Below are 115,343 nucleotides of genomic sequence, written 5' to 3'. Positions count from 1 at the left end.
ACCCGCCCGACGCATAGCGCGGATCGAGCGCGTTGCGGCACGCGCCGTAAGGCGAGCGCTGTCCCGAGAGCCCCGTCGCGAACTGGTCGAGATTGGTCTTGCCGACCGGAATCGCACCGGCCGCGATCAGCCGCTCGACGACGGGCGCGCTGCGCGCCGGCGTGTACGCATACGCCGGGCAGGCCGCCGTCGTCGGTATGCCGGCGAGGTCGATGTTGTCCTTGATCGCGAACGGCACGCCGTAAAGCGGCAACGACGCGACGTCGCGCCCGGCGAGCGCGTCGGCATACCGCGCCATCTCCGCGCGCGTCAGCGGACGGATCCACGCATGATGCGGATCGCCGGCGTCGAAATGCGCGGCGATCGCGTCGACGAGCGCATGCGGCGTCAGGTCGCCCGCCACGTAGCGCGCGCGCAGCGCTGCAATCGAGCGCAGCCCGGGCAGGATGGAACGTTCCGCCGTGCTCATGCGACCTCCTCGGCGGCGCCCGCCTTCATTACCATCAGCCGCTGGCCGGCCACCACCGCCGCGCCCGGCGCACAATCGATCGTCTCGATCGTGCCGTCTTCCGTTGCCGTCACCGCCACCTCCATCTTCATCGACTCGACGATCGCGACGACCTGCCCTTCGGTCACGCGCTCGCCCGCCTCGACCAGCACCTTCCACACGCTGCCCGACACGTCCGCGGCAATCGCCCGCTGCGTGTCGTCGAGCGCGCCCGCTGCCCGCGCCGCCTGCGCGTCGCCCTGCTCCGCGTCGCCGACGTATTCCGCGTGCCCGGCCGCCCGCCATCGCTCACGCTCGGCTTCGAACGCGGTTTGCTGCGCGGCCTTGAACGTCGCGATCGAATCCGCCTCGTCGCGCAAAAAACGGTTGTATGCGCCCAGATCGAACACGGATTCCTCGATCCTCAGCGCCGCGCGGCCCGCGATGAAATCCGCGCGCAGCGCGGTCAGCTCCGCCTCGCTGACTTCGTAAAAGCGGATCTCGTCGAAGAAGCGCAGCAGCCAGGGCTTGCCGGCCTCGAATTCGCGCGTGGTGCGGTGGCGGTTCCACATCTGCACCGTCCGGCCGACGAACTGGTAGCCACCGGGCCCTTCCATCCCGTACACGCACAGGTACGCGCCGCCGATGCCGACCGCGTTCTCCGGCGTCCAGGTGCGCGCGGGGTTGTACTTCGTGGTCACCAGCCGGTGCCGCGGATCGATCGGCGTCGCGACCGGCGCACCGAGGTAGACGTCGCCGAGCCCCATCACCAGATAGCGCGCGTCGAACACGATGCGCTTCACGTCGTCGATACTCGCCAGGCCGTTGATGCGCCGGATGAACTCGATATTGCTCGGGCACCACGGCGCATCGGGCCGCACCGACTGCATGTAGCGCTCGATCGCGACGCGCGTCGACGGGTCGTCCCACGACAGCGGCAGATGCACGATGCGGTTCGGCACGCGCATGTCGGCCACGTCGGGCAATTCGCGCTCGGCGGCCTGCAGATGCGCGAGCAGCGTGGCGAGCGGCAGCGTCCGCGCGTCGAACTGCACCTGCAGCGAACGTATCCCCGGCGTCAGGTCGAGCATGCCGGGCAGCCGGTGCGCGTCGAGCCAGCACATCAGCGCGTGCACGCGAAAGCGCAGGTTCAGGTCGAGCACGAGCGGCCCGTATTCGACCAGCACGTTGCGATCGCCCGAGCGCCGGTACACCACGCCGATGCCGCCGCCGGCCGACGGGTCGCGATGCAGCACGCAATCGTCCGGCGCGCCAGCGGATGCCGCAGGCGCGATCGCGGCGGCGGCAGGGGCGGGCGACACGCGGGCGCGCACGAACTGCACGGTATCGCCCGGGCGCAACTGCCCGAGCTTCCACAACTCGTCGCGCACGACCGTCACCGGGCACACGAAGCCGCCGAGACTCGGACCGTCGGGGCCCAGGATCACCGGCATGTCGCCGGTGAAATCAACCGCACCGATCGCATACGCGTTGTCGTGGATATTCGACGGATGCAGGCCTGCCTCGCCGCCGTCCACGCGTGCCCATTGCGGCTTCGGTCCGATCAGCCGCACGCCGGTGCGGCTGGAGTTGTAATGGACCGTCCACTGCGTGCCGTAGAGCATCGCGATGTCGTCGGGCGTGAAGAAATCGGGCGCGCCGTGCGGCCCGTCGAGCACGCCGAGCGTCCAGGCATGCGTCAGCGCGGGAACGTCGGCCGCGGCCAGCGTCGCGCCCGCGTCGCCGCGCCCCGCGTCCGCGTGCAGATGCAGCACGTCGCCCTTGCGCAGCGCGCGCCCCGCGTGGCCGCCGAACTGGCCGAGCGTGAAGGTCGCCTTGCTGCCGAGATAGTCGGGCACTTGCAGCCCGCCCTTCACGGCAAGGCACGCGCGCACGCCCGCGCCCATCACGCCGCCGAGCTTCAGCACCGCGCCGGGCCGCGCGCGCAGCACCTGCCAGAACGGCGCGGGCTCGCCATCGAGCGTGGCCGCGAGCGGCGCGCCGCCGAGCACGAACAGCGTCGCCGTGTTGAAGCGCAGCGTCGCGCCGACCATCGTGAATTCCAGCCCCGCCGCGTCGCGCGCGTTGCCGAGCAGCGCGTTCGCGAGATCGAACGCGCGATCGTCCATCGGACCGGACGGCGGCACGCCGACGCTCCAGTAGCCGACTCGCCCGGGGGCTTGCTGCACGGTGGTCTGCACGCCACCGTCGAGCACGTCGATCGTGTGCGGCGCGAACGCGAAGCGCGACAGGAATGCCGTCGTCGGCGCGCCGCGCGCGAACGTGTCCGAGCCGACGACGGCGCGCAGGTAGTCGAGGTTGGTCTCGATCCCGTACAGCTCGGTACGGGCGAGCGCGGCCTGCAATGCGGCCAGCGCGTCGCGCCGCGTATCGCCGCGCACGATCAGCTTCGCGAGCAGCGGATCGTAATGCGCGCTGATCTCGGTGCCCGCTTCGATCCAGCCGTCGACGCGCACGTCGTCCGGAAACGCGACGTGTGTGAGCAACCCCGCGCTCGGCTGGAACTGCTTGTGCGGATCCTCCGCATAGAGCCGCACCTGGATGCTCGCGCCGCGCGGCGCGACGGCGAGCGTGTCGAGCGGCGGCAGGTCGCCTTCGGCCTGCAGGATCATCCATTCCACGAGATCGACGCCCGTCACCGCTTCGGTCACGCAATGTTCGACCTGCAGCCGCGTATTCACCTCGAGGAAATAGAACTGCCGCGCGTTCGCGTCGAACACGAATTCGACGGTGCCGGCCGACGCGTAGCCGACCGCGCGGGCGAGCCGCACCGCGCTCGCATGCAGCGCATCGCGCTCGGCGCCGCTCAGGTCCGGCGCGGGCGTTTCCTCGATCACCTTCTGGTTGCGGCGCTGCACGGAGCAATCGCGTTCGCCGAGCGCGATCGCGCCGCCCAGCCCGTCGCCGAAGATCTGCACTTCGATGTGCCGCGCGTGTTCGACGAACTTCTCGAGATAGACCCCCGCATGCGCGAAGTTCGCGTTACCGAGCCGCACGACGGATTCGAAGGCCGCCTCGAGCTGCGCGGCATCGCGGCAGAGCGACATGCCGATCCCGCCGCCGCCGGCGGTGCTTTTCAGCATCACGGGATAACCGATTGCGTCGGCTTCGGCGAGCGCCGTCGCCACATCGTCGAGCAGGCCCGTGCCCGGCAGCAGCGCGACGCCGTGCGCGGCGGCGAGCGAGCGCGCGGTGTGCTTGAGGCCGAATGCACGCATGTGATCGCCGCGCGGTCCGATGAAGCGCAGGCCCGCTGCCTCGCATGCATCGGCGAAACCGGCATGCTCGGACAGGAAGCCGTAGCCGGGATGCACGGCCTGCGCGCCGGTCTCGCGCGCGGCGGCGAGGATCGCCGCGACGTTCAGGTAGCTGTCGGCCGCCGGCGCGGGCCCGACACGCACCGCTTCGTCGGCGAGCGCCACGTGACGCGCGTCGCGATCGGCATCCGAATAAATCGCGACCGACGCGATGCCGAGCCGCTTGAGCGTGCGGATCACGCGGCACGCGATTTCGCCGCGGTTCGCGACGAGGACCTTGGCGAACCTCATGTTGCCTCCCGCGAACGAGCGTGAGCGTGGGTGTAGTTCATTGAGCCTCCCAGATCGTGAGGCGCACGGGCGTCGGGTTGTAGCCGTTGCACGGATTGTTGAGTTGCGGGCAGTTCGAGATCAGCACTGTGACGTCCATCTCCGCGCGCATCTCCACGTACTTGCCGGGCGCGGAAATGCCGTCCTCGAACGTGAGCCCGCCGAGCGGCGTCACTGGCACGTTCATGAAGAAGTTGACGTTGCCGACGAGGTCGCGCTTGCCGAGCCGCGTGCCCGCGCCGCACGTGCAGTGCGCAATCGCGTTGAGGAAGCTGTCGCGGCAGTTGTGCATGTAACGCTTGTCGAGCGCATAGCGCACGGTGTTGCTCTCGGCCGCACACGCGCCGCCGAGCGTGTCGTGGCGGCCGCAGGTATCGGCGACGATCGTCACCATCGGGTTGCCCCGGCTGGACAGCAGCACGCTGCCCGCGCTCAGGTACAGGTTGCGCTGCGCGCGAATCGTGTCCTGCGCGCTGTAGCGCTCCTCGATGTCGTCGGTGCGATAGAACAACGTGTCGACCGCCTGGTTGCCTTCCAGGTCGAGGATGCGGAAGACCTGTCCGCGTTTCAGGTCGTGCAGCCACGGTTCGCCGGCTTTCAGCGTGGTGTCGTGGATCGCGTCGCGCGGGTGGAGACGGCTTTCGATGATCGGCATTGAAGGGCTCCTTACGCGAACAGGCGGTCGGTGTTGGCGAAGCCGCGCATGTTCTCCGCGCATGCGCGGCGGCACGGGTCGTCCTCGGGCGCGGCGCCGTCCGCCGGATACGCGCGGTACGCGATCAACTTCACGGGCTTCGGTGCGTAGTCCGCACGCGGATCGAGCGGATGCGGCGCGGTCGAGAACGCCGCCAGCGTGTTCATCTCGAAGCGCAGGTCGAGCGCGCTGCCGGCCGGCGAGTGGCCGGCGATGAAATCGAGCGTGCCGTCGTCGCGCGCGTCGAGCCTGCTGAAGAAGTTGACGTTCGCGGCGAGATCGCGCGCCGACAGCCCGTATTTCGCGAGCTCGAGCACGAGGCTGTCGCGACCGTTGCGGATCATCGCGTTGCGATCGGCCTGGTATGAGGTCGTGCCGTACTTGTGCGCGAACAACCGCGCATCGCCGACACCGCCGAGCGGGTCGTGCCAGCCGAGCGTGTCGGCCGTGATCGACGCGATCACGCGCCCCATGTCCGTATACAGCGCATGGCCGCACGTGAGGTGCGCGGTGTGCTGCGCCTTCAGCGTGTCGGCCATGTTGTAGCGTTCGAGCGGATCTTCCTGGCGATGAAAGACGGCGGACAGGTTCGCGCCGCCGTCGACATCGACGATGCGCAGTGCGAGGCCGCGGCGCAGGATGCCGGACCAGTGGGTTCCTGCGGGGATCAGCGTTTCCCACGCGACGTGTGGCGGTGGCACAAGGATAGGGACGGCTTGGGGGCTCGGCGACATGGCGGCTCCGTGGTCGGTTGGACAAAAGGCGTGAGAGGGCGACCGAACGACATCGCGACCTCCCGGGCTTTTATCCCTCCGTGGAGCCTCGCCGTTTCCTCGAATCGAGGCGAAGGCAAGACCGGATTGCTCTCGGACCAGTCATCGCGCGGCGCGAACGCCGCACGACCGGAACCCTAGCGATCCTGAAGATGATGCAAATTGCTTCGCACCTCTCGGGGGTCGATAAAGCGAGTTGCGTGCCAGCCGCCGCGCAATCACCGCACGACGCGGCACGACGGCCCGATGACGCACGGCATGCACGCATCGGCGGCGGCGGCTTGCCCTCGCGGCGGGCGTGCGACGCACCATGCGCACGCGATCGCGCACCGGCGCAGTGCGCATCGCGCACGCGCGCACCGCGCGATCCGCGATGGCATGGGCATTGCTGAACAGGTGCATCCTCACTCGATACCCCACTCTTCATGAACAAGCTCGACCTGCTCCGGCGCGCATTGAGCGCGCTGTTCTCCGCCCGCTTCATCGAACTTCAGCGCACCGTCCGCCGCCGTTGAATCGCGTTGCCGCGCGTCATTGGCACGCTTCTCGCTCGGCATGATGCCGAGAGGTGCGGCGGCGTCGCATCTTAGGGGTGCTAGGGTTCCGGTTCATCGAACGTCTGGTCCGAGAGCAGCCCGGCGCGGGTTCGTCCGATCGCGAGACCGGATGCACGCGCGCTACACGGCGGGACAAAAGCCCGGGAGATTGGCGATGGCAACGGCCGTCGCGCCTCTCCGTGGCCGCTTCTCGTTCCGCATCCGCAGGAACCGGCCACGCGGCCGGACCGTGCACAGGCACGGTCCGAATCGACGATCCCGATCCCGGTCTCCTGGAGAACAACGATGACCCGTCCCGCCCTGGCGTTCCGCCGCCTGCCGTCCCTCCGCTTCTTCCATTTCTTCCGTCCAATCCGTCACGCATTCGGCGCCGCCGTCGCGGCAGCCGCGCTGCTGGCAGCGCCCGCCGTGCACGCGGCGGCGCCGCTGAAAATCGGCTACAGCGACTGGCCGGGCTGGGTCGCGTTCCAGGTCGCGCTCGACAAGGGCTGGTTCAAGGAAGCCGGCGTCGACGTCGACTTCGAATGGTTCGATTATTCGGCCTCGCTCGACGCGTTTTCCGCCGGCAAGCTCGACGCGGTCGCGGCGACCAACGGCGATGCGCTCGTCACCGGCGCGGCCGGCGCGAAGAACGTCATGATCCTGTTGACCGACTATTCGGCCGGCAACGACATGATCGTCGCGAAGCCGCCGCTGCGCACCGTCGAAGGCCTGAAGGGCAAGAAGGTCGGCGTCGAGCTTGGCCTCGTCGATCACCTGCTGCTCGAAACCGCGCTGCAGAAGCACGGGCTCAAGGACGGCGACGTCACGCTCGTGAATGCGAAGACGAACGAACTGCCGCAGGTGCTCGGTTCGTCGACCGACATCGCCGCGGTGGCCGCATGGCAGCCGAACGCGGGCGAGGCGTTGAAGCGCGCACCCGGCGCACGGGCAATCTTCACGTCGGCGGATGCGCCGGGGCTGATCTACGATGCGATCACGGTCGCGCCGGCGAGCCTCGCCGCGCGTCGGGCCGACTGGGCGAAGGTGGTCAAGGTCTGGTATCGCTGTGTCGCCTATATCAACGACCCGAAGACGCAGGCCGATGCGGTGAAGATCATGTCGGCACGCGTGGGCCTCACGCCCGCGCAATATCTCCCGCTGCTGAAAGGCACCCACCTGCTCGACGCGGCGGCCGCGAAGCAAGCGTTCCGCAAGGGCGACGGGCTCGACTCGATCTACGGGTCGACCCGCAACGCGAATGCGTTCAACGTGCGCAATGCCGTGTACAAACAGTCGCAGGACGTCGACGCGTATATCGATCCGCGCTTCGGCGAGCTGCACTGACCGTCGCGGGCTCGCTTGCAGGCCGAGCCGGGCATACCGGCGGCTGGTCTGGTTCGGCAACGCGGGATATCCGCACGCGCGCATGACCGATCGAATCAGCGGTACGTGGGCCTGGCATCACACCAGGTCCGCGTACCGAAGCTACTGAAGCGACGCCTGGACGAGAACGCGCGACGCAAATAAGGCCGGTGGCGGAATTCAGTCTGAACAGGGGGCGTGCGTCCTTGGAGACGACGTCGACGCCCCTGGGGGCGACAGGACGCTGGTGGACGAGAGCGTGGCGGCACACCGGCTCGTGATGCCGTTCGACATCTCGTTGCCGACGGGGATGGGCTATTACTTCGTGTATCCGGGCGGAACCGAACAGCAACACAAGATCCAGCTGTTCGGCGACTGGATTGCGGACGAACGCGCGTGGAGCTGCGTCAAGCCGCCAGCCCCGCCGACGCGGCCGACGCGGCCGACGCGGCCGACGACAACACCGGCACTTCCGGATTGAACCGCGTCATGCAGTTCAGATCGAGCGCGCGAATCTGCTCGGTCATGAAGTCGACGAAGATCCGGATGCGCGTCGGAAGGTGTTGCCGGCTCAGATAGCAGATGTAGTGACCGCGATCCTCCGGCACGTGCTTCGCCAGCGCGACGACGAGTTCGTTCGACGCGAGATGGTCGCGGATCTGGTAGCCCGCCATCTGCGCGATGCCCGATCCGTTCAGCACCGAACGCAACACCAGATCCGCGTCGTTGAACGTGAGGCGCGACGTCGGCAGGTACTTCTGCACGCGGCCGCCCACGTTGAACTCCCATTCGAACAGGCGCCCGCTCGCAAACCGGAAATTGATGCACTCGTGCCGGTCGAGGTCCTCGACGCTCTGCGGGAGACCGTGCCTCGCCACATACGACGGCGCCGCGCAGAGCGCCATCTGCATCGGAATCAGTTGCCGGGCGATGATGCTGGAGTCCTCGATGCGGCCGTTACGGAACGACACGTCGATCCGCTCGGACACCAGATCGACGGGCCGGTCGTCGAGCAGCAGATCGATGATGATGTCCGGATAGGCGTGCGCGAACTTTTCCAGCAGCGGCGCCACGATCTTCCTGCCGAATCCCACTGCCGAGCTGATGCGGATGAGGCCGCGCGGCGGCCCCTGCCGCAATTCCAGCATATCGTTCATGGCTTCGACGATCTGCGCCACGCCCTGATGGCAATTCTCGAAGAAGCGCCGGCCCTCGCAAGTCAGCTCGGTCGTGCGCGTGGTCCGCTGGAACAGCCGCGTGCTCAGCTGCGCCTCCAGCTTCTGGACGTTCCGGCTCACGGCCGGCCGCCCGACGCCGAGCAGTTCGGCGGCCTTGGTGAAACTCCCCTCGCTCGCCACGGCAACGAATGCAAGGATGCCTGCATAGCTCGCACCGAAGCTCGCCGACAGTGCATCGGCGCGACTGGCCAGGTCGCGACGCGCGCCGTGTTCCGATGGTTCCGAATGATTCATTTCCGCTGCCCCCACACGTGCTGCTCACACGGATCGACTCGTCGCCGGCATGCGCCGGCGTATCGCATACGTGCGAACGTGAATCAGCTTCTTGCCAGCCACTGGTCGAGACCGATGCGGCCCAGCCGCGCGTCCCCGAGCGGCACCAGCGACGTTTCCTCGACGCGGCCGCCGTAGTAGCGGGCGTCGCGATCGGTCACCACCGCGCGCGTGTCGCCGACCGACTTCAGGTAGCGCGCGACGATCTCCGCGAACGGCGCGCGATCCGGGCCCGCGATCTCGATCGTGCCGTTCTGCGGCCCGGCGAGCGCGGCCTGCGCGACGAGTGCCGACACGTCTTCCGCGGCGATCGGCTGGAACAGTCCGTCGCCGATGCGCACGGTGCCGTCAACCGTGCCGAAATCCGCGATGCCGCCGATGAATTCCATGAATTGCGTCGCGCGCACGATCGTGTACGGTACGCCCGCCGCCTCGATCGCCTGCTCCTGCGCGACCTTGGCCGCGAAATAGCCGTTCTCAGGCATCCGGTCGCAACCGACGATCGACAGCGCGACGTGATGGCGCACGCCCGCGGCCACTTCGGCCTTGCCGAGATTGCGTGCCGACGTGCGGAAGAAATCCAGGACCGCCTGCGGTTCCCATGACGGTGCGTTCGCCACGTCCACGACCACGTCCGCGTCCGCCAATGCGTCGGTCAGGCCCTCGCCCGTGATGGTATTGACACCGGTGCGCGGCGATGCGGCAACCGCCCGATGGCCCGCTTCCTCGAGCAGCGTGACGACACGCGAACCGATCAGGCCCGAACCGCCGATGACAACGATCTTCATCGCAAAATCTCCTGACGAATGGATTGCATGTGAATGCGAGGGGACATGACGGGTGCCGGATCCGGTGAAGGCGGTGATGACCGTCGCATCGCGTGGAGCAATTGTGGAAGAATCATGTCCTATCCATCAGTGCCAAGAATCGTCGATCGGACTGGTCCATGCCGTGTCTGTTCCGTTGCCCACGAGGCCGTCATGTCTGCGCAATCCTCCATGCTGACCATCGAAATCGACCGGCAGCATCAGTTGCCGATCTATCTGCAGATCTGTGAGCGGTTCAGAACCGCGATCGCCGCGGGCCACCTGCGTCCGGGCGATCGCGTGCCGGCGTTACGCGGTCTGGCGACGCAATTGAACACGGCGCGCGGCACCGTCGAACAGGCTTACACGATCCTGGTCGACGAGGGATATCTTCAAATGCGCGGCGCGGCAGGCACGTTCGTCTCGCCGTCCTTGCCGAAATCGCTGCCGCGGGCGACCCCCGCGCATGACGACGAATCGGCGGCGCACGTCGACAGCGTCGACGTGCTTCAGGTACCGGGCATGTCGCGCGACAGCCCGCCTCCGCGGCGCGCGCAACCGATCGCTGTCGCGATGAGCGGCGAGCCGCGCCCGTTGCAGCCCGGGGTCCCTGCCCTCGACGCCTTTCCGCGCAAGGTCTGGCACCGCCTCGTGTCGCTGCGCGCGCGCAGCGGGGATCGTGCGCTGCTGGGCTACCCGAATCCGGCCGGTTACAGGCCGCTGCGCGAACACATCGCCACCTATCTGGGGCTGTCGCGCGGCGTCACCTGCGTGCCGGAACAGGTGTTCATCACCAGCGGCTACCGCGCCACGCTGGAACTCGTGCTGCGCAGCCTCGCGCGTCCGAACGACCGCGTCTGGTTCGAGGACCCCGGCTATCTGCTCGCACGCAGTTTCCTCTCCGAGACGGGCGTGCACCTCGTCCCGGTGCCGGTGGATGCCGAGGGAATCGACGTCGAGCGCGGCCTGCAGCTGGACGCGCATGCGCGCTTCGCGCTCGTGACGCCGTCGCATCAGAGCCCCCTCGGGCATACGCTGTCGCTGTCCCGCCGCATCGCGCTGCTGGACTGGGCCGAAAAGACGTCCGGGTGGATCGTCGAGGACGACTACGACAGCGAGTTCCGCTATCTGGGCCGCCCGCTGCAGGCGCTGAAGAGTCTCGACCGGCGCGATCGCGTGATCTATTGCAGTACGTTCAGCAAGGCGATGTATCCCGGCTTGCGGCTCGCGTACGCAGTCGTGCCGGAGCGTGCGGTGGAGCGTGTCGAACGCGTGGCCTGCAGCATGAACGCAGGCTCGCCGGCGCTCCTGCAGGCGGCCCTGGCGGATTTCATCGAACAGGGTCACTTCGCCCGGCACCTGAAGCGCATGCGCACGCTGTATGGCGAGCGCCGCACGCTGATCGTGCACGCATTGCGGCAGGCGTTCGGCAAGCGGCTGATCGTCGACCTGCCGCCTGGCGGCATCCAGTTCGCGGTACGGTTCACGGCGGGGCCCGAGGGGCCGGTCGACGATGTCACCGTCGCCGCGCGCGCCCGCGAAGCCGGGCTCGCGGTCCTGCCGCTGTCGATCTGGTACACGAACAGCCACACGCAGCAAACGCCACGCGGCCTCATCATCGGGTTCGCGAACATCGCCGACGCGGACGAAGCGCAACGTCACGCACGAGCGCTGCGCGCGTGCCTGGGCCGCTGACGCGCGGCGTGCACCAATCGCGTGCGGCCTTGCGTGCCGGCAACCGCTGCCGCCGGGCGCCTGATTGAAATTCGTGCCGCGTTCCCGATTGGTGTCCAACGGGAAACATACAATCGCCCGGAACGGCCATACCGCCATCCCGCGCGCGCCTCTAGCATGGAAGCGTCTTTCTCCCGTAGACGAACCGGGAATCGGGCTGCACCGGAAGATTGCCGCATTCCTCGGACGATCCTCCGTGCCCGTCATTCCTTGACGACGCTACTTGCCCCGGCGTTCCGGCCCCTTCGCAAGACGTTTCGACGATCGAATGACCGAGGTCGAAGCGTGTCGCTGAATTCGAGCACGCATCATGGATGACAACAAGCTGCAAGCCCCGCCGCTTTCCCTCCTCGACAGGTATCGAGGCCGGGATTTTCAACCGCTTTACACCACGACCGTCACCGTGTCCGGTGGCGAGACGGGACACGGCCGCGCATCCGGCGTCGTCCGCTCGGACGACGGAAATCTCGCCGTCGACTTGCGCCTGCCCACCGAGTTTGGCGGGCCCGGCAACGGGACCAATCCGGAGCAGTTGTTCGCGGCCGGCTTCGCCGCGTGCTTCCACGGCGCGCTCAATCTGCTCGAGAAACGCGCCGATATGGATACCCCCGATACCGCCGTGGAAGTGCAGGTTTCATTCGGCCGCGATCCCATGGACGGCGGCTATGCGTTGCTCATCGACGTTCGGGTACGGATGCCGGGCGTCGATCGAAACGTCGCGGAAGAAATGGTTCGAACCGCGGAACGCTTGTGCCCATATGCGAAGATGGCACGGCAAGGCACCGTCAATATCGTGACCGTCGTCGACTGACCCGGCGCCTGTCGCGCCGCGACAGCGCGTCGTCCGCCGACGGCGTTCGTTGCCGCAGCGGCATGCCCCCGCCGCGCATCTCGCGACGCGCGCGCGGGGGGCGACCGGTCAATCGAACGACGCCTGCGGGTTACCGGCCGCCAGTGCCTCGGCACGATTCGGTGCCGGCGGATAGATCCATTGCGTGTTGATCATCTGCTTGCGCGCCTTTCCTTCGGCATGCGTCAGTTTGATCTGCCGATCCCAGCCTTCCGAGTACACGGCGCCCCAATCGCCCAGGTCGACGCATGTCGCATAGAACGGCTGCCGGTATTCCAGTGTCGGCACGCCGATCAGATCCGCCGCGACGTTGTGCCCGCCGAATTGCCCCATCACGATCGCGTGCTGGCATGACATCAATGCATAGTGCCCGTCATCGTCGCTGCGTGCCCGCGCCACGTCTCCCGCGACGAATACGTGCGGCGCTTCCGCCACGCGAAGATCCGGTGTGACCTCGACGCGCCCGAGCGGATCCAGGTGCGACGAGACTTGCGACGTCAGCGGGCTCGCAAGCATTCCGCCCGCCCAGATCACGGTCATCGCCTCGATGTGCATGCCCGACGCGGTACGAACGCCGTCGGCCGCGACCGACACGACGCGCGATCCGAGCACGGCCTCGACGCCGAGCGACGCGAATGCTTCGGCGACATACGGCCGAGGATTCGGGCCGAGATCGGGACCGATGTCGTCCTGCGCGCCGATCACGACGACACGCCCTTTCGTCTGCGGGCCGAACCACTCGCGCAAGCGCTTGGGCAACTCGGTGGCAACCTCGATACCCGTAAAACCGCAGCCGACCACCGCGACCGTATTGCGTGCCGGCGATTCCGGCAGTTTCGCGAGCGCCGCGAAGTGGTCGTCGAGCGCGACGGCGTCCTCGATGCGATCGACCGAAAACGCGTGTTCCGCGAGCCCCGGCACCGGCGGCTTGCCCAACCTGCTGCCGCTGGTCAACAACAGCCTGTCATACGCGAGCAGACGTCGCTGGCCGTTGGCGCACGCGACACTGACCGTCTTCTCGCGGACGGAAATCTCCTCGACGCTGCCTTCGAGAAACTTCACGCCGACCGCATCGAGCAGCGGCAGCAACGGTGCGGCCATCCGCTGCGGCTCGCTTTCGTACAGCCGCGGCCGGATCTGCAGTTCCGGTTTCGGGGAGATCAACGTGATCTCGACGTCGCCACTCGTCACACCGGCACCATCCAGCACGCGCGCCGCGCCCAGTGCGCCCCACACGCCGGCAAAACCGGCACCCACTATCAGGATCTTCTGCGACATGATCATTGCCCTCGGTTGATGTCGATGGCGGCAACTCGCCGCGCGAAGTCATCCTAGGTCGACACGGCATTGCGCAGTAGATCCGCAGTCGTGCTCACGATGTTGCCGCTTCGGCACCAATCCATCACACGCCGCACTGATCGATCGCGGGCATGATGTCGACGAACGATCGCACGCGACTCGAACGCCGTCTTCGTCACCCACCTGACTCAACGATGAGGCAAATAAAATGCACATGGGGAAATCGTACAAACTGTCGGAGTTCCTGATCTGGACGCGCTGGAAAATTTACGAGCTGCTCGTTTTCGGTTCCGTTCCGGTTGTCCTGTACAAGTTTTTCTCCGTTACGTGGCTGTCGATCCCCCTGACGATCGTGGTTCTGCTCGGAACTGCCACGTCGTTCATCGTCGGCTTCAAGAACGTTCAAACCTACAACCGCGCAATGGACGCGCTGGACATCTGGACGGATATCCTGAGCACGAGCCGGCGCTGGGGCCAATTCGTCCGCGACTTCGTCACCGATGACGAGATCGCCCGAACACTCGTCGATCGCCACCTGGCGTGGCTGACCGCGCTGCGCTACGACCTGCGCCGCCCGCGCATCTGGGAAAGCACGAACAAACGCTACAACGCAGAGTACCGCCGGTTCTATCGTGTTCCGGAGTGGGAAAAGGACATCAGCGAATTGTTGCCGAAGTACCTCTCCTCGACCGAAACGGAACAGTCGCTCTCCTCGGCTTGCATCGCAACGTTCGTGCTGAGCCTGCAGGGCACTTCGCTCCGGACGCTTCACATGGCCGGGCATCTGAATTCGAACTTTTACATGGAGCTTCAGAAAACCGTCGGCGATTTCATCGATCTCCAGGCAAGATCGGAACGCTTCAAGAACTTTCCCTACCCGCGTCAGTATGCGACCGTCAGCTCCCTGTTCGTCCGGTTCTTCTGCCTGTCGCTTCCGTTCGGTCTTCTGAACGAATTCAACCGGTTGAACGATAGCGTCAGCGGTTTCATGCACGGCAACATGGTCTGGCTGGTCGTGCCGTGCAGCGTCGCCGTTTCCTGGATGTACACCTCGCTCGAGCAGGTTGGCGAAAGCACGGAGAACCCGTTCGAAGGCGGCGCCAACGATGTGCCCATTTCAACGCTGTGCAGCACGATCGAGCGCGATCTGAAAGCGATGCTCGGTGAACATGCGCGCGATCCGTCGAGCCGCACCATCATCGCGCTGTAGCGCGTCACACGTCTTTCGTTTCGCCATCCTCCCTTCGTCGATTGTTGTCGCCGAGACAACATGATGAGGTCCGTCGCGACGCTACTGCCGCACGAGCACATCGCCTACGCTTGGCGATGACGGTGGCCGTGCATGCATGCCCGATCCCCTCCGGGAAACGGACACGACACCGCAAGTGCAACGTGCGACCCGCGCGGCCGTCTGCGCCGCGTCGCGTCGTCGCGCGTCATTGGCCGCGGCAGCCAAGGCTGTTGCCATGGGTGTGACCCAGCACCTCATCAACCGAGGAACGATCCGTGACAGAAGAAGATATCCGCAGCAACGCATTCGCGATGCCCGTGCACAACCCGGCGTATCCGCGTCCGCCTTTCCGCTTCGTCAATCGGGAGTATTTCATCATCTCGTACGAGACGGACATGGACGCCCTCCGGGCCGTCGTCCCGGAACCTCTGACGGTCGACCAGGCCGTCGTCCATTACGAGTTCATCCGGATGCCCGATTCGTCGGGATTCGGTGACTACACCGAAAGCGGTCAGGTGATCTCCGTTCTTGACGAGGACGGCACGCGAGCCAATTTCACGCATGCGATGTACCTCGACGACGAAGGCCCCATCGCCGCCGGACGGGAAATCTGGGGATTTCCCAAGAAACTGGCGTCGCCGCGGCTCTGCGTCGACGGCAAGGACACGCTGCTCGGCACGCTCGACTACGGCACGCAGCGCATCGCCACCGGAACGATGGGTTACAAGTACCGCGCGCTCGACACGGAAGCCGAGCGCCGCAAGCTCGCCGGCACGCCCAACTATCTGCTCAAGGTCATTCCGCACGTCGACGGCACCGCGCGCATCTGCGAACTGGTGCGCTTCTTCCTACGCGATGTCGACGTGATCGGCGCATGGGAGGGGCCTGCCGCGCTCGAACTGCATCCGCATGCGCTCGCGTCGGTTGCCGACCTGCCGGTTCGCAAGGTGATCGGCGCGCGCCACGTCATCGCACATCTCACACTCGATATCGGCGAAGTGGCCCATGACTACCTCGCCCCCGCCGCGTCGCTGAAGCTCGCGGTCAACCAGTAAACCTCCGGAGGACGTATGGCACTGAATGACAAGGTCGCGCTCGTGACGGGCGCGGCAAGCGGTATCGGCGATCTGTGCGCACGCAAGCTAGCAGCGGACGGCGCCACGGTCGTGATCGCCGATCTGAACCTCGCGGCCGCGCGCAAGGTTGCGGACGACATCGTCGCGAGCGGAGGGAAGGCATTGGCGATCGCGATGGACGTCACCAGCGAGGAAGCCGTCGATGCGGGCATGGCCGAAACGGTGAACCGGCTGGGCGGAATCGACGTGCTCGTGTCGAACGCCGGCATCCAGATCGTCAACCGGATCGAGGACTACGCATTTTCCGACTGGAAGAAGATGCTGGCCATTCACCTGGACGGTGCATTCCTGACGACGCGTGCCGTCATCAGGCACATGTACGCGTCGAACAAGGGCGGCACGGTGATCTACATGGGCTCGGTGCATTCGCACGAGGCCTCGCCGCTGAAGTCCGCCTACGTGACCGCGAAGCACGGGCTGCTCGGTCTCGCGCGCGTCGTCGCGAAGGAAGGCGGGCCACGCGGCGTACGCGCCAATGTCGTGTGCCCGGGCTTCGTCAGGACGCCGCTGGTCGACAAGCAGATTCCGGAGCAGGCGAAAGCGCTGGGCATCTCCGAACAGCAGGTCGTCAAGGACGTGATGTTGAGAGAGACCGTCGACGGCGAATTCACGTCGGCGGCCGATGTCGCGCACACGGTTGCGTTCCTGGCCGGCTTCGAGTCGAACGCGCTCACCGGACAATCGATCGTCGTCAGCCACGGCTGGTTCATGCAGTAAGGAGAACACCATGTATTCGAGCCAGCGTAACAAGCTGAAGCAGCCCCATCGCATCAAGCTGCCCGCGTATGACGAAATCGGACTCGTGCTGCAGGGTGGCGGCGCACTCGGCTCCTATCAGGCCGGCGTGTATGAAGGCATGGCCGAAGTCGGCGTGGAGCCGACGCGAATCGCCGGCATATCGATCGGCGCGCTGAATACGGCGATCATCGCCGGCAATGCGCCGGCGGACCGCACGGATGCACTCCGCGGCTTCTGGAACACCATCAGTCAGCCGGGCGATACGCTCGCTCACGTCGGCGCGTCCATGTCGGCGTGGCCCGGGCTTGCCGACGTGGGGCGCAGGTGGTCGAGCGCGTGGGCCGCCACGCGAACGCTGATGGAAGGCCAGAACGGATTCTTCTCGCCGCGCACGCACGTGCCTTTCGCCGGATTCGGCGCAAAGCGTCCCGATCAGGTCAGCTACTACGACACGTCGGCGTTGCGTGAAACGCTCCTGCGGTACGCCAACTTCGACCGCATCAACGACGGAAACATTCGCGTTTCCGTCGGAGCGGTCAATGTGCGAACGGGCAATCTCGTCTATTTCGACAATACGAAAATGCGCCTGGCGCCGGAGCATTTCATCGCGTCCGGCGCGCTGCCGCCGGGCTTTCCGGCCGTCGAGATCGATGGCGAGTTCTACTGGGACGGTGGCCTCGTTTCCAATACGCCGCTCACCGAGATCATCCGCGAAAGCCAGCACAAGGACACGCTCGTCTTCCAGCTCGATCTGTGGAGCTCGCGCGGCAAGTTGCCGGGCAACTTCCTCGATGTCAGCGAACGCACCAAGGACATTCAGTATTCGAGCCGCACGCGCGCGATCACCGCGTTCATGTCGCAGAACCAGAAACATGCGCAGATGATCAAGGCGCTGCTCGAACACATTCCGGAACACGTGCGGCTTGCCCACCCGCTGCTGCGGGAAGCTCAGAAAACGGCGGATGGCAGTGCCGTGAACGTGGTGCACCTGATCTACAAGAACAAGACGTTCGAGGGGCACTACAAGGACTATGAGTTCAGCAAGGACACGATGCGCGAGCATTGGGCGAGCGGTCTCGAGGATATTCGCCGTTCGTTCGGACTCCCGGAGTGGTTCGAGATTCCGAGCCGGGAAATCGGCTTCGTCACGCGAGACGTGCACCGCTATCGGCACGACGTGGACGAAGCCGGCAGCCTCGGCAAGCATGCTTCTCCCGCGGAACAACTGCCGCCTGAGAAGGAATCGTCCGTCGCCGGGTAACCCGTATCGACGCCAGCCGCGGGTGAGCCGGGCGGTCGGCCGCGTGCCGGCGACGCCGTGACCGGCGGCCCGCCTGCTCTGTTCCCGACTCGCGGTACCGCCCTTGCAGGACCGCTTCAGGCGGAGCCATGACCGATCGTCGAGATCGCGCATGCGCCCGCCTCAAGGAGAGCACCATGATGTCGCATGAAATGATCGCGCGGTACGGCACGTTGATCGTATTCCTGAACGTTCTAGGGTCGTCGCTCGGCCTGCCGCTGCCTGCCATTCCGACCTTGGTCACGGTAGGCGCAGGCATCGCGCTCGTGACCCATGTCGCGTCGTCGACGCTGCTGCATTTCTCGACGATACTGGCCGCCGCCGTGGTTGGCGGCCTGCTCGGCGACCTGGTCTGGTACCAGGGTGGAAAACGGTACGGCAAGCGCACGCTTCACACCGTCTGCAAACTGACACCGTCGCGCGACGCGTGCGTCAGGACGACGGAGCGCTTCTTCGGGCGTTGGGGCGTTCGCGTGCTCGTGATCGCGCGGTTCGTACCCGGCCTGTCACTCGTGGCCGTTCCGCTATGCGGCGCGATGGCCGTCAGGTTGCGCGCCTTTATCTTGCATGACTGCATCGGCATTGCGCTGTGGGCGTCGATCGGTCTGGCCGTCGGCACACTGTTCGCCTCGCAGATCGACGCGGTCTTCGCCCTCGTCACTCGTCTTGGCTGGCATGTGCTCATCGTGATCGGCATCGCACCGGCGTTGTATCTTCCGTATCGCCACTGCCGCCGACGGATGCTGGCAAGCGCGCTCGGGAAAGCGCGGATCAGCGCGGGTGAACTGCATGCGTTGCTCGCGAGCAATCCGCGGCCGGCCGTGATCGATATCCGTTCCGCCGAGCGAAGAATGCTCGATCCGTTCGTCATCCCGGGCGCGGTGATCGGCGATGAACGCAAGCCGCGCCAGATCATGGAGCGCTATGGCACGAACCGGACGCTCGTCATCTATTGTGCGTGCCCGCACGAAACGTCCGCCGTGTCGGTGGCCAGGCAGTTGCGCCTGTCCGGTGTCAAGCTCGCGTTACCGCTCACCGGCGGTATCGATGCATGGCGCGTCGCGGGCTTCGACGTGGAACCGATGGTCGCGATGAACGACGCGGCAATCGCCCCGGAGGAGCGGAACGCCTTCACGTATTGACGCCGTGGCGCGCCCGGGTTCCCGGGCAGCGCGGTATCGCACCGTTGGCGGCCTGTCGGGCCGCCGATTCGCCTGACGACGGACAACACCTCCATGGCGCCTCCATCGGCTCACGCAGCGAGTGCCGGACCTCGGCATCGCGACCCACGCTAGCCGGGTTTCACGCCTCTTCTTGGTCACATCCTCGGCGGACCTGACACCCTCTCCCGACCACAGTTGCGCCATGCGGCGACTGCGCCGCTTGTCTCGAACCCGGGGCAAGACGATCTGTCGATCGCGTAACGGATAAAGCGTTCCTTCCGCCGTTGCGCGCCTGGCGGGCGCATTCCCCGACACAGACAGTGAGATCGGCGTAACGGACGTTCGACGTCAGCACGCTTGGAACGCCATCCGGCGCGTTTCCGTGACGACGAAGGCACTGGTTGGCCGCGGACGGCTTGATCAGTTTGACGAAGCGTTTGACGCAAGGTGTGGCCGCTTCCTGCAACGACCCGCCCGGTCCGCCGAATGCGACCGCATGGTGTCCATCATTTTGACGGACACCATGCCGACATCGATCCTCAAGGGTTTGGCGCATCCCGGCTCGGCGGCGTGCGAGCGATCGCCACCGCGCGACGCCAGCGGGCTCGTTCAGTGACCGCCTGCCGCGATCCCGCCGCCGCCGCACTTGCCCGGCCGGGTGAGCCAAACCAGCGGAATGATCACGATGAAGATGATCGACGACAACCAGAAGATGTCGTTCAGCGCGAGCATCGCAGCCTGTGCATTCAGCGTGCGTTCGAAAAACGCCGACGCCTGATCGACGCCGCCGCCTAGCGTCGCCTGGAGCTGCGTGACGGCACTCGTGTAAGCGGGGTTGTTCACGCTCGATTGCTCGGCGAGCCGCGCATGATGCAGGATCGTCCGGTCGTTCCATCCGGTCGCGATCAGCGAGGTGCCGACGCCGCCCGCGAACACACGCACGAAATTCGACAGCCCGGCGGCGGCCGGAATCCGGTCGGGCGCGAGGCCCGACAGAATGATCGCGGTAAGCGGCGTGAAAAAGAGCGCCATCGGAATACCCTGCAACAGGGTCGGCAGCACCAGCGTGTAGGGGTCGACGCCCGTCGTGTAACGCGAGCGCATGAAGAACACGCCCGCGAAACCCACGAAGGCCAGCGTCGCGAGCACCCGCGCGTCGGACTTCGGCATGATCTTCGCCATCAACGGTGCGAGCAGCACGGCGAAGATCCCGAGCGGCGCCGTCACGAGTCCGGCGTCCACCGATCGATAGCCGAGATAGCCCTGAATCCATTGCGGCAGGATCACGAGGTTCGAGAAGAATACCGCGTATGCGACCGAGATCGCGATCGTGCCGCCGCGGAAGTTGCGCACCGCGAACAGGCGAATGTCCACGATCGGGTTGCGCGCCGTGAACTCCCAGATCAGGAAGAACAGGAAGCTGACGGCCGCAATCACGGCAAGCGAGCAGATCACAGGCGAGCTGAACCAGTCGAGATCCTTGCCCTTGTCGAGCATGATCTGCAGCGTCGCGACCCATACGACCAGCGACATCAGGCCGACTTTGTCGATGGGCAGCTTGCGCACCTGCGTCTCACGGTCGCGATAGATCATCCACGTCACGCCGGCCGCGAACAGGCCGACCGGAATGTTGATGTAGAAGATCCACGACCAGCTGTAGCTGTCGGTGATCCAGCCGCCCAGCGCGGGACCGGCGATCGGGCCGACCGTCGCGGTCATCGACCAGAGCGCGAGCGCGGTCGAGCTCTTCTCCTTCGAATACGAACCCAGCAGGATCGCCTGCGAAAGCGGAATCAGCGGCCCCGCGACGGCGCCCTGCAATACGCGCGCGGCGAGCAGCACGAGCAGGTTCGGCGCGATGCCGCACAGCCACGACGAGAACACGAACAGCACGATCGCGGCCACGAACAACCTGATCTGCCCGACGCGCTGCGTGAGCCATCCGGTCAGCGGAATTGCGACGGCATTGGCCGCCGAGAACAGCGTGATCACCCACGTGCCTTCGTCGACGGATACGCCGAGGTTTCCGGAGATGGTCGGAATCGCGACGTTGGCGATCGACGAATCGAGCACGTTCATGAACGTCGCGAGCGCGACGGCGAGCGTCGCCAGCACCAGCTTTCCGCCCGTCAGCGGTGGCGGCGCGGGTTGAGTCGAGGAATTCATCTTGCTCACACTCCGAAGGTCGACCGCGCCGGCACATCGTTCCGGCCAGTCGGATGATTGAATCGACCGGAACGCGACTGCAACGCGTATCCGGGTCGACGGTTCAACTCGCGCGCCGCGTCGTGTCGCGCGGGTCCTTTGCATCGCGCGTGGCGGAAGCCGTCGGCTCGCCGCCACGCGCCGTCGTACCCGCACGCCCGATGACGATGTTGCGCGCGATGATCTTCTCGATCTCGGCGTCCGCCTGTGCGCCGTATTCGGCAAACACGTCCGTGCGATATGACGTGTTCGTCGCCGCGCCGAGCTGCGGGCCCGTGTCGTCGCGCGTATCCACGTCGACGTCCATCGACAGTCCGATGCGCAGCGGATGCGCGTCGAGTTCCTTCGGGTCGAGCTGGATGCGCGCGGGCAGGCGCTGAACGATCTTGATCCAGTTACCTGTCGCGTTCTGCGCGGGCAGGCTCGCGAATGCGCTGCCCGTGCCCGCCGAGAAGCCGACCACGCGGCCGTGATACCTGACCTTTCCGCCGTACACGTCGGCCGTCAGCGTGACGGGTTGACCGATGCGCATGTTGCGCAACTGGCTTTCCTTGTAGTTCGCGTCGACCCACACGCCGTCGAGCGGCACGATCGCCATCAATGGCATGCCGGGCGACACGCGCTGGCCGACCTGAACCGAGCGCTTCGCGACATAGCCGGTGACGGGCGCGGGCAGCACGTTGCGCGCGTACGCCAGATACGCGTCGCGCACCTTCGACGCGGCCGCCTGCACGTTCGGGTGCTGGTCGATCGTCGTGCCGTCCGTCAATGCGCGGTTGGCCTCCGCCTGTCGACGCGCGGCGTCGAGCGCGGCCCGCGCGGCCGCCACGGTGTCGCGCGCGTGCGCGATGTCCTCGGCCGACACGGCTCCCGTATCGGCGACGGCCACGCGACGACGCAGGTCCTCCTGGGCTCGCACGAGATCGGACTGCTTCTGCGCGACGTTCGCGGCATACAGATCGTCGTTCACGTAGAGACTGCTCACTTGCCGCACGGTCTGACCCAGCGCCGCTTCGGCGTTGCCGAGCGCGACTTTCGCATCGGCGGCGTCAAGCGTGACGACGGGTTCCCCCGCCTTCACGATCTGCGTATCGTCGGCGTTCACGGCAACGACGGTACCCGCCACCTGCGGCGTCAGCTGCACGAGATTGCCGCTGACGTACGCATCGTCGGTGGATTCGTGGTAGCGCGCGAACGTCAGGTAGTACGCGGTGTAGGCAACCGACGCCGCCACGACCGTCACGCCGAGCAGCGCCAGCAGCAGCCGGCGGCGGCGCGTCGCGTCTTCGCTTGCGACATCGTCGCCTCCCGACGGCGACGTATCACGATTCACGCGGGGTGCGTCGACCGGCTTGCGTACCGGCGGATTGATTTCGCTCATTTCAATTCTCCAGGCAGATTCGATGGATCGCCGCTCAGCGCGCGGCGACAGCGGGCACGGCCGATACGCGCGCATCGGCATGTGCCGCGGTGCCCGCGCCTGCGAATGACGTGTCGACGAAGCCACCGCCCAGCGCGGACGCGAGCGCAATCTGACGATCGCGGCGGTCCATGCGCAGATTCGCGACGCGCTGATCGGCGGAAAGTGCGTTGACGTCGGCGTTCAACACGGTCAATTGATTCGTGAGACCAGCCTTGTACTGCACGAGCGCCAGCGCGGCCGCCTTCAGCGCGGCTTGCTGCGCGGTCAGCGCATCGACCAGCTGTGCGTCCGTCGAACGCACGTCGGCGACTTGCGTCGCGACTTCGCTCAGCGCGGTGACGAGCGCCTGGTTATAGGTCGCGACGGCGAGATCGAAGTCCGCATAGCGCCCCTTCAGTTGCGCACGGAGTGCGCCAGCGTCGAAGATCGGCAGGTGGATGGCCGGTCCGACCGACGCGGTGCGGCTCGCCGCCGTCAGGAAACGGCCGAAGCCGAACGCATCGAGTCCGATCGCGGCGCTCAGGTTGATGTCCGGATAGAACTCGGCCTTCGCTTCCTTCACGCCGTGCGCGAGCGCATCGACACGCCATCGGGCAGCCACGATGTCGGGGCGCCGGCTCACGAGATCCGCAGGCAGATTGTCGGGCAGGCGTACCTCGTTGCCGGTGCCGAGCGTCGGTCGCGCGATCCCCAGGCCGCGATCGGGACCGGCGCCGACCAGCGCGGCAATCTGGTAGCGCGCCGCGAGGATCCGGCCGTCGAGCGATTTCAGCAACGCACGGCTGGTCGCGAGATTCGCACGGGCGGTCTCTCGCTCGACCTGCGTATCGAGCCCGGTCGCGATTCGGGCCGCGGCGATGCGATCGATCTGCTCGCGCCGGGCGATCTCCCGCTGCGCGATGTCGTGCAACAGGAACAGGCGTGCAAATTCGTTGTAGGTACGCGCGATCGCGGTCGTGAGCGTCAGCCTGACCGCTTCCGCGTCGGCGCGGCTCGCCTGCAGATCGGACACCGACTCGCGCAGCGCCTCGCGTTTCTTGCCCCAGAGGTCGAGCTCGTACGAAGCGCCCAGGATGCCGCGGTTCTCCGTCTGCCATGACCCGCCGTACGGCGGCGGCACGAGCGCCGTTCCGGAAAACTGTTGACGCGTGAGCGCGTAGCTGGCGTCGACGCGCGGCATCGTCCCCGCTCGCGCGGATTCGCTGTAGGCCTGCGCGGCCGCCACGCGTGCACGCGCCTGATCGAGCGTCGGGCTGCTGTTGAGTGCCTCGTCGATCAAGGACTTCAACTGGCCGTCACCGAACTGATCGGCCCAATCCGCGGTCGGCCAATGTCCTTGCTCGAACGGCAGGCTCCATTGCGTTGCGTAATGCTGTGGATCGGTCATCGCCGCATCGCCGTGAATGCCGGCGTAGTTCGCGCATGCCGACAACGCCGATGCGACGATCGCCGGCACGCCGGCTCGGGACACGCGCAATCCATACCGCCGCGCGGTCGAAAGCATGGTCGTCGCGCGTCCCTTCACGAGCGCGATCAATGTCCGGATGCCGATCCATGGATTCAGCAAGCCGCGGCGTACCTGCCCGCTGTGACCGACACCGCACACGCACCAGCTGCAGAAGTGCTCGCAGTTGTTCGTCAGGAGCCGATAGTGGTCCTCGCCGAGGCGCGACCAGGCCCGCTCGACGACAGCGATTCCGGTATAGATGGCGTCCGGATCCGCCTGAACACGGATGCCGTTTCCCGCCGCGAAGCGACGCAACGGGATGCATTCCACCGGACACCGCCTCGCGGAACGATCGAAGCCGCCATAGTGAACAACCAGGCCGTCTCCCACGTAGATGCCGTGATGCACATACCCGTCGCGCTCGCTGACGAGATGCGCGCCAGCGTCGATGTTGGGTTCCGACCGAATCGGTACGTGCGAAAGCGTCGGCCAATCGATATTCAAAGTGTCCATCGCGAGCCTCCGATTACGTAGGTGTGCCGCATGTCGCGTCACCGATGGGTTGCCTGCATGCGCGAACCGAAGGTCGGCCCGCATTCCCGTGCCGTCATACTAGGATCCGCACTCACGCGCAGGTAGACCCGCATCGGAACACTTTCCCGTTCCTCATCGGCACCAATCGGCCGCGTCCCCGCGGTCGTGGAACGCTCGATGCGAGCGACATCCGCCGCTCTCGCCGCATTGGTGCGAAGCGGGAAACACCATGCATCCCTGAACGATCTGGTCCGACGATCCGTCTTTGCCTAGCATGCAAGAGCGCTGGGGCCATCGTTCGGATGGCGGTCGTGGGGAACGGCCTGCAGGCAAGCGTTGCACCATTGCGCCGATTCGCTTCGGGAAACGACGCGCCACACCGATCCGCAGGGCTCGGAACACTCGCGCCGATCAATACAAGCAACCGGGAGGAATATGGAGAACGAGAGGTTGCAACCTCCGCCGCTGACGCTGCTCGACAAATACCGCGGACGAGAATTCGCGGCGCTCTACACGACCACGGTCACCGTATCCGGCGGCCAGTCCGGTCATGGCCGTGCATCGGGCATCGCACGATCCGACGACGGCTGTCTCGCCCTCGATCTGCGATTGCCGACCGAACTCGGCGGCCCGGGCGGCGGGACCAACCCCGAACAACTTCTCGCTGCCGGCTACGCCGCGTGCTTTCACGGCGCGCTGAGCCTGCTCGCGCAACGCGACCGGATCGACATCCGGGAAGCGACCGTCGCTGTCGAAGTGACGTTTGGTCGCGATCCGGTCGATGGCGGATATGCGCTGACCGCCAACGTCACCATCCGCATGCCGGGCGTGAACCGGCATGTCGCGGAGCGTCTCGTCCGGGACACGGAGCGCCTGTGCCCCTATTCGAAGATGGCGCGGCAGGGAATCTGCAATGTCGTCGGCGTGTCGACGTGATTGGTGCCGAAGCGGCAACAGAGTGCGCACGTTCCCGGTTCTACCGGCCCGCCGGACCCGCTATTACGATGGTTGACAGGCAGGTCGTGCGATGCATCGCCATGCGCACGGCCACTCGTGCCACTTTCACCAATCAGGAGAACGGATCATGTCGCAACGTATCAATTATTTTCAGCAATCGCCGGATCTGACCAGGAAACTCGTCGAACTCGACGGGTTGCTTCAGAAGACGACGATCGAGGTTCCGGTGCGCGAGCTCGTCGAGATTCGCGCGTCGCAGCTCAACGGCTGCGCGTTCTGTGTCGACATGCACATCAAGATGGCGAAGATCCATGGCGAGCGTGAACTGCGCGTGCATCACGTCTCGATCTGGCGCGAGTCGCCGCTGTTTTCGCCGCGCGAGCGTGCCGCGCTCGAATGGACCGAGGCACTGACGCATCTCTCGTCGCATGGCGTGCCGGACGATCTCTACGAACGCGTGCGGGCCCATTATTCCGAGAAGGAACTGTCGGATCTCACCGTCCTCGTGGGTGCGATCAACTGCTGGAACCGGCTGAACGTCGCGTTCAGCGTCGTGCCCGGCTCGTTCGACAAGATGTTCGGGCTCGACAAGGCCAACCTGGAGTAACGACATGAAACGCATCGTGCTCGCACTTGCACCGCTTGCGCTGTCGCTGCTGATGCCCGTTCAGCCGGTCGCCGCCGCACCGCAAGCCAAGGTCACGCAACTGACAACGGAACCGTTGCCCGAGTATCCGGGCAAGGAAGTCGAGATGATCGTCGTGGATTATCCGCCAGGCAGCGTCGACCCCATCCATCGCCACGACGCACACGCATTCGTCTATGTGCTCGACGGCAGCATCGTGATGGGCCTGAACGGCGGCAAGACGGTCACGCTCCATGCCGGCGACACGTTCCACGAAGGCCCGGAGGACGTACACACAGTTGGACGAAACGCCAGCGGCACGAAGCCGGCAAAATTCGTCGTATTCCTGATCAAGAACAAGGGCGCCCCCGTCCTCACGCCAGTGAAATAGCGGGACCGTCGTCGAGGCCCGGCAGCGCCGGGCCCGCCCCCAACGTTCGACCTGCCGGAGGCGCGCTCAGGCGCGCCGGACGAAATTGGGCGACGCCCGAGCGTGGCGTCCGTGTGGCACCCGTTCGGCGTGCCCCGTCTCGACGATCGCCGCCCTCGGTTGATCGCCGGGTATACTCCCCGCCAGTATCCGCATATACTCCCCCCCAGTTTGATGCCAGCGCGTGAGAGCCAACATGCGGCCGGAGCACGGATGCGGGCTCCCGCATCCGTGCGTTGCGATGAAAGGCAGATCGATTCTTCAGCGGATTGCAGCCGTGCATGGCGCGCTCAAAGGGTCGATGATGGAGCCTCGGCGCAAAGACGCACCCGATCCGATGCACGCAGGAAAGTCGATCCGAACCGTCGTTCAACTGAAGCAACGAAGAGGAGCATGAACATGTCCGTCGCCATTCATCCCGCTGTCGATCAAGGCATTCAGAAGGGAGCCGCCGAATTCGCGGGCGGTACGCTGCGCTGCCTGTGCACGCAGGATCCGGTCGAGGTTCGGGTCGACGCCCAGGTCGCGTTCAATCACGCGTGCGGCTGCACGAAGTGCTGGAAACCGGCTGGTGCGCTGTTTGCAGTCGTGGGCGTCGTGCCGCGCGACAAGGTCACCGTGACCGCGCACGGCGAGAAACTGCGGGTCGTGGACGACAAGGCGCTGATCCAGCGCCACGCGTGCACCGCCTGCGGCACGCATCTGTTCGGGCGTATCGAAAATGCCGATCATGCGTTTTACGGCCTGGACTTCATCCATACCGAACTGTCGCAGGATGTCGGCTGGGACGGCCCCGGCTTCGCCGCGTTCGTATCGTCGATCATCGAGAGCGGCACGCCGCCGTCGTTGATGGCGGACGTGCGCGACACGCTGCGCGGCAAGGGACTGGAGCCCTACGATTGCCTGAGCCCCGCGCTGATGGACATTCTGGCAACGCATACGGCCAAGGCCAAGGGGACGTACCGGGAGGCGTGAAGTCACGGCGCCACGGCCGGCGCGCGGCACGCGTCGTCGTCGCGCCGGTCGTCGGGTCGGGCGACGACGAAACCGTGCGCGATTCTCAGTGCAAGTCATGGCGCCGCGAACGGGCGCCATGATCGAACGACCTTCCTGATGCGCCATGCCGCCCTGGCGCTCAGGCGCGACCGCCCCCGTCCACACGCGGGGCGTCGCCGACCATCGTGACGAGAACCAGCGCGGCAATCAGGCCCAAGTGCTCGAAGAAGCTGTTGAGCGCCATGAAATGTTCTACGCCCGTGCGGTTCCAGAAATCGCTCGCCACGACCATCGCGACGAGCGTCAACATGCCGAGGCTGCCGGCGCCGAGCCACGTGAAGCGGCGAAACACCACGCAGAGCGAACCACCGATCTCGACGACAATCGCCAGCGCAGCCCACAGCGCGGCCGGGTGCAGGCCGAAATGCGCCTGCTCGGCCACCGCTTCGTCGAAATGCATCGCCTTGTTGATGCCGCCGATCAGAAACGCGGAGACGAGTGCAAGCCGTACCAGCGCACCGATCCACGGCTGCGCGAGCAGCACGCGGACCCATGCCGGGTTGCCGTAGAAGGTGCGCGTCGACATGTCAGATCGCCCAGCACGAACAGCCGAACGCGCCCCAGAAGCCCTTCGCGTCGGACGTCGGCAATGCGCTTGCCCATGCCCCCCCGTGCGCATGCTGGTGCACGTTGCAGGCATTCGCGCAACCGCACATCGCTGCGGCCGCCGCCCGTTGCAGCGGTGCGCCGTTGCGCTGCGTCGCGCCCCAGCCGCCATAGCCGCCGTACTCGCGCACGGGCGACCAGTCCGGCATCGCGGGCGGAATCGGCGCGTCGTGCGACGCGAACGGCCCTGCGCCCCATACGATCTTTCCGCCGACCACGGTCAGCAATGCGGTCGTGCCCGCGATGTCGTCCTCGGCGCACGCGAAGAAATCGCGATCCGGGACCACGAGGTCGGCAAGCTGCCCGACGGCCACACGCCCTTTCTTCCCTTCCTCGTTCGAGAACCACGTCACGTATTCGGTCCACATGCGCAGCGCGGTCTCGCGATCGAGCAGGTTGCGCTGCGGATACATGCGCAGGCCGCCGACCGTCTTGCCCGTCACCAGCCACGCGAGCGACACCCACGGGTTGTACGAGGCAACACGCGTCGCGTCGGTGCCGGCCGAAACCTTGAGCCCCTTGCCGAGCATCTTCGCGACGGGCGGCGTTGCTTCAGCCGCCTGCGCACCGTAGCGCTCGACGAAGTATTCGCCCTGGTACGCCATCCTGTGCTGCACCGCGATGCCCCCGCCCAGCGCCGCAATACGATCCATCGATTTTTCGGTGATCGTCTCCGCGTGATCGAAGAACCAGTTCAGCCCTTCCAGCGGGATGTCCTTGTTGACCTTCTCGAACACGTCGAGCGCGCGGCTGATGGTTTCGTCGTAGGTCGCGTGCATGCGCCACGGCCAGCGGTTCTGCGCGAGCACGCGCACGACGCCTTCGAGATCGTCCTCCATCTGCGCGGGCAGGTCCGGACGCGCGACGCGGAAGTCCTCGAAATCCGCCGCCGAGAACACCAGCATCTCGCCCGCGCCGTTGTTGCGGAAATAGTCGGTGCCGTCGTGATACTTGGTGCTCTTCGTCCAGTTCACGAAGTCTTCCTTCTCGGCGTTCGGCTTCTGCGTGAACAGGTTGTACGCGATCCGGATCGTCATCTCGCCCGCATCGTGCAGCTTGCGGATCACTTCGTAATCGTCGGGGTAGTTCTGCGAACCGCCGCCCGCGTCGATCACGCCGGTCACGCCGAGACGGTTCAGTTCGCGCATGAAATGGCGCGTCGAGTTGTACTGGTATTCGAACGGCAGCTTCGGCCCTTTCGCGAGCGTCGCGTAGAGGATCGTCGCGTTCGGGTTCGCGAGCAGCAGGCCCGTCGGGTTGCCCGCGGCATCGCGCAGGATCGTGCCGCCCGGCGGCTCGGGTGTGTCCTTCGTATAGCCGACCACGCGCAGCGCGGCCGCGTTCAGCAGCGCGCGGTCGTACAGGTGCAGGATGAACACCGGCGTATCGGGCGCGGCCGCGTTGAGTTCGTCGATCGTCGGCAGGCGCTTCTCGACGAACTGATGTTCGGTGAAGCCGCCGACCACGCGCACCCACTGCGGCGCGGGCGTGATCGCGACCTGCCGCTTGAGCATGTCCATCGCGACCGCGAGCGAAGGCACGCCGTCCCAGCGCAGCTCCATGTTGTAGTTCAGGCCGCCACGAATCACGTGGCAGTGATTGTCGATCAGGCCCGGCAGCACGGCGCGGCCCCCGAGGTCGACGACCTTCGTCGCACGGCCGGCCAGCGGCATGACGTCCGCCTCGTTGCCGACCGCGACGAAGCGGCCCGCGGCGATCGCCACCGCCGTCGCGGTGGGGTTTGCGCGGTCGAGAGTCGTGAACCTTCCGTTGTGAAGGATCAGATCCGGTTGGGACTCGGTTGCGGTCATATACATCACCTCGTTTCGGTCAGAAGCCAAAGAGCTGTTTGAGGGTGGGGATGACCTGCACGCCGATCACCATGCCGAGCAGCCCGACCAGGGCAATCAGCGGCGGTGCCGGAGAGCGGACCTTGATTGCGCTGTAAATGACACCGATCAGCAAGCCCGCACCAAGGGAAACCAGATAAGGTTCCATACGATCAATTTCTCGGACAGGTTGGAATGCAGGCCCTAGGTCCTGGCAAACGCCTGGCGGACGGCATCGTGAATCGTCACGTTCCACCGTCCGCGTCGACGCATCGCCGAGGCGGCGCGTCCGGATCGAACACGCCGCTTCGGCATCGACAGTCGCTGACTGTCCGCGCTTACTTCGCCGGCACGGCCGGGATCGACTCGTGCGGCGTCGCGGTGCGCGGCGCGGCCTTGTGGACCATCGTGTACGCGTAGTCGACGCCCATGCCGTACGCACCCGAATGTTCCTTCGCGATTGCCATCACGGCGTCATACGTCTCGCGGTGTGCCCAGTCGCGCTGCCACTCGAGCAGGACCTGCTGCCACGTCACCGGCACCACGCCGGCCTGGATCATCCGTTGCATCGCGAAGTCGTGCGCGTCCTTCGACGTGCCGCCCGATGCATCGGCCACCATGTAGATCTCGTAGTCGCCTTCGAGCATCGCGCAGAGCGCGAACGTCGTATTGCAGACTTCGGTCCACAGGCCCGAGACGACCACCTTCTTGCGACCGTTCGCGGCCAGCGCGTCGCGCACCTTCTGGTCATCCCACGAGTTCATCGACGTGCGTTCGAGCGTCTTCTGGTTCGGGAACACGTCGAGCAGTTCGGGGTAGGTGTGACCCGAGAAGCTCTCGGATTCCACCGTCGTGATCGTGGTCGGGATGTTGAATACCTTCGCGGCCTTCGCGAGCCCGACGACGTTGTTCTTCAGCGCCTGACGATCGATCGACTGCACGCCGAATGCCATCTGCGGCTGCTGGTCGATGAAGATCAGCTGGCTGTTATGGGGGGTGAGTACTTCAAGCTTCGGATTGCTCATGGCGGTCATGTCCTTTGACGCGGAGAAAAATTTGCCTGCCTCGCCGGCAAGCGGGAGGCGCCCAATGCGCTGTGCCGGAAGGTTCGCCTGCCAGCCGTTGTCATTCAACACGCGAATCGATGGTAATGCCACTTAATCAATTCTATTAATAAAATCCCTAAATTCAGGCCTTAAAAGATCTTAAAAACCGCAGAATTCAACGGCCACATCAGAAAAGACCTGCTAGGCTATCGATTGAATTCATGCTCGTCTCCAGATCGGTAGTTATCCGTATTTTTCACACGGTTGTCATTCACTTGTCTCTGAATCATGAAGCCGTACATTTCATCGCTGCTTGCCGGAATGCTCGCCGGCGCTGTCTACTACCTGATCGGCGTGCCGTCGCCTGCTCCGCCCACGATCGCGCTGGCCGGCCTGCTGGGCATTCTTGCCGGCGAACAGATCCTGCCGGTCGCACGCCGGATGCTCGGAGGGATTCATCTGAAAACCGCGTGGAACGAGGCGAAGTGCAGCCAGCACATGTTCGGCGCGCTGCCCGGCGCCCAGGCATCCGATGCCGCCGCGAAGAAACCTCGATAGACACCGTCGTACCCCACGCTGATCGACCGGATTCGCGCAGGCAGATCGGCAGGCCCACCGATCTGCCGACGCCGACGACACGCGGGTACGCAAAAACACGCAGCACCCGCGAAACGCGGCCCCGGTCGGCACGGCTCCCCCCGTGTACCGACGCTCCGGAAACGGCACACACCACCAATACCGATCAGACGCCGCAACCGCGAGCGGCAATCCTGCGCGGACAGGATGGTGCCCCGGCTCCGATTCACGGACGAATTGTTCCGAATCGTATTGGACTCGGCGGTGCTTGGCGATAACATGGCAGGCCGACGCCCCCGTGGAATTCATCATGAAGCTGTCATTCGAAGCGCTCGAGGCACTGGACGCGATCGACCGCACCGGCACGTTCGCCGAAGCCGCGGAGCTCCTGCACCGCGTACCGTCCGCGCTGACTTATCTCGTACAAAAGCTCGAAAGCGACCTCGACGTCGCACTGTTCGACCGGAGCGGGCGCCGCGCGAAGCTCACGCACGCGGGTCGCGTGGTCGTCGAAGAGGGCCGCCGGCTGCTGCATGCCGCCGAACAGCTCGAGCTCAAGGCGTTGCGTGCCCAGCAAGGCTGGGAAACCGAGGTTCGCATCTGCATCGACGAGATCCTGCCGTTCGAGGCGTTGTGGCCCTACGTGCATGCGTTCTACGGACTCGAGATGAACACGCGGCTGCGCCTGTCCACCGAAGTCCTCGGCGGCACCTGGGATGCGCTGATTTCGCGCCGCGCGGATCTCGTCGTCGGCGCGGCGGGCGAACCGCCGGAACTGCCGGACATCGTCGCGCGGCCGATCGGCACGCTCAGGCATGTGTTCGCCGTCGCCCCGACCCATCCGCTCGCGGCGCTGCCCGAACCGCTGTCGATGGCGTCGGTCATCGAGCATCGCGGCGCCGTCATCAGCGATACCTCTCGCGAACTGCAGCCACGCTCGGTCGCCGTCGACGCCGGGCAGCCGTATCTCGCGGTCCCCACGCTCGCCGCAAAGCTGGCCGCGCAGTGCGAAGGACTCGCGGTGGGCACGCTGCCGGATTGCATCGCGGCACGCGCGATCGCGCAAGGCAAGCTCGTCGCACGCAAGGTGACCGGCATGCGCGACACGACGCATTGCTATATCGCGTGGCGCGGCGACGAGGCCGGACGCGCGTTGCACTGGTGGGTCGATCAGCTCGCTCGCCCCGATCTCGTCGACCGCTTCACCGCGCTCGCCTGATTCCGCCGCCCGTCGGCCGCGCCCGTCGGTCGAACGTGTCCCCAAGATCTCCCGCCGCATCAGCCGAACGAATCGTGCAGGCGCTTCATCTCCTTCTCGAGCCATTCGATCAGGTTGAACGACGCGTGCGCCTTCGCGGCCGGCGGGATCATCATCTTTTCCTCGGTCGCGATGTGTTCGGTCAGGGATTCGCACATCAATCGTCCGAGTTCCGGCTTCCTCGCGATCAGCGGCGTCAGGTCGCGGCTGCTCAACTGATAGGCCGTCACCGCGGTCACGGCATAGACACTCGCATGAAGTTGCGTGCCGGCCAGCACGACGGACTGGCCGATCGCGTCGCCGGGCGCCATCCGACGGACCTCCATGTCGCCCGTCGCGCCCGGCACGAACACCGATGCGACGCCGGACCCGACGATCGTCAGCAGGCGCGTATCGGAATTCGACGCGTAAATCACCTCCCCTTTGTGGAATACGCGTGACGCCAGCGCGTCGGCCAGCACCGCCAGATCCTCGTCACCGAGTTGCCGGAAAAGCTCGACCGCGCGCAGCAGCCGTTGACCGCGCGACGCCGGCCGGTGCGCCGCGGCCGTTCCGCCAAGCGGGCGCAACGCGATGTCCGCGGCGGCCAGATGCCGGTGGGCCAGATCGTAGAGCCGGTTACGCACCGCCACCTTTTTTTGCAGCGCGTCGACGTAACAGACGAGTTCGTATTCGACGGAGTTGGTCCTGAATGCCTTGACGACCGCGACCGGCGCGGGGCTGGCCAGCACGTCGAGCGAACTGGAGGCAGCCCGGTCGAGCGCATCGACGACGATGGCCGGCCGCACTTCCGGATCGATCTCGATCGTCAGCGTCACGCCGTGCACGCTCGGGGGTTCGCTCAGGTTGACGATCGTCGCCTTCGCGGCGGTGCTGTTCGGCACGACGACCAGGTTGCCGAGACTGTTGATCATCTTGGTCGCGCGCCAGTTGCTTTCGACGATCCGCCCTTCCAGCTCGCCGATGGCCACCGTATCGCCCAGGCGAAACGGCTGGGTGGTATTCAGGACGAGGCCCGAGAACACGTCGTTCAGCGTGTTCTGGACGGCCAGGCCCAGGATCACGGCCACCGCGCCCGAGGTCGCGACCAGGCCGCTCAGCGGCAGACCCAGGACATAGCCCAGCGCAGCCACCGCGGCCGCACCGAACACGGCGCCTGCGGCGATGTCATGAAACAGCCGCTGGTTGCGCCACGCGCGCGGCAGCAGCAGATGGTCGAGCATCAGGCTGAACACCAGCGCGCACTGCAGCCACCACGCGACACCGATCGCCTGGATCGCCAGCCGGTCGAACCGGTCGGGCGACGCCGGCACCGCGAGCGGGCTCACGCCGGTTGCGAACAGCACATAGGTCAGCGCGGCGAACGACGCACAGCGCCAGACCGCTTTCGTCGTCGAACGGCCTGGCCCGAGCAACCGCCATGCAATGAGGTCGGCAACGACGATCGGCGCGCCGTAAGCGACCGTGACCGACAGGTTCAGCATGCCGGAACGGGCCGCGTGCGCATTGCGCGACGGGCGGGGAATCCGCGCGATCGCATGGCGCGCTACCCGATCCGGCGAGCGGCCGCCGGCAACGAATCGTGGCGAGAAAGGTCGGGCTGGACAGGTTTCATGCGGTGGTCGTTCGATGACGCGCGAAGTCGCGGCGGCAACGCATGTGTCGCTGCCGCCCCGCGCTGGCATTCAGTGGTGTCGCGACATCGATGCTGCGGTGCGAGCCGGTCTGCTGCGCGCACGCCTGCGAATCGCCGACGGTCTCCGTACATGCAATGTAGACGCACCGGCCGGCCCGGTCCTGAGTTCAGGCTGAAACGTTCTGAATTCGACGGCGGCGCGCGCCGTTACGATTCGCGCGGCGGCAACTCGGCCTCGCCCGCTTCGAACCCGAATGCGTGCACTTCGGACCACGCGTCGTGTACGACGTGCGTCGGCCCCGAGGTATGGGCGAGCGCGGCGGCATAGGCGGCCAGCAGGCGCACGCGCGCATTCTCGCGCGCACGTGTCTCGTCCATGTTCCGCATTGCATCGAGCGCCGCGCGCGCCCGTTCGCGACATTCGTCCACCAGCGACAGGTCGAACAGGCATGGGACCGCGACAGCCGCCAGCGCGACGCCGACGTCCGCATCGCCATTAGGCGAAAACGCCCAGTCGAGCGCCGCGCGCAGATTGCCGAGTTCGCGCCGGATCACGTCGAGCCGCGATTCGGTCCGCGGCCCGTCGTCGCCGCCGCCGCCGGGCGCAAGCCTGAACAACGTATGGAAGTAGTTCGCATGCGCGCGTGCCGCGGCCGCGCATTCGCCGTTGTTCTCGAGCTGCTGCAGCGCATAGGCGCGCGTCGTGGTCAGCAGCCGGTAGCGCGGTGCGCCGTGCGCGCTCTCGAGGCTCAGCAGCGACTTCGAGACGAGGCCGGCGATCGTGTCGAGCAGGTCCGCATCGGCCAACCCCTTCGTTCCGACGATATCCCGCACCGCGTCGATCGAGAAGCTGTCGCGAAACACGCCGAGCCACCGCAACAGCAGGCGCTCCGCGTCTCCGAGCAAGCGGTAGCTCCAGTCGTACATCGCCTGCAGCGTCTGATGACGCGGCAAGGCCGTGCGAAAACCGCCGGTCAGCAACCTGAAATGGTCGTCGAGATGCGCGGCCAGCACATCGATGCCGAGCACGGCCGCGCGTGCCGCTGCCAGTTCGATGGCGAGCGGAAGACCGTCGAGACGGCGGCACACCGACGCCATCAGCGCCACGCTGCGTTCGTCGAGCGGAAAGCGGGGATCGGCGGCACGCGCGCGCGCCGAGAACAGTTGCACCGCGCTGGCGCTCAGGGCCTGAGTATCGTCGGCGCCTTCGCCGGGGACATCGAGCGGCGGAATCGGACACAGCCGCTCGCCCTGGATACGCAGCGCCTCGCGGCTGGTCGCGAGGACGCGCAATCCGGCGTCGGATTCGGTCAGCGCGGTCGCGATCTGCGCGGCGGCGTCGAGCAGATGCTCGCAATTGTCGAGCACCAGCAACATCCGGCGGTTCGCCACGCTGGCCAGCACCGCTTCGAGCGTCAGCGATCCGGTCGGCTCCACGATGCCGAACGCACCCGCCAGTGCGTCGGGCACGAATCGCGGACTCGCGACCGTGGCCAGCGACACGAACGCGGCGCCATCCGGAAAGCGCGCCTCGGCCCGCATCGCCGCTTCGAGCGCGACCCGCGTCTTGCCGATGCCGCCCGCCCCGACCAGCGTCACGACGCGCGCGGTGTCGAGCGCCGCAAGGACGTCGGCGACGGTCTGCTCGCGGCCGACGAGCGCGGTCGGCGCGGCCGTCAGCCGCGACGTTGCGGGAGGTGCGGGCGCCGCGCCTTCGGCGTGGCCGCCAACCAGCCGATAGCCGCGCCCCGGCACCGTGACGATCAGGTTCCGGTCGTCGGCGAGCGCCTTGCGCAACGCGGCGATATGCACCTGCAGGTTGTTTTCCTCCACGATCGTGTGCGGCCACACGCGCTGCATGATTTCGTCTTTCGATACCAGTGCGCCGTTCGCACGAATCAGGAGTTCGAGAATTTCGAATGCGCGACTGCCGATACGCAGCAGCTTGCCGTTCGAGCGAATTTCACGTCTGTCGAGAAAAACGTGAAGTGTTCCAATCCGGATCATGGGAATTTTTAATCGATTGCATTCATCGATGCCCTGTCAGAAATGACACCGGTCTGACGGCAATGCTACGGCATTTGTCCGGTCAAATGATTCAAATAATCAGAACTCAAACAGCAAATTTTTTGAATCGACGAATGCCGCGATCGCCACGACGTCGTGCCCCGCCCCAACTGGCAAGGCACGACGCACCACGGCAACCTGCATTTTCAATGCGTGAAATAGCCGTTTACTCATGAACCTGTTTCGTAGGATAAAACGGCCGATTGACCGAACTTGATTTCGTAGTCTCGTGAATTGAGATGGCGGTTCGGATGGCTCCCGAGAAAAAAGCCGGTAACGACGACGTGCAAGGCGCAGCGAAATCGATTCCGGCCGTGACGGCCGGTCGGATTTTCCGTTCAGAACGATTCAGGCGCCGCTCAGGACATTCAGCGGCGCGACGCGCGACGATGGTTCCACGGCGCCAGCGTCGAGCGACTGCCGTCACGCCGCGAGGAACACGACCATGGGCAACCGTATCGCCGGCATCCGGATTCCCGACGGCCCGATCGCACGGGAGGCCGCCGCGGCCGTGCGCGCCGGCAAGCCGGAACTCCTGTTCCGGCACGCGATGCGCGTGTTCGCGTTCGCGTCGATCATCGGGCTGCGTCGCGGCATCGCATTCGACGCCGAGCTGCTTTACATCGCCGCGCTGTTCCATGACTTCGGACTGACCGAGCGCTACCGGCACTCGCGCCGGCGCTTCGAGATCGACGGTGCGAATGCCGCGCACGCATTCCTCGGCGGATACGGCGTCGCTGCCGACGATGCGACTGAGGTGTGGCGTGCAATCGCGCTGCACACGACCTTTGGCATTCACCCGTACATGACGCCGTTGACGGCGCTGCTCGGCGCGGGCATCGAGACGGATCTCTTTGCTCGCCATTTCGACGAAGTGAGCCGGTCCGAACGTGACGAGATCCTCAACGCGTGGCCACGCGGCCCGTGTTTCAAGGAACTGTTCCTCGAGGCGCTCGCCGCGGGCACCGCGCATCGCCCCGCGACTGCGTTCGGCAACGTCTGCGCCGACGTGCTCGAGCGGTGCGACCCGGACTATCGCCGGACGAATTTCTGCGGCCTGGTGCTCGGGTCGAAATGGACGGAGTGAGCCGGTCGGCCAGGCCCGCTCCGCCACGTCACGGCAGCAACCGCCGTCGAGTCATGCGCGGGCGAACGCCAGCAGTTCGTCATTCAATCGTTGCGCGTGCGTCAGATACAACGCATGCGGCCCGCCCTCGTAGACGCTCAGCGTCGCGTGCGGCACGCGCTTCGCCGCGGCGGCGCCCGTGAGCGCGAGCGGCACCGTCTGGTCGTCGTCGCCGTGAATCACGAGCGTCGGCACGTCGAACTTGTCGAGATCCGCCCTGAAATCGGTTTCGGAAAACGCGCCGACGCAATCGAGCGTGCCCTTCAAGCCGCCCTGCAGCGCCATGAAGGACGTCCAGTCGAGCGCGGCGCGCGAGATCGTCGAAGCGGCCCGGTTCGAACCGGTGAACAGCGGCCAGAAGTGCTCGAAGAATGCCGCGCGGTCGGCCATGATGCCCGCGCGGATACCGTCGAACACGGCCACGTCGACACCGTCCGGATGGTCGTCGCGCCGCGCGACCAGCGGCGTCACCGATCCGATCAGGACGGCCTTCGCGATGTGTCGCGTGCCGTGCCGGCCGATGTAGCGGGCCACTTCGCCGCCGCCCATCGAAAAGCCGACGAGCGTGACGTCGCGCAGCCCGAGCGTCTCGATCAGCGTCGCGAGGTCGTCCGCCAGCGTATCGTAGTCGTAGCCCGCCCACGGCTGGCCGGACCGGCCGAAGCCGCGCCGGTCGTAGGCGATGCAGCGAAAGCCGTTCGACGCGAGATGATGCATCTGGACGTCCCACATGTCCGCATTCAACGGCCAGCCGTGAATGAACACGACCGGTCGCCCTGCTCCCCAGTCCTTGTAGTGAATCGAAACGCCGTCGCGTGTCGTGAACGTGCTCATGCGGATTTCTTCCTCAGCGGTGAAAAAGTGGCGGCCGCCAGCCAGGGCCGACGGACGGATCATGAACGGGACAGCCTGGCGATGAACCGCTCCAGTTCGGACGCGAGGATCACCTCCCGGTAGTTCGCGGGGCGCTTCGCGCCGCGCCATTGCGGCTTGTAGATCGCATCGCCCGTGTGAATCGTGATGCCGGTCAGCGCGCAGCGCCCGAGGGCGCGAGACTTTGCGCTGATCCAGCGCTGCTCGTCGTAGCGGCAGCGCGTCGGGTCGCTCCACGAGATCAACACCGACGAATCGGTCTGCCGCTCGGCGGCGACGATCGCGCACCGGCGGCGCGCGCCGCCGCTCGACGCGGGCGGCGCGTCGTCACGATGGCGACGGCGCGCGGGTTCCGGGTCGCGAAGATGCGACGGCGCGCACCGACTCGCGGCCGGCGACGGGTCGAGCAGCGTCATCACGTGCTCCCAGCGATTGAATTCGTCCATGGCGGCGTACCCAGGCAAGTGGCGAGCGGTCCGGATGTTGCACACCCGCCCGCGTCGCGATCGCCATCCGCCGACGCGGACCGGCACCGACCCGCGACGGGATGACCTGATGCTGACGATAGCGAGCCGCCGCTGAAGAGTCTTTATTCCGGGCTTAAATTTTCTGGCCGGTGCATTTGCGCGGCATGCGCCGCGACCGGCTTCATGAAAATTCAGCCCGATTTCAGTACATGGCGCATGACCGCGGGATAGGCTCCTGTCGACGTTCGTTCGCTGCCTTCGCGCGCCTGCCGGCCCGCGACCGCGAACGCACGCCGGCTGCCGGCGCGATTGCCGCATGCGGGCAGATCCGAACCATCCATCCAACGCGGCATCGTTCCACCGCACGTTCAAGGAGTTCCCATGCGTCCAGCAGACATCGACGCCGTTCCCTCGGCGCGTCGCCGAGACATGCTGCTTGCCGGCGCGACCGCCGTTGCAGCCGCCGCGCTGCCGGCCGCTGCCGCCGCCGCCCCCAAACACACCGCTTCCGCCCATCAAGGAGCCCATGCGATGAACACGATCACCACCAAAGACGGTACGCAGATTTACTTCAAGGACTGGGGCAGCGGCCGCCCGGTCGTCTTCTCGCACGGCTGGCCGCTGTGCGCCGACGCGTGGGACTCGCAGATGCTGTTCCTCGTGCAGCACGGCTACCGCGTGATCGCGCACGATCGCCGCGGTCACGGCCGCTCGAGCCAGCCGTCGCAAGGCAACGACATGGACACGTATGCCGACGATCTCGCGGCGCTGATGAATGCGCTCGACCTGCGCGAAGCCACGCTCGTCGGCCACTCCACCGGCGGCGGCGAAGTCGCGCACTACATCGGGCGCCACGGCACGAAGCGTGTGTCGAAGGCCGTGCTGATCGGCGCCGTGCCGCCGCAGATGGTGAAATCGGCGTCCAATCCCGGCGGCCTGCCGATGGACGTGTTCGACGGGATCCGCAAGAACGTCGCCGAGAACCGTTCGCAGTTCTACAAGGATCTCGCCGTGCCGTTCTTCGGCTTCAACCGTCCGAATGCCAAGGTGTCGCAGGGCACGATCGACGCGTTCTGGGCGCAGGGCATGATGGGCGGCATCCATGGCCAGTATCTGTGCGTCAAGGAATTCTCCGAGGTCGACTACACCGACGACCTGAAGAAGATCGACGTCCCGACGCTGATCCTGCACGGCGACGACGACCAGATCGTGCCGATCGACGATTCGGCTCGCCTGTCCGCGAAGATCGTGAAGCACGCGGAGCTCAAGGTCATCCCCGGCGGCGCGCACGGGATGTGCGTCGTCGACGCAGACCGGATCAATGCCGAACTGCTCGCGTTTCTGAAAGCGTAAGCGCACGCGTCACCGTACGGCGCGCCCGGCCACCACACCGGCGCGTCGTTTGGCACGTTTCAGGATTTTTCAGGTCGTCGCGATTCCGTTGCGGCGTGCACGATCGCCAGGATCGTCGATGCAGGATATCCGCCGATCCGGCGTCGGGCGCTTACGGCGCACGCGCCGGCCTGAGCAGCATGCCGATCAGCGCCCCCGCGACCGCGAGAACCATCGCGACACGGAAATTGTCTGCGAGTGCGAGCGTCGTCGCCTGGACGCGGACGGCCCGATCGAGCAACACATAGGCCGCCTGGTCGCCGGTCGCGAAGGTCGCGCCGTGCGACACGAGCGCCGCCGCGCCGGCTCGCAAGCGCTCCAGCGTTTGCGGATCCGACAGCGTGACATGCAGACCGACGAGATTCGAATGGGTAGCCTCCATGATGCGCTGGATCACCGCGATCGACGTCGTGCCGAGTTGCCCGCTCAGCAGGCGCGTCGTCTGCACGACGGCGCCGAACGTCAGCGCGTGCTCGGCCGTCACGTGCTTGCCGAAGAAGAACACGACCGACGTGAGCGCCATCGTCTGACCCAATGCCTGAAGCAGTTGCGACGGGATGAAGTCGGGTTCGGCCCAGACGGGCGTGAGTTGCGCGCCGAGCGCGAACGCGACCGCCACCATCGCAAAGCCAGCCACGATCAGCCGGCGCGGATCGACGCGTTGCAGCAGCCACGCCACGCACGGCGCGAACAGCAGTTGCGGCATCGCGATCCAGCGCAGCGTGTCGCCGATCTGCAGCGGGCGCAGCCCGTAGGTACTCGCGAGAAACGCCGACGGAATGAAGCTCGTGTTGAGCACGGTAAAGCGCACGAGGCCGACGAGCAGGATCAGCAACGCGACGTTGGGCAGCGCGAGGTAACCGAGATCGAGCCCGGCCCGTCGCGACGCCAGTTCGTGGATCAGGAACGCGGCCACCATCACGACGCCGATGCACAGCAGCGCGACGATCAGCGGCGACTGGAACCAGAACAGCCGCTCGCCCTGATCGAGCGCGACGCACAGGCACGCGAACCCGCCGGCGCCGAGCAGCATGCCGCGCGCGTCGATGCCGGACGCGAGGCGCTTGATCGGCTCGGTGGACAGCGACAGCATCAGGCAGACGATGAACGGCACGGTCAGCAGCGCGTTCTGCCAGAACAGCCAGCGCCAGCTCAGGTGTTCGCTGTACCACCCTTCGAGCGTCGCCGAGAGGTTGAGCGACATCTCGAGGTTCATCGCATACGCGGCGATGCCGAACGGAATCAGCCGTGGCGGCAGCGTGCGGACGACGAATCCGACGGTCAGCGGCACGAACACGCCGGACGCGAAACCGGCCACGCTCTGGAGCACGATGAACGTGCCGAAATTCGTGCACAGCGGCAGCACGCTTTCGACGACCAGGAATACCGCGGCACCCGCCAGCAGCACGCGACGCGTGCCGAACACGAAGGCCGCCGCGATCGCGAGCGGCCCGACGAACATCTGCGATGCGATGAACGCGGTGTTGATCCACGCGCCCTCGTCGAAACCGACGCCGAGCGCGCCGCGCACGTCGGCGAGCCCGAGCGACGTGATGCGCGACGTCAAGGTCGAAATGATCGCGCCGAGCAGCACCGCCGCGATCGCGGCGATCGAACGAAACGTCGGTATGTCGGAGGCCGGCGCTGCGGCCGGCGCCGGTGTCGTGCCACCGGGGGCGAACGTGGTGTTCATCGTCGAGCGGCTCCCGCACAAAAGGCTCGCGCAAGCATAGCGCGATGTGACGAATCCCGTCTGTTCCATGGAGTATCCCGATCGTGACCACGAACTCGCCGGACGTGCCGCCCACCTCCCCCGCGCGCTCGCGCAAGTGGCCGGTCGTATTGATCGCCGGATGCGCGCTGCTGCTCGTCGCGCTGCTGGTCTATGAATTCGACGCGCATGACCGCGGCACCGACGACGCGTACGTGACAAGCCACCTGCACGTGATCTCGCCGCGCGTGGCCGGCACGGTCGAGCGCGTGCTGGTGGACGACAACCGGTTCGTGCATGCGGGCGACCCGCTCGTGCAGCTCGATCCGCGCGATTTCGACGTGCGCGTCGCGCTGCAGCGCGCCCGCGTCGCACAAGCGCACTCCGATGCAAGCCGCGCGAAGGCGCTGGTCGAGCAAGCCGACGCGGCGCTCGTGTCGGCACGCGCGGACGCCGAGAAGGCCGAGCTCGACTACGCACGGGCACGCGAACTGACCCGCGAAACCCCGCGCGGATTGTCGCAGCAGGAATTCGATGCCGCCAACGCGGCGCGCAAGTCCGCCCGCGCGCGCATCGACGCGGCCGAAGCGCAGCAGCGCAGCGCGCAGGCCGCGCGGCAGGCCGCCGATGCCGTGTCGAACCAGAACGACGCCGAGTTGCGCGATGCGGAGCTGCAGCGTCAGTACACGACCGTCGTGGCGCCGTCGGACGGCTACGTCGGCAAGAAGACGGTCGAGACCGGCGAGCATGTCGCACCCGGTCAGGCACTGCTCACGGTCGTCGAACCGCACCCGTGGGTGGTTGCGAACTTCCGCGAAACCCAGCTTCGGCATGTGCGCACCGGCGACGTCGTGCAGTTGCGCTTCGACGCGCTGCCGGACCGGACCTTCAGCGGACACGTCGACAGCCTGTCGCCCGCGACCGGCGGGCAATTCTCGCTGTTGCCGCCCGACAACGCGACCGGCAACTTCACGAAGGTCACGCAGCGGGTGCCCGTCAAGATCCTGCTGGACGGTCCGGCGTCGACCGAGCCGCGTATTCGGCCCGGCCTGTCGGTCATCGTCTCGCTGCAACGCAGCCGCACGCAGCCATGACCCGCCTCGCCGCCCTGCTCGCCGCCGGCCTGCTGAGCGCGTGCACGATCGCGCCGCAGCCGCTCGCTCCCGTCGCGGTCGGCTCCGACCGGTTCCGCCATGCTGGCGCGCCTGGCGAACTCGCACCCTCGCTCGTCGAATGGCCCGCATCGTTCGGCGATCCGCCACTCGTCGCGCTCGTCGATGCCGCGCTCGCCGGCAATCAGGACATCCGCGCCGCCGCGGCGCGCGTCGACCAGGCGCAGGCGCTGCTCGGTGTGCGCGAAGCCGCACTGGCGCCAACCGTCGGCGTCGATCCGTCGTTCAGCCGCTCGCGCGTATCCGGCACGGTCGACAACGCATTGCCGAAACGCACGATGCACAACTGGTCGGTGCCGTTCAACGCCAGCTATGAAGTCGATCTGTGGGGGCGCCTGCGTGGCGATGCGGAGATCGGCAGGCAGAACGTGCTGCAGGCCGACGCGGATCGTGCAGCCGTTCGACTACGCGTCGCGACGGATGTCGCGAGCGACTACCTGACGCTCCATTTCGTCGAGCAGGATCTCGCGACGCTCGCCCGCGCGATCGAGCTGCGACGCACCGCGCTCGACGTGATCGCCGCGCGCGTGCGGGCCGGCGCGGCAAGCGATCTCGACGCGCTGCGTGCGGCGGCCGATCTCGATACGGCTCGCGCCGATTTCGCGGACAGCCGGCGGCTGCGCGAAAACCTCGTCGATGCGCTCGCCGTGCTGACGGGTGTGTCGCCAACCGCCTTCGCGGTCGCGCCGACCGCGTCCGCCATGCGCGTGCCGGAAGTGCCGCCCGGTCTGCCGTCCGCGCTGCTCGCGCAACGCCCGGACGTCTATGCGGCGGCGCGCCGCGTCGACGCGGCGTCGCTCGAAATCGGCGTCGCCCGCACCGCGTGGCTTCCGACCTTGACGCTGACCGCCCAGGGTGGATTCGCCAGCCGCGACCTCCACACGTTTCTCGACCGCAACAGTTCCCTGTGGGGCCTCGGCGCGAGCGTGGCCGAAACGGTGTTCGACGGCGGCAAGCGCGAGGCCGCGGTGGCCGCCGCGACGGCCGGCGCGGCACTCGCCGACGCGAACTATCGCGCCACCGCGCTGAGTGCGTTGCGCGAGGTCCAGGATGCGCTCAACGACATCGCCGCGCAGAAGGAGCGGATCGTGCGCTACGACAGCGCGGCCCGCGCCACCGAAGCAGCGGCGCGGTTGTCGCTGAACCGTTACGGGCATGGCTACGTCAGTTATCTCGAGGTCATCGACGCGGACCGGGACGCACTGACCGCGCAACGCCAGCTGATTCATAGCCGCCAGGCACTCGCCATCGCGACGGTCGATCTCGTGCGCGCGCTGGGCGGCGGATGGGCGCCGCCTGCAGCGAAACCGGCGAACGTCGCGAATCGCGAAGACCGGTTCTGAAAAAACATCAACGCGCCCGCTGCCTCGGTTCAAACGGCCTCACGTATTTTCATATCACTCTTAAGCTTACCTAACGTTTTTTGCGTTGCCTGGCGCCGGCGTGCCGCATAAATTGGTCATGTCCGAATTCACCGAAGCGAGACATGTCATGGATCGCCTGAAAACGCTCGAGATACTCAAGACGGTTGCCGAACAAGGCAGCTTCACGAAAGCCGCCGAAGCCCATCGGCTCGGCGTTCCCTGCATCAGCCGCGCGATCCGGTGCCTGGAAACGTCGCTCGGCGTGCTGCTGTTTCACCGTACGACGCGCAAGGTGACGCTGACGCGCGTCGGCGAAGACGTGCTCGAGCAGGCGCGCGCGTTGCTGGAGCAATACGAGCACTTTTCGGATTGCTGTCACGCCAATGCCAGCGAGATGGACGGCGACATCTCGATCGAGGTGTCGAACCTGTTCGGCGTCGATCGCCTGGTGCCGGCCCTGGCCGATTTCAATCGGCAGCATCCGCTCGCGCGAATCCGGGTCGACTGGGTCGATCACCCGAGCGCGGCCCTGAGCGGTGAAACGGATCTCTCGATCGTCACGGAACGCACGTCGAGCCTGACGTGCATCGAGCGGCGCCTTGGGCGCATCCCGATGGGCCTTTACGCGAGCCCGCGGTATCGCGCCGCAGGTGGGGCAACCGACTCGCCACAGGCGCTCGAACGCATGGATGCGCGCGGCGGCAAACCGGGTAGCGGCTCGGTATGGCCGCTGCGGCACCGACGTACCGGCGCGAGCGCCGAGATACGACTGGCCGGCGCGATCCGCTCGAACTGCCTCGATGCGCTGATTCTCGCGACAGCCCGCGGCACCGGCTTCGCCGTGCTTCCGGAGCATCTCGCGCGGCCGCTCGAGCGCGACGGCGCACTCGTTCGCCTGCTGCCCGACTGGCAGGTCGGTGACCTCGACGCATCGCTGCTCTATCACTCGCGCCGGAACCTGCCCGCGCGCATCAGAACGCTCGCCGAACATCTCGTCGCGGCGTTCGACGACAACCCCGATGCCCGGCCGGCAGCGCGACACGACGCGCGCGCCGTCACGCACACCGCGGATGCCGACAGCGAAGTGGCCGCATGAATGCCGTCGTCCGCATCGTCCCGGCCGGGCGCACCGCGTCGAAGCCGGCGCCGTTGCGTCGAACGATCGGCCGTCCCGCTCAGTCGCGCGCGCCGGCCGGCCCCACGCCCAGCGCCTCGGCTTGCCGCACGAGATCCGGCAGCGTGCGGACCTGCATCTTCTTCATGACCTGGGCCCGATGCACCTTCACCGTGATTTCCTGCAGCCCGAGATTCGCTGCGATCTGCTTGTTCATCAGGCCAGCGACCACCAGGCTCATCACTTCTCGTTCGCGTGGCGTCAACGACGCATAGGCCGCGCGCACCGCGTCCAGCGCACGGTCGCGCGCGAGGCGCTCGCCATCGCGGGCCAGTGCGTGACCGACGGCATCGAGCATCGCATCGTCGTCGAACGGCTTCGTCAGGAAGTCGAGCGCGCCGCCTTTCATCGCCTTGACCGTCGTGGCCACGTCGCCGTAACCGGTCATGAACAGGATCGGCACGTTCAGGCCCGCTCGCACCGCTTCCTCCTGAAGGGCCAGCCCGCTCTCGTCGGCGAGACGCACGTCGAGGATCAGGCAACTCGGCACGGCAGGCCGCTCGAACGCAAGAAACGCCCGCGACGACGCAAACGTCTCGACGCGCCATCCCGCCGAACGCAACAGCGAGCTCAACGCGCGCCGCAGCGTTTCGTCGTCGTCGACCACATAGACGATCGGGGCGGAGTCGCCCCCGCCCCGGTTGCCGATCGACGTCATATCCGGCGTGCTCGCCATTGCATTTCCTGTGTAGGCATCCGCTTCATTATCGAATGATAAACTAAGAAAAGGCCGACCGGAACCGCCGCGCCGCCTGCGGCGCGGCCGGTCGACGGGCCACCGCTCACGCAGGCGGCGCGCCGGATGCGATGTGATCGATCAGGTTGAGCATATCGTCCGATGGAAACGGCTTGCGCAAGAACGCGACCGCGCCTTGCGCAAGCGCGCGACGGACCGACTCGTCGTCGCCGTGCGCCGACATGAAGATGACCGGAAGCGTCGCCTTGCGCTGGACCAGCAGACGCTGGACGTCGAGACCGCTCATCCCCTTCATCTTCAGATCGACCAGCACGCAAACCACGTCGTCCAGCGGGCCGGCCGCGAGGAATTCCTCGCCCGACGCGAACGGCAATGCGGTATGGCCAGCCGATTTCAGCAGGCTGGCAAGACTCTTACGGACCGACGCATCGTCATCGATGATGCAAACAATGGCCATGAAATGAGAACCTGAAAATTTTGTCAATCCAGAACATCGCCATGCAGCTTACGCCGCGTCGGACGGCGTTACCGCTGCGCGCCACGCGCGCACAACCCGTGTGTCACGCCCACGACCGTGCCGCCAGCAGCGGTTGCACGGACGTCGCCTGCGCCGGCGGCAGCGTCTCCGCGCGCGCCTCGCCGACGAAGGACGCACACCGGGCATGCAGGCGGCCGGCTTCGCCCGACTCCGCCAGCTTCTCGAGCGCATACGCACGCACGACCTCGAGCAGCGAATAATGCTTCGAGAGTCCAACCGAATGGACGACCAGCAGCGATTTCGATGCAAGGCTGACCAGGCAGTCGAGCACGCGGGCAGCACCCAGTTCGTCGCAGGCGGCCAGCGCGCACGCCGCATCGAGCCGGAACGCATCCGGAAACACCGCGAGGCGGCACAGCACGGTGCGCTCCGCATCGTCGAGCAGCCGATAGCTCCATTCGATGGTGGCCCTGAGGTTCTGCTGGCGCGGATGCGCCGTACGCAGGCCGCCGGACAACGACAGGACAGACTTGTCGAGATCGGCTGCCAGCCCCTGGATCCCGAGCAACGCGACGCGGGCCGCGCCGAGCTCGAGCGCGAGCGGCAGGCCGCTCAGGCGGCGGCAGATGGTCGCGATCGCGTCCAGCGTCTTCGCATCCGCGGGGATGTCGGTGCCCATCGCGCGCGCCCGGGCCAGAAACATTCGCACCGCACCGCACGCGACGATCTCGCCGTCGTTCGCGCCGGCCGGCGGCACGGGCAGCGGCCCGACGCGATAAACGCGCTCGCCGGCGACACGCAGCGGTTCGCGGCTGGTCACGACGAGTATCGTGCCGGCATTCGCCTCCGCGATCGCTTCGCAGAGGTCCGCCAGTTCGTCGACATGCTGCTCGGCGTTATCGAGCACCAGCATGACGCGCTGCGCGGCGATCGCGCGCACGACGTCGGCCGGCCCGGCGGCCGGGCCGAGCGGCAGGTCGAGCGCGTCCAGCACCGCGGACTCCAGCGTCGCGCCGCCCTGCCAGCCGGCAAGATCGATCCGGACCATCTCGATGCCGCGCACCGCCGACCAGGCCGTCGCCACCTCCAGCGCGAGATGCGTCTTGCCGACGCCGCCGGGGCCGACCAGCGTCACGAGCGCCTCGCGCTCGAGCAGCGCGTGCAGTTCGGCCGCTTCCTGCTCGCGGCCGATCAGCGGACATTTGCGCGGGGCGGTGCCCGCGCGGGCGCCGCGCGCCGGCTCGACCCGGTCCGGCTGACGGTCCGCATAGGCCAGGTCGGCCGGCGGCGCGAGCCGATAGCCGCGGCCCGATTCGGTTCGTATCCACCCGTGCTTGCCGCCGAACAGCTTGCGCAGCGTCGAGACGTGCACCTGGATGTTGTTCTCGACCACGATCGTGTTCGGCCACACCGCTTGCATGATCTCGTCCTTCGACACGAGCCTGCCGGCCGCCTTCACCAGCAGCTCGAGAATCTCGAATGCCCGGGCGCCGATATACCGGGGCTGCCCGTCGACGCAGACTTCGCGGCACTCAAGGGAAACCGTCACCCGCCCGAACGTGTACATGATCCGCACTCGCTTATGCTGCTCCGCACCTTGCGCCGCCTCGCGAGGCGACACCCCCTGTTCGGCCCGCCGGACACGCATCGATGCGTGTCGGGAGGCTTGAACCTATCGTATGGCGTGGCAGGCGCGCCGGCCATTATCTATAGGTTTAGTCGGGTACCGGCCGGCTCGGTCGTCGGGAATGGTGCGCGGGGGGTACTGCAGAGTTCGTCGGGCTGATGGACAATGCACGGGCCGCCGCCCGAACGTGCGCAATCCAGCCCGGCCGATTTCGTATGACGCGCCGGTTACACCCTGCTCCACCGAACCTGCCCCTACCGTGAACCAACCCTTGCGCGCCCCGGACGACACGAAGCGAATGGATGCCGACTGGCTGGCGCGCGCCCGCCTGTCGAATGCCGTCCGATCGGGCGACGTGCTGTGGTTCGACCTGACCGACGCAGCAACGGGGCAGGTGTGGTCCGCGTGCCAGACCGGGTGGGAATCCGACCAGCGCTGCCGGCAATTCGAGCACGAATACGCATTGAACGAAGCGCTGGAGCCGGCGTGGGCGCTCATGCCGGTTGCGCTGATCCGCGCCGCGGACGGCCCGGTGCTCGTCTATCCCCGCCCGGACGTGCGCGGCTTCGACACGCTGGCGGACGGGCGGCTGCCGCTCGACGTCTTTCTCGACGCGGCGATCCAGGCCGCGCGCACGCTCGGGGAGCTTCATCGGCGCGGCTGGCTGCATGGCGATCTGCAACCGGCCAGTTTCGTCATCGCACCGGACGGCACGGTGATGCTCCGCTCGTTCGCCCATGCGTGGGACCGTCGGACGGAACGCGCCGTGGCGAGTACGATGCGCACCGATTTCGCGGCCTACGCGGCGCCCGAAGTCTCCGACGGCTCATGCGTCGACGAGCGTTCCGACCTGTACGCGTTCGGCATCACGCTGTTCCGCCTGCTGACGGGCGCGATGCCATACAAGGCCACGTCGACGTCCGAATGGGTCCACGCGCATGTCGCCATGCAGCCGGCGACGGCCACGACCTTTCGCGACGACCTGCCTGCCGTCCTGAGCGACCTGATCCTGAAACTGATCGCCAAGGAGCCCGCCGATCGCTACCCGTCCTGCGAAACGGTGCAGCACGATCTCGAACGTATCCGGCGCGACTGGCTGGCCGCAGGCCGCGTCGAGCCGTTCGCGCTCGGCGGCAGCGATCCGCTCGCCGGCTTGCGCGCGCCCGATCAGCTGGTCGGCCGCGAAGCCGAATCCCGCCGGCTCGAGGCGGTGCTGGCGGCCGTATCGCGAACCGGCGAAACGGCCATCGTCCTGATCGACGGGCCGGCCGGCGTCGGCAAGACCGCACTGGCGGAGGACTTCATGCGCCATGCGCGCGCGGCGCGGCGCACGGCCTGGTGCACGTCGGCGAAGGTCGATCAATTCCAGCCCGCACGGCCCTACGCGCCCGTGCTGCAAGCATTGCGCGCGCTGTTCGGCAGCGCGCTGGCCAGGCCCGACGACGAAATCGCGGCGATCGCCGCGCGGCTGCGCGACTGTGTGGGCCGTCAGGCCAGCCTGCTGTCCGGCATCCTCCCGGAGATTGCGTGGCTGCTCGATGTCGAGCCCGTCGCGTTCGACCATACCGATGCGATTCCGGAATTTCATCTGTGCCAGATCGTCGTGAATGCCTTCCGTGCGTTCGCGGCGCCGGCCGAACCGCTGGTCATGGCGCTGGACGACATCCAGTGGGCAGACGACGCGACGCTCGCGTTTCTTGCGTCGATCGCGGTCGATCCGCCGGCCAATTTCTGCATCGTGGCCGGTTATCGAAGCGGGCCGCAACACGATCACACACCGGCGTTCCGCCGCTTCCTGCAACAGCTCGACCCCGTCCGCCTGTCGGCCTTGACGCTGGCGCCGCTCGACGCACCCGACGTCACGCACATGCTGGCCGGCATGCTCGGGGAGGCGCCGGCCCGGCTGTCGGGGCTCGGCGACATCGTTCACCGCAGGACGGGCGGCAATCCGTTCCACATCCAGCACCTGCTGCGCACGCTGATCGACGAGCAGCTCCTCGGCTACGACCCGATGCGGCAAACGTGGCAGTGGCGTGCGTCGGACATCGACGCGCACCACCCGACCGAGAACGTCGTGAGCCTGCTCGCGATCCGGATGCAGCGGTTGCCGCCTGAATCGAGAACGCTGCTGTCGCTGCTGGCCTATATCGGCACCGACGCCGACGACGCGCTGTTGTGCGCCGCCGCCGGCAAGACGTGGGCCGAACTCCGTTTCTGGCTGGACCCCGCGCGCCAGGCGGGGCTCGTGTCGCTCTCCGGCAACCGCTGGCGCTTCGTTCACGACCGCATCCTCGAAGCCGTCCACGCGCTTGCCGGGCGCGCGGAGCGCGCGCAGTCCCACGCCCGGATCGCCGCCGCGATGCTCGGCCGCGCGAACGCGCGGTCGACCGAATCCCTGCTGGAACTCGCCACCCAGATCGAGCAGGCGAAAACCGCGCCGCTCGACGGCGTGCTCGCGCTCGCTTTCGCGGATGCCCTGGTCGCCGCCGCAGAGGCGGCGGCCCCCGCCGCCGCGCGCGATCGCGCGCTGTCGTTTCTCGCGTCCGCGCAAGCGCTGCTCGGTCCTCATGCGTGGTCGCAGCACTACGGTCTCGCGAGCCGGATCGGCATCCTGCGCAGCGGCCTGCTGCTCGCGATCGGCGAAACCGCGCAGGCATCCGACGCGATCGACGAGCTCATGGCGCGTACGCGCACGCCGGCCGATCGTGCCGAGGCGCACCGGCTGAAGGCCGCGCAGCTCACGGTGGAGTCGCGCTACCGGCAGGCCGTCGACGTCGCGCTGGCCGGGCTGGCGCTGCTCGGCGTGGAACTGCCGGCCGAGCCGGCCGAAGCCGATCTCGCGGCAGCCTGCGACGCCGTGCGGGAAGCCCTCGACGGCCGCGCCATCCGCGACCTCGTCGACCTGCCCGTGATGACCGATACGCGCGTCGAAGCCACGATGGCGCTGCTGACCGCACTCGAAGCCGCGATGTTCTATCCGAGCGGCGGGCTGATGTTGCTGCATTTCGCGACGATGGTCCGGCTGACCCTGCGCCACGGCATCACCGCCGCGTCGGTGCAGGGGCTTGCGTGGTACGGCGTCAGCATCATCGGGCATCACGACGCGTATGAAGACGGCTTCGAATTCGCAAAGGTCGCGCTCGCACTGGTGAATCGCCACGGCTTCGAGCGCTACCGCTCCGCGACGCTGATTGCGCTCGACCAGGTGAGCGTCTGGACCCAGCCGCTGTCCTACGCACTCGAACGCGCACGCGATGCGAAAGCGGCGGGCAATGCGAGCGCCGAGCTGCGCTGGATGTGCTACAGCTGCAACCATATCGTCAGCGATCTGCTCTCGATGGGCGAAGCACTGCCGGCGATCCGCGACGAGATCGATCCGCTGCTGCAGATCGCACGCGGCGCGCGTTACGACGACATCGTCGATCTCGTGTCCACCCAGTCCGAATTCATCGACGCGCTGCAGCTCGGCTACCACCGGCCGATCGGCTCCTGGCGTGCCCGGCCGTCGACGAAGACACCGATGTCGGTCCTGCAGTTCTGGACCGACGTGCTCGCCGGCCAGGCGGCCTTCATTTTCGGCGACGCGGACGCGGCGCGTGCGTCGCTCGAGGCAGCCGCTTCGAGCGCGTGGTCGACGCCCGCGCACATCATGCTGTCCGACTTCCACCTGTTCGGCGTACTGGCCGGCATCGCGAGCGACCGCGGCGCCACGCCGCCCGAGCGGCTGCTCGAACGCCATGCGCCGCAACGCGCCCGCTTCGCCGCGTGGAGCGAACGCAATCCGGCGACGTTCCGCAACAAGCTCGCGCTGATCGATGCCGAATTCGCGCGCGTGCGCGGCGACCATATCGTCGCGATGCAGCAGTACGAGGCGTCGGCCAGCCTCGCGGCGGAACACGGTTTCGTGCACGAACAGGCGCTCGCGCACGAACTGGCCGCGCATCACGCCACGTCGCTCGGGCTCGCCGGTCCCGCGCGCCACCAATTGCGGCTCGCCCATGCGTGCTACCGGCGCTGGGGCGCGACCGGCAAGGCGCAGGCGATGGAAGCGCAGCATCCGTTCCTCGTGATGGACCCGTCACCGGGCGGCCCCGCTCTGCCCGCGCGCGAAGATCTCGATTTCGCGCTCGCGATGCGCGCGGCCCATTCGCTATCCGAAGAAATCGTGCTGGAGCGCCTGATCCAGACACTGATGCGCAACATGATCGTCTACGCCGGCGCACGCTATGGCCTGCTGCTGCTCGCCCGGCACGACCGGCTGACGATCGAGGCGACCGCGCGCGTCGTCGGCAGCGACGTGATCGTCGATATTGCCCGCGGCGAACCGACCGAGCAGGATGTCCCGCTGTCGATCCTGAACACCGTCGCCCGGACCCGCAAGCCGGTCGTGCTCGCGAACGCGCAGCGCGAAGGCATGCCCGACCACGCCGACAGCCTGCGCGCGCATCCGACGCGCTCGCTGTTCTGCCTGCCGCTGTTGAAGCAGGGTGCGCTGATCGGCGTGCTGTATCTCGAGAATACGTTGACCAACGGCGTGTTTTCGCCGCGGCGCATCGCGATGCTGGAAGTGCTCGCGCCGCAAGCGGCCAATGCGCTCGAATCCGCCCGGCTCTATGCGGAACTGATCGACGAGAACGCGCGCCGGCTCGAGACCGAGGCCGCGCTGCGGCATGCACGAACCGAGCTCGCGCGCACCGCGCACATGACGGTGATGGGCGAACTGGCCGCATCGATCGCGCACGAGATCAATCAGCCGCTGACGAGCATCGTGTCGAGCGTCGGCGCGTGCATGCGCTGGCTGCGCGGCACGCAGCCCGATCTCGGCGAAGCGCTCGCGAGCCTCGAGGACATTCGTGCATCCGGCGTGCGGGCGGCCGACATCGTCCGCGCGTTGCGATCGCTCGCGCGCCAGGCACCGCCCGCGCTGGCGCCACTCGCGATCGACGACCTGATTCGCGACATGCTGCACCTCACCGCGACCGAAATCGACGCGAAGCAGGTCGCGCTGTGCGTCGACCTGCATTGCAACGACATCCGCGTGATGGCCGATCGCACCCAGATCCAGCAGGTGATCCTGAACCTGGTCACCAACGCGCTCGACGCGATGGACGGACTGGCCGCAACGTGCGAACTCGAGATCGCGTCGCACGTCGGCGACGGTTACGCGGTCGTCTCCGTCGCCGACCGCGGCGCCGGTATCGATGCCGAGATCGCGAACCGGATCTTCGATCCGTTCTTCACGACGAAATCGCACGGCATGGGGATGGGCCTCGCGATCTGCCGATCGATCGTCGAAGCGCATGGCGGCACGCTCGAAGCCGCGCCGCGCGACGGGAACGGCACCGTACTGACGTTCCGGCTGCCGGTTTCAACGACGCGATGACGAAGGGGGCGAGCACGCGGCGCTTCAGGAAGTCGCGGATTGCGTAGGCCTCCTTGCTGTTCGGCAAGCCGATTACCTTGACATGCTGCGACTGAGTCATAAGCGCCTCCCGAAGATCGCCATGTCGGATCCCGGCCGGATGTCGCACCGGCCGCACTCGTGACTGTACGTCCTCCCTGCCCTCCGGGCCGACACGCTTAACAAGAATTAAGGTCCGCTCGCGACGCGACCGTCCACAATGAACCGTATCCAACCCCGCTCGCAGCTTCGCGCCGGCCGCGCCGCGAGCGATCTCCGGCGCCGGCATCGGAGCGGAAGATGGCCACGACCTGCACCCATCTCGGTGAAGCACGCATCCTGACCACCGATAAGGACTACTGCGAGGAATGCGTGAAGTCCGGCAGCCGGTGGGTGCATTTGCGCCTGTGCCAGACCTGCGGGCACGTCGGCTGCTGCGACTCGTCGCCGAATCGCCACGCCAGCCGTCACTTCCACGAAACGACTCACCCACTGGCGCGTTCGATCGAGCCCGGCGAGCGCTGGGTCTGGTGCTATGCGGACGACGTCATGGCCGGCGAGATCGCGACGTAGCGCACCGCGCACCGGCATCCGACACCGTTTCGGGCCTAGGGTTAACACGATTCGATTGCGGCTTTTTCTCACCGCTTTTTTCGACTAGTATTTATCGAACGATAACTTATCTCTCGATAAACAAGAGGTCCGCCATGCCAGTCTCCAGACTCGCGCACTACTCGATCCGCACGCTCGATCTCGAGAAATCGTGCCGCTTCTACGAACGTGTGCTCGGCTTCAAACGCGGCTATCGCCCGCCGTTCGACTTTCCCGGCGCATGGCTCTACAAGGGCGGCGACGAAGCCGATTTCGGCACGGTCCACATCATCGGCGTCGATCCGGCGAACCCCGACGGACTCGCGGCCTATCTCGGCGACAAGGATCTTCCCGCAACGGGCACCGGAACCGTCGACCACATCGCGTTCCTCGCGACCGGCGTCGAGGCGATGTGGGACACGCTGCGTGCCGAAAACATCGCGTGGCGCGACCGCACGGTGCCGAGCCTCGGGCTGCACCAGGTCTTCATCGAGGATCCGTCCGGCGTGACGATCGAGCTCAACTTCCCTGCCGCCGAGGTCGCCTGCCTGACACTTCCCGCCGCCGCTGCAACGGCCGGCGGCACCCACGGAGACTGACATGAACAACCGCACTTCGACGAATCGCAAGGCCGCCATCATCGGCGGTTCGCTGGGCGGCCTGTTTGCCGCGAATCTGCTGCTGCGCAACGGCTGGGACGTGGATGTGTTCGAACGCGTGCCCGAGGCGCTCTCGGGCCGCGGCGCCGGCATCGTCACGCACCCGGAACTGTTCGACGTGATGCTCGCCGCGGGCGTGCGCATCGACGCATCGATCGGCGTGAAGGTCGAATCGCGCATCACGCTGGCCGCGGACGGCACCGTGGAGTCGGAACGCACGCTGCCGCAGACGCTCACCGCGTGGAGCAAGATGTACCACGTGCTGCGCGCCGCGCTGCCCGACCAGCATTACCACTCGGGCGGCGTCGTCACCGATGTCGCGGACGGACCGGATCGCGCATCGGTCACGCTGTCCGACGGCTCGGTCGTGCATGCCGATCTCGTGATCGCGGCCGACGGATTCCGCTCCGCGATCCGCGAGAAATTCCTGCCGGATGCGCAGTTGCAGTACGCGGGCTACGTCGCCTGGCGCGGGCTGGTCGACGAAGCCGATCTGTCGGACGCGACCCACGCGACACTGTTCGATAAATTCGCGTTCGGCCTGCCGCCGCACGAGCAGATCCTCGGCTATCCGGTCGCCGGCCAGGGCAACAGCACGAAACCCGGCGAGCGCCGCTACAACTTCGTCTGGTATCGCGCGACTCGCGAAGCGTCCGACCTGCCGAACCTGCTGACCGACGAGACCGGCAAGCTGTGGGCGGGCGGCATTCCACCGACGCTGATCCGGCGCGACGTCCTCGCCGAGCTGGAAGACGCGGCGCACGCGCTGCTTGCGCCGCAGTTCGCCGAGGTCGTGGCGCGCGCGACGCAACCGCTGTTCCAGCCGATCTACGACCTCGAAGTGCCGAACATGGCGTTCGGCCGGATCGCGCTGCTCGGCGACGCCGCGTTCGTCGCACGGCCGCATTGCGGAATGGGTGTCACGAAAGCCGCCGGCGATGCGCTCGCGCTCGTCACGGCGCTCGCCACGCGCACCGACACGCTCGACGCGCTGTGCGAATACAGCGAAACGCGCACGGCATTCGGTGCCGCGATCGTGCAGCACGCGCGCCACCTCGGCGCCTACATGCAGGCGCAACTGAAGAACGACACCGAACGCGCAATGGCCGAGCGCTATCGCACGCCGGAAGTCGTGATGCGGGAAACCGCCGTTCCGCCGCGTTTCTGAGCGGGCACGGGCGCGGCGTGCGCGACGCGCGGCGCCCTCTGCCCGTTGCCCGGCCCGGATACCGAAACCACAAGGAGACACCGTGAACCACCCCATTCCGGCTGCCGCCGGCACCGCGCCCGACCTGGACGCGCCGGCGCAGGCCACGCATCCGCTGCTGCGCGATGCCCGCTTTCGCGATCTCGTCAGGCGCAGAAGGCTGTTCGCCTGGTCGCTGACACTCGTCATGCTCACCCTCTATTTCGCGTTCATCCTGACGCTGGCGTTCTCGCCGACGCTGCTCGGACAGCCGATCGTGCCGGACCGGCCTACGCCATGGGGCATCCCGATCGGGTTCGGCATGTTCGTCGCCACGTTCGCACTGGTCGCGCTTTACGTGTATCGGGCCAATTCGGTGTACGACACGATCGTCACGTCCATTCGTCACGGAGGCGATCAATGAAACGCCTGCTCCTCGCATCGATCTTCTTCGTCGTCGCCGCCGGCGCGGCACCGGCATTCGCGGCCGGCCCCGCGACGCTGGCGCACGGGCACAATCCGGTCGCGATCGGCATGTTCCTGCTGTTCGTCGCGTCGACGCTTTTCATCACGCGCTGGGCGGCGCGCAAGAACCACAGCGTGGCCGACCACTACGCCGCGGGCGGCAAGATCACCGCGTTCCAGAACGGCTGGGCGATCGCCGGCGACTACATGTCGGCGGCGTCGCTGCTCGGCATCTCCGCGCTGGTGTTCACGAGCGGCTACGACGGCCTGATCTATTCGGTCGGCTTTCTCGCGAGCTGGCCGATCATCTTGTTCCTGATCGCCGAGCCGCTGCGTAACCTCGGCAAGTACACGCTCGCCGACGTCGTGTCCTATCGCCTCCGGCAACGGCCGATCCGCGCGTTCGCGGCCTCGAGCTCGATCGTCATCGTGCTGCTGTATCTCGTGTCGCAGATGGTCGGCGCCGGCAAGCTGGTCGAGCTGCTGTTCGGCCTGAACTACACCGTCGCGGTGCTGTTCGTCGGCGTGCTGATGGTCGTCTACGTGTTCTTCGGCGGGATGCTGGCGACGACCTGGATCCAGATCATCAAGGCTGTGCTGCTGCTCGCCGGTGCGGCCTTCATGGCGATCATGGTGCTGAGCCGTTTCGGCTTCAGCCTCGATGCGCTGTTCGCGCAGGCGATTCTCGTCCATCCGAAACACGCGGCGATCATGCGCCCCGGCGGCCTGGTATCCGATCCGGTCTCGGCCGTGTCGCTCGGCCTCGCGCTGATCTTCGGCACGGCGGGCCTGCCGCACATCCGGATGCGCTTCTTCACGGTCGGCGACGTCAAGGCGGCCCGCAAGAGCATCCTCTATGCGACCGGCATCGTCGGCGCCGGCTACGTGCTGATCGTCATCATCGGCTTCGGCACCATCGCGCTCGTGGCGTCGGACCCGCAATACCACGACGCGTCCGGCGCGATCGCGGGCGGCGCGAACATGGTGGCGATCCATCTCGCGCATGCGGTCGGCGGCAACGTGTTCCTCGGTTTCATCTGCGCGGTCGCGTTCTCGACCATTCTGGCCGTGGTCGCCGGACTGACGCTCGCGGGTTCGTCGGCGATCTCGCACGACCTCTATGCGAACGTGCTGCGTCGCGGTCAGGCGTCCGATCGTGAGGAAATGCGCGTGGCCCGCGGGACGACCCTGGTACTCGGCGTGCTCGCGATCCTGCTCGGCATCGCGTTCGAGAAGCAGAACATCGCGTTCATCGTCAGCCTCACGTTCTCGATCGCGGCAAGCTCGAATTTTCCCGTGCTGCTGCTCTCGATCTACTGGCGCGGCCTGACGACGCGCGGCGCGGTGCTGGGCGGCCTGACCGGGCTCGCGACCGCCGTCACGCTGACCGTGCTGAGCCCGACCGTCTGGGTGCAGGTGCTCGGTCATGCGCACGCGGTCTATCCGTACGAATATCCGGCACTGTTCTCGATGGCGGCGGCGTTCGCCGGCGTCGTCCTGTTCTCCGTCACCGATCGCTCGGCCCGTGCGCAACGAGAGCGCGCGCAGTTCGACACGCAGCTCGTCGCATGCGAAATGGGCATGACGCAACGCGGCTGAGCCGCGCGATCCGAAAAATCGACACCCCATGAGAGACACCATGTTGAATTGCACCTGCTGCATGTCGCCGGCGCGGCGCCGCCTGCTCGGCGCGTTTGCCGCGCTCGCCGGTACGGCCGTCGCCGGACGCCCCGCATCGGCGGCCGACACCGCGAGCGCACCTGCCGCCGTGCCGCCGCACCGGCCCCGTTCGATCGACATCCACGCGCACTACTACCCGGAGAGCTTTTGCGACCTGGTCGGCGGCGAAGGCAAGCGCTTCGGCGGCGCGTTCACGTGCGACGATGCGTCGTTCACGTTCCGGACGCCCGCCGGCGGCCTCGGGCCGCTGCCGATGAAGTTCATCGACGTCGACGCGCGGCTCAAGGACATGGACGCATCCGGCGTCGACGTCCAGGCGCTGTCGCTCAGCGTGCCGATGGCGTACTGGGGCGACCGGCCGTTCAACGCGAAGCTCGCACGCGACTGGAATTCGGCCGCGTCGCGCGTCTACCAGCGGCACCCGACGCGTTTCGTCGTCCTCGCGACGCTGCCGATGCTGAACGCCACCGATGCGATCGACGAACTCGAGCGCGCGGCGCAGTTGCCGGGCGTGCGCGGGGTGTACATGGGCACCAACATCGACAACCGCGATCTCGACGATCCGCTGTTCGCGCCGGTGTTCGCACGCATCGAGCAACTGGGCCTGCCCGTGTTTCTGCATCCGCAGCAAACGGTCGGCGGCGCGCGGCTCGGCGATTTCTACCTGAGCAACCTGCTCGGCAATCCGTTCGATACGGCGATCGCGGGCTCGCACCTGATCCTGGGCGGCGTGCTCGACCGCCACCCGACCCTGCACGTCACGCTGCCGCACGCGGGTGGCGCGTTGCCGATCCTCGTCGGGCGCCTCGACGCGGGTTGGACCGCCCGCCCCGAAACGCGCCGGCTCGCGCAAAGGCCCAGCAGCTACCTGCGACGCTTCAGCTACGACACGGTGTCTCATTCGGGCCCCGTGCTGAACTTCCTGATGGAGAACGTCGGGGTCGACCGGCTCGTGCTCGGCAGCGACTACTGTTTCGACATGGGTTACGAGCAACCGGTCCGCTTTCTCGACCGCCTCGACCTGACGGCGGAACAGCGTTCGATGATCCTCGGCGGCAACGCGGGCAAGCTGCTGAGAATCTAGCGCGAACGTTCCGACCGGCGTTGCGTGGGCGTCCGACGACGCCTGCACGCTCGGCGCAGCCCGTTGCCGGACATGGCATCATCCGGCGAACCGTGAGGACTGGCGTGCGACGCCACGCATCACGAAAGCCGGCCGGCAATGCACGCTGCGATTCGAACACGGGAGTCACGCACGATGAAGATAGTCATTGCAGGCGGTTCGATCGCCGGCCTCGCGGCCGCGCTGACGCTCGATTGCATCGGGCACGACGTCACGGTCTGCGAGCGTTCGCGCACGCCGCTGCGCGGCCAGGGCGGCGGCGTGGCCGTGCTGCGACGCATGATGGCGTTTCTCGAACAGCATGGACGCCATTGCCGCCAGATGATCAGCGTGCCGACGCATCGGCGGCGCTGGATCGATCGCGACGGCATCGTCACGCGCGACGAACCCGAGATGCTGCCCTTCTCGTCGTGGGACGCCGTCTATCGCTCGCTGTGCGAGACGCTGCCGCGCGGGCGCATCCACTACGGCCGCACGGTCACCGGTTTCGACCAGGACGCGGACGGTGTCGACGTACACGTGGACGACGAACGCATTCGCGCGGATGTGCTGATTGCCGCCGACGGTTCCGGTTCGAACCTGCGCGCGCGCATCTTCCCCGGCTATACGCCATCGTTTGCCGGTTACCTCGCGTGGCGCGGCATCGTCGACGAAGCCGATTTCGACGCCGCCGCGATCGAGTCGCTGATCGAGAACATGACGCTGCACAAGGCGCCGGGCGAGCTGTTCATGGCGTTCCTGATTCCCGCGCTCGACGGCTCGCTCGCGCCGGGCGCGCGCCGCTTCAACTGGCTGTGGTATCGCAACGAAGCCGATCCCGACGCGCTGCGCCGCCACCTGACCGATCGGAACGGCAACGTCCATCACGCGTCCGTGCATCCGGGGCAGCTTGCCGACGACACCGTCGCGACGCTGCGGCAACTCGCCGGCGAACGGCTGCCTGCCTCCCTGTCGCAACTGGTGCTCGCGACGCGCGCGCCATTCAACCAGGCGATTTTCGACGCATTGAGCCCCGGCTTCGTCGACGGCCGCGTCGCGCTGATCGGCGACGCGGCCTGTACCGTGCGCCCCCATACGGCGTCCGGCACGTCGAAGGCGGCGAGCGATGCCGTGTCGCTCGCCGAAGCGCTGCCGGCACACGCGACCGACGTCATCGCGCGCCTCGCGCAATGGTCGACGCGGCGGCGCGAGGAAGTGACGTCGCTGCTCGACAAGGGTCCGCAACTTGCCGCGGCGTTCGGTCTCGGCACGCCGCGCTGACGCATGAACGCAAGCGCCGGAACGGTTCGTGCGCCCGTTCAGAACGTTTCAGCGCAGCTTCAGGAAATGGCGTCGGCGCCCGCGTAGACTGCCTCCACCAACGAGCGCGCCGGCCACGGCCCGCGCGCGGCCCCCATCCCTGGAGTAACGACATGATCTCCGCCGCGAATCGCTGCCGCCGAGCAGGCCCGACATGGCCGAATCGATCGGCGATGCCGCACCGCCAGCCGGCGGCGCCGACCGGACCGCACGTCGCGAGCGCACGCACGCCGGGCCGCACATGTGGGTCCGTCCGACTCGGCAACCGGATCTGCGGTACCGCGTGCAATCGTCACGAGAACGCACGCGGCCGACGCGCCGTCCATTGCCCCGCCTGTCGAATGACGCCGGACGAACCGGTCCGCATGGAGCGCGCATGAAGCACAAACGACTCTGGTTCAGCGCGGCAGGCATCGCGATCATCGGCCTGGCGGCCGCGATCGGCATCATGTATCGGCCGTCGATCGCGCCGATCGATCCGCCGGCCCGCGCGTCGTTCGATCCGCAACTGATCAAGGCCGGCGCACGCGTGGTCGCGCTGGGCGACTGCGTCGTCTGCCACACCGCGAAGGACGGCAAGCCGTTCGCCGGCGGGCTGCCGCTCGCGACGCCGTTCGGCACGATCTACGCGACCAACATCACGCCGGATGCCGACACCGGCATCGGCCGCTGGTCGCAGGCCGCCTTCGCGCGCGCGCTGCGCAGCGGCATCGCCCGCGACGGCCATCCGCTCTACCCGGCCTTTCCGTACATTCACTTCACGCGGATGTCCGACCAGGACATCGCGGCCGCGTACGCGTACCTGATGACACGCGAACCGGTTCAAGCGAAGACGCCGGCGAACGACCTGATCTTCCCGCTCAACTTCCGGCCGCTGGTCGCGTTCTGGAACATCCTGTTCCTGCGCGAAGGCGCGTACCAGCCGGACCCGTCGCAATCCGCGCAATGGAATCGCGGCAAGCTGCTCGTCGACGGCCTCGGACACTGCGCGTCGTGCCATTCGCCGCTCAACGCGATCGGTGGCGAGGAAGCAGGCAAGGCGTTCGACGGCGGCATCGTCGACGGCTGGGAAGCCCCGCCGCTCAATACGCTCGGCAACGCGGTCCACCCGTGGACGCAAGCGCAACTGGTCACGTACCTGCGCACCGGCCGCGCGAGCGAGCACGGCGCGGCCGCCGGACCGATGCTGCCCGTCACGCGCGATCTCGCGACGGTGCCGGTCGAGGATGTCGAGGCCATCGCGGCCTATATCCTGTCGATCCAGAAGCCGGCCGCCGCACGGCCCGCGACGACCGTCGCCGAACGCCATGCGACGACACCTGCCGGCCAGCGCGGCGCGGTGCTGTTCCAGGCGTCGTGCGCGCAGTGCCACGGGCCGGCATCGCCGATGCAGTCGATCGGCGAGCGGCCGACGCTCGCGTTCAGCACGGCGATCGCCGCCGACACGCCGCGCAACGCGATCCAGATGATGTTCAACGGGATCGGCTGGCATGGCGAGGACACGCTGAACTACATGCCGTCTTACCTCGACCAGTACGACGACGCGCAGATCGCGGACCTCGCCGCATACATCCGCGAGACGTACTCCGATCGCCCCGCGTGGAGCGGCATCGATACCCTCGCCGCGAAGCTCAGAAAGGAGGACCGCACGCAATGATCACCCTCACCGTGAATGGCGTGCGGCACACGCTCGACATCGATCCGTCCACGCCGCTGCTTTACGCGCTGCGCAACGACCTTCACCTGCACGGCGCGAAGTTCGGCTGCGGCCTCGGGCAATGCGGCGCGTGCACCGTGATCGTCGACGACAAGCCGATGTTCTCGTGCCTGATCCCGGTGGCCGCGATCGGCGAGCGCCGCGTCAGGACCATCGAAAGCCTCGGCACCGCAGAGCATCCGGGCAAGCTTCAGCAGGCGTTCATCGATCATCAGGCGGCGCAGTGCGGTTATTGCATCGCGGGCATGATCATGCGCGCGCAGGCGCTGCTCGAACGCAACCCGAAGCCGACCGAACGCGAGCTGCGCACGCACATGGAACCGAACCTGTGCCGTTGCGGCACCCACATGCGGATCCTGGCGGCCGTGCGCCAGGTCGCCGGGCTGCCGGAGCCGGAACCGTCTGCCGCGCCCGTCATGATCAACAAGGAAATCTGATGAACGCACCCGACGACATCGACGAAGGCCGCCGGCACTTCATGGTTTCCGGTGCGCTCTTCGTCGCGTTCACCCTCGCGCCGGCCGCGCGCGCGCTCGCCGAGGTCGTGATCGCGGACGAAGGCGCCGCCGTCCACGTCGCCAAGGCCACCGAAACGCTGGCCGGCAGCCTGAAGACCAACCCGCTGCTGGACGCGTGGATCAAGATCGCGCCCGACGGCAAGGTCACCGTGTTTACCGGCAAGGTCGAGCTCGGCACCGGCGTGCGCACCGCATTGCTGCAGGTGGCCGCCGAGGAGCTGAACATGAAGCCCTCGCTGATCACGTTCCTGACCGCCGACACCGGCGCGTCGCCCGACGAAGGGCTGACGGCCGGCAGCCACACGATGGCGGACAGCGGCTCCGCGTTGCTGAACGCCGCCGCGCAGGTGCGCGGGCTGCTGGTCGACGGCGCTGCGAAGCAGTTCGGCGTCGATCCGCGCACGCTGACCGTCGCGGATGCCGTCATCAAGGCGCCGGACGGCCGCACGATGCGCTACGCCGACGCGGTGCGTACCGTCGACCTGCACCGCAACGCCACGCCGACGTCGCCGCTGAAACCGCCGGCCACGTTCGCCGTGATCGGCACGTCGCTGCCGCGTGTGGACATTCCGAACAAGGTCACGGGCGGCGTCAGCTACGTTCAGGACATGGACCTGCCCGGCATGCTGCATGCACGCGTCGTGATGCCGCCGGTGTACGACGCGACACTGCTGTCGTTCGACGAAGCCGCGATCCTGAAGATGCCGGGTGTCGTGCGGATCGTGCGCAACGGCAGCATGCTCGCGGTCGTCGCGCAAGGCGAATGGCAGGCGGTCGCCGCGCAGCGCGCGCTGTCCGCCGGCTGCCGCTGGTCGCCCGGCCGGGCGCTGCCCGATCGCGCGACGGTCCACGCGGACCTGAAGCGGATCGCGACGCAGCGCATCGAGATCGCCAACACGCGTGCGCCGAGCGCGCCGGCGACGAAGACGCTCTCCGCCACGTTTTTGAAGAACTATCTGCTGCACGGCTCGATCGGGCCGTCCTGCTCGGTCGCCCATCTCGAGAACGGTACGCTGACCGTGTGGACGCACTCGCAGGGCGTTTATCCGCTGCGCGACGCGCTCGCCGAGATGCTGTCGATGCCGAAGGCGAACGTGCGCTGCATCCACACCGAGGGCTCCGGCTGCTACGGGCACAACGGTGCGGACGACGCGGCCGCGCATGCGGCGCTGATCGCGGCCGCGATGCCCGGCAAGCCGATTCGCGTCCAGTGGATGCGCGAGCAGGAACATACGTGGGACCACTTCACGCCGGCGATGATCACCGAGCTCAGCGCGTCGCTCGACGCGAGCGGCCGCATCGTCGACTGGAACTACGCGCTGTGGAGCAGCTCGCATAACGAGCGCATCGTCAATGCGGGCCGGCTGCTGCCCGCACGCATGCTCGAGCCGCCGTTCGTCTCTGCGCCGTCGACGCCGATGCTGCAGCCCGAGGGCGGCGGCGATCGCAACGCGATTCCGCTTTACGCACTGCCGAACATGCACATCGTCAACAACTTCTCGCCGACGATGCCGCTGCAGACGTCGGCGATGCGCTCGCTCGGCGCGCACACGAACGTCTGGGCGATCGAAAGCTTCATGGACGAGCTCGCGCACGCCGCCGGCGTCGATCCGGTCGAATTCAGGCTGCGCCACATGCAGGATCACCGCGCGAGCCAGGTGATCCAGCTCGCCGCCACCAAATTCGGCTGGCCGCGGCCGCCGCGTGCACGCAATCGCGGCGTCGGCTTTGCGTTCGGCAAATACAAGAACCTGATGGCCTACGTCGCGATCGCGGTCGAGGTGTCGGTCGTTCCGGAAACCGGCCAGGTGACGCTCGAACGTGCGGAAGCGGCCGTCGACGCCGGCCAGATCGTATCGCCCGACGGCATTCGCAACCAGATCGAGGGTGGCATCATCCAGTCCGCGAGCTGGACGCTGTACGAGGCATTGAAATACGATACGCAACGCGTGCGCAGCTTCGACTGGAGCAGCTATCCGATTCTCCGCTTCGGCGCCGCACCGCAAAGCATCAAGGTGCATCTGATCAATCGTCCGGGCGCACCGTTCCTCGGCGCGGCCGAGGCGTCGATGGGCCCGACCGCGGGCGCGCTGGCCAACGCGATCTTCGACGCGACCGGCCAGCGCCTGCGCGAAATGCCGTTTGCCGGTGAAGGGCTCAGGAAACGCATCGACGCGTAGCGGCATCACACGACCACAACAAATCGCGCCGGCACGAACCGGCGCGGGCAACAAACAGGCTGGAGATTTCTGAACGATGGATACCTTGCTTTCGATGCGCGTGTTTACGCGCATCGTCGAGACGGGCAGCTTCACGCGCGCGTCGGACACGACCGGACTCACGACACCGCGCGTGTCCGCACTGCTGAGCACGCTCGAACAGCATCTCGGCTGCCGGCTGCTGAACCGCACGACGCGCCGCATCTCGCTGACCGAGGACGGGCAGGCCTATTACGAACGCTGCGTCGGCGTGCTGCGCGAGATCGACGACATGGAAGCGGCCGTCTCGCAGGCGCGCAACGTGCCGCGCGGCCGGCTGAAAGTGAACCTGCCGCCGGCCATGGCCAAGCAGATCATGGTGCCCGCCCTGCCCGAGTTTCTCGCCGCCCATCCGGGCATCTCGATCGAGCTCGGCGTGACCGATCGCCAGATCGATCTCGTCGGCGAGGGTGTCGATTGCGTCGTGCGGATCGGCGCGCTCGACGATTCGGGGTTGGTTGCGAAACGGATCGGCAGCCTGACCACCTGCACGTGCGCGGCCCCGGCGTATCTCGAACGATGCGGCGCACCCGAGACGGTGGACGATCTCGCACAGCACGTCGCGGTCAGCCACATCTCGGCCGATACGGGCCGCCCGCGGTCCTGGGACTACGTCGTCGACGGCGAAACGCGGATCATCCAGATGTGCGGCACGGTCGCGGTCAACGACGCCGACACCTACATCGCGGCCGGCGTCGCGGGCATCGGCCTGATCAAGACCTCGCTCTACCTGGTCGAGCCATATCTGCAATCGGGGCGCCTGCGCGAGGTGCTGACCGATTTCAACACGCCGCCCCGGCCGATCTCGATCCTGTATCCGCCCAATCGGCATACGCCCGTCAAGCTCAAGGTCTTCGTCGACTGGCTCGCGGGGCTGTTCGCGCAGATTCCGACGCTGCAGGGCAAGCGCGGTTGAAGCCGGTAGTCGAAACCCGCCGTTGAAACCGATCGTCCGCGCCGCCGCGCGCACCGCATGAATCAAGTGAATTAAGACGCGGTTTAGGACTATTCAGTCCGGTCGATCCAGACTCCTCTCATCGGGCTTCGCGATCCGCGACATCCGCGCCGGAGGCCCGTTTCGAGAGGCGCATCATGAAGATCGCGATCGCCGGCGGTTCCATCGCCGGCCTGGCCGCCGCCGTCACGCTGAATGGCATCGGCCACGATGCCGTCGTCCACGAGTGCCGCGACCGGCCGTTGCCCGACCCCGGCGGCGGTCTCGCCGACGCCGGCGTGCGGTTAGCGACCGATCTCGGCCTCGCCGCCCACGCATGAACCCGCCCACGGTCCGCCCCCTTTGCGTGCCGCGCAATGCTCGATTGCGTCCCGGACGTATTCCCTTGTTATCGATCGATCAATAATCTTGACGGCAATGCGGCTGCTTCCGCTTCGCCGCGACGGCAATCGTAACGCCCGCCCGATGAACGGGCACCCGACATCTCTTTTCAAGGAGTCGACCATGTCAGCAGAATCCACCCCGGTTGCGGCCCACGGGCACGCGACCAAGCTCACGCAGGGCCTCATCCTGCTGTTCGCGTTCAGTTGCGGCGCGATCGTCGCGAACCTGTATTACGCGCAACCGATCACCGAACTCATCGCGCCGAGCCTGCACATGTCCGGCGAAACCGCGAGCCTCATCGTGTCGCTGACGCAGATCGGCTACGCGCTCGGCCTGTTCTTCATCGTGCCGCTCGGCGACCTGCTCGAGAACCGCAAGCTGATGATCGTCACGGCCGTCGTGTCGATCGCGAGCCTCGCGGCGGCCGCGGTCGTCCAGACGCCCGGGCTGTTCCTCGCGATTTCGCTGCTGGTCGGCTTCAGCTCGGTTGCCGTCCAGATCCTGGTGCCGCTCGCCGCGCACCTCGCGCCGGATCATTCGCGCGGCCGGGTGGTCGGCACGATCATGAGCGGGCTGCTGCTCGGCATCCTGCTCGCGCGTCCGCTGTCGAGCGTGGTGGCCGACGCGTTCGGCTGGCGCTTCGTGTTCGCGGCCGCCGCCGTGCTGATGACGCTCGTGACGGCCGTGCTCGCGCTGACGATCCCGTCGCGCCAGCCCGATCATCGCGCGACCTACTTCGAACTGATCGGCTCGCTGCTGCATCTGGTCCGCACGATGCCGGTGCTGCGCCATCGCGCGTTCTACCAGGGCCTGATGTTCGCGTCGTTCAGCCTGTTCTGGACCGCCGTGCCCGTCGAGCTGACGCGTCACTACGGGCTGTCGCAATCGGCCATCGGCCTGTTCGCGCTCGTCGGTGCGATCGGTGCGACGTCGGCGCCGGTCGCGGGCCGCCTCGCGGATGCCGGCCATACCGTGCGGGCAACGCTGATCGCGCTGGTCGCCGGCACGCTGTCGTACGCGGTTGCGCTGATCCACGGCGCCGGCCTGTATGGCCTCGTCGTCACGGGCATCGTGCTCGATTTCGCAGTGCAGATGAACATGGTGCTCGGCCAGCGCGAGATCTACGCGCTGCATGCGGCGAGCCGCAACCGCCTGAACGCGCTGTACATGACGAGCATCTTCGTCGGCGGCGCGGTCGGCTCCGCGCTCGCGAGCCCGCTGTACGAGCACGGCGGCTGGCCGCTCGTCGCCGCCGTCGCCGGCGCGTTCCCGATCATTGCGCTTGCTCACTACCTCGTGATCGGGCGTCCGCACGCCGAACGCCACGCACAAGCCTGAACCAGCGCCGGCACCGGTTCACCGCGAATCCCGCCCGGGCCGTTCGCGCGCCGGAACGCTGCCGGCACGACACCGGCATCCCAACCGAACTTTCCGCAGGGCCCGTCGGACGATACGCGCCGCCGCCCTGTTCCACGCAAAAGGAATCCATCATGTCTTCCCTGCTCAGCCACTACGATCTGCACGGCCTGCCGCTTCCCAATCGTGTCGTGATGGGGCCGATGACGCGCTCGCGCGCGCCGTCGCGCGGCCAGCCGACCGGACTCATGGCCGAATACTACGCACAGCGCGCGTCCGCCGGCCTGATCGTCACCGAGGCGACCAACGTCAGCCCGGCCTCCGCGTCGTTCGAACTGACGCCGGGGCTCGTCACCGACGAGCAGGCGGCCGGCTGGAAGCAGATCACGGACGCGGTCCATGCGAACGGCGGTCGCATCTTCGCGCAGCTGTGGCACGGCGGCCGGGTCAGTTCGCTGGCGCTGCTCGGCGGCGACGCGCCGCTGTCGCCGTCCGGCGTCAACGACGATCTCGAGCAGTTGCAGGTGTGGGCGCAATTGCAGAACGGCTATTACACGAAGATTCACGCGACGCCGTCGCGCGCGATGACGACGGACGAAGTCGCCGCAACGGTCGGCGAATTCCGCCAGGCGGCCGTCCGCGCGATGGCAGCCGGCTTCGACGGCGTCGAGATCCACGCAGCCAACGGCTACCTGCCGCACCAGTTCCTGTCGTCGACGCTGAACCGCCGCGACGATCGTTACGGCGGCTCGGTCGCGAACCGCGCGCGCTTCCTCGAGGAAATCGTCGACGCGGTCGGCGGCGTGATGCCGCTCGACCGGGTGGGCGTGCGCATCTCGCCGTACGCGAAGTACAACAACGTGCGCGACGCCAATCCGGATGCGACGTATGCGTACGTCGGCCGCATGCTCGACGAAGCCGGCGTCGCCTACGTGCACGCGGCAGACACCAACGGCTGGAGCGGCGAGCCCGATCTGCCGCGCATCGTCGAGAACACGCGCAAGCACTTCGGCGGCACGCTGATCGTCAACGGCGGCATCGCGCCGGATGCCGCGAATTCGCTGATCGATGCGGGCGACGCCGATCTCGTCGCGTTCGCGCGCGCGTACATCGCCAACCCGGATCTCGTCGAACGCCTCGCGGCGAATGCGCCGCTCGCGACGCCGAAGACGGTCGGCTGGTATGGCGGCGACCGCGCGGGATACGTCGACTACGCGCGTCACGACGTGGCGGGCCGGACCGCCTGAGCCCGCACCGGCGGCCGCCCGGCGCGACAATCGCCGGGCCGCCCCGACGGCCGACGAAACCGGCCGGATCGTCCGGAACAATCCCTTCAGGCGTCTTTCCAGCGCGCGCCCAGCACGCGTCCGCAGAAATTCGGCCGGTGAAAATCCGGATCGGCCCGCTCGAGCACATCCGCGCTCCACGTGCCGAACGTCGTCGCCGGCCGGTGCGCGACCCCGCGTGCGATCGCGTCGAGAAACGCGTCACCGAACCCGTCGCCGCGCGGATACGCGGCGAGCAACGCCCGCCGCTCGTCGGCCGAATACGCGTCGAAGTCGGTTGCCATCAGGTCGGTCGCTACGGCGGACGCCAGCGCACGCGCGAGCGGCGACATGCGCGCGGCCACGCCGGGCGTCGTATGCAGTGCGATCGCGCGCCACACGTCGTCGCGCATGCGCTGCGACGTCTGATGGCGCAGCAGGAATGCCTGCGCGGCATCGGCGCTGTCGAGCTCGTAGCGCTCGGTCGAGCGGCCATACGCGGTGCTCAGTCCCATGTTCGCGTACATCGCGGCCACGTACAGCGCATCCGCATCGAGTGTCTCGCCTGCCCGGCGCGCAGCCAGCGACGCGAGGACGAACACCCGGCAAGCGTGATCGGTGATCACCTGCGGTAGCGACGCGCATGCCGCTTCGACGGCGTCGATCGCCATCGGCGTCCGGGGAATGCGGACGCCGGCGACTTCGTCATCGGCCCGTGCGCAGGTGTGCGCAGAACTCATCTCGTCTCCTTCTGCCCCGCGCCGGGGGCGAATAATCATCCATTCATCGCGCGACACGTGCCAGGGTAGCCGGCCTGCCCGTTGACCGACGCCATCCTAAAACGCGAGACCGGGTTGACCGAATGCTTCGCACTGCTCGACAGCCTCCATCGCTGCCACATGAAGGCGCTGCGCGAAACGACGCCCGCGACCGCGCGCGAAACCGGCGTCCGGGCCGTCGCCGGCCGCCGCGCGCGGCTGCGCCGACGCGGCCGGACGACGTTGGCCGATTCCGCCGGCGCCGCCGAATTCGGCCACCGGCGACCATGCGGGGCTGACCGGCAGCGGCGGCGGCGCGAGCGGCGCGAACTCGTCGTCTGCATGCACGACCTTGCCGTCGACGACCGTCAGCACCGACGACAGCGACTTGATCCGCGGTTCGTCGATCGTGAAGTAGTCGTCCGTCAGCACCGCGAAATCCGCATACTGGCCGGGCACCAACGCGCCCTTGCGATCGTCCTCGTTCGAGAACCATGCACTGCCGACCGTGTAGCGGCGCAGCGCTTCCATCCGGCTGAGCCGGTTGCGTTCGGGATAGAGCGCCGTGCCGCCGACGGTGCGCCCGGACACCATCCAGTACAGCGACACGAACGGGTTGTAGCTCGCGATGCGCGTCGCATCGGTGCCCGCGCCGACCGGCAGCCCGGCCGCCAGCATCGCGCGGATCGGCGGCGTGCGCGTGGCCGCTTCCGCGCCGTAGCGCGCAATGAAGTACTCGCCCTGGAACGCCATCCGGTGCTGGACCGTCACGCCGCCGCCGAGCGCGGCGATGCGCGCGATGTTCGCATCCGAAATCGTCTCGCAGTGATCGAAGAACCAGCGCAGCCCGTCGAACGGCATGTCGCGGTTCACGGCTTCGAGCACGTTCAGGAAGCGGCCGATCGATTCGTCGTAGGTCGCGTGCAGCCGGAACGGCCAGCGATGCCGCACCAGCAGCCGCACCACCGAGGCCAGTTCGGCCTCGAGCACGTCGGGCAGATCGGGGCGCGGTTCGAGAAAATTCCCGAAGTCGGCCGCGGAATACACCAGCAGTTCGCCCGCGCCGTTCATCCGCAGGAACGCGTCGCCGTCGCCGGGCTTCGCCAGCGTCACCCAGCGCGCGTAGTCGTCGAGTTCGCGTCCGGGATGCTGCACGAACAGGCTGTATGCGATGCGCACCGTCAGTTCGCCGCGCTTTGCGAGCGCCAGGATCGCGCCGTAGTCGTCCGGAAAGGCCTGGAAATCGCCGCCGGCGTCGATCGCGCTCGTCACGCCGAGGCGGTTCAGTTCGCGCATGAAGTGCCGCATCGAATTCATCTGGTCGTCGTGACCGAGCTTCGGGCCCTTCTCGAGCGCGGTGTGCAGGACGGCCATGTCCGGTCGCGCGATCAGCATGCCGGTCGGCCTGCCGAGACGATCGCGCTGGATTTCGCCGCCGGGCGGATCGGACGTGTCGCGGCCATAGCCGATCGCGCGCAGCGCGGCCGCGTTCAGCAGCGCGCTGTCGCCCAGGTGCATGATGAACACCGGCGTGTCGGGCGCGATCGCGTTGAGCTCGGCCACCGTCGGCCCGCGCTTCTCCGCGAACTGGAATTCGGTCCAGCCGCCGACGACGCGCACCCACTGCGGCGCCGGCGTGCGCAGCACCTGGCGGCGCAGCATGGCGAGCGCATCGGCCAGCGTCGGCACGCCGTCCCAGCGCAGTTCCAGGTTGAAATTCAGGCCGCCGCGAATCACGTGCAGGTGCGAATCGTTCAGCCCCGGGATCACGGTGCGGCCGTTCAGGTCGATGCGAAGCGTGTCGGCGCGCGCGTGGCGCATCACGTCGGGCCCGCTGCCGGCCGCGAGGATCCGGCCGTCCTTCACCGCGAGCGCGGTCACGAACGACTGCCGGTCGTCCTGCGTCGCGATCTTGCCGTTGTATACGATGAGGTCCGCCGATTCCGCGGGTTCCGTCGCCTTAAGCACCGTCCTGCCTCCTGCTTGCGCCCAAAGCCGGCATACGGCCGCACGCGGCAGGCACCCGGACTGACGATACACGGACCATCCACTCCCCCTTGAACATTGAACGATCGGACCGGCAGGCCGCGGCGCGATGGCGCGGCGGCGTCTTGCACGGGCCCGGCGCGCCGTTACGCCACCTGCTGCATCGCATCCGCCGCCTCGTGCCGCATGCGCGTACGGGCCGTCGACGGCGTCGTCTCCGGGCGAACGAAGTTCTGCACGCGTGCCAGCCGGCGAACATCGAACGCGCGCGATTGCGGATCGAAATGCCCTGGCAGATTGGCCACCAGCGACGAAGCCTGCGCGGTACGCCCACGCTCGATCAGGTGATCGGCGAGATCCAGCATGCCGCGCAGCGCCCACATGGCTGCCCCTTGCCCGTTCGCGGTATGGATCCCCATCAGCAGATGACGGTGCCCGTCGGCTTCACAGGCGATCGCGAGGTCCGCATCGGCGGTGCGGGCCTGTTCGAGCATCGCGAGCCCCCGGGCGCGCAACAGTTCGGGCACGAACAGATGCTCGCCGTGCGCGCGGCAGCGCGCGAGCGTCGCGTCGAGCTTCGTGCATGCCTCGGCCGCGCGGCCCGTGCGCGTCAGTCCTTCCGCGTACGCGACGGTCAGCGGTGCGAGCGCGCGCCGGAATCCGCTCGTTTCGATGCGCCGCAGCGCAGGCTCGAGCCGCGCGAGACCGGCACCGGGGTGCCCGGTCTGCATGTCGAACTGCCCGGCCAGACATTCCGCGTGACTGAGCCAGATGTCGAATCCGTTCGCCTCGGCGGTCGATCGCAGCGTGCCGAGATAGTCGGAAATCACGTCGTGATCGCCATAGTGCAATGCAATCGGCACGGCCGCGGCGCCGAGCACGACGCACAACGCCAGCCCCGCCCCGGCGCGGCGCGCGCATTCGACCGCCTGCGCCGCCAGTCGCATCGCATATTCCGGATCGCCCTGCATCCACAAGAGCCGCGTCAGCATCGTCCGGCCGAGCGTCGCGACGTCGATCCCCAGCGCTGCCTCCGCGCACGGCGGTTCGCCGGCCTCGGCCAGCTCGTCCGTCGCCGCCTCCAGCCGCTCGCGCGCCTGCGCATGCTCACCGAAGTAATGCAGCGAGGTCGCGACCATCGCGTTCGCCAGCAGCCGCTGCGACCGGTCGCCCCGCCGCTCGGCGGCGCGCTCGAAGCGCGTCGCGTAGCGCAACGATTCGTGGATGTCGGAGCGCGTCAGCATCGTGTTCCACAGTCCGACCAGCGCACGCGCGTCGAATGCCTCGTCGCCGATCCGGCCCGCGAGCGCGAGCGTCCGCTCCCACATCGCGGCGGCCGTATGCGTATCGCCATCGGTATGCAGCAGCGCCGCCGCATAAGCCGCGCGCAAGCGCATCTCGCGCGTCGCGTCGACGGACGCGGCCCCCCCGGCCTCGATCGCGTCGAGCGCTCGCCGCGCCGGTATCGAACATTCGCGCATCCGCGCCGGCGCCAGCAACGCGAGCGCCAACGCGTCCGCCTCCAGCTCCAGCGCCTGCGGCTCGGCCGCCACAGGCTCGCGCGGTGCCGGCGCACCGGCGGCCGGACGCAGGCTCGCGAGGTCCGCGGCTTGTGCCTGCGTCTGCATCCGTGCTTCCGCCTGCTCGCGCTCGTACCGCGCATGACGCTCGGCGATGGCGTCGAATTCGCCCTCGTTGTGCAGCTTTTCGAGCGCATACGCGCGCGTCGATTCCGTCAACCGGTAGCGCGCCTGCGCGCCGTCGAACTCGACGGTCACCAGCGACTTCGCGACCAGTTCGCCGAGCACCGCGATCATCTCGGCGGCCGACATGCCGGGCTCCATCGCAACCTCGCGGGCGGCATCGAACGTAAACGGGCCGATGAAGCACGCCATCCGGCGAAACAGCGACCGCGTGGCCCCATCCAGCAGCACATAGCTCCAGTCGAACGTCGCCCGCAACGTCTGGTGGCGCGGCAGCGCCGAGCGCAGCCCGCCCGTCAGCAGGTTCAGCCTGTCGTCGAGACGGGACGCGACGATCTCGAGCCCGAGCGTCGCGACGCGCGCGGCAGCCAGCTCGATGGCAAGCGGCAGCCCGTCGAGACGCCGGCAGATATCGCCGATCAGCCGGATGCCGGCCGGATCGACCGCGCAGTCGGGCGTGGCGGCACGAATCCGCGCCAGGAACAGCTCGACGGCCGAATAGCGCTCGATCTCGTCAACGGATGCACCGCCGTCCGGCACCGCCAGCGGACTCACGCGAAACACGGCTTCGACCGAGATATGAAGCGGTTCGCGACTCGTCACGAGCACACGCAGCGATGCGGCGCGCGACGTCAGCGTATCGACGAGGTCGGCAACCAGATCGACGATGTGTTCCGCGTTGTCGAGCACGAGCAGGCCTGGCGACGCGGCGAGCGCATCGCCGATCGGGTCGATGCCCGGCAAGTCGTCCGTCTCGAGTCCCAGTTCCGCGGCAATCGCGAGCAGCACGTCGTCGCGCGTCGCGGCACTCGCCAGCGCCACGAACAGGACGCGCTCGCCGGACCGGCTGCGCAGTTCGTGCGCGACCCGCTCGGCCAGGCTCGTCTTGCCGATGCCGCCCGCACCGACCAGCGTGACGACCGGCGCACGTTCGATCATGGCGACGATCTGCTCGATCTCGGCCTGACGTCCGACCAGCGGAACCGGACGGGCAGCCACGACGGCGTCGTGCGGCAACGCGGTCGCGCGCGGCGGCGCCTCGTGTGCGACGGCGGGATTCGCGATCAGCAGGTAACCGCGGCCCGGCACTGTCTTGATCAGGTCGCGGTTCGCGCCCAGCGCCTTGCGCAACGTCGCGACATGGACCTGCAGGCGGTTCTCCTCGACGATCAGGCCGGGCCAGACGGCATCCATGATGTCGTCCTTCGACACGACGGAACCGTTGGCGCGATGCAGTACTTCCAGTATGTCAAGCGCGCGTGCGCCGATACGCAACGACGCGCCGTGGCAGCGAATGTCTCGCTGCTCGAAATCCACCGACAACGTCCCGATCTGGATCATGGCCGCCTCCAGGTTCCCCACGATGACCGCCATGTGAACACGGCAGTTCACCGGGGCGGGAGTGCGCACCCGGCCAGCCCTACGGGCCGGGTGCGATATCTCAAAAAGTGGGCCGAGTGTAAACGCCGTATAAATAAAAATCTTGAAGGAAAATGCACTGGCGACCTCCGCATGGGCACGCCCCCGAACCCGCGTCGCGCAAATACAAATGGGGCAACATCGACCGGAATAGCGCCTTCGCGCGCGTGCAGGGCCGGCGCGGCACGGATCGGTTCGCGGCAAGCATTTCGTCAGCCAGCGGACATTTATTCAAGTTATCTTGGGGGCTGCCGGACGCACCGTATAAACTGCGCGTAAAAATGCCCTCGCGCCGTACCCAACCGAAGGATTGTTCCGCCATGCAAGTCCCCCTCGTCGCGCCACCCGCGGCGCCGCCGAAAGACACGCTCGGATGTCTGTCGAGCCTGCTGTCCAAGGATATCGAAAGGTCGGTCGGCGGCCTGAAGCTCCATCGCAAATGCATGCGCGACGAGCAATTCGAGCGCATCGAGATGGCGGCCAGCGATCGCGGTTTCCTGATCGGCGTGTCGCTCAATGGCGGGCACCGGCGCACGATCTACGGCGGGGCCGGCAAATCCGAGCGGCAGTTTCAGCACAACTCGATCTACATTCGCGACTTTTCCCGGAATTTCCGCGCCGACCTGTACGGCAAGTTCGACTTCGTGCTCGTCGAGCTGTCGCACAGCTACCTCGACCGCCTCGGCCGCGAGCACGACGGCACGGAAATCGGCGGGCTGACCTGCGCGCCCGACGTGCAGGACGCGGTGCTGGGCCATCTCGCGCACGCCGTCGCCGACAGCCTCGACGCGCCCGGCGCGCTGAATACGCTGTTCGTCGAGCAGATGGGCCTCGCGATCGGCACGCATCTGGCATGCCGCTACGGCAATACGCGCGCGCGCGACCTGCAGCGCAAGGGCGTACTCTCGCCGGCCAAAGCCGCGCTCGCCAAGGAGCTGCTGATGGAAAAGGCGGATCTCGGCGTGTCGATCGAGGAGGTCGCGAGCGAATGCGACCTGTCGCGCGGCTATTTCATCCGTGCGTTCTCGCGAACGACGGGACGCACGCCGCATCAATGGCTGCTCGAACAGCGCGTGATCCGCGCCCGGCAACTGATCGAGACGACCGACATGACGCTCGCGGAAATCGCGGTCGCCTGCGGCTTCTCGGACCAGAGCCACCTGAATCGCGTGTTCGCGCGCATCGTCGGCCATCCGCCCGGCGCATGGCGGCGCGAACTGTCGCGCTGATTCCGTCACGCGCGGCCACTGCTGCCGCGCGCCTTCGCGTCATCGAAGCGGTGTCGTGTCGTAGTTGACCGGCACCCAGTCATACTGCTCCCCATCCCTGCGCAAATGCCCGAGCCCGGGAAACGCGATGTGCGCGGCACCGACCAGATAACGCTTGTTCGCGACGCGCTTCAGCGTATCGCGCCGGGTGCGGCGCGCCGTGTCGGCATCGCTGTCGTACTGGACGGTCGCGTCCGGATCCTGCAACTGGATCGCCGCGACGTGCACGATGTCGCCCCACGCGAGCAGCCCGGCGTTGCCGCTCTCGATCAGATAGGCCGTATGGCCCGGCGTATGACCGGGCATCGGCACCGCGCGAATGCCGGGGGCGAGCGTCGCTTCGCCGCGAAACGTCTTGAAGCGCCCGGCCGCGACGTACGGCGCGACCGACGCGGCCGCCGCATCGAAAAACGACGCGAGGAACGCCGGCGCCTGTGCCTTGTTGTCCGGATCGAGCCAATAATTCGCCTCGACCTCGTTCACGCGGACGACCGCATTCGGAAAGGTCATCCTGCCGTTCGACACGATGCCGCCGACGTGATCCTTGTGCAGGTGCGTGAGCAACACTTCGTCGATCTGCTCGGGCGCATAGCCTGCCGCACGCAAGTTGGCGAGCAGCTTGCCGCAGCAGTCGCCGTACAGCACGCCGGCGCCGGTATCGACGAGAATCCGCTTCGTTCCCGTATCGACCAGGAACGCATTGATCGACCCCTGTACCGGCGGTTCGAGAAACGCGCGATCGAGATCGCGCCGGATTTCGGCCTTCGACACATCGCGGAAGACCGTATCGATCGGAAACGGATGCGTGCCGTCAGACAGCGCGACGATCTGCAGATCGCCGAGCTTCTGCCGATAGAAGCCGGGGGCCTGGTCTCCGCCGCCCGGCTCTGCGGCGAACGCGACCGATGCGAGGATGCCGAAGCACCACGCGACGAGCAGCATGCCGCCCGCGCGCGTGCGCCAATTCAGGTTCTTCATGTCCGTTTCCCGGTTGCATATCGACGTTGCGACATTGCGCGCCGGCTTGCCGGCCCGGCCGGCGACGTGCGCACGACACCGAGCTTACCGGCCGGGTTCGCAATAATCCTGAGCGGGACATGAATCGTTCTGAAAGCCATGCCTCGGCGGCGCCGGCCAAGATTCAGGCGATCTGGTCGAGCGCGCGCTGCGCGTCAATCAATGCATCGCGAAAGACGGCAACCGGCTGCGCGCCACTGACGACCGACAGGCCGATGCGCGTCGACGGCACCGAAGCGACGCCTTCACGCACCGCCTCCGCTTCGAGCGCGACCACCGCGTCGAGCCCTTCGCCGGACGCGAGGAACGCACGCACCGCGTCGCCCGGCAAACCGGCGCCCGTCGCAATCTCGACCAGCACGTCCGCGTCGCCGATATCGCGGCCGTCGCGGAAATACGCGGCGAACAGCGCATCGACGAGCGCGACGGCGCTGCCGCGTTGCTGGGCGAACCAGACGAGCCGGTGTGCAAGCCGCGTGTTCGGCGTGCGCGCGATCCGCGCATGATCGAACACGAGGCCCGCCGCGCGGCCGGCTTCGGCCACATGCGCGTCGAGTGCCTGCGAGCGCGCCCAGCTGCCGAACTTCGCGCTCCGGTACGCCTTGCGGTCGATGCCGCCGGCCGGCATCGTCGGGTTCAGTTCGAACGGCACGAACCGGACGCTCACGTTGCCGGCCAGGCCTGCTTCGTCGATCGCTGCCGTGAGCCTGTGCTCCGCGATCCAGCACCACGGGCAGATGAGATCGTAGGTCACCGTTACTTCGAGGGGTTTCATCGCACGCTCCTTCCTGTACATTGCCAGTCCTGAAGATAGCGCTTGCGGGCCGGCGATAGAATGCGAACGGCACGCAACGCATCGTTGCGATACGCACAAAGGCACGAAGTCACGAAGTTACAAGGGCGACGACATGGACAAGTTCTCCGCGCTGCGCGCGTTCGTGGAAGTAGCGGAAGCCGGCGGCTTCTCGAGCGCGGGACGACGTCTCGATCTCGCGGCCTCGTCGGTGGTGCGCGCGGTGGATGCGCTCGAGGCGTCGCTCGGCACCGTGCTGCTGAACCGCACGACGCGACAGGTCACGCTGTCCGATGCCGGCTCCGTGTACTACGCACGCGCGAAGCGGCTGCTCGAGGAACTCGCGGAAGCCGACGCACTGGTCGCCGATCGCGGCGACGAGCCGTCCGGGCCGCTGCGCGTGTCGGTGCCGGTCGCGTACGGCATGCGCCGCATCGCGCCGCACGTCGCGGCCTTCCTCGCGCGCTATCCGAAGCTCGATCTCGACCTGCAGCTCACCGACGAACGCGTCGATCTCGTCACCGGCCGGATCGACGTCGCGATCCGGCTCGGCGAAGCGGCCCCGTCCGCGGAAGTCGTCGCGCGACAGCTCGGCACGTTCCAGCGCTATGTCGTCGCGAGCCACGACTACCTCGATGCACACGGCACGCCATCGGCGCCGGGAGAGCTGGTCGATCACGGCTGCCTGCGCTTTCATTTCGGCGGCGACCAGCAGGCGTGGACGTTTGCGGATGCGCACGGCACGACGAAAGTGCTCGTCACCGGGCGCCTGAAATCGAACCACAGCGAAGTGTTGCGCGATGCCGTGCTCGACGGCGCCGGCATCGCACTGCTGCCCGACTGGCTGGTCGATGCCGACGTCCAGTCGGGCCGCTTGCGCAGGCTCTTCGAACAGTACGACGTCATGCCCGATGCGGCGCGCTCGGTCGTCACCGCGCTGTACCTGCCGAATCAGCGCGGCTCGAAGCGCGTCACGGCGTTCATCGATTTCGTCGAGACGCTCGCCGGCGCGCAGCACTGAGCCGCGCGGCACGTCGCGTCACCAGCCGAACTTCGCCTCCACGCCGACATAGTCGGCATTGCGCGCGCCCAGCTTGCGAATCGAATCGGCGAGCTGGAAGTGCACCGCCTCGACCGCCAGCGCCGTGTTCGCATTGACGAGCCAGTCCACGCGGGCCTGCGCGTACATGCCCGTCCACGCGCCGCCCTTGCCGGCCGTGCCGGGCACGGCCTGCATCCCTTGCCCGTAGATCGCGTCGGCCGTCGTCTCGCGCCACTGGAAACCGACCGCGGTCAGCACTGTCACGTTGCCGGCCGGCTTGAACGTCAGCGACGGCTTCACGTGAATCAGGTTGGTGTAGCCCGTATAGCCGGCGAGCGTGAAGTAAGAGCCGTTCGGGAACAGCGGGTTGAAGGTGCCCATGCGTCCGTCGCCGGGATGCTTGTCGCCCGACGCGCCGTCGACCTGGATGCCGATGCGCGGCGTGCCCGGCGTCTTCGCGAACGTGTAGCCGCCCAGCGCGCCGAACGCCCACGCACCGATCGTGTCCTGCCCGATGTGCCCGGTCTGCAGCATCGCCTCGGCGTCCCAGTCGAACCCGGAAGACTTGCCGGCGTAGCGCATGTCGAACACGTCGCGCCGCTCGGTGCCGGCCCCGCCCAGATAGCGCGCGTTGTCGCGCGTATAGCGCGACCAGTAGCCCGACAGGTCACCGGGTCCCACATCGTTGCGCTCGACGCGCACGCCGTCGAATCTGAGGTGCCGGTTCGACACGTCGTCGAATACCGCGTCGTTGCGATACTGCACAGGACGCGTCACATAGCCGATCAGCCGCCACTTGCCGATTTCGTAATCGGCCCACAGCGCATCGAACGCCTGGCGCACGTTCGGGCCGTCGCGCACCGACACGAACCGTTGCAAGTCGAACGCCATCTCCTGCCGGCCGATGCGCGCCTTGAACGTGCCACCGCCCAACTGGTCGACATACGCGACGAACGCCTGCTCGATGTCGAGCTGATCCTTGTCGACCGGGCCGACCGTATCCTTGCCGAACGGCCGCGCATCGACGAACTGGACGAACGCCTGGAAATGTCCGGCATAGCGCAGATCCGCGTGCACCGTCGCGCGCTGGATCACGTAGTTGTCGTCGTGGGCGGCGCCGAGCCCGAACAGCGGCGCGTTGTTCAGCTCGAAGCGCTCGCGCAGGTTCGCGCCGAGCGACAGGTAGGTCGACGGGTCGGCGCCGAGCGGGATGTACTTCAGCCCGTCGAGCGGCTTGCGCGGCACGCATGGATTCGCGAGCACCGACCAGTCTTCCTGCCAGCGGTTGAACAGCACCACAGGACGCGTCGCGGTGCACGTCGCGGCGGCGGTCGATGCCGGCGCCGCGGTTTCCTCGGCGCCAGCGGCCGTCCCGGCGTGCGTCGCGACGCCGCCCACCAGCATGGCCGCCGGCAACGCGCCACGCCACGCCCGCTTCATCGACCGCCTCATCGACCGCCGGTCCATCACTTCGACCGCGCGTGAATCTCGGCGACATAGCCGCCCGGGAACTGCACGAGCGCCGCATCGCGCCCGTCCGACGTGAAGGTCGGTACCAGAACGGTCACGCCGGCGGCCTTGGCCTTCTCCAGCGTGGCGGCAAGGTCCGCCACTTCGTAGCCGGTCATCTCGCGCCCGAACGGATAAGGCAGATGGCCGTCGGTGGCGAGCACGGTCATCTTGCCGAAGCCCGACTCGATGCGGATACGGCGGTACGTGTCGTTCGGCCGGCCGATCTCGATGCCCGGCGCCTTGCGCACGTCGGACACGACCTTGCCGCGCGAGAACGCGACGAAGTCGTGCACCAGCTTGCTCGCGCTTTCCGGCGACACGTACACGCGATTTTCCGGCACGGTCTGCAGCGGATCGTAGTGCGGCGCCTGGGTGTGCCAGTACAGCTGCATGTTCACGCCGCCCGGCCAGCGAATGATCGCGTCGCGGCCGATCGGATCGGGGAACGTGTCGACGACCACGTCCGCGCCATGCGCGCGCGCCGACTTCATCGCGACGTCCATGTCGGTGACGAGGTAGCCGGTGCGCTCCTCGCAGAACGGGTATGGGATCGGCGTCTTGAAGCCGAACACCGAGATCGTGCCGGACGGCGTGAACACGAGCTGCGACATCGTCTGGCTCGGCGTCGGCGTGACCTGGAATACGCCCTGCTGCGACTTCTTGCCGCCGAACGTGGCGACGAAGCTGTCGGTGAAGCGGTCGAAGTCTTCCGGCGCGACGCACACGTGCGTCGTGTCGTATTGCGGGCCGACCGAGACGGCCGGCACCTTCGCGGACGAGGTCTCGAGCAGACGCGTCTCGTCCGCATGGGCCGGCGCGGTCGCCAGCAATGCGCCGAGCACGGCCGTCGACGCGGCCGTCATCCGCAATACCTGTCGCAACTTCAGTGCAATCATCGAAATTCTCCTTGAAAGTGGTAAGCGCTGCCGTGCGTCGCGCGCGGATTCAGCGTGATGCCGGCCCGTCGTCGGGCCGGCCGGATCGGTAGGCGAGGAAGCACAAGGTCGCGAGCGGCAGCGCCAGCGCCCAGAAGGCGGCGAATACGTACGCCGCGGCCCCCGCGCCCGCACCGAGCGCGAACGCCGCGACCGGCGGCAGCGTGCGCCGCAGTCGCGCGCGCGCGGCGTCGCGTTCGGCCGGCGCGGCAAGCGGCACGAGCCAGTCGAACGCATCGATCACCGCCTGCGTGACGTTGCCCGTCATCACCGTGTTGGCGACGACCGAGCGTGCCGTCAGCCGGCCGTGCGCATTCTGGACACCCATTGCCGCGGCGCCGAGCAGACCGCACAGGATCGTGCGCGGCGCATCGGCGTCGGCGATCGGCGACGCCATCACGCCGGCCAGCATGAACCCGGCCAGCAGCACGGCCTGAAGCGCATAGAGCGAACGCGCGCGCGGGCCGTGGCCCAGCGAACGCATCCGGTGATCGAGCACGCGCGCGCCGACGATACCGGCGATGAAGGCCGGAAACGCGAGCCATTTGATCGCGAGCCCTTGCCCGACGCCGGCCAGCCCCGAGCCGATCAGGATGAAGTTGCCGGTGACGTGCGCGGTAAACAGGCCGAACAGCGCGACGAAGCCGAGCGTGTCGACGTAGCCGGCGATCGACGCAAGAAAGACGTCCTCGCCACGCACGTGATCGGGTGCCGCGGCCGCGGTTACCGGCTGCGTCGGCATGCCCCGGCCTCCTGGATGGCGACGGTTGCGCCGGCGCACGCGATGCCTGCGTCCGGCGAGATCAGATCACGCATGTTCCGCTCCGGTTGTGCCGAACGGCCCGGCGGTGCCGACTGGCGTCCGGTCCAAACGGCTGTTCGGAAGCAAGACTAGTTAAGGCGCGTCTTAATGTCATGGCGATGGGCCTGAATTTTCCTGAATTGGCTGCCCGGACGCCCGGACGGACGGCGCGGTCGACGCGACGCGAGGCACATGCGCAACGGTTCGCGCATCGCGTCGGCAGGCACGCCCCGAGCGGCCCTCGCGGTCCGATCGTGTTATTTTTCGATCGATAGCTTAAGAGCGCACGCGATCAGGAGCCGATGCATGACCGAAAGAAAACGCAGCACGCCCGCCCGCGAGCGCGGGACGGATGCCGACGGCAACGCCGTCACGCCGGGCCGGCGCCTCGCGCCGGAAGCGCGCGAACGGCAAATCGTCGAGAAGGCGATCGAGCACTTCGCGACGCACGGCTTTTCCGGCAGCACGCGCGAGCTGGCGCGGCAGATCGGCGTCACCCAGCCGCTGCTGTACCGGTACTTTCCGAGCAAGGAAGCGCTGATCGATCGCGTGTACGACGAGGTCTACACGTGGAACCCGGACTGGGAAAAAATGATCGCGGATCGCACGGTCCCGCTGCAGGAGCGGCTGGTCGCGTTCTACCGCGCGTACGCGCAAACCATCCTGCGGCGCGAATGGATCCGCACCTTCATCTTCGCGGGGCTCAGCCGCGAGGGCTTCAACACGCGCTATCTGTCGCGGCTGCGCGAACGCGTGTTCCTGCCGGTGCTGCGCGAACTGCGCCACGAATACGACATCGCCACGCCGGCGACGGAGGCCCAGCGCAACGCGGAAATCGAGCTCGTCTGGAGCCTGCACGCGAGCATCTTCTATTTCGGCGTTCGCAAGTGGGTGTACGGGTTGCCGGTGCCCGACGATCTCGACACCGAAATCGAACGGCTGGTCGACGCGTTTCTCCACGGCACGCCCGCGACGCTCAAGCAGCTCGCGTCCGGCGCGGCCGCTCGGCGACGCCGCCGCGTGTAGCGCGGCCCCGCGCGCCGCCCGACGAATTCAGAACAATTCATCCGGTGTGCCGGTCGCTTCGCCTATCCTCGAAAGGCATTTGCGCCCGCGTCCGGGCGCCTGCGGGCCGAACCGCACTGGGACCGTCACATGACCACCGACACGTCTTCGATCACGCATCACGCCGTCACCGCGAACGATCGGCGCCCGCACTACATCGACGCCGGCAGCGGGCCGGCCGCCGGCTACGACAAGCGCAGCACGGCGCGCGAAGAACAGCCGGAGCGCGTGAACGCGTTGCCGGTCGATTTCCTGAAGCATTGGGAATGGATGATTCGCCGCGCGCGACGAATCATCGCGGGAGCGGAATCATGAGCGACGTTGCGGGCCCCTCGGCGATCGTCATCGGCGGATCGGTGGGCGGACTGTTCACGGCGACCGCGCTGCGCGCGGCCGGATGGCGCGTCAAGGTATTCGAACAGTCGCCCAACGACCTCGACAGCCGCGGCGGCGGCATCGTGCTGCAGCCGCCGATCGAGCGCGCGTTCGCATTCGGCGGCGTGCCGGTGCCGCGCGATGCGGGCGTCGATTCGGTCGACCGGATCTATCTCGACGAGCACGACCGGATCGTGCAACGCCTTTACATGCCGCAAACGCAGACCGCGTGGAACGTGATCTACACCGCGCTGAAGCGCGCGCTGCCCGCCGGCGTCGTGCACGCTGGCGTATCGTTCGAGCGGTTCGAACAGGACGGCGCGCGCGTGATCGCGCATTTCGCGGACGGGCGCGTCGAGCATGCCGACCTGCTGGTCGGCGCGGACGGCGGCCGCTCGGCCGTGCGTGCCCAGCTGCTGCCCGACGCGCGGCCCGCGTATGCGGGCTATGTCGCATGGCGCGGGCTCGTCGACGAGCACACGCTTCCCGACACGGTGCTGCAGGTGCTGCGCGATCGGTTCACGTTCCAGCAAGGCAACGCGCATCTGTTCCTGACCTACCTTGTGCCCGGCCGCGACGGTGCGATCGAGCCGGGCAAGCGGCGCGTGAACTGGGTCTGGTACCGGCGGCTCGAGCAGGATCGCGTGCCGTCGCTGTTTCTCGCGCAGGACGGCACGCAGCGCGACGGCTCGCTGCCGCCCGGCGCAATGCGCGACGACAACCGGCTCGAACTCGTGGACACCGGCCGCTGGTTGCTCGCGCCAACGCTCGCCGCGCTCGTCGAGGCGACCCAGGCGCCGTTCGCGCAGGCGATCCTCGATCTCGCGGTCGAGCGCATGGCGTTCGGCCGCGCGGTGCTGCTCGGCGACGCGGCCTGCCTCGTGCGACCGCATACGGCCGCCGGTGTCGCGAAGGCGGCGGAGAACGCGGTTGGTCTCGCCGAAGCGCTGCGCGGCGGCATGCACGCAAGCGCATTCGACGCCGCGCTGCCGCGCTGGGAGGCCGCCCAGCTCGCGAACAACGCTTCGCTGTCCGAACTCGGCATCTCGCTCGGCACGCGGATCATGGGACGGAAGTAACCCGCGGCAGGCCGGTGTCGAGATGCCGCGTGCCATGTTCGGCCGCGCGAGCTTCGAGCAGACGCAGCCGACTCGTGCGGATCGCCGGCCAGGCGCGGACGCGGCAGGTTCGCGCACCCGCTTACTGCTCCCGGGGCGCGCCGCGCGAAACGCCGCCAGCGAACCGGTTTCGCCACTGCCCGCCGGCGAACGCAGCGACGATCAGCGACAGGTAGCCGGTGACGAGAAGATGCCGCCAGCTGTCGAGCGCGGCGCGATGGGCCACCAGCGTCGCGTCGGGGGCCGCGACGGCGAGACTGCCCGGCACCACCGCCCGCGTCATCTGTAAGAATCCGGCCGCCGACAGCACGGGCAATAGTACGAGCACCCCCAGCAGCACAAACCTCGCGCGACGGAAAAACGCACGCCGGCGCAAATGAAACCACAACCCGAGGCTGCCGTGCACCCACCCCGGCGCGAGCAGCGCGATCTGCAGGCCCTGCGTGCCGCTCGTCAGCAGCGCCACGACGACCCGTGCGTAGTTCGGTTCGAAGCCGTAGAACGACGTTGCGACGCGTGTGCCGACGACGTGGCGGATCAACAGCAGCGGCAGGCCGAGTCCCGCCCAAAGACGCAGCCATTCGGCCGGCGGCAGCGCCCAGTGCCGGCGGCCGTAGACGGTGCGGAGCGCCAGCGCGAAATGCAGGCCGGCCGCGCCGTACAGCAGGATCGTTCCGGGCAGGCTTTGCCAGACACCGATCGCCAGGTGCAGGCCACGCTCGGCAACGTCGACCGACCAGATGCCGAGCGCATGATTGACCATGTGAACGGAAATATAGATCCACAACATGATGCCGGAGCCGAGTTGCAGCCTCCGCGCTATCTTGTGCAGCCCATCATGCGCGGACGCCGGCTTCCCGGCATCGGCATCGTGCGCGTGCTGCGCGGGATACGGTGCGCGGTCGTGCGACGGCGGGCGCATGTCGACGTGTTCCCGGAAGGATGGTGACGCCGAGGCCTCGTCTGCGTTCGCGGGAACCTCGCGAGCGCGCCGCGCTCCGCGCAGGATGTCACGGGTTTGCGTGGGCTTGTCGTTCATCGAAACCTCCCCGTCGAAACGTGCGCTGAGTGATGCTGCCTGATCGGCATACCACCGAGCGGTCCCGTTTATTCCGGCGACGCACGACATCCGGCGCATGAAGCGCATCGCGCGGCCTCGGGAATAGGCGCCGGGCTCGCCCGGTATACCGGGTGTGAGCACGACGGATGCCGATCGCGATGCATAGGCCCCCGCCACAACGACGCCAGCGAAATCAAGGAGGCCCATCATGTCCAACGTCCTGTCCCACTGGATCCTGATCGGCTGCGACGCATACGACGAGTACGTGTTCGTGCCGTGGCTCAATAAAGCCGTGTATCAGCGCACAGTGACCTTGCAACGCGTTTGCCTCCTATGACGGCGAACCCTCCGGCAGTTTCAACCGACCGGGACCTGACTGCGCCACACCGCCGCCGGACTCATCCCGCCTGATTGCTGCCGCAGCGAACACCGGGAAGCAGTCGCATACTTGATGCATGGCCGTAGTTGGACACGCCTCTTGCTCATGGTCACGGCAGAACCCGGCGCAGCCGACTACCGAGCCCTGGCCGGCCGGCGCTTGGCCGGACACCATCCCGTCGACGCGGCCGCCTCCTCCGGCAAACATCACAATTCATTTAACTTTCCGTGAGGACTTCGACACCGGCCGCTGACTACGATGGGCGCATGTTTTCAGGACCTGCTTCCAGGAGCCCATCATGCCCACCCGCAGACATCTGCTGCTGTTCGCCGGCGCCACCGGCCTCGCCACGCTCGCGGCGCTGTCGTCGGCCGGCCGCCGCACACTGGTCAGCCGCGCGTTCGCCGCGTCGACGGCTGCGCCGAAGATGGCCGCGCCATACGAGGTCACCCTCAGCGACGCCGAATGGCATCGTCGGCTCACGCCCGCCCAGTACGCGATCCTGCGCGACGCCGGCACCGAGCGGCCATACAGCAGCCCGCTGAACGAAGAGCACCGCCCCGGCACGTTCGCGTGCGCGGGCTGCGGCCTCGCGCTGTTCTCGTCGGCCACCAAGTTCGACAGCCACACGGGCTGGCCGAGCTTCTGGAAGCCGCTCGACCACGCGGTCGCGACCGACGCCGACACGTCGTTCGGGATGGTCCGCACCGAGGTGCACTGCCGCCGCTGCGGCGGCCATCTCGGCCACGTGTTCGACGACGGCCCGCCGCCCACCCACCTGCGCTATTGCATGAACGGGCTCGCGCTCGCCTTCCACCCGGCCGCCGCCTGATCCGGCCCCATCCTCGACCGACTGGAGAACGCACCATGCTGCTCATCGTCCTTGCCTATCTCGGCGGCGTGCTCACGATCCTGAGCCCGTGCATCCTGCCCGTGCTGCCGTTCGTGTTCGCGCGCGCCGACCAGCCGTTCGTGCGCACCGGCCTGCCGCTGCTGGCCGGCATGGCGCTCACGTTCGCCGTCGTCGCGACGCTCGCCGCCGTCGGCGGGGGCTGGGTCGCGCAGGCCAACCAGGCCGGCCGGTGGGTTGCCATCGTGCTGCTCGCGGTATTCGGCCTGACGCTGCTGATGCCGCGCCTCGCCGAACACCTGACGCGCCCGCTCGTCGCCGCAGGCAACCGCCTCACCGGCCTCGCGCAGCGCGACGGCCGCCCGGCCGGCCCGCTGTCGTCGCTGCTGCTCGGCGTCGCCACCGGCCTGCTGTGGGCGCCGTGCGCCGGCCCGATCCTCGGGCTCGTGCTGACCGGCGCGGCGCTGCGCGGCGCAAGCGTCGGCACGACGCTGCTGCTCGTTGCGTATGCGGCCGGCGCAGCGACGTCGCTCGGCGTCGCGCTCGTGATCGGCGGCAAGGTGTTCGCCGCGATGAAGCGCTCGCTCGGCGCGGGCGAATGGATCAAGCGCGGGATCGGCGCCGCGCTGCTGGCCGGCGTCGGCGCGATCGCGCTCGGCCTCGATACGGGTGCGCTCGCGCAGCTGTCGACCGTCACGACGGGCGGCCTCGAGTCGAAGCTCGTCGACCGGCTCGGCGGGCGCTCGAACGGCGCGCCGGCGGCGATGGACGCGACGGGTTCGCCGGCAAACGGCTCGGCAGACCACACCGCGAACGGTTCGGGCGGCGCGATGATGGCCGCGACGGCCGATGCCGTGCAGTCCGGCGGCGCGATGATGCGCGCGGCGGAGATCGCGCCCGCGCCGCAAGCGCCGGCCGCGCTGCCCGTCGAAGGCACGCTGCCGTCGCTCGACGGCGCCGTGCAGTGGCTGAATTCGCCGCCGCTGACCGCAGCCGGCCTGCGCGGCAAGGTCGTGCTCGTCGACTTCTGGACCTACTCGTGCATCAACTGCCTGCGCACGCTGCCGTACACCACGGCCTGGGCACGCAAGTACGCGCCGTACGGTCTCGTCGTGATCGGCGTGCACGCACCGGAGTTCGCGTTCGAGCGCGACATCGGCAACGTGAAAAAGGCCGTACACGACCTCGGCATCGACTTCCCGGTCGCGATCGACAACCACTACACGATCTGGCGCGCGTTCAGCAACGAATACTGGCCCGCGCACTACTTCGTCGACGCACAGGGACGCGTGCGCCGCCACCACTTCGGCGAAGGCGAATACGCGCAGTCGGAACGCGCGATCCAGTCGCTGCTCGCCGAGGCCGGTCATCCGGAAGCGCTGAACGTGCCGCTCGGGCTCGCCGGCGTTCCCGCGAAAGGCGCGCTCGCGGCGGCCGACAGCGCCGACGTCCGCTCGCCCGAAACCTATGTCGGCTATGCGCGCGCGGACGACTTCACGTCGCCGGGCGGCGTGGTGCGCGACGCGGCACACCGCTACGACGCGCCCGCCCACCCCGACCTGAACGACTGGGGCCTCGCCGGCACCTGGCAGGTCGGCGCCGAGCGCGCGTCGCTCGCCGCGCCGTCCGGCCGGATCGTCTACCGCTTCCATGCGCGCGACCTGCACCTCGTGCTCGGGCCGGGAGCGAACGGCAAGCCGGTGCGCTTTCGCGTGACGCTCGACGGCGCGGCGCCCGGTGCCGCACACGGCACCGACGTCGACGCGCAGGGCTACGGCACGGTCACCGGGCAGCGCCTGTACCAGCTCGTCCGTCAGCCGGGCGCCATCGCCGACCGCACATTCGCGATCGAGTTTCTCGATCCGGGTGTCGATGCGTACGCATTCACGTTCGGTTGAACGCATGCCAGGCCGACACCCGACCGCCGTCTTCCCCAACGCATTCCGAAGGAGCCCACCATGAACCCGACACCCACCCGCGCTTCCACGCCGCGACGGCGCGCAGCGATGCTGCGCCGCATCGGCGCCCTCGCCGTCGCGGCCGCCGCCGTGTTCGGCTACCAGCGCATCGTCAACTCTGCCGAGCCGATGCGCACCGTGCCCGCGCCGACACTCGACGAAACACCCGGCGCATCGCACGACGAGACGGCCGTGCTTGCCGGCGGCTGTTTCTGGGGTGTGCAGGGCGTGTTCGAGCATGTGAAGGGCGTGAAGCAGGTCACGGCCGGTTATGCGGGCGGCGCGTCCGAAACCGCGCACTATGCACTCGTCGGGTCCGGGCTGACGGGGCACGCGGAATCGGTGCGCATCGTCTACGACCCGACGCAGATCACCTACGGCCGGCTGCTGCAGGTGTTCTTCTCGGTCGCGCACGATCCGACCGAACTCAACCGGCAAGGCCCAGACGAAGGGTCGCAATACCGGTCGGCAATCTTCCCGACCACCGCGCAGCAACGCGCGGTCGCGACCGCGTACGTCGCGCAGCTCGGCACCGCGCACGTGTTTCCGGCGCCGGTCGTCACGCGTATCGAGGACTACAAGGGGTTCTACCCGGCCGAGGCCTATCACCAGAACTACCTCGAACTGCATCCCGACGCGCCATACATCGCGTTCAACGACCTGCCGAAGGTCGCCGGGCTGAAACACTACTTCCCGGCGCTGTACCGCGCCGATCCGGTGCTGTGGCGCGATGCCCGCTCGTGACCGGCACGCGGCCGCAGCAGGGCGGCCTCGCATGCCGCGGGTGCCGCCCGCGCCCCGGATTGCGCCGCATCAAACAAACCGCGCCCGCCGTGCCGGTGCAAACCCGCATCGCGTCCGACATGCGGTGCAACTTCGCGTAGACTTCTCCCAAGCCACGCCGCTTGTTGCGGCGTCCGGACCTTCCGTCCAGCCAGGAGGCGTCACGCATGCGCGCAGTGCCTTTGTCTGACAGCAGCACCCTCGAAGAACCGTCCACCGGCGCGGTCGTGCGCGACCTGCGCCGCGTGCCCATCCATCCCGATCACTGGTATCCGCTCGCGTGGTCGCGGGAACTGAAGCGCGGCAAGACGCTCGGCGTGCGCTTCGCCGGCGATCCGATCGTCCTCGTGCGCACCGAATCCGGCGCCGTGTATGCGCTCGAAGATCGTTGCGCGCACCGCCAGGTGCCGCTGCATGCGGGCGTCGTGAGCGGCGAAACGCTGCGCTGCTGCTACCACGGCTGGACCTATGCGTGCGACAGCGGCCGTTGCGTCGACGTGCCCTACCTCGGCCGCGAGCGTTTGCCCAACGGCGTGCGGGCGTACCCGTGCCGCGAGGCGCACGGACTGATCTTCGTGTTCCCCGGCGACGCGACGCTCGCCGACGAACGCTCGTTCCCCGCGCTCGAATCGGCGGACGACCGCGCATTCAAGACGCGCCGCTTCGGCCGCGAGGTCAAGTGCCACTACTCGTTCATGCACGAGAACCTGATGGACATGAACCATCAGTTCCTGCATCGCAAGCAGATGGGGCAGATGCGGGCGCGCGCACTCGGCCGGCGCCGCGGCGACGACTGGGTCGAGGTCGATTACACGTTCGCGCGCATGGAAGGCAAGCAGCCGGTCGGCGAGGCGCTCGTGTTCGGCTCGAGCAAGAAGCCCGGCGACCAGGCCGACAAGAGCGTGATGACGGTTCGCACCGGCTACCCGTACCAGACGCTGCAGATCCGCTCGAGCGAAGGCACGCTCGTGATGGACCTGTGGATCGTCTACGTGCCGCTCGATGCGGAACAGCGTACCAACCGCACGTTCGGACTGCTGTCGATCCACAAGCCCGGCATCCCGTTCGCGCTCGATCTCGCGTGGCCGCTGCTCGTCTGGTTCACCGAGCGGATCTTCCGCGAGGATCGCTGGATCGTCGAGCGCGAGCAGGAAGCGCACGACCGGCAGGGCGCCGACTGGAATCACGAGGTGTTTCCGGTCATCAACGAACTGCGCGACCTGCTGCGCCAGTGCGGCGCGCGCACCGTGATCCCGATCCGGGACGCGCGTGACGGCGCGTGATGCGCGCAGCTTGTCCGTTACAGGCTGAACGCGCCCGGCAGCAACGCGCGGGCCGTCGTGACCTCGACGGCCCCTTTCAGGTTGGCCAGGATCACTTCGATGTCGGGCTTGCCGATCTCGATGATCACCTGACGGCACGCGCCGCACGGCGCGATCGGGCCGTCGGTATCGCCGACGACCGCCAGCCGCGTGAAGTCCCCCGGACGATAGCCGGCCGCGATCGCCGCGAACATCGCCGTGCGTTCCGCGCAATTGCACAGTCCGTACGACGCGTTCTCGACGTTGCAGCCGTGAAAAACCGTTCCGTCGCGCGCCTGTAGCGCAGCGCCGACCTTGAAGCGCGAATACGGCGCATACGCGCGTTCGCGCGCCACCTTGGCCTGTTCGATCAGTTCGTCTCGTTCCATCTCGATGGTGCCTCCAGTCGTGTGCGGGGATGCATCGACACGACGCATCCCGGCCGGCACGATACTCCCCCGTCATGTAAGGCGAGCACCGACACCGGCACGTTCCGCCGCGCCGGCATCGGCGCACGGTCAGCCGATCTGCTCGTAAATGGTCGGGTGCGCCTCGCCCGTCTCGCCCAGCACGTAGCTTTGCCGCACCTCGGCCACCGCACGCGCGGCCGCCGCGTCGTCGCGGGCATGCACATAGCCGAGCGGCTGGCCGGCTTCGACACGCTGCCCGATCTCCGCGAGTGCCGTCAGGCCGACACGGTAGTCGATCGCATCCTCCGCGCGCGTGCGGCCGCCGCCGAGCGCGACGACCGCGAGCCCGAGCGCGCGGCAATCGACCCGCTTCACCACTCCGCTCGCGGGCGACGGAACCGGCACGATCACATCCGCCCGCGCAAGATGATGCGCGGGCGCTTCGATCAGGTCCACGGGGCCGCCGAGCGTCGCCACCATTCGCGCGAAGCGTTCCGCCGCCGCGCCCGAGTCGAGCGCCTGCTGCAACATCGTGCGCGCCTGCGCGACGTCGGGCGCCAGCCCGCCGGTGACGAGCAACTGCGCCGACAGCGCCATCGTGACGTCATGCAGGCGCGCCGGTCGCGACTTGCCCGTCAGGTAGTCGATCGCACACGCGACTTCGAGTGCATTGCCCGCGCACGGCGCGAGCGACTGGTTCATGTCGGTCAGGATCGCGGTCGTCTTCATGCCGGCGCCGTTTCCGACGTCGACGATGCTACGTGCCAGCTCGGCCGACTTCTCGGCGGTCGGCATGAACGCGCCGGAGCCGACCTTGACGTCCATCACGAGCCCGTCGAGCCCCGCCGCGAGCTTCTTCGACAGGATCGACGCGGTGATCATCGCGACGGACTCGACGGTCGCCGTCACATCGCGAATCGCATAGATGCGCTTGTCCGCCGGCGCGAGCCGCGCGGTCTGCCCGATGATCGCGACGCCGACGTCACGCACCGTACGACGAAACGTGTCCGTGTCCGGTGTCACGTCGTAGCCGGGGATCGCACTGAGCTTGTCGAGCGTGCCGCCGGTATGGCCGAGCCCGCGCCCCGAGATCATCGGCACATAGCCACCGCATGCGGCCACCATCGGCCCGAGCATCAGCGACACGACATCGCCGACGCCCCCGGTCGAATGCTTGTCGATCACCGGTCCGCCGAGATCGAGCGCACGCCAGTCGAGCACGTCGCCCGAGTCGCGCTGCGCGATCGTCAGCGCGACGCGCTCATCGGTGCTCAGGTCGTTGAAGTACACAGCCATCGCGAACGCCGCCACCTGGCCCTCGGTCACGCTGCCGTCGGTCACGCCGCGCACGAACGCGGCAATCTCGTCGCGATCGAGCGGCTGCCGGTCGCGCTTGCGGCGAATGAACTCCTGCGGCAGAAACATCGTTGCGTCTCCTTGCTCGCTCAGTGTAGCGAAAAGAACAGGCCGGCAATCGCGGCACTCATCAGGTTCGACAACGTCGCGGCCGTTAGCGCACGCAAGCCATGCCGCGCGACTTCCGAGCGGCGCTCCGGCGCGACCGCGCTGAAGCCGCCCGCGAGAATGGCGATCGACGAGAAGTTCGCGAAGCCGCACAGCGCGAACGACACGATCGCGAGCGTCTTCGGGTCGAGCACCTGCAGGCCGGCCGCCGCGACGTGCGCGCCGCCCTTCAGATACGGCGACAGGTCGCCGTACGCGACGAACTCGTTGAAGATCAGCTTCTCGCCGATGAAGTTACCGGCCAGCGCCGCGTCGTGCCACGGCACGCCGATGATCCAAGCCAGCGGCGCGAACAGGTGGCCGATGATGCCCAGCAGCGTCACCTGCGGAAAGCCCGCGAACGCGGCCACGCCGCCGACGATGAGGTTCATCAGCGCGATGAGCCCCACGAACGCGATCAGCATCGCGCCGACATTGATCGCGATCCGCAGGCCCACCGATGCGCCTGACGCCGCCGCCTCGATCACGTTGGCGGCCCGCTTGTCGTCGAAATCGAGCCCGTCGACCACGACACGGCTCGGCTCCACGGTCGGGAACAGCAGCTTGCCGAACAGCAGCCCGCCCGGCACCGCCATGAACGATGCAGCGAGCAGGTACTCCATCTTCACGCCGAGACCGGCGTAGCCGACCAGCACCGAGCCCGCGACCGACGCCATGCCGCTCGCCATCACCGTGAAGATCTCGGCGCCCGTCATGTGCCGCACGAACGGCTTCACGAGTGCGGGCATTTCGCTCTGCCCGAGAAAGATCGTCGCGACGGCCGAGCACGCCTCGATGCGGCTCACGCCGAGCACTTTCGCGAGCCCCGCGCCGAGGATCGCGACGATCCACTTCATCACGCCCACGTAATACAGCACCGCGATCAGCGCGGTGACGAAGATGATCATCGGCAGCACGCGCAGGCCGAACACGAACCCACCGTCGCCGAACAGCTGGAACATCCGGGCGTCGACCAGCCCGCCGAACACGAACGCAATGCCGTGATTGCCCATGTCGAGCACGCGATTGACGCCGTTCGCGGCCGCCGCGAGCGCCGCGCGGCCCGACGGCACGAACAGCACCAGCGCGCCGATCGCGAACTGCGTGAGCAGCGCGGCGATCAGGGTCCGGCCGCTCACGGCGCGCCGGTTGTTCGACAGCAGATAGGCCACCAGCAGCAGGAACAGCATGCCCAGGAGACTGCGCAGAATATCCACCTCGTACTCCTTTCTCTCGATGTTTATTTGAATGATCGGCAGGCGGCCCGGCACGCCCGTGTAACGCCGTCGGTGGATATTACTCGCCGTCATGCATGACGACAACGCAATCAAAATGGCATGCTCCGTGCGGGTTCGCTTGCGTCGTCGATTTGCTCAGTTCTTCTATGTACCTGGAAATCGGATGGACGTGACGATGCCCGATTCGTCCCATATATTGAGAGAATCGACGGGGGGGGGGCCGAGAGGATGTAGGGCCGGCGATGCACGTGACCGGCCGCGTAAACGTGCGCGGGGCGTGCCGTTCGAACAGACACGCCCCACGCAACGGACGCAACGCCGCTCAGCCCGCGCGTTCGACCGGATGTGGCTCGCGCAGTCGGTTCGCGATGCGCGCGGCCTCGTAGTAGCCGGCCGCGGGTGGCCGCTTCAGATAGCGGCCCGCGCCGCGCACCGCACGCAGCTCGCCGTCGGCCCATGCGAGCGCACCGCGCGTGAGGGTGTGGGTCGCGACGCCCTGCACCGTCATCCCTTCGAACACGTTGAAATCGACCTGCTGGTGATGGGTCTTCACCGAGATCGTCTTCGTCGCGGATGGGTCCCACACGACCAGATCGGCATCGGCGCCGACCTGCACCGCCCCCTTGCGCGGATACAGGTTGAAGATCTGCGCGGCGTTCGTCGACGTGATCCGCACGAATTCATTCGGCGTGATGCGGCCATGATTCACGCCGTGATGCCACAGCACCGACATGCGATCCTCGACGCCGCCGCAGCCGTTCGGGATCTTCGTGAAGTCCTCGCGGCCCATCGCCTTCTGCGACGCGCAGAACACGCAGTGATCGGTCGCCGTCGTATGCAGCTGCCCCGCCTGCAGCCCACGCCACAGCGCTTCGCGATGCTCCGCCGAGCGGAACGGCGGGCTCATCACGTGCGCGGCCGCACGCGTCCAGTCCGGGTCGCGGTACACCGACTCGTCGATCACCAGGTGTCCCGGCAGCACCTCGCCGAACACGCGCAGCCCTTCGCTGCGCGCGCGCGTGATCGCGTCAACCGCGTCCTTCGCCGACACGTGCACGATATACACGGGCACGCCGAGCACCTGCGCGATGCGGATCGCGCGGTTCGCTGCCTCGCCCTCCACCTCCGGCGGTCGCGACAGCGGATGCGCCTCCGGCCCCGTCATCCCGCGCGCGAGCAGCGCCTGCTGCAGCCGGAACACGAGTTCGCCGTTCTCCGCGTGCACCGTCGGCAGCGCGCCGAGTTCGAGCGAACGCGAGAAACTGTTCACGAGGACCTCGTCATCGGCCATGATCGCATTCTTGTACGCCATGAAGTGCTTGAAGCTCGACACGCCGTGCTCGCGCACGAGCGTGCCCATGTCGCGGTGCACCGATTCGTCCCACCACGTGACGGCCACGTGGAAGCCGTAGTCGGCCGCGGCCTTCTCGGCCCAGCCGCGCCACTCGTGGAACGCGTCCATCAGCGGCTGCTTCGGGCTCGGGATCACGAAGTCGATGATGCTGGTCGTGCCGCCCGACAACCCGGCGGCCGTGCCCGAATAGAAGTCGTCGCTCGCCGTCGTGCCCATGAACGGCAGTTCCATGTGCGTATGCGGATCGATGCCGCCCGGCATCACGTACTGGTCGTGCGCGTCGACCACCGTCGCGCCGGCCGGCGCGTCGATCGTCTGAGCGATCTGCAAGATCGTGCCGCCGTCCTGCGGGTCGGCACACAGTACGTCCGCGCGATAGGTGCGGTCCGCATCGACCACGGTGCCGCCGCGAATCAGGATTGCCATTTGGTTGCCTCCTCGTTGACTGTCGGGTGCCGCATGCGTTCGCGCATCACGCGCTCGCGATCTGCGCGCGCTGTCCGGCGCGCCACTTCATCCAGGTACCGTACACGCCGGACGCCAGCACGAGGCCGACGAACCACGCATACGTGTAGAGCGTGTTGAAAAATGCCGGCACGTTCGGGAACGACGCTGGGAACGCGGTGTGCAGGAAGCCGGGCAGGTTCGGCAGCACGCCGATCGCGAGCGCCGCCAGCGCGGCCGGGTTCCAGCCGCGCGCGTAGCTGAAGTCGCCGCGCTCGTCGAACAGCGCGTGCGTATCGAGCCGCGTGCCGCGAATCAGGAAGTAGTCGACCATCAGGATGCCCGCGACCGGCCCGAGCAGCGCCGAATAACCGACGAGCCAGGTGAAGATGTAACCGTCCGTCGTCGCGAGGATCTTCCACGGCATCATCACGATCGCGAGCGTCGCGGTGATCAGCCCGCCCGTGCGGTACGAGATCGCCTTCGGCCACAGGCTCGAGAAATCGTAAGCAGGACCGACCAGGTTCGCCGCGAGGTTGCAGCACATCGTGTCGAGCGTCAGGATCACGAGCGCAATGCCGACGCCGATGCCGGTCATCCGGCTCGTCAGGTCGATCGGATCCCAGATCGCGTTGCCGTAGATCACGACGGTGGCCGACGTCACCACGACCGACACCACCGACAGCAGCGCCATCGGCAGCGGCAGCCCGATCGACTGCCCGATCACCTGGTCGCGCTGCGAATGCGCGAAGCGCGTGAAGTCGGGAATGTTCAGCGCGAGCGTCGCCCAGAAGCCGACCATCGCGGTCAGGCCCGGCCAGAACGTCGCCCAGAAGAGTCCCGCCTTCTTGCCGCCCGCGACGAACTGCGACGGTGCAGACAGCATCGTGCCGAAGCCGCCCGCCTGCGACGTCGCCCACCACACGAGCGCGATGCACATCACGACCTTGATCGGCGCGGACCAGCTCTCGAGCCAGCGGATCGAATCGGTGCCGTGCCAGATGAAGTACAGCTGCAGCGCCCAGAACACGAGGAAGCACGCAAGTTGCCCGAACGAGATGCCGATGAGCGGCAGCGCGGCGCCGTGCAATGCGTTGCCGGTCAGGATGTTCAGCAGCGTATAGATCGCGCTGCCGCCAAGCCAGGTCTGGATGCCGTACCAGCCGCACGCGACGATCGCGCGCAGCAGCGCGGGCAGCTTCGCGCCCTGCGTGCCGAACGAAGCGCGCACGAGCACCGCATACGGAATCCCGTGCTTCGCGCCCGCATGGCCGATCAGCAGCATCGGCACGAGCACGATCAGGTTGCCGAACAACACGGTCAGCACGGCCTGCCACGGCGACATGCCTTCCTGGATCAGTCCGGCCGCAAGCATGTACGACGCGATGTTCATCACCATCCCGACCCACAGCGCCGCGAAGTGATACCAGCGCCACGTGCGCTGTGACGCCGTCGTCGGCGCGAGGTCGTCGTTGTACAGGCTGCCGGCCGGCGCCGCGGCGCTGTCGGGATCGGCGGGAATCGCTGCTGGTTTCATCGGACGCGCTCCACGTAAACGTCAGCGCCGGCATCGTGCGATGCCGGCAGAACAGGACACAAGCAGCAGTGCGGACGATGCCGCGCCGCCGGCCGCCGGTCAGGCCGCCTTCGCATGCTTCGCGGGTTCCGCCGGGCTCGCACCCGCGTCGGCACGCGCCGGGTTGTTCGGATGCGTGGTCCAGTTCGCGTAGTCGCCCGCGTCGACCCGCTCCATCGTGATGCATTGCTCGACCGGACACACATGCATGCAAAGATTGCACCCGACGCACTCCGCGTCCACCACCTCGAAGTGCCGCACGCCGTCCTTCTCGGCCGTGATCGCCTGGTGCGACGTGTCCTCGCACGCGATATGGCACAGCCCGCACTGGATGCAGCGGTCCTGGTCGATACGCGCCTTGATGTCGTACTTCAGGTTCAGATATTTCCAGTCGGTCACGTTCGGCACCGCGCGGCCGCGCACGTCGTCGAGGGTCGCGTAGCCCTTCTCGTCCATCCAGTTCGACAGCCCGTCGGCGAGGTCCGACACGATCCGGAATCCGTAATGCATCGCGGCGGTGCACACCTGCACGCTGCCGGCGCCCAGCACCATGAACTCGGCCGCGTCGCGCCACGACGAAATCCCGCCGATGCCGGAGATCGGCAGGTTCGGCGTTTCCGGGTCGCGCGCGATCTCCGCGACCATGTTCAGCGCGATCGGCTTGACCGCCGGGCCGCAGTAGCCGCCGTGCGTGCCCTTGCCGTCGACGGTGGGCATCGGCGCCATCTGGTCGAGGTCCACCGCGACGATCGAGTTGATCGTGTTGATCAGCGACACGCCGTCCGCGCCGCCCTTGTAGGCGGCACGCGAGCCCATCCGGATGTCGCTGATGTTCGGCGTGAGCTTCACGAGGCAGGGCAACTTCGTGCCTTCCTTGACCCAGCGCGTGACCATCTCGACGTATTCCGGCACCTGTCCGACCGCCGCGCCCATCCCGCGCTCGCTCATCCCGTGCGGACAGCCGAAGTTCAGCTCGACCGCATCGGCACCTGTATCCTCGACGAGCGGCAGGATCCATTTCCAGTCGCGCTCGTTGCACGGCACCATCAGCGATACGATCAGCGCGCGATCGGGCCAGTCGCGCTTCACCTGCGCGATCTCTTTCAGGTTCACGTCGAGCGGCCGGTCGGTGATCAGCTCGATGTTGTTCAGCCCGGCGATCCGCTGGCCGTTCCACTGCACCGCACCGTAGCGCGAGCTGACGTTGACGACGTGCGGATCGAGCCCGAGCGTCTTCCAGACGACGCCGCCCCAGCCGGCCTCGAACGCGCGATTGACGTTGTACGCCTTGTCGGTCGGCGGCGCGGAGGCCAGCCAGAATGGATTCGGCGAAGTGATGCCTGCGATGGTGCAGCGAAGGTCGGCCATGTTCGGCTCCGTAAAAATGGGGCGTCTATCGTGATTCGCGTGGCGCGCGCAATGCACGCGATGCGCGGGATGCCGTTGCGTATGCCGCGCTCACGCGGCCTTGGCGGCGCGCCGCGCGAGCGCCGCGTCGATCGCCGCCGCCGCGCGCTTGCCGTCCTGCACGGCCTGCACCGTGAGGTCGATGCCGTCCGTCGCCGCGCAATCGCCGCCGGCCCACACGTCGGGCAACGCCGTGCGTCCGTCCGCGTCGACCGCGATGCGCGTGCCGTCCGCCGTCAGCAGCGCGGCCGCGACACCGTCCGGCACCAGCGTCTGGCCGATCGCCTTCAGCACCATGTCCGCGTCGACGGTGAAACGCTCGCCCGACGCGGCCTCGAATTCGACACCCGTCACATGCCCGTCCGCGCCCGTGATACGCACCGGCTTCGCGTGCGTGACGAGCGTGACGCCGCTCTTTTGCGCGAACTCGCGTTCGGCCCAGGTCGCGCTCATCGCGTCCACGCCGCGCCGGTACACCATCGTCACGCGCTCCGAGCCGAGCTTGCGGCTCTGCACGGACGCATCGATCGCCGTATTGCCGCCACCGATCACGACCACGCGCCGCCCGACCGGCACGTTCTCCAGCGCGTCGGCCTGCCGCACCTGCTCGATGAAGTCGACCGCGTCCATCACGCCGCTCAATTCCTCACCGTCGATCGCGAGCGTGCGCACGCCGCCCAGGCCCATCGCGAGAAACACCGCGTCATGCTGCTCACGCAGGGCGTCGAGCGTGACGTCGCGGCCGAGCGCAACGCCCGTCTGCAGCGCGATGCCACCGACCGACAGCAACCAATCGACTTCGCGTTGCGCGAAATCGTCGACCGTCTTGTACGCGGCGATCCCGTATTCGTTCAAGCCGCCCGCCTTCGGCCGCGCGTCGAACAGCGTGACGCGATGCCCGGCGAGCGCGAGCCGGTGCGCGCAAGCGAGCCCGGCCGGCCCCGCGCCGACCACCGACACATGCCGCCCCGTATCGGGCGCACGCGTAAAGCGCACCGCGCCGCTCGCCATCGCCCAGTCGGTCGCGTGCCGCTGCAGCGCGCCGATCGCGACCGGCTGCGCATCCTGGTGATTGCGCACGCACGCGCCTTCGCACAGGATCTCGGTCGGGCAAACGCGCGCGCACATCCCGCCGAGCGGATTCGCGGACAGGATGTCGGTCGCGGCCCCCCTCAGGTTGCCGTTGCCGATCTTGCGAATGAAGCTCGGGATGTCGATCTGCGTCGGGCAGGCTTGCACGCACGGCGCGTCGTAGCAGTAGTGGCAGCGGCTGGCGGCGGCCGCGGCGGCAGTCGGATCGAGCAGCGGCGCGATATCTGCGAATTCGCACGAGAGTTGCGTGGACGACAGGCGATGCGCGGCGATATCGCCGGTTGGCTTGGTGGTCATACGCGTTCCTTCGACTGGGTGGAGACAAAGCCGTCCCCGCCGGCTGCGAATGCACAGTCGGGGCGGTCATGCTTGGGAATGCCACGGTCAGGCGATGAGCGGCCTGCCGGCTGCGCTAGATCCGGTCCGTCATGAAGCCGGCTCGCATGCGCGCGACAGCATCGCGTGCAGCAGCACGTTCGCGCCGGCCTCGATCCATGCGGGCGTCGCGTCCTCGATCTCGTTGTGACTGATGCCGTCGACGCAGGGTACGAACACCATCGACGTCGGCGCAACCTGCGCCAGATAGCACGCGTCATGCCCCGCACCCGACACGATGTCGCGATGTGAGTAGCCGAAGCGATCGGCCGCGCCGCGCACGGCCGCCACGCAGGCCGGATCGAACGCGACGGGCTTGTAGTAGAAAATCTGCTCGAACGCGGTTTCGAGTCCGATCTCGCCCGCGATGCGTGCCACACCATCGCGCAATGCAGCATCCATCTTCGCGAGCACCGCGTCGTCCGGATGTCGGAAGTCGACGGTGAAGAACACGCGGCCGGGAATCACGTTGCGCGAGTTCGGGTGAACCTGCATCATCCCGACCGTCGCGCAGCCGAACGGCGCGTGATCGAGGCCGATCCGGTTCACGAGATCGACCACGCGCGATGCGCCGAGCAGCGCATCGCGGCGTCGCGGCATCGGCGTCGGCCCCGCGTGCGCTTCCTGGCCGGTGAACGTGATCTCGTACCAGCGCTGCCCCTGCGCGTCCGTCACGACGCCGATCGTCTTGCACTCGGCCTCGAGAATCGGCCCCTGCTCGATATGCAGCTCGAACGCCGCATGCAGCTTGCGGCCGCCGCAGGGTACGTCGCCCGCGTAGCCGATGCGCGCGAGTTCCTCGCCGATCGTCTTGCCGTCGACATCCTTGCGCGACAGCCCGTACTCGAGCGGGAACACACCCGCGAACACGCCCGACGCGACCATCGCCGGCGCGAAACGCGAACCTTCCTCGTTGGTCCAGATCACGACCTCGACCGGATGCTCGGTCTCGATGCCGTGATCGTTCAGACTGCGAATCACCTCGAGGCCGCCGAGCACGCCGTAGATGCCGTCGAAGCGGCCGCCCGTCGGCTGCGAATCCGCATGCGAGCCGGTAACGACCGGCGCCGCGTCGGCCACGCGGCCCGCGCGGCGCATGAACACGTTGCCCATCGTATCGACCGTCACCGCGCAGCCGGCGGCTTTCGCCCAGCCGACGATCAGGTCGCGTCCGGCCTTGTCGAGATCGGTCAGCGCGAGGCGGCACACGCCGCCCTTCGGCGTCGCGCCGATCTTCGCGACTTCCATCAGGCTGTCCCACAACCGCTTGCCATCGACCTTGATCGACGTGTCGAATGCTGCCCGCTTCACTGTTTCCGATACCGCGTTCATTCGTATCGCTCCTGTGGGGTCGGTTATGTTCTCATTCCGGTTGCCGCCGGTGCACGCATTGCCGCTATCGGGGCAAGCCCGCGCCGGCAAGGTGCAGATGCGCATCGTTCGTGTGATTCGTCCGACCGATCGGCGGATTGCCGGCACTGCATTCCGTCGATCATCAAATCCTGTCCGATTGGACAGGTTTTAGACGATCAAAATGCCCAGCGCAATGTCTTTCTTGCGTGAATCGAGCGAGCGAGAAACGTGCCACCGCATTGCAGCATCACGCGCGCCGATGTGGGCGGGCACGTGCGTTCGATGCGAACCAGCGGCTAGAATGAAGCGCAACGCGGCATGCAAGCCGCGCGAGGGTAACGATGAAACATGACGAAGCGGCCGCCGAAGCCACCGGCGACGACGAAACGAACACGCCCTTGCGGCGACGCAAGGCGCACATCCGCGAGTCCAACGAAGCGCATCTGCTGGCCTGTGCGGAAGCCGTGTTCGCGGAGCGCGGGCTCGACGGCGCGAGCACGGCGATGATCGCCGAACGTGCGGGCCTGCCGAAGGCGAACCTGCATTACTACTTCCCGACGAAGCTTGCGCTGTACCGTCGCGTGCTCGACGACCTGTTCGAGGACTGGCATCGCGCGGCAGGTTCGTTCGAGGCCGGCGACGATCCGGTGGAAGCGATCGGCGGCTACGTGCGCGCGAAGATGGATCTGTCGCGACGGCGCCCGCTCGGCTCGAAAGTGTGGGCCAACGAGATCATCCACGGTGCCGCGCACATGCAGGACATCCTGTCGGAACGCGTGAAGCCCTGGTTCGACACGCGCGTGAAGGTGATCGAGGGCTGGATCGCGCGCGGGCTGCTCGCGCCGATCGATGCACACGCGTTGATGTACCTGATCTGGGCGACGACGCAACACTATGCGGATTTCGATGCGCAGATCCGCGCGCTGAGCGGCAAGCGTGCGTTCACGCAGAAGGCGTTCGCCGAGAAGACCGAGCAGGTCGTGCAGCTCGTGATTCGTGCGTGCGGTGCGGTGTCGCCGGAGGCGAACGCGTAACGCGATCGCGCGCGCGCCGGAAAGCGAAACGGGCGACGGGCATGATGCCCGCCGCCCGCGTCGCGAGACGGCATGGGTGCCGTCTCGCGCGTGATGCATCAATGCGTTCGCGTTACGCGACCCGCTCGATCGCGATCGCCGTCGCCTCGCCGCCGCCGATGCACAGCGACGCGACGCCGCGCTTCAAGCCGTACGTTTCGAGCGCGGCCAGCAGCGTCACCATCACGCGTGCGCCCGATGCGCCGATCGGATGGCCGAGCGCACACGCGCCGCCATGCACGTTGACCTTGTCGTGCGGCAGGTCGAGATCGCGCATCGCGGCCATCGCGACCACCGCGAAGGCTTCGTTGATCTCGAACAGGTCGACGTCGCGCAGGTTCCAGCCGGTCTTCTCTGACAGCTTGCGGATCGCGCCGATCGGTGCCGTCGCGAACAGGCCCGGCTTGTTCGCGTAGGTCGAATGCCCGACGATCACTGCCTTCGGCGCGAGGCCGAGCCGATCCGCTTCCGAGCGACGCATCATCACGAGCGCGGCCGCGCCGTCGGAAATCGACGACGAATTGGCCGCCGTCACCGTGCCGCCTTCGCGGAATGCCGGCTTGAGCGTCGGAATCTTGTCGAGCTTCGCTTTGCCCGGTTGCTCGTCGATCGACACGACGGCTTCCGTCTTGCCGGCCTTCACGGTCACCGGCGCGATCTCCGACACGAAGCGTCCTTCTGCAATCGCACGCTGCGCGCGCGTCAGCGATGCGATCGCGAACGCATCCTGCTCCTCGCGCGTGAACTGATATGCCTGCGCGCAATCCTCCGCGAACGTGCCCATCAGCCGGCCCTTGTCGTACGCGTCCTCGAGCCCGTCGAGGAACATGTGATCGAGCACCTGGCCATGCCCCATGCGCATCCCCGCGCGCGCCTTCGGCAGCAGGTACGGCGCATTCGTCATGCTCTCCATCCCGCCCGCGACGGCCACGTCCGCCGATCCGGCCAGCAGCAGGTCGTGCACGAACATTGCGGCCTTCATCCCGGAGCCGCACATCTTGTTGACCGTGGTCGCGCCCGCCGCCAGCGGCAAGCCCGCCTTCAGCGCGGCCTGCCGCGCCGGTGCCTGACCCTGGCCGGCCGGCAGCACGCAGCCGAACACGATTTCATCGATGCGCTCGGCGGGCACGTTCGCGCGTTCGAGCGCCGCACGAATCGCCGCCGCGCCAAGCTCGCTCGCGCTGGCCGCGGCCAGGTCGCCCTGAAAACCACCCATCGGCGTGCGCGCCGCGCCAACGATTACGATCGGATCCTGTGTCGTCATGATTGCATTCCTCCAGTGTCAGCGCGGTGCCATGCGCAGCGCGCCATCGAGACGGATGACTTCGCCGTTCAGCATCGTATTCTCGGCGACGTGGCGCACCAGCGCCGCAAATTCTTCCGGGCGGCCGAGCCGCGGCGGGAACGGCACGCTCTTGCCGAGCGCGTCCTGCACGTCCTGCGGCATGCCGGCCATCATCGGCGTCGCGAAGATGCCCGGCGCGATCGTCACCACGCGAATGCCGAACCGCGCGAGTTCGCGCGCGATCGGCAGCGTCATGCCCACCACGCCGCTCTTCGATGCCGCATACGCGGCCTGCCCGATCTGTCCGTCGAACGCCGCGACCGACGCGGTGTTGACGATCACGCCGCGTTCGCCTTCCGCGTCGGCGTCCTGCTTCGACATCGCTTCCGCCGCCAGCCGAATCATGTTGAACGTACCGACCAGGTTGATCGACACCGCACGCGCGAAACGGTCGAGCGAATGCGGGCCTTCGCGGCCGACGACCTTCTCGCCCGGCGCGACGCCCGCGCAGTTCACGAGCGCATCGATGCGGCCGAACGCGTCGCGCGCGGCAGCAACGGCGGCCTGCCCGTCGGCTTCGCTCGTCACGTCGGTCTTCACGAAGCGTGCGGACGTACCTAGTTCGTGCGCGAGGCTCGCGCCGGCGTCTTCATTGACGTCCAGCAGTACGGCCTTGCCGCCTTCGGCGACCACCATGCGCGCCACCGCTGCGCCGAGGCCCGAACCGGCACCCGTAATCAGAAAAACGCGATCCTTGATGTTCATTCGCAGTCCATAGTCAATATTCAGGATTGAGCGGTCTTCTCGGCTTCCAGCTTGCGCAGCATGAAGCGCTGGATCTTGCCGCTCGGGGTTTTCGGCAGCGCGTCGACGAAGTCGATCGCGCGAGGATAGGCGTGTGCCGACAGCCGCCGCTTCACGTGCTGGCTCAGTTCTTCGGCCAGCGCCGGTGTGCCGTCGAAGTCTTTCGACAGCACGACGAACGCCTTGACGATCTCGGTGCGCTCCGGGTCCGGCACGCCGATCACCGCGGCCTCGCTGACGGCCGGATGCTCGATCAGCGCGCTTTCCACGTCGAACGGACCGATCCGGTAACCGGACGATGTGATCACGTCGTCCGCGCGGCCGATGAAGCTCACGGTGCCGTCCGGCTCGAGTTCGACGTTGTCGCCGGTGCGGTAATAGCCGCCCGCGATCGCCGGCGTGTCTTGCTTCCAGTAACCATCGAACCACAGCAGCGGCGAGCGCGCGATGTCGATCGCGAGGATGCCGGGCTCGCCGGGGCCGAGTTCGCGGCCGGCTTCGTCGAGCACCGCGACGCGATAGCCGGGCATCGCGAAACCCGCCGAGCCGGCATGGACGACGTGCGCGAGCCCGTGATGATTGTTCACGACCATCCCGAGTTCGGTCTGGCCGTAGTGGTCGTAGATCGGCGCGCCGAGCGCCGCGTGGAACCAGCGCACGACTTCCGGATTCAGCGGTTCTCCCGCGCTGCTGACAACCCGCAGTTGCCCCTTCAGGCGCGCGGCCGCTTCGGTGCCGGCCGCCATCAGCATCCGGAACGCGGTCGGCGAACCAGCGAGGCTCGTGATACCGAGCCGTTCGATCACGTCGTAGGTACTGTCGACCGTGAAAGCGCCCTCGTACAGCGTCGTTGCATGGCCGAGCAGCAGCGGGCCCGTGATCGCGTAATAGAGGCCGTATGCCCAGCCCGGATCGGCGATGTTCCAGAAGCGGTCACTGGCGCGCAGGTCCACCGCGTCGCGCATGTACGCGCCGAACGCGAGCAGCGCGCGCAACGGCACCGGCACGCCCTTCGGCAAACCCGTCGTGCCCGACGTCGACATCATCATGAACAGGTCGGTGCCGTTGCGCGGGACCGGTTCAAATACGTCGCACTGCGCGTCGAGTGCCGCGCGGAAATCGATGTCGCGCGCCGGCAGCACGTCGCCCGAATCGCGCACCGTCGCGACCTGCGGGCAATCGACGATCTCGTCGAGCTTCGCGCGATTCGCGATGTTGGTGACGACCAGCCGCGCATCGCTCATGCGCAACCGGTGCTCGATCGCCTTCGGCCCAAACGCGGTGAAGAGCGGCTGATAGACGGCGCCCGCGCGCCACGTGCCGAGGATCGTCGCGACGAGTTCGGGCGTGCGCGGCAACAGGCCGGCAACCACGTCGCCCGGCTTCACGCCCTGCTCGACCAGCAGGTTTGCGACCCGCGCCGACAGCGCCTGCATCTGCGCGAACGTGAAGCTGCAGTGCCGGCCGGCGACGTCGATCCAGTCGAGTGCGATCGCATTCGCGTCCGCCGCCGCATGCCGGTCGCAGCATTCGACGCAGGCGTTCAGGCCCTGCTCCAGGTCGCCGTGCAGATATGCGGCGGCGGTCTCGATACGGAAGCCGGCCACGGCGTCGGCGTAAGCCGGCACCACCCGGGCGGTTGCTCCATCACGCATGCGTGTCTCCTGTTCGTTATGTCCGCCGGCGAACCGGGGGTATATCGATGATGGTAGACAGCCGTCACATTGCAATCAATGACAAACAGAATCTAGAATCGTGATCGCTTTTGCCATGTCTGGAGGACATGAAAAATGGGGCCGCAGATGATCTCGCCGGATTTCGTCGAGGACGCGCTCGAGAGCCTGCGCCGGCAGCAGATTCCGACCGAGCCCGTGCTGCGCGTTGCCGGCCTGCCGGCCACCGTGCGCGAGCCCGTCACGCCACAACAGTACGGTCGCCTGTGGCTGGCGATCGCCAACGCGATCGACGACGAATTCTTCGGGCTCTCGGCCCGCCCGATGCGGCGCGGCAGCTTCACGCTGCTGTGCCACGCCGTGCTGCACGCGGGCACGCTCGAGAAGGCGCTGCGGCGTGCGCTGCAGTTCCTGCGCGTGGTGCTCGACGAACCGCGTGGCGAGCTCGTGGTCGCCGACGGCCAGGCGCAGATCGTCCTCACGCAGGCGGGCGCACCGTATTCGGCGTTCGCGTACCGGACGTTCTGGCTGATCCTGCTCGGCGTCGCCTGCTGGCTGATCGGCCGACGCATTCCGCTACAGCGCATCGATTTCGCGTGCCCGAGCCCCGACCAGCGCAGCGACTACCACCAGTTCTTCGGCGTGCCCGTGCATTTTGACCGCCCGGACAGCCGGCTCGCGTTCAACGCCGCGTACCTCGCGCTGCCGACGATCCGCTCCGCGCAGGCGCTGAAACCCTTCCTGCGCGGCGCGCCCGGCAACCTGCTCGTGCGCTATCGGCACGACACCGGCTGGGTGGCGAAGACGCGTGCGCATCTCAAGGCGCAACCGGCCGCCGAGTGGCCGGACTTCGACACGCTGGCCGTGCGCCTCGGCACGACGCCCGCGACGCTGCGGCGACGGTTGCGCAGCGAGGGGCAGAGCTTCGCGTCGATCAAGGACGAACTGCGCGGAGCGCTGGCCCAGTCGCTGCTGCGCGGGCACACGCTCAGCGTCGCGGAAATCGCGGCGGAACTCGGTTTTACGGAGCCCAGCGCGTTTCATCGCGCGTTCCGGAAATGGACCGGGACGAGCCCGGGCGCATTTCGGCGGGATGTCAATGCGGCGCAGGCGGAGCATTGAATTGCGGCGCGGGCGCGCGTCACACTCGGTGCGAGCGCGCAAAAGGGTAACGCTGACGTGCATGACCACTGTGAATTTCAGCAGCCGTGCGGTTGCTCAAGCTGTTGGCCTTCAAAGGAAGTTCTGGCAGAACCGTTCTCTTTTGCTTCAAGAGGCGATTCCTGCGCATTCGACGGCCATGCAATCGATTCGGCTGCGAGCACGTGATCACTCTGCAGTTTGTTGGCGCTCAATCGCCTCCGGCTTCGCCAACGACACGACGCAGCATCGACCACGCCGCATGCCGGCCCCAAGTTGCGCGTTGCGCTGCCCGACCACATACTGACCGGCCATGCGAACGAGGCGGTGTTGATGGTGACTGTCGATCAGGGTGCCGCTTCAGTGCTGGTTGTCGTGGGATCTGCCGCGTCCTTGCTGGCAGCCATTCCGTACGCGCGCGCAATCTACCGGCGCAGCGTTCGGCCGCACCTGTTCACGTGGCGCATCTGGTCGGTCGTCACGGCGATCGCGGCCGCCGGCCAGTTGGTTGCGGGTGCCGGACCGTCCGCATGGTGCATGGCGGCGATCGCACTCATCTGCTTTCTGACTTTCGTCGCGTGCCTGTTTCTCGAGATCTCAGCGGAGGCAATAGAAAGATCGATCGACTACGTCGCCGAAGCCGAAGTGATGGTGATCGGGTTCTGAATCCGGCCGTCGGCAGATTCGGATCTCCCGACGCCCGGTGAGCTATTCGTCCACCCGGAGCATATGGGGCAGGGCGTTGCCCGCGCGCTACGGAAGGAGATCCGGACGGAAGCGGCAAGGAGAGGGGCCGAAGCTTTGTGATCGAGGCGGATCACAATGCCGTGCCGTTCTATCTGATGCTCGGGGCCGAAAAAGTCGGTGAAAAAAGAGTCCTGCGTGCTGCCGGGCAGAACCTTTCCGATCCTATGGATCGTAATCTGATCGATCGGCAATCCGGACACCTCCCTGCACTCGCGCTTTTCGCCGCTCAAATGCAAAAACCCCCGCCTTGTCGGGCGGGGGTTCTTGGCTTAGGGAGCCTGACGATTACCTACTTTCACACGGGAATCCGCACTATCATCGGCGTAGAGTCGTTTCACGGTCCTGTTCGGGATGGGAAGGGGTGGGACCGACTCGCTATGGTCATCAGGCAAAGAGGGTTGTTGTGCTGGCTTCGCAGCACAACCAATCTTGGAAGAAGCAGTAATTTAGGTTGTGTGTATCACACACGAGAATCCAACCAGTCCGACGCGCTGTCATCAGCGCGAGACAGACTTGTTATAGGATCAAGCCTTACGGGCAATTAGTATCAGTTAGCTGAACGCATTACTGCGCTTACACACCTGACCTATCAACGTCCTGGTCTCGAACGACCCTTCAAGGGGATCTAGTCCCCAGGGATATCTCATCTTAAGGCGAGTTTCCCGCTTAGATGCTTTCAGCGGTTATCTCTTCCGAACATAGCTACCCGGCGATGCCACTGGCGTGACAACCGGTACACCAGAGGTTCGTCCACTCCGGTCCTCTCGTACTAGGAGCAGCCCCCTTCAAATATCCAACGCCCACGGCAGATAGGGACCAAACTGTCTCACGACGTTTTAAACCCAGCTCACGTACCTCTTTAAATGGCGAACAGCCATACCCTTGGGACCGGCTACAGCCCCAGGATGAGATGAGCCGACATCGAGGTGCCAAACACCGCCGTCGATATGAACTCTTGGGCGGTATCAGCCTGTTATCCCCAGAGTACCTTTTATCCGTTGAGCGATGGCCCTTCCATACAGAACCACCGGATCACTATGACCTGCTTTCGCACCTGCTCGACTTGTCGGTCTCGCAGTTAAGCACGCTTATGCCATTGCACTATCAGCACGATTTCCGACCGTACCTAGCGTACCTTCGTACTCCTCCGTTACGCTTTGGGAGGAGACCGCCCCAGTCAAACTGCCTACCATGCACTGTCCCCGACCCGGATCACGGGCCAAGGTTAGAACCTCAAACAAACCAGGGTGGTATTTCAAGGACGGCTCCACCGAAACTAGCGTTCCGGTTTCATAGCCTCCCACCTATCCTACACAGATCGGTTCAAAGTCCAATGCAAAGCTACAGTAAAGGTTCATGGGGTCTTTCCGTCTAGCCGCGGGTAGATTGCATCATCACAAACACTTCAACTTCGCTGAGTCTCGGGAGGAGACAGTGTGGCCATCGTTACGCCATTCGTGCAGGTCGGAACTTACCCGACAAGGAATTTCGCTACCTTAGGACCGTTATAGTTACGGCCGCCGTTTACCGGGACTTCAATCAAGAGCTTGCACCCCATCATTTAATCTTCCGGCACCGGGCAGGCGTCACACCCTATACGTCCACTTTCGTGTTTGCAGAGTGCTGTGTTTTTATTAAACAGTCGCAGCCACCAGTTTATTGCAACCCCTTCACCCTCCTGGCGCAGGCCAGTCAAGCTACAAGGGCGTACCTTATCCCGAAGTTACGGTACCAATTTGCCGAGTTCCTTCTCCCGAGTTCTCTCAAGCGCCTTAGAATACTCATCTCGCCCACCTGTGTCGGTTTGCGGTACGGTCATCGTTAGACTGAAGCTTAGAGGCTTTTCTTGGAACCACTTCCAATTGCTTCGCTCCCGAAGGAGCTCGCGCCACACCCTTGAATTGCGCACCCGGATTTGCCTAAGTGCCTTCTCCAATGCAGCGACCGGGACTTCCAACACCCGGACAACCTTCCGCGATCCGTCCCCCCATCGCATCTAACAATGGTGCAGGAATATTGACCTGCTTCCCATCAGCTACGCATTTCTGCCTCGCCTTAGGGGCCGACTCACCCTACGCCGATGAACGTTGCGTAGGAAACCTTGGGCTTACGGCGAGGGGGCCTTTCACCCCCTTTATCGCTACTCATGTCAGCATTCGCACTTCCGATACCTCCAGCACCCTTTACAAGGCACCTTCGCAGGCTTACGGAACGCTCTCCTACCATGCGTGCAAAGCACGCATCCGCAGCTTCGGTATATAGCTTAGCCCCGTTACATCTTCCGCGCAGGACGACTCGATCAGTGAGCTATTACGCTTTCTTTAAAGGGTGGCTGCTTCTAAGCCAACCTCCTGACTGTTTTAGCCTTCCCACTTCGTTTCCCACTTAGCTATATTTGGGGACCTTAGCTGGCGGTCTGGGTTGTTTCCCTCTTGACACCGGACGTTAGCACCCGATGTCTGTCTCCCGTGATTGCACTCTTCGGTATTCGGAGTTTGCTATGGCGGGGTAATCTGCAATAGACCCCCCAACCATGACAGTGCTCTACCCCCGAAGGTGAGACACGAGGCACTACCTAAATAGTTTTCGGAGAGAACCAGCTATTTCCAAGTTTGTTTAGCCTTTCACCCCTATCCACAGCTCATCCCCTAACTTTTCAACGTTAGTGGGTTCGGACCTCCAGTACGTGTTACCGCACCTTCATCCTGGCCATGGATAGATCACTTGGTTTCGGGTCTACGCCCAGCAACTGAACGCCCTATTCGGACTCGCTTTCGCTACGCCTGCCCTATACGGTTAAGCTTGCTACTGAACGTAAGTCGCTGACCCATTATACAAAAGGTACGCCGTCACCCCTTTCGAGGCTCCGACTGTTTGTATGCATGCGGTTTCAGGATCTATTTCACTCCCCTCCCGGGGTTCTTTTCGCCTTTCCCTCACGGTACTGGTTCACTATCGGTCGATCACGAGTATTTAGCCTTGGAGGATGGTCCCCCCATCTTCAGACAGGATTTCACGTGTCCCGCCCTACTTGTCGCACACCTAGTTCTTTCATACTGTTTTCGCCTACAGGGCTATCACCTGCTATGGCCGCACTTTCCAGAGCGTTCGGCTAACAATACAAATAAAGAGTGCAAGGCTCATCCCATTTCGCTCGCCACTACTTTGGGAATCTCGGTTGATTTCTTTTCCTGCGGTTACTTAGATGTTTCAGTTCACCGCGTTCGCTTCGCATGACCTATGTATTCAGTCATGGATACTCCAAAAGGAGTGGGTTTCCCCATTCGGACATCTACGGATCAAAGCTCGTTTGCCAGCTCCCCGTAGCTTTTCGCAGGCTACCGCGTCCTTCATCGCCTGTGATCGCCAAGGCATCCACCACATGCACTTGTTCGCTTGACCCTATAACGAGTCTGTCTCGTTACAGGTTGAGTTCTCGCGTTGTGCCGTATTCCAATTGAGTCAAACTTAGAGTTCGAATCATCTTGAGATACATCGATACAATCACAACCCGGATAGTTTTCACGTCCATCTCAAGACGCTTCCGCTATCCAAATTACTTACTTCTTCCAGATTGTTAAAGAACGACAGCCGATACGTACTACGTATCGCTCTGACTGGCTCAATCGCCAATGACAAAGACTCGAACAATCGTCATTCGAATGTTTGTCATTGAAGATTGGTGGAGGCAGACGGGATCGAACCGACGACCCCCTGCTTGCAAAGCAGGTGCTCTCCCAGCTGAGCTATGCCCCCATGAGTACAGATTTGCCTCAGGTGTTACCGCCAGACAATGGTGGGTCTGGTTGGATTCGAACCAACGACCCCCGCCTTATCAAGACGGTGCTCTAACCGACTGAGCTACAGACCCCTGAGTCTGTCTTTAATTTACAGCCGATAAGCGTGAGCGCTCAACTTTGCGAGAAGCTCTGGAAAGGAGGTGATCCAGCCGCACCTTCCGATACGGCTACCTTGTTACGACTTCACCCCAGTCATGAATCCTACCGTGGTGACCGTCCTCCTTGCGGTTAGACTAGCCACTTCTGGTAAAACCCACTCCCATGGTGTGACGGGCGGTGTGTACAAGACCCGGGAACGTATTCACCGCGGCATGCTGATCCGCGATTACTAGCGATTCCAGCTTCATGCACTCGAGTTGCAGAGTGCAATCCGGACTACGATCGGTTTTCTGGGATTAGCTCCCCCTCGCGGGTTGGCAACCCTCTGTTCCGACCATTGTATGACGTGTGAAGCCCTACCCATAAGGGCCATGAGGACTTGACGTCATCCCCACCTTCCTCCGGTTTGTCACCGGCAGTCTCCTTAGAGTGCTCTTGCGTAGCAACTAAGGACAAGGGTTGCGCTCGTTGCGGGACTTAACCCAACATCTCACGACACGAGCTGACGACAGCCATGCAGCACCTGTGCGCCGGTTCTCTTTCGAGCACTCCCACCTCTCAGCGGGATTCCGACCATGTCAAGGGTAGGTAAGGTTTTTCGCGTTGCATCGAATTAATCCACATCATCCACCGCTTGTGCGGGTCCCCGTCAATTCCTTTGAGTTTTAATCTTGCGACCGTACTCCCCAGGCGGTCAACTTCACGCGTTAGCTACGTTACTAAGGAAATGAATCCCCAACAACTAGTTGACATCGTTTAGGGCGTGGACTACCAGGGTATCTAATCCTGTTTGCTCCCCACGCTTTCGTGCATGAGCGTCAGTATTGGCCCAGGGGGCTGCCTTCGCCATCGGTATTCCTCCACATCTCTACGCATTTCACTGCTACACGTGGAATTCTACCCCCCTCTGCCATACTCTAGCTTGCCAGTCACCAATGCAGTTCCCAGGTTGAGCCCGGGGATTTCACATCGGTCTTAACAAACCGCCTGCGCACGCTTTACGCCCAGTAATTCCGATTAACGCTTGCACCCTACGTATTACCGCGGCTGCTGGCACGTAGTTAGCCGGTGCTTATTCTTCCGGTACCGTCATCCCGGCTATATTAGAACCAAGGATTTCTTTCCGGACAAAAGTGCTTTACAACCCGAAGGCCTTCTTTACACACGCGGCATTGCTGGATCAGGCTTTCGCCCATTGTCCAAAATTCCCCACTGCTGCCTCCCGTAGGAGTCTGGGCCGTGTCTCAGTCCCAGTGTGGCTGGTCGTCCTCTCAGGACCAGCTACTTGATCGTCGCCTTGGTAGGCCTTTACCCCACCAACTAGCTAATCAGCCATCGGCCAACCCTATAGCGCGAGGCCCGAAGGTCCCCCGCTTTCATCCGTAGATCGTATGCGGTATTAATCCGGCTTTCGCCGAGCTATTCCCCCACTACAGGACATGTTCCGATGTATTACTCACCCGTTCGCCACTCGCCACCAGGTGCAAGCACCCGTGCTGCCGTTGACTTGCATGTGTAAGGCATGCCGCCAGCGTTACGATGACCAGGATCAAACTCTTCAGTTTAAACCTGTTACTGTTTTCGGTTCAGTTAAGAACCGGTCGCTCACTCAAAGCTGACAGGAATATGAATCACTTCATAAACCTGACTTACTTTAGTGTGAGACTCTTGATACTTTTCGCTATCTGATCCGAAGATCAGCTCGCTTCCATCAAGCGCCCACACTTATCGGCTGTTAATTTTTAAAGAGCATTTCTGCGAGAAACCTGGAGTTTCTAGAGCAGCGCTGCGTTTTCAGCAGCAGAGAAGCAATTATGAACCGTCTTTTTCAGTCGGTCAACAACTTTTTGAACTGCTTAACGTAGACGACCGGGTTCAACTTCATGTGCGCCGGGGCTCTACAACCAACCTCCCATCGCACCGCTTCCCTTCTTCCTCCGCGCCGCGTTTCCGTTAGCGCGAAAGAGGCGTGATTCTAAGCA

Annotated in this window: 90 protein-coding genes, 2 tRNA genes, 3 rRNA genes, 1 pseudogene and 2 riboswitches (1 of these 98 running past the window's edge); of the genes and pseudogenes, 48 read left to right on the top strand and 48 right to left on the bottom strand. The window is 66.7% G+C overall.

The genetic code is table 11. The annotated features are described in order from the left end of the window. The 4 genes in view from atzF to ACT2FV_RS12045 are tightly spaced (at most 37 nt apart) and all read right to left on the bottom strand, a layout consistent with a single transcriptional unit that may run on beyond the window. Positions 1 to 469, bottom strand: partial view of an allophanate hydrolase gene (gene atzF / locus ACT2FV_RS12060; RefSeq protein ID WP_444503967.1) — the beginning only. 1,418 nt of this gene lie to the left of the window's left edge; only the first 469 of its 1,887 coding nucleotides appear in the window; it begins with the start codon at positions 467 to 469; its stop codon lies beyond the left edge, outside the window. After that, positions 466 to 4,056: an urea carboxylase gene (gene uca / locus ACT2FV_RS12055; protein WP_444503966.1), complete on the bottom strand. Its 3,591-nt coding sequence runs from the start codon at positions 4,054 to 4,056 to the stop codon at positions 466 to 468. Before uca ends, atzF begins: the two co-directional genes overlap by 4 nt. A 37-nt stretch (positions 4,057 to 4,093) precedes the next feature. Beyond that, the gene (locus ACT2FV_RS12050) at positions 4,094 to 4,750 is read right to left on the bottom strand and encodes an urea amidolyase associated protein UAAP2 (protein ID WP_151047463.1); all 657 of its coding nucleotides are present in this window, start codon (positions 4,748 to 4,750) and stop codon (positions 4,094 to 4,096) included. 11 nt (positions 4,751 to 4,761) lie between these two features. After that, positions 4,762 to 5,523: an urea amidolyase associated protein UAAP1 gene (locus ACT2FV_RS12045; RefSeq protein WP_444503965.1), complete on the bottom strand. Its 762-nt coding sequence runs from the start codon at positions 5,521 to 5,523 to the stop codon at positions 4,762 to 4,764. A gap of 57 nt (positions 5,524 to 5,580) precedes the next feature. Beyond that, positions 5,581 to 5,714, bottom strand: a riboswitch (guanidine-I (ykkC/yxkD leader). A gap of 432 nt (positions 5,715 to 6,146) precedes the next feature. Further along, positions 6,147 to 6,268, top strand: a riboswitch (guanidine-I (ykkC/yxkD leader). A gap of 136 nt (positions 6,269 to 6,404) precedes the next feature. Between ACT2FV_RS12045 and ACT2FV_RS12040 the strand changes: the two genes are divergently transcribed. Beyond that, positions 6,405 to 7,445 (top strand): ABC transporter substrate-binding protein, encoded by a 1,041-nt coding sequence (locus ACT2FV_RS12040; protein WP_444503964.1) that lies wholly within the window; start codon positions 6,405 to 6,407, stop codon positions 7,443 to 7,445. A 425-nt stretch (positions 7,446 to 7,870) separates the two neighbouring features. Here ACT2FV_RS12040 and ACT2FV_RS12035 read toward each other — a convergent pair whose 3' ends face one another. Continuing rightward, positions 7,871 to 8,935, bottom strand: coding sequence for a LysR family transcriptional regulator (locus tag ACT2FV_RS12035; protein WP_444503963.1), 1,065 nt, complete (start codon positions 8,933 to 8,935; stop codon positions 7,871 to 7,873). Positions 8,936 to 9,018: 83 nt separating this feature from the next. Beyond that, entirely contained in the window at positions 9,019 to 9,762 is a 744-nt protein-coding gene (locus ACT2FV_RS12030; protein WP_444503962.1) for an SDR family oxidoreductase, read from the bottom strand. Positions 9,763 to 9,954: 192 nt separating this feature from the next. Here ACT2FV_RS12030 and pdxR point away from each other — a divergent pair, with 192 nt between their 5' ends. After that, a complete protein-coding gene (gene pdxR, locus ACT2FV_RS12025) occupies positions 9,955 to 11,475 on the top strand; it encodes a MocR-like pyridoxine biosynthesis transcription factor PdxR (protein WP_124627210.1) in 1,521 nt (506 codons plus the stop codon). A gap of 349 nt (positions 11,476 to 11,824) precedes the next feature. Next, positions 11,825 to 12,325 (top strand): Ohr family peroxiredoxin, encoded by a 501-nt coding sequence (locus ACT2FV_RS12020; RefSeq protein WP_059606215.1) that lies wholly within the window; start codon positions 11,825 to 11,827, stop codon positions 12,323 to 12,325. A gap of 108 nt (positions 12,326 to 12,433) precedes the next feature. On the opposite strand, the gene ACT2FV_RS12015 is transcribed toward ACT2FV_RS12020, so the two are convergent. After that, on the bottom strand, positions 12,434 to 13,642 hold the full coding sequence (locus tag ACT2FV_RS12015; protein WP_444503961.1) for an NAD(P)/FAD-dependent oxidoreductase: 1,209 nt from the start codon (positions 13,640 to 13,642) through the stop codon (positions 12,434 to 12,436). 229 nt (positions 13,643 to 13,871) lie between these two features. On the opposite strand from ACT2FV_RS12015, the gene ACT2FV_RS12010 reads away from it, so the two are divergent. The 6 genes from ACT2FV_RS12010 (at position 13,872) to ACT2FV_RS11985 (ending at position 19,847) form a co-directional block, all read left to right on the top strand. Then, the gene (locus ACT2FV_RS12010; RefSeq protein ID WP_226117199.1) at positions 13,872 to 14,873 is read left to right on the top strand and encodes a bestrophin family protein; all 1,002 of its coding nucleotides are present in this window, start codon (positions 13,872 to 13,874) and stop codon (positions 14,871 to 14,873) included. 296 nt (positions 14,874 to 15,169) lie between these two features. Then, the gene (locus ACT2FV_RS12005) at positions 15,170 to 15,949 is read left to right on the top strand and encodes an acetoacetate decarboxylase (RefSeq protein WP_124627218.1); all 780 of its coding nucleotides are present in this window, start codon (positions 15,170 to 15,172) and stop codon (positions 15,947 to 15,949) included. A gap of 15 nt (positions 15,950 to 15,964) precedes the next feature. Next, on the top strand, positions 15,965 to 16,747 hold the full coding sequence (locus tag ACT2FV_RS12000; RefSeq protein WP_124902551.1) for a 3-hydroxybutyrate dehydrogenase: 783 nt from the start codon (positions 15,965 to 15,967) through the stop codon (positions 16,745 to 16,747). Between the two features lie 10 nt (positions 16,748 to 16,757). After that, the gene (locus ACT2FV_RS11995; protein ID WP_444503960.1) at positions 16,758 to 18,029 is read left to right on the top strand and encodes a DUF3734 domain-containing protein; all 1,272 of its coding nucleotides are present in this window, start codon (positions 16,758 to 16,760) and stop codon (positions 18,027 to 18,029) included. A gap of 176 nt (positions 18,030 to 18,205) precedes the next feature. After that, positions 18,206 to 19,210, top strand: coding sequence for a VTT domain-containing protein (locus tag ACT2FV_RS11990; RefSeq protein WP_151047514.1), 1,005 nt, complete (start codon positions 18,206 to 18,208; stop codon positions 19,208 to 19,210). A 403-nt stretch (positions 19,211 to 19,613) separates the two neighbouring features. Continuing rightward, positions 19,614 to 19,847, top strand: a complete 234-nt coding sequence (locus ACT2FV_RS11985) for a hypothetical protein (RefSeq protein ID WP_151047442.1) — start codon at positions 19,614 to 19,616, stop codon at positions 19,845 to 19,847. Here ACT2FV_RS11985 and ACT2FV_RS11980 read toward each other — a convergent pair. The 3 genes from ACT2FV_RS11980 to ACT2FV_RS11970 form a co-directional block, all read right to left on the bottom strand. Further along, a complete protein-coding gene (locus tag ACT2FV_RS11980; protein ID WP_151047440.1) occupies positions 19,841 to 21,397 on the bottom strand; it encodes a DHA2 family efflux MFS transporter permease subunit in 1,557 nt (518 codons plus the stop codon). The two genes, ACT2FV_RS11985 and ACT2FV_RS11980, sit on opposite strands and share 7 nt — an antisense overlap. A gap of 103 nt (positions 21,398 to 21,500) precedes the next feature. After that, a complete protein-coding gene (locus tag ACT2FV_RS11975) occupies positions 21,501 to 22,817 on the bottom strand; it encodes an HlyD family secretion protein (RefSeq protein ID WP_059606207.1) in 1,317 nt (438 codons plus the stop codon). Positions 22,818 to 22,851: 34 nt separating this feature from the next. Continuing rightward, positions 22,852 to 24,819, bottom strand: a complete 1,968-nt coding sequence (locus ACT2FV_RS11970) for an efflux transporter outer membrane subunit (RefSeq protein ID WP_444503959.1) — start codon at positions 24,817 to 24,819, stop codon at positions 22,852 to 22,854. Between the two features lie 456 nt (positions 24,820 to 25,275). On the opposite strand from ACT2FV_RS11970, the gene ACT2FV_RS11965 reads away from it, so the two are divergent. The 4 genes from ACT2FV_RS11965 to gfa all read left to right on the top strand — a co-directional run bounded on the left by ACT2FV_RS11965 (position 25,276) and on the right by gfa (position 27,827). Beyond that, a complete protein-coding gene (locus ACT2FV_RS11965; RefSeq protein WP_444503958.1) occupies positions 25,276 to 25,776 on the top strand; it encodes an Ohr family peroxiredoxin in 501 nt (166 codons plus the stop codon). Between the two features lie 148 nt (positions 25,777 to 25,924). Continuing rightward, positions 25,925 to 26,404, top strand: coding sequence for a carboxymuconolactone decarboxylase family protein (locus ACT2FV_RS11960; RefSeq protein ID WP_444503957.1), 480 nt, complete (start codon positions 25,925 to 25,927; stop codon positions 26,402 to 26,404). A 4-nt stretch (positions 26,405 to 26,408) separates the two neighbouring features. Further along, positions 26,409 to 26,813: a cupin domain-containing protein gene (locus tag ACT2FV_RS11955; protein ID WP_444503956.1), complete on the top strand. Its 405-nt coding sequence runs from the start codon at positions 26,409 to 26,411 to the stop codon at positions 26,811 to 26,813. Positions 26,814 to 27,251: 438 nt separating this feature from the next. Beyond that, a complete protein-coding gene (gene gfa / locus ACT2FV_RS11950) occupies positions 27,252 to 27,827 on the top strand; it encodes an S-(hydroxymethyl)glutathione synthase (RefSeq protein WP_059606341.1) in 576 nt (191 codons plus the stop codon). A gap of 160 nt (positions 27,828 to 27,987) precedes the next feature. Here gfa and ACT2FV_RS11945 read toward each other — a convergent pair whose 3' ends face one another. The 4 genes from ACT2FV_RS11945 to ACT2FV_RS11930 all read right to left on the bottom strand — a co-directional run bounded on the left by ACT2FV_RS11945 (position 27,988) and on the right by ACT2FV_RS11930 (position 31,368). After that, positions 27,988 to 28,434, bottom strand: a complete 447-nt coding sequence (locus ACT2FV_RS11945; protein ID WP_444503955.1) for a DoxX family protein — start codon at positions 28,432 to 28,434, stop codon at positions 27,988 to 27,990. 1 nt (position 28,435) lies between these two features. Continuing rightward, the gene (locus tag ACT2FV_RS11940) at positions 28,436 to 30,325 is read right to left on the bottom strand and encodes an amidohydrolase (RefSeq protein WP_124627235.1); all 1,890 of its coding nucleotides are present in this window, start codon (positions 30,323 to 30,325) and stop codon (positions 28,436 to 28,438) included. 19 nt (positions 30,326 to 30,344) lie between these two features. Next, on the bottom strand, positions 30,345 to 30,512 hold the full coding sequence (locus ACT2FV_RS11935; RefSeq protein WP_059606194.1) for a DUF1427 family protein: 168 nt from the start codon (positions 30,510 to 30,512) through the stop codon (positions 30,345 to 30,347). 169 nt (positions 30,513 to 30,681) lie between these two features. After that, positions 30,682 to 31,368, bottom strand: coding sequence for a hydrolase (locus tag ACT2FV_RS11930; protein ID WP_059606334.1), 687 nt, complete (start codon positions 31,366 to 31,368; stop codon positions 30,682 to 30,684). 309 nt (positions 31,369 to 31,677) lie between these two features. Between ACT2FV_RS11930 and ACT2FV_RS11925 the strand changes: the two genes are divergently transcribed. Both ACT2FV_RS11925 and ACT2FV_RS11920 read left to right on the top strand, forming a co-directional pair. Beyond that, the gene (locus ACT2FV_RS11925) at positions 31,678 to 31,947 is read left to right on the top strand and encodes a XapX domain-containing protein (protein WP_151047426.1); all 270 of its coding nucleotides are present in this window, start codon (positions 31,678 to 31,680) and stop codon (positions 31,945 to 31,947) included. A 328-nt stretch (positions 31,948 to 32,275) separates the two neighbouring features. Continuing rightward, a complete protein-coding gene (locus tag ACT2FV_RS11920; RefSeq protein ID WP_151047424.1) occupies positions 32,276 to 33,184 on the top strand; it encodes a LysR family transcriptional regulator in 909 nt (302 codons plus the stop codon). A gap of 59 nt (positions 33,185 to 33,243) precedes the next feature. Here the strand turns inward: ACT2FV_RS11920 and ACT2FV_RS11915 are convergent, their stop codons facing one another. The 3 genes from ACT2FV_RS11915 to ACT2FV_RS11905 all read right to left on the bottom strand — a co-directional run bounded on the left by ACT2FV_RS11915 (position 33,244) and on the right by ACT2FV_RS11905 (position 37,100). Next, positions 33,244 to 34,707, bottom strand: a complete 1,464-nt coding sequence (locus ACT2FV_RS11915; RefSeq protein WP_444503954.1) for a mechanosensitive ion channel domain-containing protein — start codon at positions 34,705 to 34,707, stop codon at positions 33,244 to 33,246. 359 nt (positions 34,708 to 35,066) lie between these two features. Next, positions 35,067 to 36,866 carry a winged helix-turn-helix domain-containing protein gene (locus tag ACT2FV_RS11910; protein WP_444503953.1) on the bottom strand — a complete coding sequence of 600 codons (1,800 nt, stop codon included), beginning with the start codon at positions 36,864 to 36,866 and terminating at the stop codon, positions 35,067 to 35,069. A 99-nt stretch (positions 36,867 to 36,965) separates the two neighbouring features. Beyond that, on the bottom strand, positions 36,966 to 37,100 hold the full coding sequence (locus ACT2FV_RS11905; RefSeq protein ID WP_444503952.1) for a hypothetical protein: 135 nt from the start codon (positions 37,098 to 37,100) through the stop codon (positions 36,966 to 36,968). Positions 37,101 to 37,371: 271 nt separating this feature from the next. Here ACT2FV_RS11905 and ACT2FV_RS11900 point away from each other — a divergent pair, with 271 nt between their 5' ends. Beyond that, complete coding sequence (locus tag ACT2FV_RS11900; protein WP_444503951.1) at positions 37,372 to 38,013, top strand: HD domain-containing protein; 642 nt, start codon at positions 37,372 to 37,374, stop codon at positions 38,011 to 38,013. Positions 38,014 to 38,064: 51 nt separating this feature from the next. Here the strand turns inward: ACT2FV_RS11900 and ACT2FV_RS11895 are convergent, their stop codons facing one another. Then, positions 38,065 to 38,886, bottom strand: a complete 822-nt coding sequence (locus ACT2FV_RS11895; RefSeq protein WP_444503950.1) for an alpha/beta fold hydrolase — start codon at positions 38,884 to 38,886, stop codon at positions 38,065 to 38,067. A 59-nt stretch (positions 38,887 to 38,945) separates the two neighbouring features. Further along, a complete protein-coding gene (locus tag ACT2FV_RS11890) occupies positions 38,946 to 39,371 on the bottom strand; it encodes a DUF3331 domain-containing protein (RefSeq protein ID WP_444503949.1) in 426 nt (141 codons plus the stop codon). Positions 39,372 to 39,923: 552 nt separating this feature from the next. Here ACT2FV_RS11890 and ACT2FV_RS11885 point away from each other — a divergent pair. After that, the gene (locus ACT2FV_RS11885) at positions 39,924 to 40,745 is read left to right on the top strand and encodes an alpha/beta fold hydrolase (RefSeq protein ID WP_059606166.1); all 822 of its coding nucleotides are present in this window, start codon (positions 39,924 to 39,926) and stop codon (positions 40,743 to 40,745) included. 151 nt (positions 40,746 to 40,896) lie between these two features. Here the strand turns inward: ACT2FV_RS11885 and ACT2FV_RS11880 are convergent, their stop codons facing one another. Continuing rightward, positions 40,897 to 42,477: an MFS transporter gene (locus ACT2FV_RS11880; RefSeq protein ID WP_444503948.1), complete on the bottom strand. Its 1,581-nt coding sequence runs from the start codon at positions 42,475 to 42,477 to the stop codon at positions 40,897 to 40,899. 83 nt (positions 42,478 to 42,560) lie between these two features. On the opposite strand from ACT2FV_RS11880, the gene ACT2FV_RS11875 reads away from it, so the two are divergent. The 3 genes from ACT2FV_RS11875 to ACT2FV_RS11865 all read left to right on the top strand — a co-directional run bounded on the left by ACT2FV_RS11875 (position 42,561) and on the right by ACT2FV_RS11865 (position 46,127). Beyond that, positions 42,561 to 43,589, top strand: a complete 1,029-nt coding sequence (locus tag ACT2FV_RS11875) for an HlyD family secretion protein (RefSeq protein ID WP_444503947.1) — start codon at positions 42,561 to 42,563, stop codon at positions 43,587 to 43,589. Beyond that, a complete protein-coding gene (locus ACT2FV_RS11870; protein ID WP_444503946.1) occupies positions 43,586 to 45,010 on the top strand; it encodes an efflux transporter outer membrane subunit in 1,425 nt (474 codons plus the stop codon). The genes ACT2FV_RS11875 and ACT2FV_RS11870 overlap by 4 nt, the downstream gene beginning before the upstream one ends. Before the next feature lie 148 nt (positions 45,011 to 45,158). Continuing rightward, positions 45,159 to 46,127 (top strand): LysR family transcriptional regulator, encoded by a 969-nt coding sequence (locus tag ACT2FV_RS11865; protein ID WP_444503945.1) that lies wholly within the window; start codon positions 45,159 to 45,161, stop codon positions 46,125 to 46,127. A gap of 79 nt (positions 46,128 to 46,206) precedes the next feature. Here the strand turns inward: ACT2FV_RS11865 and ACT2FV_RS11860 are convergent, their stop codons facing one another. The 3 genes from ACT2FV_RS11860 to ACT2FV_RS11850 all read right to left on the bottom strand — a co-directional run bounded on the left by ACT2FV_RS11860 (position 46,207) and on the right by ACT2FV_RS11850 (position 48,947). Then, positions 46,207 to 46,881 (bottom strand): response regulator transcription factor, encoded by a 675-nt coding sequence (locus tag ACT2FV_RS11860; protein ID WP_124627256.1) that lies wholly within the window; start codon positions 46,879 to 46,881, stop codon positions 46,207 to 46,209. Between the two features lie 106 nt (positions 46,882 to 46,987). Further along, positions 46,988 to 47,359: a response regulator transcription factor gene (locus ACT2FV_RS11855; protein WP_124627258.1), complete on the bottom strand. Its 372-nt coding sequence runs from the start codon at positions 47,357 to 47,359 to the stop codon at positions 46,988 to 46,990. Between the two features lie 103 nt (positions 47,360 to 47,462). Further along, the gene (locus ACT2FV_RS11850; protein WP_185715869.1) at positions 47,463 to 48,947 is read right to left on the bottom strand and encodes a winged helix-turn-helix domain-containing protein; all 1,485 of its coding nucleotides are present in this window, start codon (positions 48,945 to 48,947) and stop codon (positions 47,463 to 47,465) included. A 358-nt stretch (positions 48,948 to 49,305) separates the two neighbouring features. Between ACT2FV_RS11850 and ACT2FV_RS11845 the strand changes: the two genes are divergently transcribed. From ACT2FV_RS11845 to ACT2FV_RS11775, 15 genes are all read left to right on the top strand, one after another. Next, entirely contained in the window at positions 49,306 to 54,390 is a 5,085-nt protein-coding gene (locus ACT2FV_RS11845; RefSeq protein WP_444503944.1) for a trifunctional serine/threonine-protein kinase/ATP-binding protein/sensor histidine kinase, read from the top strand. A 318-nt stretch (positions 54,391 to 54,708) separates the two neighbouring features. Continuing rightward, positions 54,709 to 54,981 (top strand): ubiquitin carboxyl-terminal hydrolase 14, encoded by a 273-nt coding sequence (locus ACT2FV_RS11840; protein ID WP_444503943.1) that lies wholly within the window; start codon positions 54,709 to 54,711, stop codon positions 54,979 to 54,981. A 134-nt stretch (positions 54,982 to 55,115) separates the two neighbouring features. Next, positions 55,116 to 55,598 (top strand): VOC family protein, encoded by a 483-nt coding sequence (locus ACT2FV_RS11835; RefSeq protein ID WP_444503942.1) that lies wholly within the window; start codon positions 55,116 to 55,118, stop codon positions 55,596 to 55,598. A 1-nt stretch (position 55,599) separates the two neighbouring features. Beyond that, positions 55,600 to 56,826, top strand: a complete 1,227-nt coding sequence (locus ACT2FV_RS11830; protein ID WP_444503941.1) for an FAD binding domain-containing protein — start codon at positions 55,600 to 55,602, stop codon at positions 56,824 to 56,826. A gap of 82 nt (positions 56,827 to 56,908) precedes the next feature. Next, positions 56,909 to 57,268, top strand: coding sequence for a DUF485 domain-containing protein (locus ACT2FV_RS11825; RefSeq protein ID WP_444503940.1), 360 nt, complete (start codon positions 56,909 to 56,911; stop codon positions 57,266 to 57,268). Next, positions 57,265 to 58,908: a cation acetate symporter gene (locus ACT2FV_RS11820; protein ID WP_444503939.1), complete on the top strand. Its 1,644-nt coding sequence runs from the start codon at positions 57,265 to 57,267 to the stop codon at positions 58,906 to 58,908. Before ACT2FV_RS11825 ends, ACT2FV_RS11820 begins: the two co-directional genes overlap by 4 nt. A 40-nt stretch (positions 58,909 to 58,948) precedes the next feature. Further along, a complete protein-coding gene (locus ACT2FV_RS11815; protein WP_175817133.1) occupies positions 58,949 to 60,073 on the top strand; it encodes an amidohydrolase family protein in 1,125 nt (374 codons plus the stop codon). 174 nt (positions 60,074 to 60,247) lie between these two features. Then, positions 60,248 to 61,372, top strand: coding sequence for an FAD binding domain-containing protein (locus ACT2FV_RS11810; RefSeq protein ID WP_444503938.1), 1,125 nt, complete (start codon positions 60,248 to 60,250; stop codon positions 61,370 to 61,372). A gap of 415 nt (positions 61,373 to 61,787) precedes the next feature. After that, positions 61,788 to 63,068, top strand: coding sequence for a c-type cytochrome (locus ACT2FV_RS11805; protein WP_444503937.1), 1,281 nt, complete (start codon positions 61,788 to 61,790; stop codon positions 63,066 to 63,068). After that, complete coding sequence (locus ACT2FV_RS11800) at positions 63,065 to 63,565, top strand: (2Fe-2S)-binding protein (RefSeq protein WP_059606119.1); 501 nt, start codon at positions 63,065 to 63,067, stop codon at positions 63,563 to 63,565. The genes ACT2FV_RS11805 and ACT2FV_RS11800 overlap by 4 nt, the downstream gene beginning before the upstream one ends. Continuing rightward, positions 63,565 to 65,826, top strand: a complete 2,262-nt coding sequence (locus ACT2FV_RS11795; RefSeq protein ID WP_444503936.1) for a molybdopterin cofactor-binding domain-containing protein — start codon at positions 63,565 to 63,567, stop codon at positions 65,824 to 65,826. The genes ACT2FV_RS11800 and ACT2FV_RS11795 overlap by 1 nt, the downstream gene beginning before the upstream one ends. A gap of 76 nt (positions 65,827 to 65,902) precedes the next feature. Next, positions 65,903 to 66,820, top strand: a complete 918-nt coding sequence (locus tag ACT2FV_RS11790; protein ID WP_059606109.1) for a LysR family transcriptional regulator — start codon at positions 65,903 to 65,905, stop codon at positions 66,818 to 66,820. 176 nt (positions 66,821 to 66,996) lie between these two features. Continuing rightward, positions 66,997 to 67,179, top strand: coding sequence for a hypothetical protein (locus tag ACT2FV_RS11785; protein ID WP_124627282.1), 183 nt, complete (start codon positions 66,997 to 66,999; stop codon positions 67,177 to 67,179). A gap of 184 nt (positions 67,180 to 67,363) precedes the next feature. Next, positions 67,364 to 68,581 carry an MFS transporter gene (locus ACT2FV_RS11780; protein WP_174910929.1) on the top strand — a complete coding sequence of 406 codons (1,218 nt, stop codon included), beginning with the start codon at positions 67,364 to 67,366 and terminating at the stop codon, positions 68,579 to 68,581. A gap of 152 nt (positions 68,582 to 68,733) precedes the next feature. Beyond that, entirely contained in the window at positions 68,734 to 69,846 is a 1,113-nt protein-coding gene (locus tag ACT2FV_RS11775; RefSeq protein WP_444503935.1) for an alkene reductase, read from the top strand. An 86-nt stretch (positions 69,847 to 69,932) separates the two neighbouring features. Here ACT2FV_RS11775 and ACT2FV_RS11770 read toward each other — a convergent pair whose 3' ends face one another. The 3 genes from ACT2FV_RS11770 to ACT2FV_RS11760 form a co-directional block, all read right to left on the bottom strand. Beyond that, positions 69,933 to 70,604 (bottom strand): phosphohydrolase, encoded by a 672-nt coding sequence (locus tag ACT2FV_RS11770; RefSeq protein WP_444503934.1) that lies wholly within the window; start codon positions 70,602 to 70,604, stop codon positions 69,933 to 69,935. Between the two features lie 96 nt (positions 70,605 to 70,700). Next, the gene (locus ACT2FV_RS11765; protein ID WP_174920083.1) at positions 70,701 to 72,590 is read right to left on the bottom strand and encodes an amidohydrolase; all 1,890 of its coding nucleotides are present in this window, start codon (positions 72,588 to 72,590) and stop codon (positions 70,701 to 70,703) included. Positions 72,591 to 72,754: 164 nt separating this feature from the next. Continuing rightward, positions 72,755 to 75,652 (bottom strand): ATP-binding protein, encoded by a 2,898-nt coding sequence (locus ACT2FV_RS11760; protein WP_444503933.1) that lies wholly within the window; start codon positions 75,650 to 75,652, stop codon positions 72,755 to 72,757. A 398-nt stretch (positions 75,653 to 76,050) separates the two neighbouring features. Between ACT2FV_RS11760 and ACT2FV_RS11755 the strand changes: the two genes are divergently transcribed. After that, positions 76,051 to 76,959, top strand: a complete 909-nt coding sequence (locus ACT2FV_RS11755; protein WP_151051542.1) for a helix-turn-helix domain-containing protein — start codon at positions 76,051 to 76,053, stop codon at positions 76,957 to 76,959. A gap of 39 nt (positions 76,960 to 76,998) precedes the next feature. Here ACT2FV_RS11755 and ACT2FV_RS11750 read toward each other — a convergent pair whose 3' ends face one another. After that, a complete protein-coding gene (locus ACT2FV_RS11750; RefSeq protein WP_444504265.1) occupies positions 76,999 to 77,940 on the bottom strand; it encodes an MBL fold metallo-hydrolase in 942 nt (313 codons plus the stop codon). A 199-nt stretch (positions 77,941 to 78,139) separates the two neighbouring features. Next, on the bottom strand, positions 78,140 to 78,790 hold the full coding sequence (locus ACT2FV_RS11745; RefSeq protein WP_444503932.1) for a DsbA family oxidoreductase: 651 nt from the start codon (positions 78,788 to 78,790) through the stop codon (positions 78,140 to 78,142). A gap of 133 nt (positions 78,791 to 78,923) precedes the next feature. Between ACT2FV_RS11745 and ACT2FV_RS11740 the strand changes: the two genes are divergently transcribed. Then, positions 78,924 to 79,829: a LysR family transcriptional regulator gene (locus tag ACT2FV_RS11740; protein WP_124902499.1), complete on the top strand. Its 906-nt coding sequence runs from the start codon at positions 78,924 to 78,926 to the stop codon at positions 79,827 to 79,829. Between the two features lie 18 nt (positions 79,830 to 79,847). On the opposite strand, the gene ACT2FV_RS11735 is transcribed toward ACT2FV_RS11740, so the two are convergent. The 3 genes from ACT2FV_RS11735 to ACT2FV_RS11725 are packed head-to-tail and all read right to left on the bottom strand — an operon-like array spanning position 79,848 to position 83,039. Beyond that, a complete protein-coding gene (locus tag ACT2FV_RS11735; protein ID WP_444503931.1) occupies positions 79,848 to 81,290 on the bottom strand; it encodes an alginate export family protein in 1,443 nt (480 codons plus the stop codon). Positions 81,291 to 81,316: 26 nt separating this feature from the next. Next, positions 81,317 to 82,258 carry a hypothetical protein gene (locus ACT2FV_RS11730; RefSeq protein WP_059534424.1) on the bottom strand — a complete coding sequence of 314 codons (942 nt, stop codon included), beginning with the start codon at positions 82,256 to 82,258 and terminating at the stop codon, positions 81,317 to 81,319. A gap of 49 nt (positions 82,259 to 82,307) precedes the next feature. Next, positions 82,308 to 83,039: a YoaK family protein gene (locus ACT2FV_RS11725; RefSeq protein WP_059606064.1), complete on the bottom strand. Its 732-nt coding sequence runs from the start codon at positions 83,037 to 83,039 to the stop codon at positions 82,308 to 82,310. Between the two features lie 366 nt (positions 83,040 to 83,405). On the opposite strand from ACT2FV_RS11725, the gene ACT2FV_RS11720 reads away from it, so the two are divergent. From ACT2FV_RS11720 to ACT2FV_RS11710, 3 genes are all read left to right on the top strand, one after another. Then, positions 83,406 to 84,125, top strand: coding sequence for a TetR/AcrR family transcriptional regulator (locus ACT2FV_RS11720; protein ID WP_059606062.1), 720 nt, complete (start codon positions 83,406 to 83,408; stop codon positions 84,123 to 84,125). Positions 84,126 to 84,254: 129 nt separating this feature from the next. After that, a complete protein-coding gene (locus ACT2FV_RS11715) occupies positions 84,255 to 84,479 on the top strand; it encodes a hypothetical protein (protein WP_059606057.1) in 225 nt (74 codons plus the stop codon). Next, the gene (locus ACT2FV_RS11710) at positions 84,476 to 85,618 is read left to right on the top strand and encodes an FAD binding domain-containing protein (RefSeq protein ID WP_444503930.1); all 1,143 of its coding nucleotides are present in this window, start codon (positions 84,476 to 84,478) and stop codon (positions 85,616 to 85,618) included. Before ACT2FV_RS11715 ends, ACT2FV_RS11710 begins: the two co-directional genes overlap by 4 nt. A 121-nt stretch (positions 85,619 to 85,739) precedes the next feature. Here the strand turns inward: ACT2FV_RS11710 and ACT2FV_RS11705 are convergent, their stop codons facing one another. Then, positions 85,740 to 86,927, bottom strand: coding sequence for a hypothetical protein (locus tag ACT2FV_RS11705; RefSeq protein WP_444503929.1), 1,188 nt, complete (start codon positions 86,925 to 86,927; stop codon positions 85,740 to 85,742). Here ACT2FV_RS11705 and ACT2FV_RS11700 point away from each other — a divergent pair. The 5 genes from ACT2FV_RS11700 (at position 86,926) to ACT2FV_RS11680 (ending at position 91,970) form a co-directional block, all read left to right on the top strand. After that, positions 86,926 to 87,054 carry a hypothetical protein gene (locus ACT2FV_RS11700; RefSeq protein WP_257129397.1) on the top strand — a complete coding sequence of 43 codons (129 nt, stop codon included), beginning with the start codon at positions 86,926 to 86,928 and terminating at the stop codon, positions 87,052 to 87,054. The genes ACT2FV_RS11705 and ACT2FV_RS11700 overlap by 2 nt on opposite strands. A gap of 340 nt (positions 87,055 to 87,394) precedes the next feature. Continuing rightward, a complete protein-coding gene (msrB, locus tag ACT2FV_RS11695) occupies positions 87,395 to 87,928 on the top strand; it encodes a peptide-methionine (R)-S-oxide reductase MsrB (protein WP_124627307.1) in 534 nt (177 codons plus the stop codon). Positions 87,929 to 87,963: 35 nt separating this feature from the next. Beyond that, the gene (locus ACT2FV_RS11690; RefSeq protein WP_444503928.1) at positions 87,964 to 89,844 is read left to right on the top strand and encodes a cytochrome c biogenesis protein DipZ; all 1,881 of its coding nucleotides are present in this window, start codon (positions 87,964 to 87,966) and stop codon (positions 89,842 to 89,844) included. Between the two features lie 60 nt (positions 89,845 to 89,904). After that, the gene (gene msrA / locus ACT2FV_RS11685; protein WP_151052162.1) at positions 89,905 to 90,648 is read left to right on the top strand and encodes a peptide-methionine (S)-S-oxide reductase MsrA; all 744 of its coding nucleotides are present in this window, start codon (positions 89,905 to 89,907) and stop codon (positions 90,646 to 90,648) included. A 206-nt stretch (positions 90,649 to 90,854) separates the two neighbouring features. After that, complete coding sequence (locus tag ACT2FV_RS11680) at positions 90,855 to 91,970, top strand: aromatic ring-hydroxylating oxygenase subunit alpha (protein ID WP_151052164.1); 1,116 nt, start codon at positions 90,855 to 90,857, stop codon at positions 91,968 to 91,970. Between the two features lie 17 nt (positions 91,971 to 91,987). Here ACT2FV_RS11680 and ACT2FV_RS11675 read toward each other — a convergent pair whose 3' ends face one another. From ACT2FV_RS11675 to ACT2FV_RS11640, 8 genes are all read right to left on the bottom strand, one after another. Continuing rightward, positions 91,988 to 92,377 (bottom strand): cytidine deaminase, encoded by a 390-nt coding sequence (locus tag ACT2FV_RS11675; RefSeq protein WP_151052166.1) that lies wholly within the window; start codon positions 92,375 to 92,377, stop codon positions 91,988 to 91,990. A 129-nt stretch (positions 92,378 to 92,506) separates the two neighbouring features. Continuing rightward, on the bottom strand, positions 92,507 to 93,823 hold the full coding sequence (deoA, locus tag ACT2FV_RS11670; RefSeq protein WP_444503927.1) for a thymidine phosphorylase: 1,317 nt from the start codon (positions 93,821 to 93,823) through the stop codon (positions 92,507 to 92,509). A 20-nt stretch (positions 93,824 to 93,843) separates the two neighbouring features. After that, complete coding sequence (locus ACT2FV_RS11665; protein ID WP_124627320.1) at positions 93,844 to 95,118, bottom strand: NupC/NupG family nucleoside CNT transporter; 1,275 nt, start codon at positions 95,116 to 95,118, stop codon at positions 93,844 to 93,846. A gap of 343 nt (positions 95,119 to 95,461) precedes the next feature. After that, positions 95,462 to 96,919, bottom strand: coding sequence for a dihydropyrimidinase (gene hydA / locus ACT2FV_RS11660; protein ID WP_124627322.1), 1,458 nt, complete (start codon positions 96,917 to 96,919; stop codon positions 95,462 to 95,464). Between the two features lie 46 nt (positions 96,920 to 96,965). Then, the gene (locus ACT2FV_RS11655; RefSeq protein ID WP_444503926.1) at positions 96,966 to 98,474 is read right to left on the bottom strand and encodes an NCS1 family nucleobase:cation symporter-1; all 1,509 of its coding nucleotides are present in this window, start codon (positions 98,472 to 98,474) and stop codon (positions 96,966 to 96,968) included. A 99-nt stretch (positions 98,475 to 98,573) separates the two neighbouring features. Next, on the bottom strand, positions 98,574 to 99,881 hold the full coding sequence (preA, locus tag ACT2FV_RS11650) for an NAD-dependent dihydropyrimidine dehydrogenase subunit PreA (protein ID WP_059606025.1): 1,308 nt from the start codon (positions 99,879 to 99,881) through the stop codon (positions 98,574 to 98,576). 90 nt (positions 99,882 to 99,971) lie between these two features. Next, positions 99,972 to 101,309, bottom strand: a complete 1,338-nt coding sequence (locus tag ACT2FV_RS11645) for an NAD(P)-dependent oxidoreductase (RefSeq protein ID WP_444503925.1) — start codon at positions 101,307 to 101,309, stop codon at positions 99,972 to 99,974. A 129-nt stretch (positions 101,310 to 101,438) separates the two neighbouring features. Next, positions 101,439 to 102,719: a Zn-dependent hydrolase gene (locus ACT2FV_RS11640; protein WP_444503924.1), complete on the bottom strand. Its 1,281-nt coding sequence runs from the start codon at positions 102,717 to 102,719 to the stop codon at positions 101,439 to 101,441. 362 nt (positions 102,720 to 103,081) lie between these two features. Here ACT2FV_RS11640 and ACT2FV_RS11635 point away from each other — a divergent pair, with 362 nt between their 5' ends. Continuing rightward, complete coding sequence (locus tag ACT2FV_RS11635) at positions 103,082 to 103,774, top strand: TetR/AcrR family transcriptional regulator (RefSeq protein ID WP_151051227.1); 693 nt, start codon at positions 103,082 to 103,084, stop codon at positions 103,772 to 103,774. 112 nt (positions 103,775 to 103,886) lie between these two features. Here ACT2FV_RS11635 and ACT2FV_RS11630 read toward each other — a convergent pair whose 3' ends face one another. From ACT2FV_RS11630 to ACT2FV_RS11620, 3 genes are read right to left on the bottom strand one after another with little or no spacing between them, the layout of a single operon-like run. After that, the gene (locus ACT2FV_RS11630; RefSeq protein ID WP_124902487.1) at positions 103,887 to 105,077 is read right to left on the bottom strand and encodes an acetyl-CoA C-acetyltransferase; all 1,191 of its coding nucleotides are present in this window, start codon (positions 105,075 to 105,077) and stop codon (positions 103,887 to 103,889) included. An 18-nt stretch (positions 105,078 to 105,095) separates the two neighbouring features. Next, positions 105,096 to 105,863, bottom strand: a complete 768-nt coding sequence (locus ACT2FV_RS11625; protein ID WP_059606011.1) for a 3-hydroxyacyl-CoA dehydrogenase — start codon at positions 105,861 to 105,863, stop codon at positions 105,096 to 105,098. 20 nt (positions 105,864 to 105,883) lie between these two features. Beyond that, positions 105,884 to 107,557 carry an acyl-CoA synthetase gene (locus ACT2FV_RS11620; RefSeq protein ID WP_444503923.1) on the bottom strand — a complete coding sequence of 558 codons (1,674 nt, stop codon included), beginning with the start codon at positions 107,555 to 107,557 and terminating at the stop codon, positions 105,884 to 105,886. 135 nt (positions 107,558 to 107,692) lie between these two features. On the opposite strand from ACT2FV_RS11620, the gene ACT2FV_RS11615 reads away from it, so the two are divergent. Beyond that, positions 107,693 to 108,697, top strand: coding sequence for an AraC family transcriptional regulator (locus tag ACT2FV_RS11615; RefSeq protein ID WP_444503922.1), 1,005 nt, complete (start codon positions 107,693 to 107,695; stop codon positions 108,695 to 108,697). 351 nt (positions 108,698 to 109,048) lie between these two features. After that, positions 109,049 to 109,303: pseudogene (locus tag ACT2FV_RS11610) on the top strand (hypothetical protein); the annotation flags it as partial. A 435-nt stretch (positions 109,304 to 109,738) separates the two neighbouring features. Here ACT2FV_RS11610 and rrf read toward each other — a convergent pair. The 5 genes from rrf to ACT2FV_RS11585 form a co-directional block, all read right to left on the bottom strand. Further along, positions 109,739 to 109,851: ribosomal RNA gene (gene rrf, locus ACT2FV_RS11605) — 5S ribosomal RNA — on the bottom strand. 131 nt (positions 109,852 to 109,982) lie between these two features. Further along, a 23S ribosomal RNA gene (locus ACT2FV_RS11600) occupies positions 109,983 to 112,864 on the bottom strand. A 278-nt stretch (positions 112,865 to 113,142) separates the two neighbouring features. Further along, a tRNA-Ala gene (locus ACT2FV_RS11595) sits at positions 113,143 to 113,218 on the bottom strand. Positions 113,219 to 113,256: 38 nt separating this feature from the next. After that, a tRNA-Ile gene (locus ACT2FV_RS11590) sits at positions 113,257 to 113,333 on the bottom strand. A gap of 62 nt (positions 113,334 to 113,395) precedes the next feature. Beyond that, positions 113,396 to 114,926, bottom strand: a 16S ribosomal RNA gene (locus ACT2FV_RS11585). Together the 16S, 23S and 5S rRNA genes with 2 tRNA genes alongside form the textbook arrangement of a ribosomal RNA operon. Between the last annotated feature and the right edge of the window lie 417 nt (positions 114,927 to 115,343).

This window comes from Burkholderia sp. PR2, from assembly GCF_052372875.1.
GTDB classification, from domain to species: Bacteria; Pseudomonadota; Gammaproteobacteria; order Burkholderiales; family Burkholderiaceae; genus Burkholderia; species Burkholderia diffusa.
The sequence above is the reverse complement of the archived record's forward strand: the minus strand, read 5'-3'. Positions and strand labels throughout refer to the sequence as shown.

Excerpts from the sequence above, each read along its gene's own strand:
- uca (WP_444503966.1), bottom strand. The coding sequence starts at position 4,056 with ATGAGGTTCGCCAAGGTCCTCGTCGCGAACCGCGGCGAAATCGCGTGC.
- ACT2FV_RS12050 (WP_151047463.1), bottom strand. The coding sequence starts at position 4,750 with ATGCCGATCATCGAAAGCCGTCTCCACCCGCGCGACGCGATCCACGAC.
- ACT2FV_RS12045 (WP_444503965.1), bottom strand. The coding sequence starts at position 5,523 with ATGTCGCCGAGCCCCCAAGCCGTCCCTATCCTTGTGCCACCGCCACAC.
- ACT2FV_RS12040 (WP_444503964.1), top strand. The coding sequence starts at position 6,405 with ATGACCCGTCCCGCCCTGGCGTTCCGCCGCCTGCCGTCCCTCCGCTTC.
- ACT2FV_RS12035 (WP_444503963.1), bottom strand. The coding sequence starts at position 8,935 with ATGAATCATTCGGAACCATCGGAACACGGCGCGCGTCGCGACCTGGCC.
- ACT2FV_RS12030 (WP_444503962.1), bottom strand. The coding sequence starts at position 9,762 with ATGAAGATCGTTGTCATCGGCGGTTCGGGCCTGATCGGTTCGCGTGTC.
- pdxR (WP_124627210.1), top strand. The coding sequence starts at position 9,955 with ATGTCTGCGCAATCCTCCATGCTGACCATCGAAATCGACCGGCAGCAT.
- ACT2FV_RS12020 (WP_059606215.1), top strand. The coding sequence starts at position 11,825 with ATGGATGACAACAAGCTGCAAGCCCCGCCGCTTTCCCTCCTCGACAGG.
- ACT2FV_RS12015 (WP_444503961.1), bottom strand. The coding sequence starts at position 13,642 with ATGTCGCAGAAGATCCTGATAGTGGGTGCCGGTTTTGCCGGCGTGTGG.
- ACT2FV_RS12010 (WP_226117199.1), top strand. The coding sequence starts at position 13,872 with ATGCACATGGGGAAATCGTACAAACTGTCGGAGTTCCTGATCTGGACG.
- ACT2FV_RS12000 (WP_124902551.1), top strand. The coding sequence starts at position 15,965 with ATGGCACTGAATGACAAGGTCGCGCTCGTGACGGGCGCGGCAAGCGGT.
- ACT2FV_RS11995 (WP_444503960.1), top strand. The coding sequence starts at position 16,758 with ATGTATTCGAGCCAGCGTAACAAGCTGAAGCAGCCCCATCGCATCAAG.
- ACT2FV_RS11990 (WP_151047514.1), top strand. The coding sequence starts at position 18,206 with ATGATGTCGCATGAAATGATCGCGCGGTACGGCACGTTGATCGTATTC.
- ACT2FV_RS11980 (WP_151047440.1), bottom strand. The coding sequence starts at position 21,397 with ATGAATTCCTCGACTCAACCCGCGCCGCCACCGCTGACGGGCGGAAAG.
- ACT2FV_RS11975 (WP_059606207.1), bottom strand. The coding sequence starts at position 22,817 with ATGAGCGAAATCAATCCGCCGGTACGCAAGCCGGTCGACGCACCCCGC.
- ACT2FV_RS11970 (WP_444503959.1), bottom strand. The coding sequence starts at position 24,819 with ATGGACACTTTGAATATCGATTGGCCGACGCTTTCGCACGTACCGATT.
- ACT2FV_RS11965 (WP_444503958.1), top strand. The coding sequence starts at position 25,276 with ATGGAGAACGAGAGGTTGCAACCTCCGCCGCTGACGCTGCTCGACAAA.
- ACT2FV_RS11960 (WP_444503957.1), top strand. The coding sequence starts at position 25,925 with ATGTCGCAACGTATCAATTATTTTCAGCAATCGCCGGATCTGACCAGG.
- ACT2FV_RS11955 (WP_444503956.1), top strand. The coding sequence starts at position 26,409 with ATGAAACGCATCGTGCTCGCACTTGCACCGCTTGCGCTGTCGCTGCTG.
- gfa (WP_059606341.1), top strand. The coding sequence starts at position 27,252 with ATGTCCGTCGCCATTCATCCCGCTGTCGATCAAGGCATTCAGAAGGGA.
- ACT2FV_RS11945 (WP_444503955.1), bottom strand. The coding sequence starts at position 28,434 with ATGTCGACGCGCACCTTCTACGGCAACCCGGCATGGGTCCGCGTGCTG.
- ACT2FV_RS11940 (WP_124627235.1), bottom strand. The coding sequence starts at position 30,325 with ATGACCGCAACCGAGTCCCAACCGGATCTGATCCTTCACAACGGAAGG.
- ACT2FV_RS11935 (WP_059606194.1), bottom strand. The coding sequence starts at position 30,512 with ATGGAACCTTATCTGGTTTCCCTTGGTGCGGGCTTGCTGATCGGTGTC.
- ACT2FV_RS11930 (WP_059606334.1), bottom strand. The coding sequence starts at position 31,368 with ATGAGCAATCCGAAGCTTGAAGTACTCACCCCCCATAACAGCCAGCTG.
- ACT2FV_RS11925 (WP_151047426.1), top strand. The coding sequence starts at position 31,678 with ATGAAGCCGTACATTTCATCGCTGCTTGCCGGAATGCTCGCCGGCGCT.
- ACT2FV_RS11920 (WP_151047424.1), top strand. The coding sequence starts at position 32,276 with ATGAAGCTGTCATTCGAAGCGCTCGAGGCACTGGACGCGATCGACCGC.
- ACT2FV_RS11915 (WP_444503954.1), bottom strand. The coding sequence starts at position 34,707 with ATGCTGAACCTGTCGGTCACGGTCGCTTACGGCGCGCCGATCGTCGTT.
- ACT2FV_RS11910 (WP_444503953.1), bottom strand. The coding sequence starts at position 36,866 with ATGATCCGGATTGGAACACTTCACGTTTTTCTCGACAGACGTGAAATT.
- ACT2FV_RS11905 (WP_444503952.1), bottom strand. The coding sequence starts at position 37,100 with ATGAGTAAACGGCTATTTCACGCATTGAAAATGCAGGTTGCCGTGGTG.
- ACT2FV_RS11900 (WP_444503951.1), top strand. The coding sequence starts at position 37,372 with ATGGGCAACCGTATCGCCGGCATCCGGATTCCCGACGGCCCGATCGCA.
- ACT2FV_RS11895 (WP_444503950.1), bottom strand. The coding sequence starts at position 38,886 with ATGAGCACGTTCACGACACGCGACGGCGTTTCGATTCACTACAAGGAC.
- ACT2FV_RS11890 (WP_444503949.1), bottom strand. The coding sequence starts at position 39,371 with ATGGACGAATTCAATCGCTGGGAGCACGTGATGACGCTGCTCGACCCG.
- ACT2FV_RS11885 (WP_059606166.1), top strand. The coding sequence starts at position 39,924 with ATGAACACGATCACCACCAAAGACGGTACGCAGATTTACTTCAAGGAC.
- ACT2FV_RS11880 (WP_444503948.1), bottom strand. The coding sequence starts at position 42,477 with ATGAACACCACGTTCGCCCCCGGTGGCACGACACCGGCGCCGGCCGCA.
- ACT2FV_RS11870 (WP_444503946.1), top strand. The coding sequence starts at position 43,586 with ATGACCCGCCTCGCCGCCCTGCTCGCCGCCGGCCTGCTGAGCGCGTGC.
- ACT2FV_RS11865 (WP_444503945.1), top strand. The coding sequence starts at position 45,159 with ATGGATCGCCTGAAAACGCTCGAGATACTCAAGACGGTTGCCGAACAA.
- ACT2FV_RS11860 (WP_124627256.1), bottom strand. The coding sequence starts at position 46,881 with ATGGCGAGCACGCCGGATATGACGTCGATCGGCAACCGGGGCGGGGGC.
- ACT2FV_RS11855 (WP_124627258.1), bottom strand. The coding sequence starts at position 47,359 with ATGGCCATTGTTTGCATCATCGATGACGATGCGTCGGTCCGTAAGAGT.
- ACT2FV_RS11850 (WP_185715869.1), bottom strand. The coding sequence starts at position 48,947 with ATGTACACGTTCGGGCGGGTGACGGTTTCCCTTGAGTGCCGCGAAGTC.
- ACT2FV_RS11845 (WP_444503944.1), top strand. The coding sequence starts at position 49,306 with ATGGATGCCGACTGGCTGGCGCGCGCCCGCCTGTCGAATGCCGTCCGA.
- ACT2FV_RS11840 (WP_444503943.1), top strand. The coding sequence starts at position 54,709 with ATGGCCACGACCTGCACCCATCTCGGTGAAGCACGCATCCTGACCACC.
- ACT2FV_RS11835 (WP_444503942.1), top strand. The coding sequence starts at position 55,116 with ATGCCAGTCTCCAGACTCGCGCACTACTCGATCCGCACGCTCGATCTC.
- ACT2FV_RS11830 (WP_444503941.1), top strand. The coding sequence starts at position 55,600 with ATGAACAACCGCACTTCGACGAATCGCAAGGCCGCCATCATCGGCGGT.
- ACT2FV_RS11820 (WP_444503939.1), top strand. The coding sequence starts at position 57,265 with ATGAAACGCCTGCTCCTCGCATCGATCTTCTTCGTCGTCGCCGCCGGC.
- ACT2FV_RS11815 (WP_175817133.1), top strand. The coding sequence starts at position 58,949 with ATGTTGAATTGCACCTGCTGCATGTCGCCGGCGCGGCGCCGCCTGCTC.
- ACT2FV_RS11810 (WP_444503938.1), top strand. The coding sequence starts at position 60,248 with ATGAAGATAGTCATTGCAGGCGGTTCGATCGCCGGCCTCGCGGCCGCG.
- ACT2FV_RS11805 (WP_444503937.1), top strand. The coding sequence starts at position 61,788 with ATGAAGCACAAACGACTCTGGTTCAGCGCGGCAGGCATCGCGATCATC.
- ACT2FV_RS11800 (WP_059606119.1), top strand. The coding sequence starts at position 63,065 with ATGATCACCCTCACCGTGAATGGCGTGCGGCACACGCTCGACATCGAT.
- ACT2FV_RS11795 (WP_444503936.1), top strand. The coding sequence starts at position 63,565 with ATGAACGCACCCGACGACATCGACGAAGGCCGCCGGCACTTCATGGTT.
- ACT2FV_RS11790 (WP_059606109.1), top strand. The coding sequence starts at position 65,903 with ATGGATACCTTGCTTTCGATGCGCGTGTTTACGCGCATCGTCGAGACG.
- ACT2FV_RS11785 (WP_124627282.1), top strand. The coding sequence starts at position 66,997 with ATGAAGATCGCGATCGCCGGCGGTTCCATCGCCGGCCTGGCCGCCGCC.
- ACT2FV_RS11780 (WP_174910929.1), top strand. The coding sequence starts at position 67,364 with ATGTCAGCAGAATCCACCCCGGTTGCGGCCCACGGGCACGCGACCAAG.
- ACT2FV_RS11775 (WP_444503935.1), top strand. The coding sequence starts at position 68,734 with ATGTCTTCCCTGCTCAGCCACTACGATCTGCACGGCCTGCCGCTTCCC.
- ACT2FV_RS11770 (WP_444503934.1), bottom strand. The coding sequence starts at position 70,604 with ATGAGTTCTGCGCACACCTGCGCACGGGCCGATGACGAAGTCGCCGGC.
- ACT2FV_RS11760 (WP_444503933.1), bottom strand. The coding sequence starts at position 75,652 with ATGATCCAGATCGGGACGTTGTCGGTGGATTTCGAGCAGCGAGACATT.
- ACT2FV_RS11755 (WP_151051542.1), top strand. The coding sequence starts at position 76,051 with ATGCAAGTCCCCCTCGTCGCGCCACCCGCGGCGCCGCCGAAAGACACG.
- ACT2FV_RS11750 (WP_444504265.1), bottom strand. The coding sequence starts at position 77,940 with ATGCTGCTCGTCGCGTGGTGCTTCGGCATCCTCGCATCGGTCGCGTTC.
- ACT2FV_RS11745 (WP_444503932.1), bottom strand. The coding sequence starts at position 78,790 with ATGAAACCCCTCGAAGTAACGGTGACCTACGATCTCATCTGCCCGTGG.
- ACT2FV_RS11740 (WP_124902499.1), top strand. The coding sequence starts at position 78,924 with ATGGACAAGTTCTCCGCGCTGCGCGCGTTCGTGGAAGTAGCGGAAGCC.
- ACT2FV_RS11735 (WP_444503931.1), bottom strand. The coding sequence starts at position 81,290 with ATGAAGCGGGCGTGGCGTGGCGCGTTGCCGGCGGCCATGCTGGTGGGC.
- ACT2FV_RS11730 (WP_059534424.1), bottom strand. The coding sequence starts at position 82,258 with ATGATTGCACTGAAGTTGCGACAGGTATTGCGGATGACGGCCGCGTCG.
- ACT2FV_RS11725 (WP_059606064.1), bottom strand. The coding sequence starts at position 83,039 with ATGCCGACGCAGCCGGTAACCGCGGCCGCGGCACCCGATCACGTGCGT.
- ACT2FV_RS11720 (WP_059606062.1), top strand. The coding sequence starts at position 83,406 with ATGACCGAAAGAAAACGCAGCACGCCCGCCCGCGAGCGCGGGACGGAT.
- ACT2FV_RS11715 (WP_059606057.1), top strand. The coding sequence starts at position 84,255 with ATGACCACCGACACGTCTTCGATCACGCATCACGCCGTCACCGCGAAC.
- ACT2FV_RS11710 (WP_444503930.1), top strand. The coding sequence starts at position 84,476 with ATGAGCGACGTTGCGGGCCCCTCGGCGATCGTCATCGGCGGATCGGTG.
- ACT2FV_RS11700 (WP_257129397.1), top strand. The coding sequence starts at position 86,926 with ATGTCCAACGTCCTGTCCCACTGGATCCTGATCGGCTGCGACGCATAC.
- ACT2FV_RS11705 (WP_444503929.1), bottom strand. The coding sequence starts at position 86,927 with ATGATGGGCCTCCTTGATTTCGCTGGCGTCGTTGTGGCGGGGGCCTAT.
- msrB (WP_124627307.1), top strand. The coding sequence starts at position 87,395 with ATGCCCACCCGCAGACATCTGCTGCTGTTCGCCGGCGCCACCGGCCTC.
- ACT2FV_RS11690 (WP_444503928.1), top strand. The coding sequence starts at position 87,964 with ATGCTGCTCATCGTCCTTGCCTATCTCGGCGGCGTGCTCACGATCCTG.
- msrA (WP_151052162.1), top strand. The coding sequence starts at position 89,905 with ATGAACCCGACACCCACCCGCGCTTCCACGCCGCGACGGCGCGCAGCG.
- ACT2FV_RS11680 (WP_151052164.1), top strand. The coding sequence starts at position 90,855 with ATGCGCGCAGTGCCTTTGTCTGACAGCAGCACCCTCGAAGAACCGTCC.
- ACT2FV_RS11675 (WP_151052166.1), bottom strand. The coding sequence starts at position 92,377 with ATGGAACGAGACGAACTGATCGAACAGGCCAAGGTGGCGCGCGAACGC.
- deoA (WP_444503927.1), bottom strand. The coding sequence starts at position 93,823 with ATGTTTCTGCCGCAGGAGTTCATTCGCCGCAAGCGCGACCGGCAGCCG.
- hydA (WP_124627322.1), bottom strand. The coding sequence starts at position 96,919 with ATGGCAATCCTGATTCGCGGCGGCACCGTGGTCGATGCGGACCGCACC.
- ACT2FV_RS11655 (WP_444503926.1), bottom strand. The coding sequence starts at position 98,474 with ATGAAACCAGCAGCGATTCCCGCCGATCCCGACAGCGCCGCGGCGCCG.
- preA (WP_059606025.1), bottom strand. The coding sequence starts at position 99,881 with ATGGCCGACCTTCGCTGCACCATCGCAGGCATCACTTCGCCGAATCCA.
- ACT2FV_RS11645 (WP_444503925.1), bottom strand. The coding sequence starts at position 101,309 with ATGACCACCAAGCCAACCGGCGATATCGCCGCGCATCGCCTGTCGTCC.
- ACT2FV_RS11640 (WP_444503924.1), bottom strand. The coding sequence starts at position 102,719 with ATGAACGCGGTATCGGAAACAGTGAAGCGGGCAGCATTCGACACGTCG.
- ACT2FV_RS11635 (WP_151051227.1), top strand. The coding sequence starts at position 103,082 with ATGAAACATGACGAAGCGGCCGCCGAAGCCACCGGCGACGACGAAACG.
- ACT2FV_RS11630 (WP_124902487.1), bottom strand. The coding sequence starts at position 105,077 with ATGACGACACAGGATCCGATCGTAATCGTTGGCGCGGCGCGCACGCCG.
- ACT2FV_RS11625 (WP_059606011.1), bottom strand. The coding sequence starts at position 105,863 with ATGAACATCAAGGATCGCGTTTTTCTGATTACGGGTGCCGGTTCGGGC.
- ACT2FV_RS11620 (WP_444503923.1), bottom strand. The coding sequence starts at position 107,557 with ATGCGTGATGGAGCAACCGCCCGGGTGGTGCCGGCTTACGCCGACGCC.
- ACT2FV_RS11615 (WP_444503922.1), top strand. The coding sequence starts at position 107,693 with ATGGGGCCGCAGATGATCTCGCCGGATTTCGTCGAGGACGCGCTCGAG.